General features: G+C 66.7%; 103 protein-coding genes, 1 tRNA gene and 1 pseudogene (1 of these 105 only partly in view). 55 read left to right on the top strand and 50 right to left on the bottom strand.

What is annotated here, in order from left to right:
• Positions 1–444: 444 nt before the first annotated feature.
• Positions 445–849: a type II toxin-antitoxin system VapC family toxin gene (locus tag CK625_RS04435; protein WP_095539111.1), complete on the bottom strand. Its 405-nt coding sequence runs from the start codon at positions 847–849 to the stop codon at positions 445–447.
• Positions 846–1091 carry a FitA-like ribbon-helix-helix domain-containing protein gene (locus CK625_RS04440; RefSeq protein ID WP_095539112.1) on the bottom strand — a complete coding sequence of 82 codons (246 nt, stop codon included), beginning with the start codon at positions 1089–1091 and terminating at the stop codon, positions 846–848. Before CK625_RS04440 ends, CK625_RS04435 begins: the two co-directional genes overlap by 4 nt.
• A 362-nt stretch (positions 1092–1453) precedes the next feature.
• On the opposite strand from CK625_RS04440, the gene fdnG reads away from it, so the two are divergent.
• The 4 genes from fdnG to fdhE all read left to right on the top strand — a co-directional run bounded on the left by fdnG (position 1454) and on the right by fdhE (position 7304).
• Complete coding sequence (gene fdnG, locus CK625_RS04455) at positions 1454–4522, top strand: formate dehydrogenase-N subunit alpha (RefSeq protein WP_143326176.1); 3069 nt, start codon at positions 1454–1456, stop codon at positions 4520–4522.
• A 10-nt stretch (positions 4523–4532) separates the two neighbouring features.
• The gene (gene fdxH / locus CK625_RS04460; RefSeq protein WP_095539116.1) at positions 4533–5516 is read left to right on the top strand and encodes a formate dehydrogenase subunit beta; all 984 of its coding nucleotides are present in this window, start codon (positions 4533–4535) and stop codon (positions 5514–5516) included.
• Complete coding sequence (locus CK625_RS04465; protein ID WP_095539117.1) at positions 5509–6219, top strand: formate dehydrogenase subunit gamma; 711 nt, start codon at positions 5509–5511, stop codon at positions 6217–6219. The genes fdxH and CK625_RS04465 overlap by 8 nt, the downstream gene beginning before the upstream one ends.
• A 122-nt stretch (positions 6220–6341) precedes the next feature.
• Entirely contained in the window at positions 6342–7304 is a 963-nt protein-coding gene (gene fdhE / locus CK625_RS04470; RefSeq protein WP_095539118.1) for a formate dehydrogenase accessory protein FdhE, read from the top strand.
• 63 nt (positions 7305–7367) lie between these two features.
• On the opposite strand, the gene CK625_RS04475 is transcribed toward fdhE, so the two are convergent.
• Both CK625_RS04475 and CK625_RS04480 read right to left on the bottom strand, forming a co-directional pair.
• A complete protein-coding gene (locus tag CK625_RS04475; protein ID WP_095539119.1) occupies positions 7368–7871 on the bottom strand; it encodes an isoprenylcysteine carboxyl methyltransferase family protein in 504 nt (167 codons plus the stop codon).
• A gap of 101 nt (positions 7872–7972) precedes the next feature.
• Complete coding sequence (locus tag CK625_RS04480) at positions 7973–9655, bottom strand: 2-isopropylmalate synthase (RefSeq protein WP_095539394.1); 1683 nt, start codon at positions 9653–9655, stop codon at positions 7973–7975.
• A gap of 125 nt (positions 9656–9780) precedes the next feature.
• Between CK625_RS04480 and CK625_RS04485 the strand changes: the two genes are divergently transcribed.
• Both CK625_RS04485 and selA read left to right on the top strand, forming a co-directional pair.
• Entirely contained in the window at positions 9781–10620 is an 840-nt protein-coding gene (locus CK625_RS04485; RefSeq protein ID WP_095539120.1) for an AraC family transcriptional regulator, read from the top strand.
• Between the two features lie 249 nt (positions 10621–10869).
• On the top strand, positions 10870–12300 hold the full coding sequence (selA, locus tag CK625_RS04490) for an L-seryl-tRNA(Sec) selenium transferase (protein ID WP_095539121.1): 1431 nt from the start codon (positions 10870–10872) through the stop codon (positions 12298–12300).
• Positions 12301–12387: 87 nt separating this feature from the next.
• Here selA and CK625_RS04495 read toward each other — a convergent pair whose 3' ends face one another.
• Positions 12388–13188: a DUF6683 family protein gene (locus CK625_RS04495; protein ID WP_095539122.1), complete on the bottom strand. Its 801-nt coding sequence runs from the start codon at positions 13186–13188 to the stop codon at positions 12388–12390.
• 239 nt (positions 13189–13427) lie between these two features.
• On the opposite strand from CK625_RS04495, the gene selB reads away from it, so the two are divergent.
• From selB to CK625_RS04525, 6 genes are all read left to right on the top strand, one after another.
• Positions 13428–15386, top strand: coding sequence for a selenocysteine-specific translation elongation factor (gene selB, locus CK625_RS04500; protein ID WP_095539123.1), 1959 nt, complete (start codon positions 13428–13430; stop codon positions 15384–15386).
• A gap of 131 nt (positions 15387–15517) precedes the next feature.
• Positions 15518–16567, top strand: coding sequence for a YeiH family protein (locus CK625_RS04505; protein WP_095539124.1), 1050 nt, complete (start codon positions 15518–15520; stop codon positions 16565–16567).
• Between the two features lie 250 nt (positions 16568–16817).
• Positions 16818–18548, top strand: coding sequence for an IPTL-CTERM sorting domain-containing protein (locus CK625_RS04510; RefSeq protein WP_095539125.1), 1731 nt, complete (start codon positions 16818–16820; stop codon positions 18546–18548).
• A gap of 101 nt (positions 18549–18649) precedes the next feature.
• Positions 18650–18745, top strand: a tRNA-Sec gene (locus tag CK625_RS04515).
• A 109-nt stretch (positions 18746–18854) separates the two neighbouring features.
• Positions 18855–19934, top strand: a complete 1080-nt coding sequence (gene selD, locus CK625_RS04520) for a selenide, water dikinase SelD (protein ID WP_095539126.1) — start codon at positions 18855–18857, stop codon at positions 19932–19934.
• A gap of 52 nt (positions 19935–19986) precedes the next feature.
• On the top strand, positions 19987–20622 hold the full coding sequence (locus tag CK625_RS04525) for a YbhB/YbcL family Raf kinase inhibitor-like protein (protein WP_095539127.1): 636 nt from the start codon (positions 19987–19989) through the stop codon (positions 20620–20622).
• 124 nt (positions 20623–20746) lie between these two features.
• Here the strand turns inward: CK625_RS04525 and CK625_RS04530 are convergent, their stop codons facing one another.
• The 4 genes from CK625_RS04530 to CK625_RS04545 form a co-directional block, all read right to left on the bottom strand.
• On the bottom strand, positions 20747–21541 hold the full coding sequence (locus CK625_RS04530; RefSeq protein WP_095539128.1) for a MetQ/NlpA family ABC transporter substrate-binding protein: 795 nt from the start codon (positions 21539–21541) through the stop codon (positions 20747–20749).
• Between the two features lie 250 nt (positions 21542–21791).
• On the bottom strand, positions 21792–22892 hold the full coding sequence (mutY, locus tag CK625_RS04535) for an A/G-specific adenine glycosylase (RefSeq protein WP_429001298.1): 1101 nt from the start codon (positions 22890–22892) through the stop codon (positions 21792–21794).
• Positions 22893–23014: 122 nt separating this feature from the next.
• A complete protein-coding gene (locus CK625_RS04540) occupies positions 23015–25000 on the bottom strand; it encodes a dynamin family protein (protein ID WP_143326177.1) in 1986 nt (661 codons plus the stop codon).
• Positions 25001–25233: 233 nt separating this feature from the next.
• A complete protein-coding gene (locus CK625_RS04545) occupies positions 25234–26298 on the bottom strand; it encodes an AraC family transcriptional regulator (protein WP_238945517.1) in 1065 nt (354 codons plus the stop codon).
• A 229-nt stretch (positions 26299–26527) separates the two neighbouring features.
• Here CK625_RS04545 and CK625_RS04550 point away from each other — a divergent pair, with 229 nt between their 5' ends.
• From CK625_RS04550 to CK625_RS04580, 7 genes are all read left to right on the top strand, one after another.
• Entirely contained in the window at positions 26528–28231 is a 1704-nt protein-coding gene (locus CK625_RS04550) for an AMP-binding protein (protein WP_095539131.1), read from the top strand.
• Positions 28232–28307: 76 nt separating this feature from the next.
• Positions 28308–29930 (top strand): carboxyl transferase domain-containing protein, encoded by a 1623-nt coding sequence (locus CK625_RS04555; protein ID WP_095539132.1) that lies wholly within the window; start codon positions 28308–28310, stop codon positions 29928–29930.
• Positions 29931–30049: 119 nt separating this feature from the next.
• Positions 30050–31228: an ATPase gene (locus CK625_RS04560; protein WP_095539133.1), complete on the top strand. Its 1179-nt coding sequence runs from the start codon at positions 30050–30052 to the stop codon at positions 31226–31228.
• A 126-nt stretch (positions 31229–31354) separates the two neighbouring features.
• Entirely contained in the window at positions 31355–31621 is a 267-nt protein-coding gene (locus CK625_RS04565; RefSeq protein ID WP_095539134.1) for a type II toxin-antitoxin system VapB family antitoxin, read from the top strand.
• Entirely contained in the window at positions 31608–32009 is a 402-nt protein-coding gene (gene vapC, locus CK625_RS04570; protein WP_095539135.1) for a type II toxin-antitoxin system VapC family toxin, read from the top strand. Before CK625_RS04565 ends, vapC (CK625_RS04570) begins: the two co-directional genes overlap by 14 nt.
• Before the next feature lie 124 nt (positions 32010–32133).
• Complete coding sequence (locus CK625_RS04575) at positions 32134–32640, top strand: OsmC family protein (protein ID WP_095539136.1); 507 nt, start codon at positions 32134–32136, stop codon at positions 32638–32640.
• A 28-nt stretch (positions 32641–32668) separates the two neighbouring features.
• Positions 32669–33463 (top strand): enoyl-CoA hydratase/isomerase family protein, encoded by a 795-nt coding sequence (locus CK625_RS04580; RefSeq protein WP_095539137.1) that lies wholly within the window; start codon positions 32669–32671, stop codon positions 33461–33463.
• Between the two features lie 54 nt (positions 33464–33517).
• On the opposite strand, the gene CK625_RS04585 is transcribed toward CK625_RS04580, so the two are convergent.
• Both CK625_RS04585 and CK625_RS14260 read right to left on the bottom strand, forming a co-directional pair.
• The gene (locus CK625_RS04585; RefSeq protein WP_143326178.1) at positions 33518–33856 is read right to left on the bottom strand and encodes an outer membrane protein assembly factor BamE; all 339 of its coding nucleotides are present in this window, start codon (positions 33854–33856) and stop codon (positions 33518–33520) included.
• A 140-nt stretch (positions 33857–33996) separates the two neighbouring features.
• Entirely contained in the window at positions 33997–34440 is a 444-nt protein-coding gene (locus CK625_RS14260) for a DUF6973 domain-containing protein (protein WP_429001295.1), read from the bottom strand.
• Between the two features lie 460 nt (positions 34441–34900).
• Here CK625_RS14260 and CK625_RS04590 point away from each other — a divergent pair, with 460 nt between their 5' ends.
• From CK625_RS04590 to CK625_RS04615, 6 genes are all read left to right on the top strand, one after another.
• On the top strand, positions 34901–35647 hold the full coding sequence (locus CK625_RS04590) for a DUF4126 domain-containing protein (protein WP_095539139.1): 747 nt from the start codon (positions 34901–34903) through the stop codon (positions 35645–35647).
• Positions 35648–36097: 450 nt separating this feature from the next.
• The gene (locus CK625_RS04595) at positions 36098–38137 is read left to right on the top strand and encodes an acetyl/propionyl/methylcrotonyl-CoA carboxylase subunit alpha (protein ID WP_095539140.1); all 2040 of its coding nucleotides are present in this window, start codon (positions 36098–36100) and stop codon (positions 38135–38137) included.
• Positions 38138–38162: 25 nt separating this feature from the next.
• Positions 38163–39380: an efflux RND transporter periplasmic adaptor subunit gene (locus CK625_RS04600; protein ID WP_095539141.1), complete on the top strand. Its 1218-nt coding sequence runs from the start codon at positions 38163–38165 to the stop codon at positions 39378–39380.
• Positions 39377–40627, top strand: a complete 1251-nt coding sequence (locus tag CK625_RS04605; protein ID WP_095539142.1) for an ABC transporter permease — start codon at positions 39377–39379, stop codon at positions 40625–40627. Before CK625_RS04600 ends, CK625_RS04605 begins: the two co-directional genes overlap by 4 nt.
• A gap of 41 nt (positions 40628–40668) precedes the next feature.
• On the top strand, positions 40669–41421 hold the full coding sequence (locus tag CK625_RS04610) for an ABC transporter ATP-binding protein (protein ID WP_095539143.1): 753 nt from the start codon (positions 40669–40671) through the stop codon (positions 41419–41421).
• A gap of 139 nt (positions 41422–41560) precedes the next feature.
• Positions 41561–42232 (top strand): LysE family transporter, encoded by a 672-nt coding sequence (locus tag CK625_RS04615; protein ID WP_095539144.1) that lies wholly within the window; start codon positions 41561–41563, stop codon positions 42230–42232.
• A gap of 81 nt (positions 42233–42313) precedes the next feature.
• On the opposite strand, the gene CK625_RS04620 is transcribed toward CK625_RS04615, so the two are convergent.
• The gene (locus CK625_RS04620) at positions 42314–43207 is read right to left on the bottom strand and encodes a 2-keto-4-pentenoate hydratase (protein WP_429001296.1); all 894 of its coding nucleotides are present in this window, start codon (positions 43205–43207) and stop codon (positions 42314–42316) included.
• Positions 43208–43270: 63 nt separating this feature from the next.
• Complete coding sequence (locus CK625_RS04625; RefSeq protein ID WP_095539396.1) at positions 43271–44050, bottom strand: SDR family oxidoreductase; 780 nt, start codon at positions 44048–44050, stop codon at positions 43271–43273.
• Positions 44051–44405: 355 nt separating this feature from the next.
• On the opposite strand from CK625_RS04625, the gene CK625_RS04630 reads away from it, so the two are divergent.
• Positions 44406–46097 (top strand): electron transfer flavoprotein-ubiquinone oxidoreductase, encoded by a 1692-nt coding sequence (locus tag CK625_RS04630; protein ID WP_095539146.1) that lies wholly within the window; start codon positions 44406–44408, stop codon positions 46095–46097.
• 193 nt (positions 46098–46290) lie between these two features.
• Positions 46291–46806 carry a hypothetical protein gene (locus tag CK625_RS04640; protein ID WP_095539148.1) on the top strand — a complete coding sequence of 172 codons (516 nt, stop codon included), beginning with the start codon at positions 46291–46293 and terminating at the stop codon, positions 46804–46806.
• Between the two features lie 95 nt (positions 46807–46901).
• Here CK625_RS04640 and CK625_RS04645 read toward each other — a convergent pair whose 3' ends face one another.
• Complete coding sequence (locus CK625_RS04645; protein WP_095539149.1) at positions 46902–47555, bottom strand: glutathione S-transferase; 654 nt, start codon at positions 47553–47555, stop codon at positions 46902–46904.
• A gap of 81 nt (positions 47556–47636) precedes the next feature.
• Complete coding sequence (hpnC, locus tag CK625_RS04650) at positions 47637–48494, bottom strand: squalene synthase HpnC (RefSeq protein WP_095539150.1); 858 nt, start codon at positions 48492–48494, stop codon at positions 47637–47639.
• Positions 48495–48672: 178 nt separating this feature from the next.
• Between hpnC and CK625_RS04655 the strand changes: the two genes are divergently transcribed.
• The 3 genes from CK625_RS04655 to CK625_RS04665 are packed head-to-tail and all read left to right on the top strand — an operon-like array spanning position 48673 to position 51121.
• Positions 48673–49023, top strand: a complete 351-nt coding sequence (locus CK625_RS04655) for an iron transporter (RefSeq protein WP_238945518.1) — start codon at positions 48673–48675, stop codon at positions 49021–49023.
• Positions 49020–50777: a PepSY-associated TM helix domain-containing protein gene (locus tag CK625_RS04660; protein ID WP_095539151.1), complete on the top strand. Its 1758-nt coding sequence runs from the start codon at positions 49020–49022 to the stop codon at positions 50775–50777. Before CK625_RS04655 ends, CK625_RS04660 begins: the two co-directional genes overlap by 4 nt.
• Positions 50774–51121: a DUF3325 family protein gene (locus tag CK625_RS04665; RefSeq protein WP_095539152.1), complete on the top strand. Its 348-nt coding sequence runs from the start codon at positions 50774–50776 to the stop codon at positions 51119–51121. Before CK625_RS04660 ends, CK625_RS04665 begins: the two co-directional genes overlap by 4 nt.
• A 242-nt stretch (positions 51122–51363) precedes the next feature.
• Here the strand turns inward: CK625_RS04665 and CK625_RS04670 are convergent, their stop codons facing one another.
• Entirely contained in the window at positions 51364–52998 is a 1635-nt protein-coding gene (locus CK625_RS04670; protein ID WP_238945519.1) for an ABC transporter substrate-binding protein, read from the bottom strand.
• A gap of 281 nt (positions 52999–53279) precedes the next feature.
• Between CK625_RS04670 and CK625_RS04675 the strand changes: the two genes are divergently transcribed.
• A complete protein-coding gene (locus CK625_RS04675; RefSeq protein ID WP_238945520.1) occupies positions 53280–53789 on the top strand; it encodes a macro domain-containing protein in 510 nt (169 codons plus the stop codon).
• A 149-nt stretch (positions 53790–53938) separates the two neighbouring features.
• Here the strand turns inward: CK625_RS04675 and fghA are convergent, their stop codons facing one another.
• From fghA to CK625_RS13880, 24 genes are all read right to left on the bottom strand, one after another.
• Positions 53939–54778, bottom strand: a complete 840-nt coding sequence (gene fghA, locus CK625_RS04680; protein ID WP_095539399.1) for an S-formylglutathione hydrolase — start codon at positions 54776–54778, stop codon at positions 53939–53941.
• Between the two features lie 18 nt (positions 54779–54796).
• On the bottom strand, positions 54797–55201 hold the full coding sequence (gene vapC / locus CK625_RS04685; protein WP_095539154.1) for a type II toxin-antitoxin system VapC family toxin: 405 nt from the start codon (positions 55199–55201) through the stop codon (positions 54797–54799).
• Positions 55198–55545: a type II toxin-antitoxin system VapB family antitoxin gene (locus CK625_RS14075; protein WP_238945521.1), complete on the bottom strand. Its 348-nt coding sequence runs from the start codon at positions 55543–55545 to the stop codon at positions 55198–55200. The genes vapC (CK625_RS04685) and CK625_RS14075 overlap by 4 nt, the downstream gene beginning before the upstream one ends.
• Positions 55546–55714: 169 nt before the next feature.
• Positions 55715–56995 (bottom strand): cysteine desulfurase-like protein, encoded by a 1281-nt coding sequence (locus tag CK625_RS04695; RefSeq protein ID WP_095539155.1) that lies wholly within the window; start codon positions 56993–56995, stop codon positions 55715–55717.
• A 260-nt stretch (positions 56996–57255) separates the two neighbouring features.
• The gene (locus CK625_RS04700) at positions 57256–57717 is read right to left on the bottom strand and encodes a methyltransferase family protein (RefSeq protein WP_095539401.1); all 462 of its coding nucleotides are present in this window, start codon (positions 57715–57717) and stop codon (positions 57256–57258) included.
• Between the two features lie 8 nt (positions 57718–57725).
• A complete protein-coding gene (locus tag CK625_RS04705; protein WP_095539156.1) occupies positions 57726–58868 on the bottom strand; it encodes an S-(hydroxymethyl)glutathione dehydrogenase/class III alcohol dehydrogenase in 1143 nt (380 codons plus the stop codon).
• A gap of 31 nt (positions 58869–58899) precedes the next feature.
• On the bottom strand, positions 58900–59199 hold the full coding sequence (locus tag CK625_RS04710) for a metal-sensing transcriptional repressor (RefSeq protein ID WP_095539157.1): 300 nt from the start codon (positions 59197–59199) through the stop codon (positions 58900–58902).
• Positions 59200–59629: 430 nt separating this feature from the next.
• Positions 59630–61897, bottom strand: a complete 2268-nt coding sequence (locus tag CK625_RS04715) for a TonB-dependent hemoglobin/transferrin/lactoferrin family receptor (protein WP_238945522.1) — start codon at positions 61895–61897, stop codon at positions 59630–59632.
• A 350-nt stretch (positions 61898–62247) separates the two neighbouring features.
• A complete protein-coding gene (locus CK625_RS04720) occupies positions 62248–62640 on the bottom strand; it encodes a RidA family protein (protein ID WP_095539159.1) in 393 nt (130 codons plus the stop codon).
• A gap of 18 nt (positions 62641–62658) precedes the next feature.
• Positions 62659–63129, bottom strand: coding sequence for an acyl-CoA thioesterase (locus tag CK625_RS04725; protein WP_095539402.1), 471 nt, complete (start codon positions 63127–63129; stop codon positions 62659–62661).
• A gap of 74 nt (positions 63130–63203) precedes the next feature.
• Positions 63204–63914, bottom strand: coding sequence for an ABC transporter ATP-binding protein (locus CK625_RS04730; protein WP_095539160.1), 711 nt, complete (start codon positions 63912–63914; stop codon positions 63204–63206).
• Positions 63911–64732, bottom strand: a complete 822-nt coding sequence (locus CK625_RS04735; protein ID WP_095539403.1) for an ABC transporter ATP-binding protein — start codon at positions 64730–64732, stop codon at positions 63911–63913. Before CK625_RS04735 ends, CK625_RS04730 begins: the two co-directional genes overlap by 4 nt.
• A complete protein-coding gene (locus tag CK625_RS04740) occupies positions 64729–65757 on the bottom strand; it encodes a branched-chain amino acid ABC transporter permease (RefSeq protein ID WP_095539161.1) in 1029 nt (342 codons plus the stop codon). Before CK625_RS04740 ends, CK625_RS04735 begins: the two co-directional genes overlap by 4 nt.
• Before the next feature lie 4 nt (positions 65758–65761).
• Positions 65762–66682, bottom strand: a complete 921-nt coding sequence (locus CK625_RS04745; protein ID WP_095539162.1) for a branched-chain amino acid ABC transporter permease — start codon at positions 66680–66682, stop codon at positions 65762–65764.
• A 114-nt stretch (positions 66683–66796) separates the two neighbouring features.
• Positions 66797–68014, bottom strand: coding sequence for an ABC transporter substrate-binding protein (locus CK625_RS04750; RefSeq protein WP_095539163.1), 1218 nt, complete (start codon positions 68012–68014; stop codon positions 66797–66799).
• Positions 68015–68140: 126 nt separating this feature from the next.
• Positions 68141–69811 (bottom strand): AMP-binding protein, encoded by a 1671-nt coding sequence (locus CK625_RS04755; RefSeq protein ID WP_095539404.1) that lies wholly within the window; start codon positions 69809–69811, stop codon positions 68141–68143.
• A gap of 139 nt (positions 69812–69950) precedes the next feature.
• Positions 69951–71129, bottom strand: a complete 1179-nt coding sequence (locus CK625_RS04760) for an acyl-CoA dehydrogenase family protein (protein WP_095539164.1) — start codon at positions 71127–71129, stop codon at positions 69951–69953.
• Between the two features lies 1 nt (position 71130).
• The gene (locus tag CK625_RS04765) at positions 71131–71991 is read right to left on the bottom strand and encodes an enoyl-CoA hydratase family protein (RefSeq protein WP_095539165.1); all 861 of its coding nucleotides are present in this window, start codon (positions 71989–71991) and stop codon (positions 71131–71133) included.
• Positions 71992–72029: 38 nt separating this feature from the next.
• Positions 72030–72575 carry a MarR family winged helix-turn-helix transcriptional regulator gene (locus tag CK625_RS04770; RefSeq protein ID WP_095539166.1) on the bottom strand — a complete coding sequence of 182 codons (546 nt, stop codon included), beginning with the start codon at positions 72573–72575 and terminating at the stop codon, positions 72030–72032.
• Positions 72572–73384 carry an SDR family NAD(P)-dependent oxidoreductase gene (locus CK625_RS04775; RefSeq protein WP_095539405.1) on the bottom strand — a complete coding sequence of 271 codons (813 nt, stop codon included), beginning with the start codon at positions 73382–73384 and terminating at the stop codon, positions 72572–72574. Before CK625_RS04775 ends, CK625_RS04770 begins: the two co-directional genes overlap by 4 nt.
• Before the next feature lie 2 nt (positions 73385–73386).
• Positions 73387–75792, bottom strand: a complete 2406-nt coding sequence (locus CK625_RS04780; protein WP_095539167.1) for a bifunctional salicylyl-CoA 5-hydroxylase/oxidoreductase — start codon at positions 75790–75792, stop codon at positions 73387–73389.
• Positions 75793–75919: 127 nt separating this feature from the next.
• Positions 75920–77638 carry an MBL fold metallo-hydrolase gene (locus CK625_RS04785; RefSeq protein ID WP_095539168.1) on the bottom strand — a complete coding sequence of 573 codons (1719 nt, stop codon included), beginning with the start codon at positions 77636–77638 and terminating at the stop codon, positions 75920–75922.
• Between the two features lie 298 nt (positions 77639–77936).
• On the bottom strand, positions 77937–78596 hold the full coding sequence (locus CK625_RS04790) for a histone (protein WP_095539169.1): 660 nt from the start codon (positions 78594–78596) through the stop codon (positions 77937–77939).
• The gene (locus CK625_RS13880; RefSeq protein ID WP_172425091.1) at positions 78550–78960 is read right to left on the bottom strand and encodes a hypothetical protein; all 411 of its coding nucleotides are present in this window, start codon (positions 78958–78960) and stop codon (positions 78550–78552) included. Before CK625_RS13880 ends, CK625_RS04790 begins: the two co-directional genes overlap by 47 nt.
• On the opposite strand from CK625_RS13880, the gene serS reads away from it, so the two are divergent.
• From serS to CK625_RS04835, 9 genes are all read left to right on the top strand, one after another.
• On the top strand, positions 78922–80229 hold the full coding sequence (gene serS, locus CK625_RS04795; protein ID WP_095539170.1) for a serine--tRNA ligase: 1308 nt from the start codon (positions 78922–78924) through the stop codon (positions 80227–80229). The two genes, CK625_RS13880 and serS, sit on opposite strands and share 39 nt — an antisense overlap.
• Before the next feature lie 33 nt (positions 80230–80262).
• Positions 80263–80736 (top strand): 23S rRNA (pseudouridine(1915)-N(3))-methyltransferase RlmH, encoded by a 474-nt coding sequence (rlmH, locus tag CK625_RS04800; protein ID WP_095539171.1) that lies wholly within the window; start codon positions 80263–80265, stop codon positions 80734–80736.
• Complete coding sequence (locus CK625_RS04805) at positions 80733–81443, top strand: Maf family protein (RefSeq protein ID WP_238945523.1); 711 nt, start codon at positions 80733–80735, stop codon at positions 81441–81443. Before rlmH ends, CK625_RS04805 begins: the two co-directional genes overlap by 4 nt.
• A 25-nt stretch (positions 81444–81468) precedes the next feature.
• Positions 81469–83064: an Rne/Rng family ribonuclease gene (locus CK625_RS04810; protein ID WP_095539173.1), complete on the top strand. Its 1596-nt coding sequence runs from the start codon at positions 81469–81471 to the stop codon at positions 83062–83064.
• 107 nt (positions 83065–83171) lie between these two features.
• On the top strand, positions 83172–83978 hold the full coding sequence (locus CK625_RS04815) for a PPK2 family polyphosphate kinase (protein WP_095539174.1): 807 nt from the start codon (positions 83172–83174) through the stop codon (positions 83976–83978).
• 98 nt (positions 83979–84076) lie between these two features.
• Complete coding sequence (locus CK625_RS04820) at positions 84077–84919, top strand: AAA family ATPase (protein ID WP_095539175.1); 843 nt, start codon at positions 84077–84079, stop codon at positions 84917–84919.
• 60 nt (positions 84920–84979) lie between these two features.
• The gene (locus tag CK625_RS04825) at positions 84980–85477 is read left to right on the top strand and encodes a hypothetical protein (RefSeq protein ID WP_143326180.1); all 498 of its coding nucleotides are present in this window, start codon (positions 84980–84982) and stop codon (positions 85475–85477) included.
• Positions 85474–86070 carry a GNAT family N-acetyltransferase gene (locus CK625_RS04830; protein WP_095539177.1) on the top strand — a complete coding sequence of 199 codons (597 nt, stop codon included), beginning with the start codon at positions 85474–85476 and terminating at the stop codon, positions 86068–86070. The genes CK625_RS04825 and CK625_RS04830 overlap by 4 nt, the downstream gene beginning before the upstream one ends.
• A gap of 40 nt (positions 86071–86110) precedes the next feature.
• Complete coding sequence (locus tag CK625_RS04835) at positions 86111–87298, top strand: vWA domain-containing protein (RefSeq protein ID WP_095539178.1); 1188 nt, start codon at positions 86111–86113, stop codon at positions 87296–87298.
• A 49-nt stretch (positions 87299–87347) separates the two neighbouring features.
• On the opposite strand, the gene CK625_RS04840 is transcribed toward CK625_RS04835, so the two are convergent.
• Positions 87348–87887, bottom strand: a complete 540-nt coding sequence (locus CK625_RS04840; protein WP_095539406.1) for a MarR family winged helix-turn-helix transcriptional regulator — start codon at positions 87885–87887, stop codon at positions 87348–87350.
• A gap of 112 nt (positions 87888–87999) precedes the next feature.
• Between CK625_RS04840 and mnmA the strand changes: the two genes are divergently transcribed.
• The 3 genes and pseudogenes from mnmA to CK625_RS14250 all read left to right on the top strand — a co-directional run bounded on the left by mnmA (position 88000) and on the right by CK625_RS14250 (position 92142).
• Positions 88000–89157: a tRNA 2-thiouridine(34) synthase MnmA gene (gene mnmA, locus CK625_RS04845; protein WP_095539179.1), complete on the top strand. Its 1158-nt coding sequence runs from the start codon at positions 88000–88002 to the stop codon at positions 89155–89157.
• A gap of 23 nt (positions 89158–89180) precedes the next feature.
• Positions 89181–90755: pseudogene (locus CK625_RS04850) on the top strand (DNA methyltransferase); the annotation flags it as partial.
• Positions 90756–90948: 193 nt separating this feature from the next.
• Positions 90949–92142, top strand: coding sequence for a type IIL restriction-modification enzyme MmeI (locus tag CK625_RS14250; protein ID WP_343030382.1), 1194 nt, complete (start codon positions 90949–90951; stop codon positions 92140–92142).
• Positions 92143–92198: 56 nt separating this feature from the next.
• On the opposite strand, the gene CK625_RS04860 is transcribed toward CK625_RS14250, so the two are convergent.
• Positions 92199–92684, bottom strand: a complete 486-nt coding sequence (locus CK625_RS04860; protein WP_095539180.1) for an Lrp/AsnC family transcriptional regulator — start codon at positions 92682–92684, stop codon at positions 92199–92201.
• Positions 92685–92839: 155 nt separating this feature from the next.
• On the opposite strand from CK625_RS04860, the gene hppD reads away from it, so the two are divergent.
• From hppD to CK625_RS04885, 5 genes are all read left to right on the top strand, one after another.
• Positions 92840–93928: a 4-hydroxyphenylpyruvate dioxygenase gene (gene hppD / locus CK625_RS04865; protein ID WP_095539181.1), complete on the top strand. Its 1089-nt coding sequence runs from the start codon at positions 92840–92842 to the stop codon at positions 93926–93928.
• Positions 93929–93949: 21 nt separating this feature from the next.
• Positions 93950–94258 (top strand): 4a-hydroxytetrahydrobiopterin dehydratase, encoded by a 309-nt coding sequence (locus CK625_RS04870; protein WP_095539182.1) that lies wholly within the window; start codon positions 93950–93952, stop codon positions 94256–94258.
• A gap of 140 nt (positions 94259–94398) precedes the next feature.
• Positions 94399–95331, top strand: coding sequence for a phenylalanine 4-monooxygenase (phhA, locus tag CK625_RS04875; protein WP_095539183.1), 933 nt, complete (start codon positions 94399–94401; stop codon positions 95329–95331).
• A gap of 22 nt (positions 95332–95353) precedes the next feature.
• Entirely contained in the window at positions 95354–96064 is a 711-nt protein-coding gene (locus CK625_RS04880; protein WP_095539184.1) for an SDR family NAD(P)-dependent oxidoreductase, read from the top strand.
• A 217-nt stretch (positions 96065–96281) separates the two neighbouring features.
• The gene (locus CK625_RS04885) at positions 96282–97103 is read left to right on the top strand and encodes an undecaprenyl-diphosphate phosphatase (RefSeq protein ID WP_095539185.1); all 822 of its coding nucleotides are present in this window, start codon (positions 96282–96284) and stop codon (positions 97101–97103) included.
• A 41-nt stretch (positions 97104–97144) separates the two neighbouring features.
• On the opposite strand, the gene CK625_RS04890 is transcribed toward CK625_RS04885, so the two are convergent.
• The 7 genes from CK625_RS04890 to CK625_RS13615 all read right to left on the bottom strand — a co-directional run bounded on the left by CK625_RS04890 (position 97145) and on the right by CK625_RS13615 (position 102299).
• Positions 97145–97573: a polyhydroxyalkanoate granule-associated phasin gene (locus CK625_RS04890; RefSeq protein ID WP_238945525.1), complete on the bottom strand. Its 429-nt coding sequence runs from the start codon at positions 97571–97573 to the stop codon at positions 97145–97147.
• Complete coding sequence (locus CK625_RS04895; protein WP_095539186.1) at positions 97570–98328, bottom strand: glutathione S-transferase N-terminal domain-containing protein; 759 nt, start codon at positions 98326–98328, stop codon at positions 97570–97572. The genes CK625_RS04890 and CK625_RS04895 overlap by 4 nt, the downstream gene beginning before the upstream one ends.
• 125 nt (positions 98329–98453) lie before the next feature.
• Positions 98454–99479 carry an ABC transporter permease subunit gene (locus CK625_RS04900; protein ID WP_095539187.1) on the bottom strand — a complete coding sequence of 342 codons (1026 nt, stop codon included), beginning with the start codon at positions 99477–99479 and terminating at the stop codon, positions 98454–98456.
• Between the two features lie 77 nt (positions 99480–99556).
• The gene (locus CK625_RS04905; protein WP_095539188.1) at positions 99557–100222 is read right to left on the bottom strand and encodes a lysozyme inhibitor LprI family protein; all 666 of its coding nucleotides are present in this window, start codon (positions 100220–100222) and stop codon (positions 99557–99559) included.
• 145 nt (positions 100223–100367) lie between these two features.
• Entirely contained in the window at positions 100368–101450 is a 1083-nt protein-coding gene (locus tag CK625_RS04910) for a phosphatidate phosphatase App1 family protein (protein WP_143326181.1), read from the bottom strand.
• Between the two features lie 59 nt (positions 101451–101509).
• Positions 101510–101881: a hypothetical protein gene (locus CK625_RS13610; RefSeq protein WP_143326182.1), complete on the bottom strand. Its 372-nt coding sequence runs from the start codon at positions 101879–101881 to the stop codon at positions 101510–101512.
• An 82-nt stretch (positions 101882–101963) separates the two neighbouring features.
• Positions 101964–102299, bottom strand: a complete 336-nt coding sequence (locus CK625_RS13615) for an ArsR/SmtB family transcription factor (protein WP_238945526.1) — start codon at positions 102297–102299, stop codon at positions 101964–101966.
• A gap of 212 nt (positions 102300–102511) precedes the next feature.
• On the opposite strand from CK625_RS13615, the gene CK625_RS04920 reads away from it, so the two are divergent.
• From CK625_RS04920 to CK625_RS04940, 5 genes are all read left to right on the top strand, one after another.
• Positions 102512–103141: a CDP-alcohol phosphatidyltransferase family protein gene (locus CK625_RS04920; protein ID WP_238945543.1), complete on the top strand. Its 630-nt coding sequence runs from the start codon at positions 102512–102514 to the stop codon at positions 103139–103141.
• Positions 103142–103210: 69 nt separating this feature from the next.
• Positions 103211–104590 (top strand): adenylosuccinate lyase, encoded by a 1380-nt coding sequence (gene purB / locus CK625_RS04925; RefSeq protein WP_095539191.1) that lies wholly within the window; start codon positions 103211–103213, stop codon positions 104588–104590.
• Positions 104591–104975: 385 nt separating this feature from the next.
• Complete coding sequence (locus CK625_RS04930) at positions 104976–105959, top strand: TerC family protein (RefSeq protein ID WP_095539192.1); 984 nt, start codon at positions 104976–104978, stop codon at positions 105957–105959.
• A gap of 139 nt (positions 105960–106098) precedes the next feature.
• Positions 106099–107568, top strand: a complete 1470-nt coding sequence (gene guaB, locus CK625_RS04935) for an IMP dehydrogenase (RefSeq protein WP_095539193.1) — start codon at positions 106099–106101, stop codon at positions 107566–107568.
• 162 nt (positions 107569–107730) lie between these two features.
• On the top strand, positions 107731–108024 hold the full coding sequence (locus CK625_RS04940) for a hypothetical protein (RefSeq protein ID WP_095539194.1): 294 nt from the start codon (positions 107731–107733) through the stop codon (positions 108022–108024).
• A 308-nt stretch (positions 108025–108332) separates the two neighbouring features.
• Here the strand turns inward: CK625_RS04940 and CK625_RS04945 are convergent, their stop codons facing one another.
• Entirely contained in the window at positions 108333–110993 is a 2661-nt protein-coding gene (locus CK625_RS04945) for a hypothetical protein (RefSeq protein ID WP_095539195.1), read from the bottom strand.
• A 585-nt stretch (positions 110994–111578) separates the two neighbouring features.
• On the opposite strand from CK625_RS04945, the gene guaA reads away from it, so the two are divergent.
• Complete coding sequence (gene guaA, locus CK625_RS04950) at positions 111579–113195, top strand: glutamine-hydrolyzing GMP synthase (RefSeq protein WP_095539196.1); 1617 nt, start codon at positions 111579–111581, stop codon at positions 113193–113195.
• A 215-nt stretch (positions 113196–113410) separates the two neighbouring features.
• On the top strand, positions 113411–113721 hold the 5' portion of the coding sequence (locus CK625_RS04955; RefSeq protein ID WP_275250547.1) for a very short patch repair endonuclease. 88 nt of this gene lie beyond the right edge of the window; only the first 311 of its 399 coding nucleotides appear in the window; it begins with the start codon at positions 113411–113413; its stop codon lies beyond the right edge, outside the window.

Here is a 113721-nt window from a genome sequence, read left to right on the forward strand (position 1 = left end):
GAGCCAAAGTCAGGGTAAAGGTGGTGTTTGCGGGGCATCTGTGCCAAGGAAAAAAATGACTTGGCAGAAAGTGTGCCGCAGCTATCCAACAAAAATGCCGTTCACTGGGTTAAGTGAACGGCATTAGCCCTTCGGGGCGGTTTTTTTCTGGCGCTGGCTGGGTTGGTTGGGCGGGGCCCCGCCTGGGGCAGGCGTCAGCATGGCAGGGCGGGCGCTTTTATTTTGGAATGCAGTTGTTGCTCTTTCTACCCAGATTCTCCCAAGAGGGCAGAGGAGCCGGGGGGAGAAGAGATGCGCCCCACGCTGTCTTGCACCATGCCGCGCGCAAGCGTCCTGCCGGCGCACACCCTCGCCCCAGCCCTCTCTCGCAAGCGGGAGAGGGCGTACGTGCGCGAGGCGGAGGGGGCGCGGGCGCTTGGGCAGGCTTTTGGGCAAGTTCTCGCGCTATGCGCCTTTCACGCTGCACAGGCTGTACGCCACACCCGGGAACGCCCGCAGCACCTGCTTGTCCTGGGTCATCAGCGGGCAGCCCAAGGCCTGGGCCAGGGCGACGAATTCGCAGTCGTATGCCGTGCAGCCGCTTTGCTGTGCCAAGGCCAGCACAGCGGCGGAATCCACGGCTTGCTCGCCCAGCGCCATCAGGGCCTGGGCTTCCTGCTGGATTTGGATCGCGTCGGCCAGGCTCAACTGCTGGCGGCGCACGTAGCTGCTCAAGATGTTGCGCAGCTCGCTGCGCCAAAGCGGTGGGGCGTGCCATTGGGGGTGCTGGCGCAGCAGGGCTTCGGCCTGCTGGCTGAATTGGCCGGGCAGGTAGAGGTAGGCCAGCACGTTGCTGTCCACCACGATCATGCGCGGCCTTCCTGGCGCAGAGCGGCAATGTCGTCGGCGGCGAAGTCCTGCCCGGCCAGGCGCTGGCGCAAGGCGCGGGCGCGTTGCAGGCGCTCTTCGGCGCTGGCGCTGGCGGGCATGAGCACGGTTTGCAGGCAGACGACGGCCTCGTTGTTGAGGCTGCGGCGATGCGCCTGTGCTGCGGCCTTGAGGCGTTCGTAGATTTCGTCGGGGATGTTTTTCAGCGTCAAGGTGGCGGGCATGGCGGTACTGGCGGGGGAGTCAATCTGGTTGCATTGTGGTTGCCCTTGCCATGATCGTCAAACTTTCGGGGCCAGCGCGGGGGCGCAAAGCCACGGATCAGGGAAACCACGCCTTCACGCGCTGGATGCTCCCGTCCATCATGGCTGGGCTTGGCCGGGTTGGCGCGGCGCTGTTGGAGCGTTTGCGGGCAATGGCAGAGCGCGCCACTCGGTCAAGCGCGCGGTGCGTGAAGGGGGGCAGGGTCATTCCTACAATGCCCCTCTTCACGGCGAAATCGCCCGGGCGGGCTTGGTGCCCGGTGCCGCTGTGACAGCAGAAAAGAAATACAGACAGACCCCGAACCTTTTGAAAGGTCAACCCCATGATGAACGTCTCCAGGCGCCAGTTCATGCAAGTGACTGGCTCAACCCTGGCAGGCTCCAGTCTGGCGCTGATGGGCTTTTCGCCCTCTGAAGCGCTGGCGGAGGTGCGCCAGTACAAGCTTGCGGCCGCGCAGGTCACGCGCCAGACCTGTACCTATTGCTCGGTGGGCTGCGGCATTTTGATGTACTCGCTCAGCGATGGCGTGCGCAATGCCAAGCGCGCCGTGATCCACGTCGAGGGCGACCCCGATCACCCGGTCAACCGCGGCACGCTGTGCCCCAAGGGCGCGGGTTTGCTGGATTTCATCAACAGCCCCAACCGCCTGCTCAAGCCCCAGTACCGCGCCCCTGGCGCGAGCGAGTGGACGGATCTGTCCTGGGATGAGGCGATGGATCGCATCGCCCGCCTGATGAAAGACGACCGCGATGCCAACTTCGTCACGCACACGGATGATGGCAAGGTGGTCAACCGCTGGCTGACCACGGGCATGCTGGCCGCCTCGGCCTCCACCAGCGAAACGGGCTACATCACCCACAAGGTGATGCGCAATTTCGGCCTTCTTGCATTCGACAACCAGGCACGTGTCTGACACGGCCCGACGGTGGCAGGTCTTGCCCCGACGTTTGGCCGTGGCGCGATGACGAACCATTGGGTCGACATCAAGAATGCGGATGTGATTTTGATCATGGGCGGCAATGCCGCCGAGGCCCACCCCTGCGGGTTCAAGTGGGTGACCGAAGCCAAGGAGCACAACGGCGCCTATTTCATGGTGGTCGATCCGCGCTTCAACCGCTCGGCATCGGTGGCCGATTACTACGCGCCAATCCGCTCGGGCACGGACATCACCTTCCTGGGCGGGGTCATCAACTACCTGCTGAGCAACGACAAGATCCACAAGGAGTACGTGCACAACTACACGGACTTCAGCTTTGTCGTGCGCGATGACTTCGAGTTCGTCGATGGCATCTACTCGGGCTACAACGAAGAGACGCGCACCTACGACAAAACCTCGTGGGATTACGAGCGCGGCGCCGATGGCTACGCCGTGGTGGATCCGACGCTGCAACACCCGCGCTGCGTCTATCAGCTTTTGAAGAAGCACTACAGCCGCTATACGCCGGAGATGGTCGAGCGCATCTGCGGCACGCCCAGGGAGAAATTCCTGCACGTGGCCGAGAAGCTCGCCAGCACGGCGGTGCCGGGCCGCGCGGCCACCATCATGTACGCGCTGGGCTGGACGCAGCACTCCATCGGCGCGCAGATGCTGCGCACCGGCGCGATGATGCAATTGCTGCTGGGCAACATCGGCGTGGCCGGCGGCGGCATGAATGCGCTGCGCGGGCACTCCAACATCCAGGGCCTGACCGATCTGGGCCTGCTCTCGGCCAGCCTGCCGGGCTATCTGAGCCTGCCGCGCGAGCATGAGCAGGACTACGCCGGCTACATCGCCGCGCGGGCGCACAAACCGCTGCGCCCCGGGCAGGTCAGCTACTGGCAGAACTATTCCAAGTTCCACGTCAGCCTGATGAAGGCCTGGTACGGCAAGAACGCCACGGCGGAGAACAACTGGGGCTACGACTACCTGCCCAAGCTGGACAAGGAGTACGACATGCTCCAGTACTTCCAGCTCATGAACGAGGGCAAGGTCAACGGCTATCTGGCGCAGGGCTTCAACCCGCTGGCGGCGCTGTCGGACAAGAACCGCGTGCGCAATGGCCTGTCCAAACTCAAGTTCTTGGTGGTCATGGATCCGCTGGCCACGGACACCTCCGAGTTCTGGAAGAACCACGGCGAGTTCAACGACGTGGACGAAAAAGCCATCCAGACCGAGGTGTTCCGCCTGCCCACAACCTGCTTTGCCGAGGACGAGGGCGAGATCGTCAGCTCCAGCCGCGTGCTGCAATGGCACTGGAAGGCCGCCGAGCCGCCCGGCCAGGCGCGCACCGACATCCACATCATGTCGGAGCTGTTTTTGCGCATGCGCGAGCTGTACCGCAAGGAAGGCGGGGCCTACCCCGACCCGATCCTGCACCTGGACTGGCCCTATGCCCAACAGCACGAGGCCACGGCGCAGGAGACGGCCATGGAACTCAATGGCCGCGCGCTGGTGGATCTGACCGACCCGAAAGACCCCGGCAAGGTGCTGCGCAAGGCAGGCCAGCAAATCTCCGGCTTTGGCGAGCTGCGCGACGACGGCAGCACCGCCTGCGGCTGCTGGATTTTTGCCGGCTCCTGGACGGAGGAGGGCAACATGATGGCCCGCCGCGACAACTCCGACCCCACCGGCATCGGCAACACGCTGAACTGGGCCTGGGCCTGGCCGGCCAACCGCCGCGTGCTCTACAACCGCGCCTCCTGCGATCCGCAAGGCAGGCCATTCAACCCGCACCGCCAGCTCGTGCACTGGAATGGCAGGCGCTGGACGGGCGCGGACGTGCCGGACTTCGTTGCCACCTCCGCGCCCGAGGCGGGCGCTGGCCCCTTCATCATGAATGCCGAGGGCGTGGCGCGCTTCTTCTCGCGCAAGCTGCTCAACGAAGGCCCCTTCCCCGAGCATTACGAGCCGTTCGACACGCCGCTGGGCTACAACCCGCTGCACCCGAACAACCCCAAGGCCACCAGCTCGCCGGCGGCGCGGGTCTTCACGCCCATCTGGGAAACCTTCGGCAAGCCCGAGGAATTCCCCCACGTGGGCACGACCTACCGCCTCACCGAGCACTTCCACTACTGGACGCGCCACACGGTTCTCAACTCCATCAGCCAGCCCGAGCAATTCGTGGAGATTGGCGAGGCGCTGGCCGCCTCCATCGGCGTCAAGGCCGGCGATCGCGTCCGGGTCAGCTCCAAGCGCGGCTACATCAAGGCCGTGGCGGTGGTGACCAAGCGCATCAAGGCCATGCAGATCGATGGCAAAACCATCCACCACGTGGGCATTCCCATCCACTGGGGCTTCAAGGGCGTGGCCAAGCCGGGCTTCATCGCCAATACCCTGACCCCCTTCGTCGGTGATGGCAACACCAACACCCCCGAGTTCAAGACCTTCCTGGTGAAGGTCGAGAAGATCTGAAGGAGTCCACATGGCATTGCAATCCCTGGACATCAAACAGCGCTCGGCCACCACCACGCCCTCGCCCCAGGTGCGCGAGCCGCGCTCGGGCGAAGTGGCCAAGCTCATCGACGTCTCCAAGTGCATTGGCTGCAAGGCTTGCCAAACCGCCTGCTCGGAATGGAACGACCTGCGCGACGAGATCGGCCACAACCATGGCGTGTACGACAACCCCATGGACCTGACGGCCGACTCGTGGACGGTGATGCGTTTTACCGAGTACGAGAACGAGGCCTCTGGCAACCTGGAGTGGCTGATCCGCAAGGACGGCTGCATGCACTGCGAGGACCCCGGCTGCCTCAAGGCCTGCCCCTCGCCCGGAGCCATCGTGCAGTACACCAACGGCATCGTGGACTTCCACGAGGAAAACTGCATCGGCTGCGGCTACTGCGTCACTGGCTGCCCCTTCAACGTGCCGCGCATCTCCAAGAAGGACAACAAAGCCTACAAGTGCACCCTGTGCTCTGACCGCGTGGCCGTGGGCCGCGAGCCGGCCTGCGTCAAGACCTGCCCCACCGGCGCCATCATGTTCGGCACCAAAAAGGCCATGAAAGAGCAGGCCGAGCGCCGCATCGATGACCTGAAAAACCGCGGCTACGCCAACGCGGGCCTGTACGACCCGGCCGGCGTGGGCGGCACCCACGTCATGTACGTGCTGCACCACGCCGACAAGCCCTCGCTGTACGCCGGCCTGCCCGATGCGCCGCAAATCAGCCCCGTGGTGCGCTTGTGGAAAGGCGTGACCAAGCCGCTGGCCCTGGCCGGCATTGCCCTGGCCGCGCTGGGCGGCTTCTTCCACTACACCCGCGTAGGCCCCAACAAGCCCACCGAGCAGGATGAGGAGGAGGCCGACGCCCAGGCCCTGGCGCGCCGCCAGGCCGCAGGCATCGCCACCGAGCACGCGCACAGTGAACAGCACGCACAAGCCCAGCTGGAGGAGGCCCGCCATGACTGAACACCATCGCCCCACGCCCATCGACTTCGCCGTGGACGCCGAGGGCCGCCCGGCCATCCAGCGCTACACCGCCAACGAGCGCAGCAACCACTGGCTCACCGCCATCAGCTTCGTGCTGCTGGCGCTCTCGGGCCTGGCGCTGTTTCACCCCTCCATGTTCTGGCTCACCAACCTGTTTGGCGGCGGCCCGTGGACGCGCATCCTCCACCCCTTCATCGGCGTGGTGATGTTCCTCTCGTTTACCGTGCTGGCGTTGCGCTTTTGGCATCACAACTTTCTGGACAAGAACGACATCCAGTGGCTCAAGCAGCCCGGCGACATGCTGGCCAACCAGGAGCACAAGCTGCCGCCCGTGGGCAAGTACAACGCTGGCCAAAAGATCCTGTTCTGGGTGCTGCTGGGCAGCATGCTGGGCCTGCTGCTCACAGGCATCGTCATGTGGCGCGCCTACTTCAGCCACCTGTTCGGCATCGACATCATTCGCGTCGCCTCGCTGCTGCACGCCTTCTTTGGCTTCGTGATGATCTTCTCCATCGTGTTCCACGTCTATGCGGCCTTCTGGGTCAAGGGCTCCATCAAGGCCATGACGCGCGGCACCGTCAGCTACGCCTGGGCCAAGCGCAACCACCGCCTCTGGCACGACGAAATCGTCGCCCGCGAGCAGCGCCTGGCCGCCCAACGCCAGCAGCGCACCAGCAGTTGATGCACTAGGCCCCTTGGCAACGCACCGTTGCACTGAGGGGCCATCGCTTCACAGACGAACGCGCACACGCCGGGCTCGCCCGGCGTTTCATTTGCCACTTTGCGCCACCACCCCAACACGCCATGCAACGCATTCTTCAACCCGGTGAAATCGAAGCCCTGGACCGCACGCGCATGCCCCATGCGCGCCTGCCCCAGCCCGCCAGCCTGTTTCGCGAGCGCGCCGCCCGGCTGCTGCAACAGGCCGAGGGCAGCCCCATTGGCGATTACCTGCGCGTCATGGCGCGCATCGTGCAGGCCCAGGCCGAGCTGGCCGGCCACATTCAGACCGAGGCCTGGGCGCGCGAAGCCATCGCCCAGGCCCAAAGCCATGCCATGCCGCTGTGCAACCCGAGGGCCGAGCTGGACGCCGCATGGCACGGCGCGCTGGCGCAGCTGCTGGCGCGGCTGGCGCCCGAACAGGGCCTGCCCGCGCCCATGCAGCAGGCCCTGCACGCCCTGGGCCAGCACAAGCCCGAGGCGCTACAGGCCCTGGCCGCGCGCATCCTGGACGAGCGCATGCAGGCCGGCGACCTGCTGGCCGCGCCCATCGTCATGGCCGCGCTGCAGCTGCACTACGCCCACAAGGCCAGCCAGCTGCAGGAAAGCGACGTGCCCTACACCCAGCCCATGACCATCTGCCCCGTCTGCGGCTCCCAGCCCGTGGCCAGCGTGCTGCGCATCGGCGGCGCCGAAGGCGGCCTGCGCTTTCTGCACTGCAGCCTGTGCTGCACCGAATGGCACATGGTGCGCGTCAAGTGCAGCCACTGCGAATCCACGGGCGGCATCCGCTACCAGGGCGTGGTCAGCCAGGATGAGCCCCATGGCGACACCGCCCAGGCCAGCCCCGACGTCAGCAAGGAAGTCGTGCTGGCCGAAACCTGCGACCACTGCCACAGCTACCGCAAGATCGTCAACCAGGAAAAAGACCCATACGCCGAGCCCATGGCCGACGACCTGGCCAGCATGAGGCTGGATTTGCTCATGGGCCAGACCGACTACGCCCGCGCCAGCGCCAACCCGCTGCTGGCGCTGGGGCCGCGGTAAGAGCCTGTTCTGACGGGCCGGGCCGCCGCCGCTGGGCGCGGCGGCAGGCCAGGCTGCCCCACATCACCACAGGTGGCGCATGGCCTGCTGCTCGTGGCGGATGCGCATGGCCAGGATGGCGAGGTACAGCGGCAGGCCCACCAGCATCACCGCCCAGGCATGGCACAGCAGGCCCACGCCAATCAGCTCGGGGATGATGTTCAGAAAGTAATTGGGGTGGCGCACATGGCGAAACAGCCAGTTGCGATTCATCTTGTGCTGCGGGTGGATGTAGAGCTTGACCGTCCACACGCTGCCCAGCGCGTGGATCACATAAAACAGCATGGCCAGCGCAAACGCCAGCACGGCCGTGCCAATGGCCGAGACCGCATCGAACGCCGCGCCGCGCACGTAGGACTCGGCCAGCGCCGCAAAGTAATAGACCACGTGCGCGGCCGACAGCAGCTTGGAATTGCGCTCCCCATACTGCCTGGCGCCTTCGGCGATCAGGCGTTTTTCGTTCTTGATGGAAATGGACAGCGACACCAGGCGAATGGCAAACACCAAGGCAAAAACAGCAGCAATCATCTTTCTTTCAATAACTAGGGGCCCAAAAACAACAAAGCCCCGCGCAGCGATGCCACGCGGGGGCGCGATTGTGCCATGCCTGTGGCAATCGTAAAAAATCGTCAACTGCCGCGCGATACCGCATCTCCCACGCTGCCCAGGCCGCCCCAGCGCGCCGCGGCGCTCAGCACCGCACGCACGGCGGCCGTGGCGGTGTTGGCATGCACGGCTGCGCCAAAGCGCGTGCCGGGCTGGCCGGGCCAGGCGGCCTCGATGACGGCCAGCGACTGGGCCTGGGCGCCGTGGCCCAGGCTTTTTTGCTCGAAGCTGTCGATGCGCAGCGGCAAGCCCAGCGCGGCCACGGCGGCCTCCACCGGGCCGCTGCCCACGCCGCGCCGGGTGTGCGGCTGCCCGTGCGCCCCTTGCAGGCGCAGCTCGATGCCTTGCTGGCCGCCCTCGGCGTCGAACAGGCGGTGGCCGAGGTAGCCGCCATCGGCATGCAGATAAGTGGCTTCAAACAATTGCCACAGTTGCGCGCTGGAGAGTTCGGTTTCGCTGGCGTCGGCCGCCTGCTGCACGATGGCGCTGAATTCCACCTGCATGCGCCGGGGCATGACCACGCCGTGATCGCGTTGCAGCAAAAAGGCGATGCCGCCTTTGCCCGATTGGCTGTTGACGCGCACGATGCTGTCGTAGGTGCGGCCCAGGTCTTGCGGATCGATGGGCAGGTAGGGCACGCGCCAGGGCGCATCGGGGCGCTGGGCGGCAAAGCCTTTGGCGATGGCGTCCTGGTGCGAGCCGGAAAAGGCGGTGAAGACCAGATCGCCCACGTAAGGGTGGCGCGGGTGAATGGGCAAGGCCGTGCATTGTTCGGCCACGCGGGCCACGGCGGCGATGTCGGAAAAATCCAGCCCGGGGGCGATGCCCTGGGTGTAGAGGTTGAGCGCCAGCGTGACCAGATCAACGTTGCCGCTGCGCTCGCCATTGCCGAACAAACAGCCCTCCACGCGCTGCGCGCCCGCCAGCAAGGCCAGCTCCGCACAGGCCACGCCGGTGCCGCGGTCGTTGTGCGGGTGCACCGACAGCGTGATGTGCTCGCGCCGCTCCAGGCGGCGGTGCATCCATTCGATCTGATCGGCAAAGACGTTGGGCGTCGCCACCTCCACCGTGGTGGGCAGGTTGACGATCATGGGCCGCTGCGCCCCGGCATCCCAGGCGCGGATGGCGGCGTTGCACACGGCCAGGGAGACGTCCAGCTCGGCCATGCAAAAAGTCTCGGGCGAGTATTGCAGCACCCATTGCGTGTGCGGCTGCTGCTCGGTCAGGCGGCGCAGCAAGGCGATGTGGCGCTCGACCAGCGCGATGATGTGCGGCACATCCATGCCGAACACGATTTCGCGCCACACCGGGGCGATGGCGTTGTACAGGTGCACGATGACGCGGCGCGCGCCCTGCACGCTGCGCACGGTCTGCTCGATCAAATCCTCGCGCAACTGGCACATCACCATGGGCGTGACGTCCTCGGGGATCAGGCCCTGCTCCACCAGATGGCGCACGATCTCGAAATCGGTTTGCGAGGCGGCGGGAAAGCCGATTTCAATCTCCTTGAAGCCAATGCGCACCAGCTCGTGAAACAGTTGCAGCTTGCGCTGGCGGTTCATCGGCTCGAACAGCGCCTGGTTGCCATCGCGCAAATCGGTGGACAGCCAGGCGGGGGCCTGCGTCAGCGTGCGCGAAGGCCATTGGCGCTCGGGCAAATCAATCGGGGCAAAAGCCGGGTATTTGGCGGCGGGGCAGGTCAGCATGGGCATGCGGCGTGCAGTGGTTTGTTCATCAAGAGCAGGCACTGTAGGCAGCGGCCGCCTGGCCATCTACAGAAAAACAGACAGATTCTTTTGCAAAATGGACATCCGTCTTGATCCATTGAGCCATGGGATACACCGCCCCCACCCCCGAGCGCGCCGCGCATGCGCTCGATCTGCACCTGCACGAGCACAGCCCGCTGCCCGCCACCTGCGTGGCCGTTCGCTACCCTGCCGGCCACAGCGTGCCCGAGCACCAGCATACCTGCGGGCATGTGCTGTATGCCGCTGAAGGCGTGCTGCGGGTGCAGACCCCCGCTGGCCACTGGCTGGTGCCGCCCACGGCCGCCGTCTGGCTGCGCCCGGGCGTGCCCCACCGCCTGCACACGCCCGTGGCCGTGCGCGCCTATGGCGTCTTCATTCACCCCGCGCATGGGCAAGCCATGCCCGCGCACGACGGCGTGCTGCACGCCTCGGCCCTGCTGCGCGAACTCATCGCCGCCCTGGCCCTGCTCGATCCAGCCCAGCCGCCCACGCCGCGCGCGCAGTTGCTGGGCCAATTGCTGGTGACCGAACTCAGCGCCAGGCCTGATGGCGACGCGGCTGCGCCCGGCCCGCCCTCTCATCGACCCTTTCACCTGCCCTGGCCCACCGATGCCAGGCTGGCGCGCGTCTGCGCGCAATTGCTGGCGCAGCCCGGCGACACCCGCGAGGCCGCTGCCTGGGCCGCGCAATCGGCCATGAGCGCCAAGACCTTCCAGCGGCGCTTTCTCCAGCACACCGGCCTGGGCTTTGGCCAATGGCGCCAGCAAATGCGCCTGCTGCACTCGCTGCCCCTGCTGCTGGGCGGCGCCCCCATCACCCAGGCCGCGCTGCAATCGGGCTATGGCAGCCCCAGCGCCTACACCGTGGCCTTCGGAAAACACTTTGGCTGCACGCCATCGGAGTTCATCGCTGGCAAACGGTGATGTACGCTGGGTTCAGGAGACGAAAGCCTTCACAAACAAAAGCCTTATGCCAGCCCCTTGACCGAGATGGCATGCAAGCCGTGAGCTGCGAACATGGCTGTTGCCACTTCGAGGACGATTCACGACGCAGAATGCCCAAATCCGCCGACACACACAACACTGTGGATTTGTGCAGACCTTCAAAGCGGCTGACACATCACTTCTCAACGCACAATCGCCACCTCATCGCCCATCAGCCCAAACTCTGCCATGCCCGCCCACACCCCGCCCGAATTGCGCCTGCCCGCGCTGGACAAGCTGCTGGCCGCGCCGCCCATGCAGGCGCTGGTCGCCGCCTGGGGCACGGCCGCCTGCACCGAGGCGGCGCGCGCCTGTCTCGATGCTTTGCGCCCGGCCATGCGCGCCGGGCAACTGGCCGCAGCGCAAATCACGCCCGACGCCCTGGCCGCGCAGGCCCGGCAGCATTTGCAGGCCCGTTTCGCGCCGCGCCTGCAGGCTGTTTTCAACCTCACGGGCACGGTGCTGCACACCAACCTGGGCCGCGCCCTGTTGCCCGATGAGGCCGTGCAGGCCGTGGTGCGCGCGCTGACCGCGCCGGCCAATCTGGAATACGACATCGCCAGCGGCGGCCGGGGCGACCGCGACGACTTGATCGCCCCGCTGCTGTGCGAGCTGACCGGGGCCGAGGCCGCCACCGTCGTCAACAACAACGCCGCCGCCGTGCTGCTGACGCTGCATGCGCTGGCCGCGCGCCGGGAGGTCATCGTCTCGCGCGGGGAGCTGGTGGAAATCGGCGGGGCCTTTCGCATCCCCGACATCATGTCCCGCGCGGGCGCGAAGCTGGTGGAGGTGGGCACCACCAACCGCACCCACGCGCACGACTACGCCAACGCCATCGGCCCTCGCACCGCCTTGCTGATGAAAGTACACACCAGCAACTACGCCGTGCAGGGCTTTACCAAGGCTGTGGGCGAGGCCGAAGCCGCCGCCATCGCGCGCCAGCACGGCCTGCCCCTGGCCGTGGACCTGGGCAGCGGCACGCTGGCGGACATGGCGCAATGGGGCCTGCCGCCCGAGCCCACGGTGCGCCAGACCATCGCCGCCGAGGCCGACGTCGTCACCTTCAGCGGCGACAAGCTGCTGGGCGGCCCGCAGGCCGGGCTGATCGTGGGCCGCAAGGACTTGATCGCCAAGATCAAGAAAAACCCGCTCAAGCGCGCTCTGCGCGTGGGCAAGCTCACCCTGGCCGCGCTGGAGCCGGTGCTGCAGCTCTACCGCATGCCCGACTTGCTGCCCCAGCGCCTGACCACGCTGCGCCTGCTCACCCGCAACCAGGCCGAAATCGCCCGCCAGGCCCAGGCGCTGCAACCGCTGCTGCAAGCCGCGCTGGGCGATGCCTGGGCCGTGCAGGCCGAGCCGGTGTTCAGCCAAATCGGCAGCGGCGCCCTGCCCGTGGACACCCTGCCCAGCTACGCCCTGGCCGTGCGCCCGGCCGCGAAAAAAGGCCGCGGTCGCCAGCTGCTGCGCCTGGAAGAAGCGCTGCGCCAACTGCCCCGCCCCGTCATCGGCCGCATCGCCCAGGATGCGCTGTGGCTGGACTTGCGGTGCCTCTGCGCGCAGGAGGAAGCCGCATTCACCGCCCAGCTCGCCGCATTGGCGCAGATACTTTCGGAAAAATAAATCCCAAATGAAAAATGCCATTGACTGGCATTTTTCATTTGAGGCATTCCAAACAAAACGCACGCACTGCGCGGAAAAATCCAACCATCAATGCAGGGCCAGACCGTTTTTGCCAATGGTCATTTTGTCCGGATCAATGCCCAGGCTTTTCAAATTGCTGCGCGCCTGGTTGGCAGCCGCTTGCAGCGCGACAGGGTCCTTGCCCGCTTCTTCCTGAATGACGATTTGCACCAGGGCAAGCCAGAGCAGGTTTTCGGCAAGGCGTTGCTTGTCGGCATCGCTCATGGCGAGCATGTCCTTATCCTTGCTCATCACGGTTTCGAGCTGATTGACCAAATTGCCGGTTTCCACGCCCATGTCTTGCGCCTTGCGAATGGTGCCATAGTTGATGACCAGCCAGAACGCCATGGCCTGGGCGACGCTGTCTTTGCTGCCACCTTTTTTGCGCAGGGTTTCGCGGATGGTGGGGATGAAATTCCAGCTTTGCATGCGGCGGATTTTGGCTTCGGCTGCCGCATCCAGAGTGCCGGTTTTCTTGGCATGGTCCAGCAAGTTGGCAATGAAGGCTTCTTCGGTTTGCTGGCTGACACTTTGCGAATATTGGTATTGATAGGCTTTCGGGTTTTTCTGGCCCTGCTCTTTGGCGCCCGATTTTTTGCTTCTTCTGCCAGAGCTGTTGCCGAAAACGCGGTTGTGATTGTCAAACGTGTTTTGCAGTTGCAAGCGGCTGTTGACATCGTAGGTGAGAAAGTCAGAGCTATAGCCACCCCAATCCGGGGTACTCCAATCGATATCGGCGCGGGCATTGTGCGCAAGGCAAAGGGCAAGCGCGCTGGCAGCAGCAAGAATGAAGGCCTTGCTGCGGCGGGCAAAAAAGATTGTGCTCATGTTTCTCCTCTTTGGTGGTTGGACGAATCTGCGTCAATCGCGACAACGCAATGCAAAAAGCACGCATGGCAGATTGACAATTTGGCAAGAAAGCGGGCAGTGCAAAATACGCGCCATTGGTGATTGGCCTTGAAACGCCGGTTTTTTACCATGAGTCACGGCAACTGCCAAAACGAGCACCCCACTCCCGCGCAGGCATGCCGCCTGAGCACCCACTCTTTCACATTCAGGCCCACACCATGATCATCGGCACCGCAGGCCACATCGACCACGGCAAGACCGCGCTGGTGCGCGCCCTCACCGGCGTGGACACCGACCGGCTGCCGGAGGAAAAAGCGCGCGGCATTTCCATCGAGCTGAGCTACGCCTACCTGCCCGTACCCGGCACGCAGCAGGTGCTGGGCTTCATCGACGTGCCCGGGCATGAGAAATTCGTCCACACCATGGCCGCCGGGGCCGTGGGCATTGACCATGCGCTGCTGGTCATCGCCGCCGACGACGGCCCCATGCCGCAAACGCGCGAGCACCTGGCCATCCTCGAGCTGCTGGGCGTGCGCCAGGGCTGCGTGGCGCTGAACAAGGCCGATCGCGCCACGCCAGCGCGGCTAGCCGCCGTGCAGGCCGAGGTCGCCGCGCTGCTGCAGGGCACGCCGCTGGCGGGCGCGCCCGTATTTGCCACCAATGCGCTGGATGCGGCGGATGCCGGGCTGGCGGCGCTGCGCGCGCATTTGCTGGATGCCGCGCAGCGCTTCCCCGCCCGGCCCAGCCAGGGGCTGTTCCGCCTGGCGGTGGATCGCAGCTTCACCCTGCCGGGGCAGGGCACCATCGTCACCGGCACCGTGTTTGGCGGCAGCGTGCGCGTGGGCGATGTGCTGCGCCACAGCCCCAGCGGCCAGAGCGTGCGCGTGCGCAGCATCCACGCCCAGAACCAGCCGGCCCAGGCTGGGCACAGCGGCCAGCGCGTGGCCCTCAATCTGGCGGGCATTGAGCGCACGGCCATTGCCCGGGGCGACTGGATGGCCGAGCCGCAAGCGCTGCAAGCCACGCGCCGGCTGGACGTGCAATTGCGCGTGCTGGCCAGCCAGCCCCAGCCCATCAACCCATCGGGCCAGACTGAAGCCAGCGCCGCCAAGCCCATCGGCCCCTGGACCAGCGTGCACCTGCACTTGGGCACGGCCCATCGCACGGCCCACGTCGTGCCGCTGGAGGGCTCGCACATCGCCTGCGGCCAGCAGGCGCGCGCGCAGCTCGTGCTGGATGAGGAGGTCTTCGTCACCGCAGGCGATCGCTTCATCCTGCGCAATGCCCAGGCCAGCCAAACCATTGCGGGCGGCCAGGTGCTCGACCCCAACGCCCCCGAGCGCAAGCGCCGCAGCCCCGAGCGCATGGCCTATCTGGATGCCGTGCAGACCGCCATCGACACCGGCGACATCGCCCCCCTCATCGGGCAAGCTCCCTGGGGCATGGGCCGCGCACAACTGGCGCGCCTGCTGGGGCAACCCGCCCGCAGCCTGCCCGCGCCGCCGGGCTGCATCGCCCTGGGCGCGGATGAGGCCGAACAACTGCTGCTGGCCCCGCAGCACTGGGCCGCCCTGCAGGCCAAGGTGTGCGAGGCGCTGGCGCGCTTTCACGAGCGCACGCCCGACGAGCCGGGCGTGAACGCCGCCCGGCTGCGCCGCATGGCCCTGCCCAACCTGCCGCCTGCTGCGCTGCAAAGCCCGGATACGCTGTGGCGCGGCCTGCTCGCCGCTCTGCTGGAGCAAGGCCTGCTCGCGCAGACCGGCCCCTGGCTGCACCTGCCCAGCCACCGCGTGCAACTGAGCGCGCAGGAGGAGCAGCGCGCCGCCCAACTGCTGCCCGCCATCGCCGCCGGGCGTTTTGATCCGCCCTGGGTGCGCGATCTGGCCCAGGCCCACCAGCTGCCCGAGGAGGAAGTGCGCCAACTGCTGCGCAAGCTGGCGCGCCAGGGGCGGCTGCACCAGGTCGTCAAGGATTTGTTCTACAGCCCCGAAGCCATCGACGCCCTGCTGGCCATCGCCGCCGAACTGGCCCGCCAAAGCCCGCAGCAGGCCGTGCAGGCGCGCCACTTCCGCGACGCCACCGCCCTGGGCCGCAAGCGCGCCATCCAGGTGCTGGAATACTTCGACCGCAGCGGCCACACCCGCCGCATCCGCGATGCGCACGTGATGCGCACGTGATGCGCTGATGCAGCATCGCTCCATCAAAGGCACACCCAAAGGCACATATTGGGCTGCGCTGTGCGGCACTGAAGCCCGCAACAACCATCGGCCCGGTTTTCAGCCGTTGGCCGCGCCATAAAATTTGCCGCATGCCAAACACCCCCGCAGCGCCCGTATCGCCTTTTCACACGTTTGCCCACTCCCTTCGCGCCCTGCTGCCCGGCCTGACCGTGGCCGTGGTGGTGGCGCTGGCCGCCACCTTCGTGGCCGAGCATTACGGCGGCCCCAAGTTTCTGTATGCGCTCTTGATTGGCATTTCGCTGCATTTCCTCTCCGAGCATGGCCGCTGCCAGGCGGGCATCGAGTTCGCGGCCAAGAAGCTGGTGCGCTTTGGCGTGGCGCTGCTGGGCGCGCGCATTGCCCTGGCCGACGTGAGCGCGCTGGGCGGCTGGGGCGTGGCGGCGCTGGCGGGCGCAGTGGTGCTGACCATTGGCTTTGGCCTGCTCATGGCGCGGCTGCTGGCGCAGCCTGCGGTGTTCGGCCTGATCTCCGGAGGGGCCACGGGCATTTGCGGCATTTCGGCGGCCATGGCCATCTCGGCCACGCTGCCGCAGACCGAGGACAACGAGCGCTATACGCTGATGACGGCCATTGGCGTGGCGGCGCTGTCCACCGTGGTGATGGTGCTGTACCCGCTGCTGGTGCAGTGGGCGGGCTGGCCGGTGCCGCTGGCGGGGCTGTTTCTGGGCGGCGCCATCCACGACGTGGCGCAGGTGGTGGGCGCGGGCAACATCGTCTCGCCCGAGGTGGCGCAGGCGGCCACGCTGGCCAAGATGATGCGCGTGGCCATGCTGGTGCCGGTGGTGCTGGCGCTGGCGCTGATCTTCCGCGATGAAGTGGCGGCCTTTGCACGCGCCGGGGGCAGGCAGGCCAGCCGCCCGCCGCTGCTGCCGCTGTTTTTGCTGGTGTTCGTGGCGCTGGTGGTGGTCAACAGCCTGGGCTGGATTGCCGCCCCCGTGCAGGCGGCGGCGGGCAGCGCCTCGCAATGGGCGCTGGTGATTTCGATTGCGGCGCTGGGGGTGAAGACCTCGTTCCAGAAAATCCTGGCGCTGGGCTGGCGGCCGGTGGCGCTGCTGGTGAGCGAGACGCTGTTCGTGGCGCTGTTCATGCTGGCAGTGGTGGCGCTGCTGGCGCGTTGAGGGCCGCTCCATACTCAGCCAGACATGTCGGAAGGCAACGGCCCCAAGCCACCGCGCTGGCGGCATGGCAAGGCCCTGAAAACGCCACAGACCGTCAACAATCCACACTCTTTCCTCTCCCGCAGACTTTGAGCCAGCTCCAAGAGGTGTTACGCTCGGCGCTGGAGCTTGTCATCAAGTTCTTCGTGAGCCTGCGGCCAGCGCCACAACACCCTTTAACAACAACTCCAAACCCGTCTGAGAGAGAGCCATGCCAACCAACCACTACCATCGTCCAGCCTACACGGTTCGCCTGTTGGCGACGCTGGGCGCCTTCTCCGGCCTGTGCGCCGGTACGGCTGCCTGGGCCATCACCCCTCCGGGCACGCCCCCCACTTTCTACTGCGATGCCAATCGCCCAGCCGATGCCGATACCGTAGAGGGCCAGTTCAACACCCGCACCGCCGACGGCAGCGCTGATGCAGCCGACCGAGGCAACCAGCCGCGCTGGGAATACGGTAGCCAAGTGGACGTAGGCACAGGCAGGGGCACCCCGCCCACGCCGGATGCGCTGCCCGACCAGACCTGGAAATTCTTTACCGGTCATGAGCTGGATCGCTACCTTACGCCAGGCACTCAAGCTCCGTACAACACCTACCCTGGCATTGCCGTAGGCCATTACCCAGCCATTGGCACACCCCAGCTTGAGCAGTATAGTGTGCACTACTTTCGCTACCGCTTCAAGCTCGACGGCTCGGTAGACCCTGCCAGCTACGCCATCACCATCCCCGCAGGGGTGTTCGCGCCAGGGCAGCCTCATCTGCGCGTGGACGACTACATTCAAGGCGTTTACGTCAACGGCGCCAAGGTGGCTGTTGCACCGACGCTGCCTCAAGTCCTGGGCGGGGCCGCTATGCCCAACCAATGGAAGGCTGGGGAGAATGAGTTGGTGCTGGCCATCCAGAACACCAGCGTTGGCGGCGCCGTATGGCTGAGCCTGCAAAAAGTGGAGCAATCCGCCTGTAATGTTCTGCCGCCCGATACCACGCTGAGCCAGCCAGCAGACGTGACGAGCGACGAGCTGCCGACCTTCAGCGGCTCAACCAGCAACGCTCCAGCTGGCGCAACCGTGACCGTGGTCATCAAGCGCGCCGATGGCTCCACCGCCGCCACATTGACCACCACCACCGATGCCAGCGGCAATTACACCGTGGCCGCCACGGACAAACTGCCCGCTGGCACTTACACCATCGAGGCCAATGTCGATGGTGATACCACGCCAGCCAACCAGACGCTGACCGTGACTGCGGCCCCTGTAGCGCCCGCCCCCGACACCACGCTGAACCCACCAGCGAACGTGACAGCCGACGAGCTGCCGACCTTCAGCGGCACGACCAGCAATGCAGCTGCCGGCACAACCGTAACCGTGGTCATCAAGCGCCCTGACGGCACCACCGCCGCCACGCTGACCACCACCACCGATGCCAGCGGCAATTACACCGTGGCAGCCACGGACAAACTGCCCGCTGGCACTTACACCATCGAGGCCAATGTCGATGGTGATACCACGCCGGCCAACCAGACGCTGACTGTGACTGCGGCCCCTGTAGCGCCCGCACCCGACACCACACTGCCACCCCCGGCTGCCGTGTCGCCTGATGAGCTGCCCACCTTCAGCGGCTCGACCAGCAACGCTCCAACTGGCGCAACCGTGACCGTGGTCATCAAGCGCCCTGACGGCACCATCGTCGAGACACTGACCACCACCACCGATGGCAGCGGCAATTACACCGTCACCGCCACCAACAAGCTGCCCGCTGGCACTTACACCATCGAGGCCAGCGTCGCTGGCGACACCACACCGGCTACGGCTTCGCTCGTGGTGCGTTCTGCACCGCAGATCAACGGCGCCGTGCCCGTGCCCACCCTGGGGCATGGAGCGCTGGGATTGCTCAGCCTGCTGTTGATGGGCGTGGCTGCTTGGCGTCGCAAGCGCTTCTGAGCGAGCGCGCCCCATGGGTTCAGGGCCTGGCGCATGCAGCTGGGCCTTGGAGCTGTGTATTTCCGGCCTGCAGGCTTTGCAACCTGCAGGCCGTATGTTCTGGAAGGCATACGCACCCGGTGGTGCGCCCGGGCTTCAAACCCGGTAGGGGGTGTCAGACGCTCCCTGGTAGGTTCGACTCCTGCTGCTTTCCGCCACCCATGCGCACTGTGCCGCTGCCGCGCTGGGGCATGGCCCGTGCCTTGTTGGCCGGGCTGTTTTTTTGCCTGCGCGGCGCCAATAGTGCGCTTTTGAACCGTCTCTGCCATGAATTCATCTGCTTCATCCCCCACCACGCCGCCGCGGCTGACCTCGCTCTCGCACGGCGGGGGCTGCGGTTGCAAGATCGCCCCGGGCGTGCTCAGCGACTTGCTGGCGCGCAGCCGCCTGCCGCTGCCGCAGCAGTTCCCGCAGTTGCTGGTGGGCACCGAGACGGCCGACGATGCCGCGGTCTATCAGATCAACGAGCGCCAGGCCATCGTCGCCACGACGGATTTCTTCATGCCCATCGTCGATGACCCCTACGACTTCGGCCGTATCGCGGCCACGAATGCGCTGTCGGACATCTACGCCATGGGCGCCACGCCGCTGTTTGCGCTGGCCATCGTCGGCATGCCCATCCATGTGCTGCCGCACGAGACCATCGCTCGCATCCTCGAAGGCGGCGAAGCCGTGTGCCGCGATGCCGGCATTGCGCTGGCCGGCGGCCATTCGATCGACTCGGTCGAGCCCATCTACGGGCTGGTGGGCATTGGCATCGTCGATCCGGCCCAGCTCAAGCGCAATGCCAGCGCACAGGCCGGCGATGTGCTGATTCTGGGCAAGCCGCTGGGGGTGGGCGTGCTCTCGGCGGCGCTGAAGAAGGGCCAGCTCGATGAACAAGGCTATGCCCGGATGCTGCACAGCACCACGCAGCTCAACCGCCCCGGCACGGCGCTGGCGGCGCTGCCGGGCGTGCACGCCATGACGGACGTGACGGGCTTTGGCCTGCTGGGCCATGCGCTGGAGCTGGCGCGCGGCGCGGGCCTGCAGGCCCAGCTGCAATGCGCGCAGCTGCCGCTGCTGCCGGGCGTGCGCGAGCTGGCGGCGCAGGGCATCGTCACCGGCGCCTCGGCGCGCAACTGGCAGTCCTACGGCGACAAGGTGCAATTGCCCGCGGGCTGTGACGAGGCCACGCGCGCGCTGCTGACCGACCCGCAGACCTCGGGCGGCCTGCTGGTGGCCTGCGCGCCCGAGGCCGCTGACCAAGTGCTGCGCCTGTTCACCCAGGCCGGCTTTGCCCAGGCCAGCGTCATTGGCCGCATGGCCGCGCTGCCGCCCGGGCAGGCGCCAGTGTGCGTGCAATGAAGCGGCCCCTACAATCGACCGCTGCCATTGACGACACAGAGGAGGAATCTGCATGAAGCTCATCAGCCACAGCTTTCAGGATGGCCAGGCCATCCCCGGCGAATTTGCCTTCGGCGTGCCCGACGCCAGCGCCCACGTGGCCTTGTCGGCCAACCGCAATCCGCACCTGGCCTGGAGTGAGGCGCCGGCGGGCACGCAGTCCTTCGTGCTGATCTGCCACGACCCGGACGTGCCCAGCCGTGGCGACGACGTGAACCAGGAAGGCCGCACCGTGCCGGCCGATCTGCCACGTGTGGATTTCTTTCACTGGCTGCTGCTGGACATCCCCGCCACAACCGGGGAAATCGCCGCCGGCGCGCAGTCAAACGGGGTCACGCCACGCGGCAAGAGCGGCCCCGAGGCGCCGGGCGGCATGCGCCACGGCATCAACGACTACACCGGCTGGTTTGCCGGCGACGCGCAGATGCAGGGCGATTACTACGGCTACGACGGCCCCTGCCCGCCGTGGAACGATGCGCTGCGGCACCGCTACGTTTTCACCATTTACGCGCTGGCGCAGCCGCAACTGCAGGTCGATGGCCCGCTGACGGGCGCCAATGTGCGCGCCGCACTGCAGCGCGCACAGGTGCTGGGCCAAGCCAACATCACGGGGCTGTACACGCTCAACCCTGCGGTCTCGCTGGCTTGAGCGCCCATTGCCAGAACATCTGGCTGAACCACAAAAAACCGCGCCGATCGCATGCACGATCGGCGCGGTTTTTGTTTGCATTGGGCGCAGGCGCTCAAAACCTGCTCGCGATCACAGCGCTGGTTCAGAACGCCGGCACGATGGCGCCCTTGTACTTGGTGTTGATGAATTCGCGCACTTGCTCGGTGCGCAGCGCATCAGTGAGTTTTTGCAGCGCGGCATCGTCTGCGCGGTCGGCGTGGGTGACGACGATGTTCACGTAGGGCGAGTCCGCGCCTTCAATGAGCAGCGCATCCTTGGCCGGCACCAGCTTGGCCTCCAGCGCGTAGTTGGTGTTGATCAGCGCCAGGTCCACGTCGTCCAGCGCGCGCGGCAGGATGGCCGCCTCCAGCTCGCGGAACTGCAGCTTCTTGGGGTTTTCGGCAATGTCGGCCACCGTCGAGGTGATGTTGGCGCTGTCCTTGAGCTTGATCACGCCGTGCTTGTCCAGCAGCAGCAGCGCACGGCCGGAGTTGGTCGGGTCATTGGGGATGGCGACGATGGCGCCTTCCTTGAGCTCGCCAATGGCCTTGATCTTCTTCGAGTAGGCGCCAAAGGGCTCGATGTGGATGCCGCCCTTGGGCAGTTGCACCAGCTGGGTCTTGCGGTCCTTGTTGAAGCTCTCCAGGTAGGGCAGGTGCTGGAAGAAGTTGGCGTCCAGCTGCTTTTCCTGCGTGGCCGTGTTGGGCAGCACGTAGTCGGTGAACTCCTTGACCTCCAGCTCGATGCCCTGCTCCTTCAGCTTGGGCGCGACGAAGTTCAGCAGCTCGGCATGGGGTACGGGCGTGGCGCCCACCACCAGCTTGGTCTGGGCCTGGGCATGCACGGCCGCAAAGGACAGGGCCGCAGCGGCCACCAGGGGAAGCAGTTTTTTCATCATGACGATTCCTTGCAAAACGGTTCTTGGGAAAGAGATGAGATGGAGATGAGGTGAGGTGCGCCCGACCAGCCATGCCAGCGCCGACGCAAGTGGCTTGAATGCCTGAGGGCCTGCCGGGGTTGACCTGCCTGGCGAGCGCCAAGGCCGCGAACAGCGCAGATTCTAGAAGCGCGCGCGCAGCACCCTTACGAATATTCTTTTCTTTGGATATGCCTGCCAGCCATATGGCCAGATGGCGATATGACCAAGTTCAGAGCCCGCCTTGGCGCAGCCAACCAAGCAATGCGGCGGGCACGGCCCATTGCCCGGCCAGGATGTGCGCCACCGGCACCCAATGCCATGGGGCGGGCGCATCGGCCTGCTCCGTGCTGCCGGGAAGCGACGGCAGCGCATTACCTGCGCCGGGCAATTGCAGCACGGCCGGGCGCAGCGTCAAATCGCGGTGCGTGAGCACGTGGCGAAATTGCCCCTGCCATTGCAGCGCCAGCCCGGCCCAGCCGCAATCGGCCTGAAAGCGCTCCAGCTGCGCCGGCTCCTCAAAGCTGGGAAAGCAGTACAGCTGCGCCCAGATGCCGCCAGAGGCGCCGCGCGCCGGACGTTTTTGCAGCAGCACGCGGCCCTGTGCATCGCGCACCACCAGCCACAGCCAGGTCAGTGCGCGGCGCTGCAGCTTGCGGGTCTTGACAGGGTAATGCAGCACGCGCTGCTGCAGGCGCGCGCGGCAGTCGGCCGCCAGCGGGCAGGCGTCGCAATCGGGCTTGCGCGGGGTGCAAACCATGGCGCCCAAATCCATCAGGCCCTGGGTGTAGGCGGGCATGGCGCGCTGCAGGTCTTGCCGGGGCAGCAATTGATGCGCCTGCTGCCACAGGCTGCGCACGGCCGCCGTGCTGGCCAGGTCGCCATCGAAGGCCAGCCAGCGCGCCATGACGCGCTGCACGTTGGCATCGAGGATGGATTGGCGCGCGCCAAAGCAAAAGGCGGCGATGGCATGGGCCGTGGAGCGGCCAATGCCCGGCAGGCTGGCCAGTTGCTGCGGATCGCGCGGAAACTGCCCGCCCCATTGCGCCACGACCTGCTGCGCGGCGCGGTGCAGGTTGCGCGCGCGGCTGTAATAGCCCAGACCGCTCCAGAGTTGCAGCACCTGGTCTTCGCTGGCCTGGGCCAGTTGCTGCACGTTGGGCAAGGTCTGCACGAAGCGCGGGTAGTAGCGCAGCACGGTTTGCACCTGGGTTTGCTGCAGCATGATTTCCGAGAGCCAGACGCGGTAAGGATCGCGCGTGCCCTGCCAGGGCAGGCCGTGGCGGCCGGCGCGCCGCTGCCAGGCAATCAGGCGCTCGCTGAAGGGGGCCAGGGCTGGGGTTGGGCTTGCAGGGGATGCCTGCGCCTGCTGGGCTGCGGCTGCCAGCTCAGCGGGCTTGATCGCGGCCAGCTCTGTGGCGGCCAATTCAGCCGCCGCCAATTCTGGAGCGGCCATCAGGCGCTGGCCGCAGCCGTGGCGCTGCTGCCCAGATCCATGCTGCGGGTGATGGAGTGCAGCGACAGCTCCAGCCGCTCGGCGCGGTCGTGCAGCTGCAGGGCAATCTCCTTGAGGTTGGCCGTGTCGTCCTGCAGCTCCTGCAGGCGCTCGGTCAGATCCAGGTCGGCCTGCTCGATGCGCTCGGCCGTTTCGCTGCGGTTGATGAAGCTGTGGCGCCGCTCCTTGAGCTGCACGTCCAACTGCGCCGTGGAGGCCTTGTTCCACAGCTCCAGCTCGTTGGAGGCAGCCTCGAACACCGAGCGCAGCCGCATCGAGATGGCCGAGACCAGTCGCTCGCTGAACTCGGTCGAGGAGAGCTTGAGCACGTTGGTGATCGAGAAGTGGTGCTTGTTGCCCTCGGCGATCTTTTCCAGATCCAAGGCGAACTGGCGCAGGTCCACCTCCTCGGGCGGCTGCAGCGCAAAGCCAAATTCGGTGTTCAGGCTGTTGTAGGAATCGACCAGCACGCGCTGCATCTGGTTGGCGATTTCCTGGCTGCTCTCGAGCACCTCGCGCAGGTTGGAGAAAGTCTCCATGAAGCGCTTTTGAAAGCCCAGCGTCAGCATCTTGCCCTGCAGCTCGCCAGAGAGCGCATTGAGCTCGCTCTTGATGGTCTTGGCGCTGAGCTGGTTGAAGGCCTGATTGAGCAGCTTGTTCTGCGCCGCGCGCAGGCCCAGGATCTTGTTGACGCTGCTGTCGAACTCCTTGCGCTCGCGCGCAATGCGCATGCGGATGCTGCGCCGCGCGCTGCTGTTCTTGCCCTGCAGGCTGGTGAGCTCCTGGATTTGCTCGGTCAGGTCGCGCAGGCGCACGTGCAGCAGCTGGCGCGCCTCGGCGCGGATGTCGGTCAGGCCGCGCATCAGCGCGCGGTTGAGAATCAGATGGCGCTGGCCCAGCAGGGTATCGACCAGCACCCATTCCAGGCGCCGGATGGCGCTGTCGCGCAGCAGCTTTTCGTCCTTGTTGATCTTGGCCACCAGGGCCTTTTGCGCCGAGACGGCCAGCACGTGGCTGGTGGGCACGCCCAGCGTTTCGGCCACGCTTTGGCGCTGGCGCTTGATTTGCTCTTCCTGCTCTTGCTTGCTGGTGAGCTCATCCCACAGCACGTCGATCTTGTTGAGCACCACCAGGCGCAGCCCGACCGAATCCACGTGGCGCGCCAGGTGCTCCTGCCAGATCTGGCGGTCCGAGCGCGTCACGCCGGTTTCCGCGCCCAGGATGAAGAGCACGGCCTGGGCCTGCGGCAGCAGGCTGACGGTCAGCTCGGGCTCGGCGCCGATGGCGTTCAGGCCCGGCGTGTCCAGAATCACCATGCCCTTTTTCAGCAGCGGGTGGGGGAAGTTGATCAGCGCGTGACGCCACTTGGGCACCTCAAGAATGCCCGAGGCGTTGACCGGTGGGTTGTCGTCCTCGTTTTCGTCGGACCAGAAGCCCAGGCGGCGCGCCTCCTCCTGATCAACCTGGGTGGTCTGCGTGACTTGCTCCAGCGCCTGCGCCACGCTGTCGCCCGAGTGCGGATCGAAGGGCACGTTCAGCCACGACGAGGGCTTGAGCTTCCAGTCCGCCAGGCTGGCGCTGAGCTTGCGCGTCTCGATGGGCAGCAGGCGCACGCCCGGCGGGTGGGCGTCGTCCCAGGTCAGCTCGGTGGGGCACATGGTGGTGCGCCCGGCGCTGGCGGGCATGATGCGCCGCCCGTAGCTGGAGAAGAACAGCGCGTTGATCATCTCCGACTTGCCGCGCGAGTACTCGGCCACGAAGGCCACCGTGATCTTGTCGTTGGCCGCCTGCGCCTGCAGCCGCGCCAGGCGCTCCATGGTGGCGTTGTTGCGCAGCCCCTTGCTCTCCAGCCAGTCCGAGAATTCCTGCAGCTCGCTGGAGAACTCGGCGCGCCATTGGCCGTACTGATCGAATCGCTGGTTGAAAGTCTGGCTGTCGACGCTCACGGTGTGCTCTTTTTGTATGGAATGAATCAGGAGAAGGTCTGCAAAGCCCCAGCCCAGTGGGCCAAGCAAAGGCAAGGGCCATGCGACCGTGCGCCAGGGCACATGACCGCATCATGGCCGCAGCATCGAAAACGCCCGGCATTGTCGCACTCATCGCCGCCTGGGCAAACCGGCTAGCCGCGCCATTGCGGCTGGCCGGCCGGGGCGCGCCGCTTCAGAGCCTGTTCACAATCTCAGCGCTCTTGCTGGCGGCGGTAGGCATTGGGGGAAACCCCCAGCCAGCGCGTGAAGGCGCGGGTAAAGCTCTTGGCGTTGTCAAAGCCCACCAGCGCCGCCACTTTCTTGATCGGATAGTCGGTGCGCGCCAGCAGCTGCATGGCGCGCTCGCGGCGCACCTCATCCTTGATGGCCTGCAGGCTGGTGCCGTCGTCCTGCAAAAAGCGGTGCAGGCTGCGCACCGAAACATGCAATTGGCGTGCCAGACTCTGGGCGGTGTGGGCGCTGCCCTCGGCATGGCTGAGCAGCTGGCGCACGCGCTGCTGCACCAGCCGGTCGCGCCGGTAGGGCTTGACCACCACCAGCAGCGCGCGCTGCAGCATCTGGTTGAGCGCGGCCTCGCCACGGCGCAGCGGCATGTCCAGGTAGCTGGCGTCAAAGCCAATGCTGGCGCAGGCCGCGCCATAGCCAATCGGCCCGGGGAACATGCGCGCCAGCTCGGCGGCATAGGCCGGCGCGGCAAAGGGCAGTTGCACGCCCGTCAGGGGGATTTGCGAATCGAGCAGCCAGCAGGAAAAGCCGTGGATATTGCGCAGCAGCGTCAGCAGGCCCAGGCGGCGCTGCGGCAGCGGCGCCTGCAGCAGCTCGTGCACGGAGATCGTCGCCTGCTTGCGCTGCACCTCCAGCTGCAGCTGCACGTCGCGCGTCAGCAGGCCATGGTGGCGGCACCAGCGCAGCAGCGCCACGCGCAGGTTCGGCGCGGAGATCGAGGCCCGCGCCAGCAGGCCATAGCTGCCCCAGCGCAGCGGCTGCGACAGCCAGCCCAGCGCCTCGTCGTCGAGCTCGCGCATGGCGTAGCTCGACAGGCGCTCCATCTGCAAGGCGGTGATGCAGCCACCGGGATCGCGCAACTCCGATGGCGTGATTTGTGCATGCTCCAGCGCCGCCTGCGGATCCTTGCCGTAGCGCCCGTAGGCCTGCAGGATCACCAGCACAAAATCCAGGGGCGTGGCCTTGGCGGGCTGCTGTATTGGGGTTTTCCTGGATGGGCCAGGCGTCATGGGCGCGGCGGCAGCGGCCATGGCTGGTGCAGTGGCAGGCTTTTTCATCGGCAGGCGCAGGTTCTCGGAACTGGGCGCATTCTGGCACTTTTTGTGCCCCAATCCAAACGCCCGGCCAGCCCCTGCCACAGTAAGATGCCGCGCGCGCCCCATGGGCCAGCAAGGGCCAGCAAGGGCCAGCAAGGGCCAGCAAGGGGCCGACAAGTGGCCAGCAAAGCCCAGGCCCCATCACGACAAGAGGAGACACACCATGGACAGTTACGCCCAAGGCAGCACCGCCACTGCCCTGATCGAGCAAACGATTGGCGATTTCTTCGACGCCATGGCGCAGCGCCACCCCGAGCGCGATGCGCTGGTCAGCCGCCACCAGGGCCTGCGCTACACCTACCGCGAGCTGCAGGCCAAGGTCAACCAGTTCGCCAGCGCCCTGCTGGGGCTGGGCCTGCAGCCGGGTGATCGCATCGGCATTTGGTCGCACAACAATGTGGAATGGGTGCTGATGCAACTGGCCACGGCCAAGGTGGGCCTGGTGCTGGTCAACATCAACCCGGCCTATCGCACGGCCGAGGCCGAATACGCGCTCAACAAGGTCGGCTGCAAGGCCCTGGTGGCCATGCCCAGCTTCAAGACCAGCGATTACCTGGGCATGCTGCGCGAGCTGGCGCCCGAGCTGGCGCAGTTGCCGCCAGGCCAGACAGGCCAGTTGGCCGCGCGCCGCCTGCCGTTTCTGCGCCATGTGTTCTGGATCGACGTGCCCGGCCAGGGCCAGGAGCAGCCGGGCATGCAGCGCTTTTCCGAGCTGCTGGCCACGGGCGATGCCAATGACCCGCAGGTTGCGCAGGTGCAGGCCGGCCTGAAGAACACCGACCCGATCAACATCCAGTTCACCAGCGGCACCACGGGCTTCCCCAAAGGGGCCACGCTGACGCACCGCAACATCCTCAACAACGGCTTTTTCATTGGCGAGTGCATGAAGCTCACGCCCGAAGACCGGCTGTGCATCCCCGTGCCGCTGTACCACTGCTTTGGCATGGTGCTGGGCAATCTGGCCTGCATCACGCACGGCAGCGCCATCGTCTATCCCAACGACGGCTTTGACGCCCTGACGGTGCTGGAGACCGTGCAGGCCGAAAAATGCACCGGCCTGCATGGCGTGCCCACCATGTTCATCGCCGAGCTGGACCACCCGCGCTTTGCCGAGTTCGACCTCTCCAGCCTGCGCACCGGCATCATGGCCGGCACGGCCTGCCCGATCGAAGTCATGCGCCGCGTGGTCGATCAAATGCACCTGTCGGAAATCACCATCGCCTACGGCATGACGGAAACCAGCCCGGTGAGCTGCCAGAGCGACACGGCCACGCCGCTGGAGCGCCGCGTGACCACCGTCGGCCAGGTGCAGCCGCACCTGGAGATCAAGATCGTCGATCCCGACACTGGCGAGACCGTGCCGCGCGGCCAGTCGGGCGAGTTCTGCACGCGCGGCTACTCCGTGATGCACGGCTACTGGGGCGATGAGGAAAAGACCCGCGAAGCCATCGACGCCGAGGGCTGGATGCACACGGGCGATTTGGCCACCATGGATGAGCAGGGCTACGTCAACATCGTCGGCCGCATCAAGGACATGGTGATCCGCGGCGGCGAGAACATCTACCCGCGCGAGATCGAGGAATTCCTCTACCGCCACCCCAAGGTGCAGGACGTGCAGGTCGTGGGCGTGCCCGACGAAAAATACGGCGAGGAGCTCTGCGCCTGGATCATCGCCAAGCCCGGCGCACTGGTGACGGAGGACGACATCCGCGAATTCTGCAAGGGCCAGATTGCGCACTACAAGGTGCCGCGCTACATCCGCTTCGTCGATGTCTTCCCGATGACGGTGACGGGCAAGATCCAGAAATTCGCCATCCGCGACGAGATGAAGAAACTGCTGGGCCTGAGCGAAGCCAAGACCGCCTGAAAACCCCGTTCAAAGCGCCCTGCGCAACACCCCAAACACCAGGCCCCGGCAAGGGGCCAGCACACAAGAACCCCCTATGGCCATCCTCACTTCCAAGATCAATCCCCGCTCCGCCGACTTCCAAGCCAGCGCCGATGCCATGCGCGCCCTGGTGGACGATTTGAACCAGCAGTTCGAGCGCATCGAACAAGGCGGCGGCCAGGCTGCGCGCGACAAGCACCAATCGCGCGGCAAGCTGCTGCCGCGCGACCGCGTGCAGGCCCTGCTCGACCCCGGCTCGCCCTTCCTCGAAGTGGCGCCGCTGGCCGCACTGAACATGTATAAGGACAAAGACGGCAAGGACGCCGCGCCCTGCGCCGGCGTGATCTGCGGCATCGGCCGCATCAACGGCGTGGAGTGCATGGTGGTGTGCAACGACGCCACCGTCAAAGGCGGCACCTACTACCCCATGACGGTGAAAAAACACCTGCGCGCGCAGGAAATCGCCATGCAAAACCGCCTGCCCTGCGTGTATTTGGTGGATTCGGGCGGCGCGAACCTGCCCAACCAGGACGACGTCTTCCCCGACCGCGACCACTTCGGCCGCATCTTCTACAACCAAGCCAACATGAGCGCCCAGGGCATCGCGCAGATCGCCGTCGTCATGGGCAGTTGCACGGCAGGCGGGGCCTACGTGCCCGCCATGAGCGATGAAACCATCATCGTCAAAAACCAGGGCACCATCTTCCTGGGTGGCCCGCCGCTGGTCAAAGCCGCCACGGGCGAAGTCGTCAGCGCCGAGGACTTAGGGGGAGGCGACGTGCACACGCGCCTCTCGGGCGTGGCCGACTACCTGGCGCAAAACGACATGCACGCCCTGGCCCTGGCGCGCGAAAAGGTCAAGAACCTGCAATGGAGCAAGGCCCCCTGCCCGGCCGACGCCCAGCCCAAGGCCCCGCGCTTTGCCGCCGAGGAGCTCTACGGCATCATCCCCACCGACACGCGCAAGCCCTTTGACGTGCGCGAGATCATCGCCCGCATCGTGGACGACAGCGAGCTGGACGAATTCAAGGCCCGCTTTGGCACCACGCTGGTCTGCGGCTTTGCCCGCATCGAGGGCATGATGGTGGGCATCATCGCCAACAACGGCATCCTGTTTTCCGAATCCGCGCAAAAAGGCGCGCACTTCATCGAGCTGTGCTGTCAGCGCAAGATCCCGCTGGTGTTTTTGCAGAACATCACCGGCTTCATGGTCGGGCGCAAGTACGAAAACGAAGGCATTGCCCGCCACGGCGCCAAGATGGTCACGGCCGTGGCCACGGCCAACGTGCCCAAGTTCACCATCATCATTGGCGGCAGCTTCGGCGCGGGCAACTACGGCATGTGCGGCCGCGCCTACTCGCCGCGCTTCCTGTGGATGTGGCCCAACGCCCGCATCAGCGTCATGGGCGGCGAGCAGGCCGCCAGCGTGCTGGCCACCGTCAAGCGCGATGGCATCGAGGCCAAAGGCGGCCAGTGGAGCGCCGAGGAAGAAGAAGCCTTCAAGGCGCCCATCCGCCAACAGTACGAGGAGCAAGGCCACCCCTACTACGCCAGCGCCCGCCTGTGGGATGACGGCGTGATCGACCCCATCGACACCCGCCGCGTGCTGGCTTTGGGGCTGTCGGCGGCGCGCAATGCGCCGGTGGAAGACGTGAAGTTTGGCGTGTTCCGCATGTAAGAGCCTGTCTTGCCCACTCGCGCCCATCTCGTGAACAGCTTCCAAACGGCAACTACCAGAAATTACCCGTTTAAAGTAAATTACCATTCATAGGTAATCTAAGGTAATTGGTATCTTTCATGCTATTTCCCCGCTCTGACTACGCCAAGGCGCTGGCCGATCAGCTGCTCAGCCCCTCGGGGCTGCACACCGGCGTGCGCTCGGGTGTGTTTCTGTCCAACATCCGGCGCGTTGGCAAAAGCACCTTCTTGCGCAACGAGTTGGTGCCAGAGCTGCGCCAGCGCGGCGCCATCGTCATCTATGTGGATTTGTGGGCCGACGTGAACCGCGCGCCCCTTGATTTGGTGCTGGAAGCCGTGCGCAAAGAGCTGCGCGCGCTGCAAACGCCTGGGGCAGACATGCTCAAGCGCCTCAAAGGCATGGGGCTGGGCGCAGCGGGCCTGTCTTTGAGCTTTCAACTCGACACGCTGGGCCGCCAAGGCGGCGCCACCCTGGCGCAGGCCATGCGCGAGCTGGTGCATCAGGCCCGGGCCGACGTGGTGCTGATCGTGGACGAAGTGCAGCAGGCCGCAGGCGCGGCGGGCAATGCCTTGATGGCCGCCCTCAAGGCCGCGCGCGATGAAGTCAATGGCGACCCCCAGGCGCCTGGCCACTTCCTGTTCGTCGGCACCGGCTCGCACCGCTCGCTGATGAACGACATGGCCACCAAGCCCTCACACCCGTTCAAGGGCGCGGTGACCGCAACCTTCGAGCCGCTGCCGCAAGCCTACGTGCAGTGGAAGCTCAACCAGCTGGCCGCCGATGGCGTGCGCCTGCCCTCGCCCGAGGCCGCCTGGCGCGGCTTTCAGACCCTGGGCCACCGCCCGGAAGAGCTCGAGCGTGCGCTGGGCCAATTCCAGGCCGCGCCACAAGGCAGCGACGCCGAGTTCGACCTCATCTGCGCCACCCTGGCCTCGACCGCAGCCGACATCGAATTTGCACGCGCCGGCGAAATTGGCGGCGAGCTGGGCGAGCTGGTATTCACCCGCATCGCCGACGGCCCGGAAGACGGCACGCGCGAGCTCTACGGCCAGGCCGCACTGGCCGACTACGCCGCTGCCCTGGGCATGGCCGTGGAAGTCAAGCAGGTACAAAACGCAGTGGATGCCTTGGTGGCCGCCAACCTGATTGCCCGCATCGGCCATGGCCGCTTCATCATCTCCGACCCCTACGTGCGCAGCATCTGGCGCCAGCGAAATGCCCTCACGCAGGCGCTGCGGGCGGGCCAGCCCATGCCCGTGCAAAGGGGCGGGCTGTGAGGGCGAGCCACGTGCTGACCCCCTGGCGCGTCGGCTGCGCTGCGCTCGATGGCGCTGGGTGCAGTGGCTTGGCAAGTTTCGTCTGCGAAGTCAGAATGTGTATCTATTTCAATTTTTCTACACATCATGCGCACCAATATCGACATTGACGACAAGGTGATGGCTGCGGCCATGAAGGGGGGCCAGTTCAAGACCAAGCGCGAGGCCGTGGAAGCCGGCCTGCGCCTGATCGCCCAACGCAACCACGCGCGCGAGGTGCTCAAGTGGCGCGGCAAGCTGCATTGGGACGACCAGCCCGACCCCGCCGCTGCCGCGACGCCACAAGCGCCCCAAGTGGCCGAGACCAAGGCCCGCTACCCGGCCAAGGCCGCCCGCAGCCATGCTCGTCGTTGACAGCAGCGTGTGGATCGACTTTTTCCGCGATGCGCCCGCGCCCGCAGTGGATGTGCTGGCGCAGTGCATGGAAAAAAGCGACATCGAAATCATCGTGCCCGACCTGGTGCTGTACGAAGTGCTGCGCGGCTTTCGCCACGAGCGCGACTACCGCAGCGCCCGCCGCCTGCTGGAAGGCTTCACGGTCGAAGCGGCCTTCAGCCCCGGCCTGGCCCGCCAGGCCGCCGAGCACTACCGCGCCATGGTGGCGCAGGGCTTCACGCTGCGCAGCCCCATTGACGTGATGATTGGCGCCTTCTGCATCGAGCGCGACTACCTGCTGCTGCACAACGACCGCGACTTCGAGGTCATGCACCACCTGCGCGGCCTGCGCGTGTGGCTGCACTGACGATGCGCTGAAAGCCCCCGCCATGTCTGCCTGCATCCGCCTCTTCACCCCCAGCGCTCACGCAACTGGGCCAATCCAGCCCATCGCTGGATCTGGCACCCAAGCTGCAACAGGAAAGCCAAGCATGAGCACCTACACCGCCACCGTCACCTGGCAACTTGGCCCACAGGAAGACTTTGAAGACTTTGCTAAAGGCCGCTACAGCCGCCGCCACCTCTGGCGCTTTGACGGCGGGCAGCCGGTGGCCGCCTCGTCCTCGCCGCACATCGTGCCCCTGCCCTGGTCGGACGCGCAGGCCGTGGACCCGGAAGAGGCCTTCGTTGCCTCGCTCGCCTCCTGCCACATGCTGTGGTTTCTCTCCATCGCCGCGCGCCAGGGCTTTGCCGTGCAGCGCTATGAAGACCGCGCCAGCGGCGTGATGGAGAAAAACGCCCAGGGCAAGCTCTGGGTGAGCGTCGTCACCCTGGCGCCCGCCGTGCGCTTCGCGGGCCGCCAGCCCAGCCGCGAGGAACTGCTGGCCCTGCACCACGCGGCCCATGAAGAATGCTTCATCGCCCAGTCGGTGAAAACCGAGGTGCGCTGCCAGCCCGTCTGGCCTTTGCCGGAAGGCGACGCGCCCCAGCCCGACTGATTTACCCCCCCTTTTTTCGCCACCCTCCATGACCCAAGCCATCCACATCGCCACCACCGGCCACGTTGCCACCGTCACCCTCTCGCGCCCGGACGTGCGCAACGCCTTCAATGACGAGGTGATTGCCCAGCTCACCCAGGCCTTCACGCAATTGGGCGCAGCGCCCGAGGTGCGCGCCATCGTGCTGGCCGCCGAAGGCAAGGCCTTTTGCGCTGGGGCCGATTTGAACTGGATGCGTCGCATGGCCGATTACACGCGCCAGGAGAATCTGGCCGACGCAGGCAAGCTGGCCGAGATGCTGCGCGTGATCTACACCTGCCCCAAGCCGACGATTGCCCGCGTGCAGGGCGACGTGTACGCCGGCGGCATGGGCCTGGTGGCCGCCTGCGACATGGCCGTGGCCGTGCAGGCCGCAGGCTTTTGCCTCTCCGAAGTCAAGCTGGGCCTGATCCCGGCCACCATCAGCCCCTACGTCATCCGCGCCATGGGGCCGCGCGCCTCGCACCGCTACTTCCTCACCGCCGAACGCTTCAGCGCGCAAGAGGCGCTGCGCTGCGGCTTCGTGCACGAAGTCGTGCCCGACGAAGCCGCGCTGGATGCCAAGCTGGCCGAGTTGCTGGGCGCGCTCACCAGCGCCAGCCCCAATGCCGTCAAGGAATGCAAGCAGCTGCTGCATGAGGTGGCCGAGCGCGACATCGACGCCGCACTGATCGCGCAGACCGTGCAAGGCATTGCCGACATCCGCGCCAGTGACGAGGGCAAGGAGGGCGTGCAGTCCTTCCTGCAAAAGCGCAAGCCGGCGTGGCTGCGGGCTCAGGCATGAAAAACGGCCTGGCCGGCCGTTTCTGTTCAGGGTTTGTTTTTGAGGTGTTTCATGTCAGCGGCGCACCACTTTGAAACTGCTCACGCGATCGCTTGCGTCATAAGTGATGACGTATTCCTCCGGGTCGATGCCCATGGGCGCCACGCCCAGGAAATAGCGGTCACTGTCCCGGGTTTTCAGATCCGGCTCTCCTAACAGTTCGTGAACCTGCGCCCGTGCCATTCCTCTGCGCAAATGATGCTTTTCCAGCGCCTCAATCTGCCCCGCACGCGGGTTGTCGGCACTTTGCGAGCCCTTTTGCGCGCGCCACAAGGCGGCATCAAAAGATGAAGACATATGACATCCCGTTAAAGAAAAAGTCCAAACCAACAGACTGAAGAAAAATATTCTCATGGTGATCTCGTTATCATTTGTGCATCACTATCAACATAACATTATTCAATAACGCCTATGATCTGGATACACATCACCCTTTGGAAGCGGCTTACCCCCGCCATCCTGTGGGTCATTGGCCTTGCCGGTTTGACCAATGACTACTTCATTGCTCCAAGCAAGTTCGCTTTTTTGTCTATCACAACCATCTCGCCATTCTTTACCGCATCCTGAACCAGATCTGCCAACTCCTGTGGACTCGCATTCGGATTTTCCATGGGAATGCGGCGCCCCACTTCATTGTTGTACAAGTCCATGGCTTCCGCATCTGACGTATCGGCTAACCCCTCATGCGCCGTAGCAAACTGCTTTGCAAACTCAATTCCGAATTCACGGGTCATCAGGGCATTCCAGTATGCATGACGAAACGCGTCTCCATGCCCATCGGTCTGGGTAGCGCGGGGATATCGATTATTGGCCTGCGCCAGAGCATCGTCTCGAATACTTTTGAACTCATACAACCCCACTAGACCGCGAGAAAATTGTAGTTTGTCGAGCAAAGCCCCCTCGGTTTTACTGAGGACTTGAGATGGTCCAAAGGGCACCTAGTTTGGTGAACATGTAACCATTTCATCCTGTTGAACCTGGTAATTCTGCAGCACGTCATCAAGAGAAGGTCGAGATTTTGCGAAAGAATTTTTATCTGCAGGATAAAAATCAGCGGTTTTGGCAGTTACAAAAGAACTACCCAATGAGCCAAGAGATGCAACCATTTTTACTCTCCAATCTAAAAGTCTGGTGAAGGGCAATTTTCATATAATTTGATAAAGATTCTGGTTGAAAAAAGAAAAATGCGCGTTTTTTGTGTCTGTCCAGTATTCGGTCTTGACCCTCTTTTGCTGTGTTCCATTCAACTTCATGGCCCAAAAAACCCAAAAAACGCGCACGCATGCATGTCGCCGCCGCACTTTTTTGCGTTGCGGCCAGGTTCGCGGGCTTGTGAATAAAATGGCCCGCCAGCGCTTATCCGGCAAGCAGCAAACACTGTAAATCAAGTCGCAACATATGCAGGAAAGTCCCTTTGCCGCCCGCTTCGTGCAATGGTTGCACGAGATGGGCATACACATCGGCCCGGACGCCGCGCGCGCCGTGGGGCAGGCCGTGGACCAGGGCGCGCAGGCGGCGGGCACCGCCATGCAACAACTGGACATGCCGGGCCTGCTGGCGCTGGCCGCCGCGCTGGGCTGGGCCAGCGGCTTTCGGCTGTATGCCGTCACTTTTCTGGTCGGCGGCATGGGCGCGGCGGGCTGGCTGGCGCTGCCGCCGGGGCTGGCCGTGCTGGCGCATCCGCTGGTGCTGGCCGTCAGCGGCTTCATGCTGCTGGTGGAATTTTTTGCGGACAAGGTGCCCTGGCTGGACAGCGCGTGGGATGGCCTCAACGCCTTCGTCCGCGTGCCTGCCGGCGCGCTGCTGGCCGCCGGTGTTTTCGGGGCAGACAGCGCCGTGATGGGCGTGGCCGCGGGGCTGCTGGGCGGCTCGCTGGCGGCCGCCTCGTTCGCCGCCAAGGCCACGGCGCGCGCGGCCATCAACACCAGCCCGGAGCCGTTTTCCAACTGGCTGGCCTCGCTGTTCGAGGACGGCCTGGTCATCGCCGTGGTCTGGCTGGCCACGCAATACCCGCTGGCCTTTGGCATCGCGCTGGCGGTGATGGTGCTGCTGGCCATTGCGCTGATCGCGCTGCTGTTCAAATTTTTCAAGGCGGTGTTGCGCCGCCTGCGCCGCCAGCCGCAAGAGGCGCCGGCAGCGCCTTGACACCCCCGGTTTTCCCCATTCAGACATTTGAGGAGACACACCATGTTCACCAAGATCCTGATCGCCAACCGCGGAGAAAGCCAGCCCTTGGGGCAGGCTTCAACAAGACGCCTGGCACGCGCAGCGTGCGCAGGCGATTTCGTCCAACGTGCTGTTTGAACAACGAGGAGAGCCCACCATGTTCAGCAAAATCCTGATCGCCAACCGCGGCGAAAGCCAGCCCCTGGGGCAGGCTTCAACAAAACGCCTGGCGCGCGCAGCGTGCGCAGGCGATTTCGCCCAACGCGCTGTTTGAACAACGAGGAGAGCCCACCATGTTCAGCAAAATCCTGATCGCCAATCGTGGCGAAAGCCAGTCCCTGGGGCAGGCTTCAACAAAACGCCTGGCACGCGCAGCGTGCGCAGGCGATTTCGCCCAACGCGCCGTTTGAACAACAAGGAGAGCCCACCATGTTCAGCAAAATCCTGATTGCCAACCGGGGCGAAATCGCCTGCCGCGTCGCCGCCACTGCCCACCGCCTGGGCGTGCAAACCGTGGCCGTGTATTCCGATGCCGATGCCAAGGCCAAGCACGTGCAGGTCTGCGACGAGGCCGTGCACGTGGGCGGCAACACGCCCAAGGAGAGCTACCTGCAATGGCAGCGCATCATCGATGCGGCCAAGGCCACGGGCGCGCAGGCCATCCACCCCGGCTACGGCTTTTTGAGCGAGAACGAGGAATTCGCCCAGGCTTGCGCCGACAACGGCCTGGTCTTCATCGGCCCGCCCGCCAGCGCCATCTCCGCCATGGGCCTGAAAGCCGAATCCAAACGCCTGATGGAAAAAGCGGGCGTGCCCTTGGTGCCCGGCTACCACGGCGCCGACCAGGACGAGGCCCTGCTGCAGCGCGAGGCCGATCGCATCGGCTACCCCGTGCTCATCAAGGCCAGCGCCGGCGGCGGCGGCAAGGGCATGCGCATCGTCGAGAAGGCCGAGGACTTCGCCGCCGCGCTGCAATCGTGCAAGCGCGAGGCGATCAACAGCTTTGGCGACGACAACGTGCTGGTCGAAAAATACGTGCAGCGCCCGCGCCACATCGAAATCCAGGTCTTTGCCGACACGCAAGGCAACGTGGTCTATCTGTTCGAGCGCGACTGCTCCGTGCAGCGCCGCCACCAGAAGGTGCTGGAAGAAGCGCCCGCCCCCGGCATGACCGACACCCTGCGCCAGCAAATGGGCCTGGCCGCCGTCAACGCCGCGCGCGCCGTGGGCTACGTGGGCGCAGGCACGGTGGAATTCATCGTCGAGCAGCCCGGCGGCTACGACAAGCCCGAGGAGATGAAGTTCTACTTCATGGAGATGAACACCCGCCTGCAGGTCGAGCACCCCGTCACCGAGGCCATCACCGGCACCGATCTGGTCGAATGGCAGTTGCGCGTGGCCGCTGGCGAGCCCCTGCCCAAGCGCCAGGAGGAGCTGCGCATCAACGGCCACGCCATCGAGGCGCGCATCAACGCCGAAAACCCTGACAACGACTTCCTGCCCGCCACCGGCACGCTTTCCATCTACCGCAAGCCCGCCTCCAGCAGCTTTGCCGTCAGCGAAGTGCGCGTGGACGACGGCGTGCGCGAGGGCGACGCCATCAGCCCGTTCTACGACTCCATGATCGCCAAGCTCATCGTGCACGGCGAAACGCGCGAGCAGGCCCTGGCGCGGCTGGATGAGGCGCTCTCGCAACTGCACATCGTCGGCCTGCCGGGCAACGTGCAATTCCTGCGCCGCGCCATCAAGACCGAATCCTTCGCGCAGGCCAGGCTCGACACCGCCCTGATCCAGCGCGAGGCCGCCCAGCTCTTTGGCCAAAGCGCCTGGCCCGTGGAATACACCGTGGCCGCCGCCGTGGCCGGCATGCTGCACCAGGAAGAAGCCAGCCCCGAGCGCGACCCCTTCGCCCAGCGCGACGGCTGGCGAGGCTGGGGCGTGGCCAAGCGCTTCTTCCTCTTTGCCAAGGGCGAAGCCAAGCTGGACGCCACCGTCAGCTACCTCAACGACGGCAGCCTGCACCTGAGCATCCGCCCGCACGGCGACTACAAGGCCGCGCCGCTGCGCGAAGGCATCGTGCAATTTGCCCCCGTGCCCGGCAGCGATGCGCTGGAAGTGCAATTTGCCGAGCGCAGCGCGCGCCTGTCCATCTACCGCAACGGCAGCGCCGTGGAAGTCTTTGCCGCGCGCGGCCACGACAGCATCACCTGGATCGACCCGCTGAGCCAAAGCGAAGGCGAAGGCGAAGGCGGCGGCCTGGCAGCGCCCATGCCCGGCAAAGTCGTCTCCTTCGCCGTGCAACCCGGCGACAAGGTCAAGAAAGGCCAGCCGCTGGCCGTGATGGAAGCCATGAAGATGGAGCACACCATCGTCGCCCCGCGCGACGGCGTGGTGGCCGAACTGCTGTTCGCCCCTGGCGACCAAGTCATGGACGGCGCCGAACTGCTGACCCTGGGCAGCGCCAGTTGAGCGCGCCTACCCAAGCCCCAGCACCATGACCCTGACACGCCGCCGCTGGTTGATCGCCCTGCTCCTGCTGGGCCTGTGCGCCGCCGCGCTCTGGTGGTGGGTGCGCGTGCCCGCATTCGATGCCGTGCAGGTGCGCCAAGGGCCGCTGCGGCAGACTGTGGTGGCCACCGGGCGTGTGGACAGCGCCGCGCGCCTGGCCGTTGGCAGCCAGGCCATTGGCACGGTTGCGCAGGTGCTGGTGCGCGAAGGCCAGCAGGTGGCCGCGGGCGAGTTGCTGCTGCGGCTGCGCGCGCACGAGGCCGATGCCCAGGTGCACAAGGCCCAGGCCGAGCTGGCCCAGGCCCAGCTGCAACTGCGCAATCTGCAGCTGGTCGATGCTCCGGTCAGCGCCCAGGCGCTGCAGCAGGCCCAGGCTGCGCTGCAGCTGGCGCGGCGCGAGCATGCGCGCACCCAGGCCCTGGTGGCGCAGGGCTTTCTGGCCCAGGCCCACCTGGATGCGGCCGGCAACGCGCTGGCCGCAGCGCAGGCGCAGCTGCGCAGCGCCCAGGCCCAGCACGCGGCGCGGCAGGCCGGGGGCACGCAGCAGGCGCTGGCCCAGGCGCGGCTGCAGCAGGCCCAGGCGCAGCTGCTACAGGCGCAGGCGCAGCGCCAGTGGCTGGACATCCGCGCGCCCGCAGACGCCTTGGTGCTGACGCGCCAGGTCGAGCCCGGCGACGTGGTGCAGGCCGGGCGCACGCTGCTGGAGCTGGCGCAGACGGGCCAGACCCGCATCGAGGCCAATGTCGATGAGAAAAACCTCGCCCTGCTGCAGCCAGGCATGGCCGCGCAGGCTGTGGCCGATGCCTATCCGGGCCAGGGCTTTGCCGCCGAGCTGCAGCACATTGCGCCGGGCATTGATGCGCAGCGCGGCACGGTCGGCCTGCGGCTGCACGTGCCGCAGCCGCCGCCCTTTCTGCGCCCGGACATGAGCGTTTCGGTCGAGCTGCTGGCCAGGCAGCGGCCCGACGCGCTGATCCTGCCGGCCGATGCCGTGCAGCACAGCGGCCAGGCGCACTGGGTCTGGCGCCTGCAGCAAGGCCGGGCCCAGCGCACGCCGGTGACGCTGGGCATCCAGGGCATCGGCCAGGTCGAGGTCAGCGCTGGCCTGCAGGCCGGCGATTGGGTGCTCTACCCCAGCGCGGCGCTGCGCCAAGGCCAGCGCGCCGCCGCGCGCGATCTGCCTGGCGAGCGCGCCACGCCATGAGCCGATCACCCGCCGCCGCCACGCCGCCGCAGTGGCCCTACCGCCAGCGCCTGCCCTTCGTCTGGATGGTGGCGCTGCGCTTTCTGCGCGAGGGGCGCGTGCAGACCGCGCTGGTGCTGGCGGGCATCACCATCGGCGTGGCGGTGGTCGTGTTCCTGGCCGAGCTGATCGGCGAGCTGCAGCGCAGCACCGTCGCGCGCGTGCTGGGCAACCAGGCGCACATCGTCATGCGCCCGCTGGAGGAGCGCAACGTGCGCGCCAGCGCGGGCGACGCCGCGGCCATCATCGAGCCGCGCCCGCAGCGCCTGCGCGCCATCGACCAGTGGCAGTCCATGCTGGCGCTGGCCGAGCAGATGCAGGGCGTGCGCGCAGTCTCGGCGCTGGTCAGCGGCCCGGCCTTTGCCGTGCGCGGTCGCGCCAGCAAATCAGTGGCCGTGCTGGGCATGCAGCCCCAGCGTTATCTGAACATCGTCAAGATGCACGAGTTCATGGTGCAGGGCCGCTTCGCGCTCAGCGGCAACCAGACCATCATCGGCACCGATCTGGCCCAGGATCTGGGCGCCAGCGTGGGCGACAGGATTTTTCTGCGCACGGCCGAAGGCCGCAGCGAAACCCTGCAAATCGTCGGCCTGTTCGACATCGGAGCGCGCGATTTGAACCGCCGCTGGGTGTTCACCACCATGACGCTGGCGCAGAACCTGCTGGATCTGGCCGGCGGCGCCTCCACCATTGAGATCGCCGTGCACGAGCTGTTTGCCGCCAAGCACATCGCCCAGCGGCTGGCCGCGCGCAGCGGCCTGCAGGCCGAGAGCTGGATGGACACCAACGCCCAGCTGCTCAAGGCGCTGCGCAGCCAGGCGGCCTCCAACCGCGTCATCAGCAGCTTCACGGTGCTGGTCGTGGCGCTGGGCATTGCCAGCGTGCTGGTGGTCTCGGCCGTGCAAAAGCAAAAGGAGATCGGCATCCTGCGCGCCATGGGCGCGGCGCAGCGGCAAATCCAGGCCATCTTTTTGCTGCAAGGCGGCCTGCTGGGGCTGGCCGGCTCGGCCCTGGGCCTGCTGCTGGCGCTGGCGCTGCTGCTGGGCCTGGGGCGCCTGGCGCCCGAGAGCATTTTTGCCGACGTGCGCCTGGGCCTGCCCACGGTGGCCGCCACCGTGGCCGGGGCCGTGCTGATCGGGCTGGCCGGCGCCTGGTGGCCGGCGCGGCGCGCCAGCCGCCTGGAGCCGGTGCAGGCCATCAAAACCTGAGCCGCCACCGCGCCGCACCGACTTGCCGACTGCCAACTGCCATGCCCGACGCCGCTTCACAAGCCCCATCTGCCGCCGCAACCGCAACCGCAGCCGCGCCCACGCCCGTGCTGGAGCTGCGCGGCGTGCGCAAGTCGCACAACATCGGCACGCCGGTGGAGGTTGAAATCCTGCACGGCATCGACCTGCGCATTGCCGCCGGTGAGTTCTGCGCCCTGGCCGGGGCCTCCGGCTCGGGCAAGAGCACCTTGCTGAACGTGATCGGCCTGCTCGAACCAGCCACCAGCGGCGACATCCTCATCGATGGCCGCAGCGCCAGCGGCCTGAGCGAGCGCCAGCGCACTGCGCTGCGCGGGCGCAGCATCGGCTTCGTGTTCCAGTTTCATCATCTGCTGCCGGCCTTCAGCGCACTGGAGAACGTGCTCATGCCCGCCAGCATCGCCCACGACAGGGCGCGCGAGCAGGACGTCGAGCGTGCGCTGCAATTGCTCGACCGCGTCGGGCTGCGCGCGCATGCGCACAAAAGGCCGCATGCGCTCTCGGGCGGGCAGCAGCAGCGCGTGGCCATTGCCCGGGCGCTGCTGCCCGCGCCGCGCCTGCTGCTGGCCGACGAGCCCACCGGCAACCTCGACAGCCAGACCGCGCGCGAAATTTTTGCGCTGCTGCGCGAGTTCAGCGCCGAGCAATCGGCCCAGCAGCGCAGCGCCTGCCTGATCGTCACCCACGACCCGCAGCTGGCCGGCAGCTGCGACCGCCAACTGCTGATGCAAGACGGCCGCCTGGCCCAGTCGTAGCCAGGGACAGCGCAAAATCCACTCGAAACGCACATGCACGCACGCCCACTGTGCGCGTGTGCGCGTGTGCGCAACCCGCCCGGCGCACCTGCTGCCGCGCGGTATCTTTGACGCCTTTGAAAACAACGGAAATCGAACCATGGACTTTCATCTCTGGCTGGCCTACTTTGCCGCTACCTGGCTGATCGCGCTGTCGCCCGGCTCGGGCGCGGTGCTGTCCATGAGCCACGGGCTGGCCTATGGCGTGCGCCAAGCCTCGGCCACCATCTGGGGCTTGCAGATTGGGCTGGCCTTCATCTTGCTGGTGGCCGGGGTGGGCGTGGGCGCGGTGTTGCTGGCCTCTGGCACGGCATTCTGGGTGGTGAAGGTGGCCGGTGCGCTCTACCTATGCTGGCTGGGCCTCAAGCAATGGCGCGCGCCAGCGCACGTGGGCAGCCCGCTGGACGCCGCAGGCACGGCGGGCGCCGCACATGCGCCGCACCTGCCCGCGCATCCGTCCGTACGCCAGCGCCTGCTGACCGGCGCGCTGACCAACGCCACCAACCCCAAAGGCATCGTTTTCATGGTGGCCGTACTGCCGCAGTTCATCGACCCCCAGCGCCCGCTGGTGCTGCAACTGCTGATCCTGCTGATCACCACGCTGGCGGTGGACGTGGTGGTGATGCACGGCTATGCGTTCCTGGCCTCGCGCCTGCGCGCGCTGCTGCGCACGCCGCATGCACGGCGCGTGCAAAACCGCGTCTTCGGCGGCGTGCTCATGGCCATGGGCGCCAGCTTGCTGGCCGTGGGGCGCACGGCCCAGGCGGCCTGAGCCAAGCAAAGCGCCGCCAGCGCCATGGGAATGGCCGGGCACTGGCGCGCTGGCCAGTCTGGCCCGGCTGGGCAGGCCCGTTCACTCGAAGCGCACGCGCACCGGCTGGGCGCCGGCCAAGCCCTCGTAGCGCAGCTCGGCGCTCTGCCCGGCCGCAGGCGGCAGCAGCGGCGAGAACGAGCCGACGCTGAGCACATCGCCCTGCTTGAGCTCAATGCCCTCTGCGCCCAGGGCCTGCACCAGCCAGAGCACGGCATTGAGCGGGTGCTCCAGCACATCGCTGCCCTTGCCTCGCCCGAGCTCTTTGCCCTGCGCATCGCTGAGGGTGACTTCCATGTCCCTGAGCTGTTGCAGCAGCGCGGTGCGGCCGGCCTCGTCCTGCGGCACGGCCAGCGGCTGGCCGGCCACGCCCAGGCGGGCGCCGACGTTGATGGCGCTCACGCCCGCGCCGTTGAGCTTGGGCGGGGCCTGCACCAGCAGGTCGGGCAGCTCCATGAAGGGGATGATCTGATCCATGGCCGCCAGCGCCTGCTCAGGCGTGCGCGCCTGCTTGAGCGCCGCCGGGTCGGCCACGCGCAGCAGTAGGTCGGCCTCGAACAGCGGCCGGGCGCCAAAGCGGGCCGGCACGGCCGCGCCATTGGGCAGCAGCATGCCTTCGTAGAGCTTGCCCCACACGGGCTGATCGGTGTTGAAGCGCTTTTGCACCGCCGGGTTGGTCAGTCCTGCCTTGTAGCCCACGACCTTGCCCAGCCGCTGCGCCAGCGCGGCATTGAACTTGGCGCGCGTACAGGCGCCATCGGCCGCGCTCAGATCGCCCGGCGGGTTGTCCACCGGGGTTTTTTCCAGATAGCCCGTCACCCAGGCCTGGATCTGCGCATCGTCCAGGCACTGCGCCTGTGCGCTGCCCACCGCCCCCAGCGCGGCTGCGGCCAGCCAGGCGGCGGCCGCGCGCCGCATCGTCGTCGTGTGCTTCATGGTGTCTCCTGTTGAGTCAAAGCGGCAAATTCTGCCGCCCGCCGCCAGCGGCCCGCAAGCCGGTCAAACCCCGAAGCCATCGTCGGCGGCAATGACGGCGCCGTTGACGAAATGGCTGGCGCCGCTGGCCAGCAGCACGATCAGCCCGTCCAGATCCTCGGGCTGGCCAACCTTTTTGCGCGGCAGCATCTGGATGAGCTTCTTGCCCGCCTCGGTCTGGAAGTGCGTGCGGTTGATCTCGGTCTCGATATAGCCCGGGCACAGCGCGTTGACGTTGATGCCAAAGCGGCCCCACTCCAGCGCCATGGCCCGGGTCATCTGCACCACGCCGGCCTTGCTGACGGCGTAGATGCCGATCATGGGCAGCACGCGCAGGCCGGCCATCGAGGCCACGTTGATGATGCGCGCGCCCTGCAGCGTGCCGCCGCCGGCCTGGGCGCGGGCGATCATCTGCCGCGCCACGCCCTGGGCGACGAAGAAGGCGCCCTTGAGGTTGGTGTCCAGCACGAAGTCCCAGTCCTGCGGCGTGACGTCCTGCAGCTTTTGCGTGGTGCTCACGCCCGAGTTGTTGACCAGGATGTCGATCGGCCCGGCCTGGGCCTGGGCATCGGCCAGCGCCGCCTCGATGCTGGCCGGATCGGTCACGTCCATGGCCGTGATGAAGGCGCGCCCGCCGGCCTGCGTGATGCGCTCTTGCACCGCCTGCAGCGCGTCGCGGCGGCGGCTGGCCAGCACGACGGTGGCGCCGGCGGCGGCCAGCGTCTGCGCAAAACGGCTGCCCAGCCCGCTGGACGCGCCCGTCACCAGGGCCACGCGGCCGGCCAAATCGATGGTGTATGCCATGTCGTTCTCCATGTGCCGCTGCCAGGGCCGGCACGCCCTGGCAGCACTGAGGTTGCTTGTATCATTGGCACCCGAACTGTGCCGCCCGCCGCCGGTCTCTGCACCCTGGCGGCGGTTGCGCATTGTCGGCGTCTGCCTGCCCCGATGTGCGTCACCAGCCGGACATGGTTCTCAGAACCTGTGCGCAATCTGCGCGCGAGTGGGCACGAGGCGGTTTGGGATGGGATGCAAAGCGTCAAACGGCGCAGACCGCCCCAATCCGCCCCCTCTTGCCTGCCGGGCCGAGAGTGCGCACAGGTTCCGCATACGCCCCCACAAGTCCGGCGCAGCCGGCCCGCCCCCACAGGAATCGAGCATGACCAACGAAGAAATCCTTGCCCAGTACGGCCCACGCGAATCGATGGAATACGACGTGGTGATCGTCGGCGGCGGGCCCGCCGGCCTGGCCACCGCGATCCGCCTCAAACAACTGGCGGCAGCCAAGGAGCAGGAGCTCAACGTCGTGGTGCTGGAGAAAGGCTCCGAGCCCGGCGCGCACATTCTCTCCGGCGCCGTGATGGACCCGATCGCGCTGAGCGAGCTGATCCCCGACTGGAAGGAAAAAGGCGCGCCGCTGAACCAGCCCGTCAGCGCCGACGAGGTGCTGCTGCTGAGCGAGACCGGCGCCACCAAGACCCCGGCCGCGCTGGTGCCGAACAACTTCCACAACGAAGGCAACTACGTCATCAGCCTGGGCAATGTGGTGCGCTGGCTGGCCCAGCAGGCCGAGGCCCTGGGCGTGGAGATCTTCCCCGGCTTTGCCGCCACCGAGGTGCTCTACGACGAGAATGGCGCCGTCAAGGGCATTGCCACGGGCAACATGGGCATCGGCAAGGATGGCCAGCCTACCGGCGAATTCCAGCTGGGCATGGAGCTGCACGCCAAGTACACCGTGTTTGCCGAAGGCGCGCGCGGCCAGCTCGGCCGCCAGCTGCTGGCGCGCTTTAACCTGCAGGAAGGCAAGGCGCCGCAGAGCTTTGGCATCGGCATCAAGGAGCTGTGGGAAATCCCCGCCGAGAAAGCCCAACCCGGCCTGGTGGTGCACACCGCCGGCTGGCCGATGGACAAGGACACCTTCGGCGGCGGCTTTCTCTACCACATGGAGGGCAACAAGGTCACGCTGGGCTTTGTCGTCGGGCTGGACTACAAAAACCCCTGGCTGAGCCCGTTCGAGGAAATGCAGCGCTGGAAAAAGCACCCGGCCATCCTCAAGCACATCGAGGGCGGCAAGCGCCTGGGCTATGGCGCGCGCGCCATCAACAACGGCGGCATCCCCAGCCTGCCCAAGACCATCTTCCCCGGCGGCGCACTGGTGGGCTGCAACGCCGGCTACCTCAACGCCAGCCGCATCAAGGGCAGCCACGCAGCCATCAAGAGCGGCATGCTGGTGGCCGATGCGCTGTTCGAGGCCATTGCCGCCGGCCGCCAGCGCGATGAGCTCAGCGCCTACCCCGAGGCATTCGAGAAAAGCTGGCTGTACCAGGAGCTCAAGGCCGCCAGCAACTTCAAGCCCTGGTTCAAGAAGGGCCGCACCATCGGCATGCTGATGGCCGGGGTGGAGCACTGGCTGCTGCCCAAGCTGGGCGTGAAGGTGCCGCCCTGGACGCTGAAGAACCCCGCGCCCGACCACAGCTTCCTCAAGCCGGCGGCCGAGTGCGCCAAGATCGACTACCCCAAGCCCGATGGCACGATCACGTTCGATCGCCTCTCCAGCGTGTTCATCAGCAACACCAACCACGGCGAGGACCAGCCCGCGCACCTGACGCTGAAGAACCCGAACGTGCCCATCGAGGTCAACCTGCGCAAGTTCGGCGGCCCCGAATCGCGCTACTGCCCCGCCGGCGTGTACGAGTTCGTGGACGACGCCGCCAGCGAGGACGGCAAGCGCCTGCAGATCAACGCGCAGAACTGCGTGCACTGCAAGACCTGCGACATCAAGGACCCGACGCAAAACATCGTCTGGGTGGCCCCGGAAGGCGGCGGCGGGCCCAACTACTCGGACATGTGAGCGCCCTGCGCGCAAGCAGCCTGCAGCCCGGCCCGCGCCGGGCTTTTTGCTGGCTGCGCTACCATGCGGGCCGAGCGCCTTGCCTGCACCAGGCAACCGCAGCAGGCAGCCGCATCAGGCAGCCGCGCCGGCCGCCTGACACCGCCATGCAAGGCGCCATCCACATCAAACACACGTAGGGAGTCCAACCGCCATGTTCGTCACACGCCGACCCACACGCCTTCTCTCTGCCGGCCTGCTCGCCAGCGCCGCGGCCCTGGCCGCGCTGGCCGCCCCCGGCAGCGCCGCAGCGCAGCAGACCTACAAATGCAAGGGGCCGGGCGGCAAGACCATCTACCAGCAAACCCCTTGCGCCGGCGCCACCTCCGGCGGGCACCTGATCGACGATGTCACGCGCCAGCGCCAGATCAACCGCCAGCAGCGCAAGGACGATGTCGCCCAGGAGCGCGTCGATCGCCTGCAGCTGCAGCGCGCCGAACTCGACAAGCTGCGCCCGCCGGCGGCCAGCGCCGCTGCCAACGGCAGCAGCGCCGCAGCGGCCACAACCAGCAGCGCCACAACCAGCAACGCCACGGCCGGCAGCACGGCGGCAGGCAGCACGGCGACCACGAGCGCCGCTGGCAGCACTGCCGCGGCCACTGCAAACAGCAGTGGCCGCAGCGCCACACCCCCGGTCGCCCCCCAGACCGCCCCCGCTGCCCAGCAATGATGGCTGGCTGGCAACGCCGCCAGGGCGGCTTTTGCCTGCACGCGCCCTGGCAATCAGCGCCTGTTCAAAGGCTTTTTTGATCTCTTGAATGCAAATCAGCGGCCCGCGCTGTAGCGGGCCAGCAATTGCTCGGCGTTGTGCTTGCGCTGGGCATTGAGCGCCTGCACGTGGGGGCGCTGCGCCATGCGCGCCAGATAGTCCTGCGCCTGCAGCTCGGCCAGCGCGTCCTGGCCGTAGATGGCGCGCGTGGCGCTGCTGATGAGCGGCAGGTGCACGATGGCGGCGCAATCGGCCCAGCTCAGCGCATCGCCGACCAGGAACGGGCGGGAAAAATCGGCCAGCTGCGCAAAGGCCGGCACGTTTTTCTTCAGCAGGCGCGCCGCCGTTTGCTGCACTTCGTCGCTGACGCGGCCGCCAAACAGCGCCTGCGGGTACAGGGTGCGCGCCACCAGCTCCAGGTGCAGCTCCATGTGGCGCACCAGCTCACGCACCTTGGCCGCCGCATACGCATCGGCCGGCAGCAGCGCCGGCTGCGGGTGGATGGCCTCGATGTATTCCAGCATCGGCACGGATTCGCTCACCGCCCCCTGGGGCGTGAGCAGGTAGGGCACCTTGCCCAGCGGGCTGGCGCTGCGGTCCACGTCCTCCAGCCAGACCAGCCGCTCCTCGAAGGGCACGGCCTTCTCCAGCAGGGCCAGCTTGACCAGGTTGTAGTAGTTGCTGGCGGCAAAGCCACAAAGGGTGAGCATGTCGTTCTCCTGTTGCTGTGATTGAGTGGGGTTGGGCCCTGGGCGCGGCGTGCCGGCCCAGGCGGATGCAGGGGCCGCGCGCTACATGCGCCAGGCGCGCCACAGCAGCAGTGGCACGTCGCCGCGGCCGATGGTGGGGCGGTGGTAGTAATTGGCATAGCCGCCGGCTTCGATCTTTTCCAGAATGCGCAGGCCGCCCTGCACCATGGCGCGCAGCTCCCAGCCCGAGCGCCCGCTCAGGCGCTGCACCAGCGGCAGCCCTTGCTGCATGCACTCGCGCGCCCATTGCACCAGCGAGGCCATCAAGTCGGCCAGGGGCTGTGGCGGCTGCGGCTGCTGGCAGGCCTGCTTTTGCATGGGGCGCGAGACGCCGTAGGCGCTGGCATCGCGCTCGGGCACGTACCAGCGCCCGCGCTCGATGTCGCGGCCCAGGTCCTGCCAGAAGTTGATCAGCTGCAAGGCCGTGCAAATGGCATCGCTTTGCTGCTGGGCCGCAGCGCTGTCCACCCCGTACAGGCGCAGCAGCAGGCGGCCGATGGGGTTGGCCGAGCGCGCGCAGTAATCCAGCAGCTCGGCGCGGTCGGCGTAGCCCTGGCCCGTGGCGGTTTTCTTCACATCCTGCTCGAAGGCATCGAGCAGGGCATCGAAAGGCGCCAGGGGCAGATCGAACTGCGTGCGGGCGTGTTGCACGGCAGCGAAGATGGGCTGCCAATGCGGCGGCGGCACGATCTCGCCATGCAGGCACAGCCGGTATTCGCGCAGCAGCTGCAGGCGCTCGGCCATGGGCAACTGCCCCTCATCGGCCAGGTCGTCGGCCGTGCGCGCGTAGTGGTAGATGGCCGCCACCGGCGCGCGCAAATGGGCCGGGCACAGCCAGCTGGCCACCGGGAAGTTCTCATAGTGCCCCACGGGCTGAAAGGCAATGGGTTGTCGCTCCATAGCGCCGTATTATTCGCCAGCCAAGCCATGGCCTGCGGCAATGCGCAAGACAGCCCGCCACCCATCGCCAGATCCCTTTTCTCCTGGGCCCGGCGGCCACAATCAAATTGAATACGAATAATTCTTATATGATTGCGCGCTTTGTTTTTCAGCCTTCGTTCGCGGCCCATTGCGCCCCATGCCTCAGCCCAGCCCACTCACCCCCGCCGCCGCCCGCCCTGCCCCAGGCGGTGCGCCACGCCGCTACCGCCTGGCCGTGCTGTCGCGCACGGTGGCGGCCGTGGGCCTGGGCTATGCCTTGTCGGCCTGCGCCGCCTCGCTCCTGGCGCTGCTGCTGCACTGGGCCGGCATGCCCCGGGTCGATGCCGTGCTGCTCTCGAACATGCTGGCTTTCGTGCTGTATGCCACGGCCCTGCTGTGGTCGTTCGCCTGCGCCAGCGCCTGGCGCACCTGGTGCGGGCTGGGCGCGCCGGCGCTGGCATCGGCACTGGCGCTGTGGGCCGTGCAAGGCCTGCGCGGCGGCGCATGAGGGCCGACGGCAAGCCCGAGGGGCTGCGCCAGGCCATGGCCTGGCTGCACACCTGGAGCGGCCTGCTGCTGGGCTGGCTGCTGTTTGCCATCTTCTTCACCGGCACGCTGAGCTATCTGCGCAGCGAGATCGACGATTGGATGCGCCCCGAGCTGCACCGCTCCTCGCCCGCCACGCCCGCCGCGCAGGTGGCCGGGCAGGCCTTGCAGACCCTGGCGCAGCTGGCGCCCCAGGCCAGCAGCTGGAGCATTGCGCTGCCCGGCGCGCGGCAGACGGCCGTGACCATCCAGTGGCGCGATGCCGCGTCTGGCCCTGGCCAGGGCCGCGCCGGGCTGCACACGCGCCAGCTCGATGCGGCCAGCGGCGCGCCCATCACGGCGCGCCAGACGCGCGGCGGCAATTTCCTCTACCGCTTCCATTTCGAGCTCTACGGCCTGCCGCGCAGCTGGGCGCGCTGGCCGGCGGGCATTGCTGCCATGGCCATGCTCGTGGCCATCGTCAGCGGCGTCATCACGCACAAGAAGATCTTCAGTGATTTCTTCACCTTCCGGCCCGGCAAGGGCCAGCGCTCCTGGCTGGATGCGCACAATGCCACAGCCGTGCTGGCCCTGCCCTTTCACTTCATGATCGCCTTGAGCGGGCTGCTGTTGCTGATGAACCTGCTCATGCCCTGGCCGCAGCAAGCCGTCTACCAGGGCGACAGCCGCGCCTACTTCGCCGACCTGATCGGCACAGCCGCAGCCCGCGGCCCAGGGCGCGGCATGGGCGGTGCGGGCAGCGCCAGCAGCGACACAGCCAACGCAGCAGCAGAGCCGCAGCAGGCCGCCGCTGCGCACGCAGCGGCGCTGCCCGCCATGCTGGCGCAGGCGCAGGCGCAATGGCCGGTGCACGGCGTGGGGCGCATCACCATCAGCGCGCCGCGCTCGGCCGATGCCGTGGTGGAGCTGCGCGAAGGCGGCGGCCAGCACCTGAGCGATCAGGGCAGCGCGCGGGTGCTGCGCTTCAGCGCCGCCAGCGGCGCGGCGCTGCAAAGCCCGCCGGCGGCTGCGCCCAGCTGGGTGCGCGCCAGCTACAACATCCTCGTCGCGCCCCACATGGGCCGCTTTGCCGAGCCGGCCGTGCGCTGGCTGCTGCTGCTGTCGGGGCTGATGGGCTGCTTCATGATCGGCAGCGGCCTGGTGCTGTGGGTGGTCAAGCGACTGCCGCAGCGCGCCAAGCTGGGCCGCACGCCATGGGGGCATCGGCTGGTCGAGGCTCTCAACGTCGGCGCCATCGCCGGCCTGCTGCTGGCCACGGCCAGCTACTGGTGGCTCAACCGCCTGCTGCCTGCGCACTGGGCCGATCGCGCGCTGTGGGAAATCCGCGGCTTTCTGCTGGTCTGGCTGCTGTGCGCACTGCACGCGGGGCTGCGCCAGCACCGCCGCGCCTGGCTGGAGCAAATGGCCGCCGCCACCGTGCTGCTGGGCCTGTTGCCCGTGCTCAACGCCCTGAGCGGCGGCGCGGCGCTGTGGAGCGCCTGGGCCAGCGGGCAGTGGGGCCTGGTCGGCTTCGAAGTCTTCGCTCTGCTGCTGGCCGGCTGCTGCGGCAGCATCTGGTTCTGGCTGGGCCGCCGCCAGGCGAGCGCCAAACAGCCGGCCCGGCACAAGAAGCCAGACGCCGGCGCGGCGCGGGCTGTGGCCGGATCTGGCGGAACTGTCGGAACTGGAGGCCCTGCCGCCGAGCCGGCCCTGGCGCTGCAGGAGCCCGCGCCATGAGCCTGTGGCATACGCTGCTGCTAGCGCTGGCGCTGGCCTTCAGCGGCTTGGCGCTGCTGGCCGCGACCATGGAGCGCCACCGGGCCGACTTCGCCCCCCTGCCCGCCCAGCCCCCGTGGCAGGCCGCGCTGCGCTGCGCCGGCTGCGGCCTGCTGGCCCTGGCGCTGGGCGCGGCCCTGCAGCGCTGGCCACCGGCGCTGGCCGTGCTGGCCTGGCTGCAACTGCTGAGCCTGGCCGCGCTGGCCCTGGGCCTGTTGCTGTGCTACCGGCCCCGGCGCGCCAGGCAAGGGCTTGCTGGCGGCCTGGCCGCATGCGGCGCACTGGGGCTGCTGCAGCTCTTTTGAGCAACAGGGGTTGTTGAGATTGGGTTTGCGAAGCGGTTTTTCGAGGCCACAGCCGCAGCTGCAAGGCCAAAAATGCGCGCAAGGCCTGGACGGCTTGCAAGCATTCTCAACGCAGCTGCTACGGCAGTTTTGACCGAAAACACCGCCGCAATGCTCCATCTCAACGGCCCCGAAATGACCCCGAAATGGCTCCGAGCGTGGCTGCCCTCTAAATCCTCCGCTGCGTGCAAACCCTTTGTGGCTCAGCGCGCCTTGCCGCCGGCGGGCTGCACCGTCGTCCATTGCGGCATGGGCACGTCGTTGGCGCGGTAGATGGTCTGCACGTTCTTGCGCATGGCCCAGGGGCGGATCTGGTGGTGCAGCGGCAGGTAGTAGTACTCGTCCTTGACGATTTGCAGCGCCTGGTTCAGTTGCGCATCGCGCTTGGCCTCATCGGTTTCCGTGCGCGCTGCGGCGATCACCGCATCGAGCTTGGCGTCCGACAGGCGGCCCATGTTGAAGTTGCCGGCGCTGCCGCCCTCGCGCGTGTGCGCCAGCGAGTCCAGCGTGTACAGCGCATCGAAGGTGGCCACGCCCCAGCCGTACAGATAGACGCTGGCATCGTGGCTGGCGACTTTCTTCGAGTAGGTGGCCATGGGCATGGTGCGCAGCTGCGTCTTGATGCCGATGCGCGCCCACATGGCGGTGACGGCCTGGCAGATGGCCTCGTCATTGATGTAGCGGTCGTTGGGGCAGTCCAGCTCCAGCGAGAAGCCCTCGGGGTAGCCCGCCTCGGCCAGCAGCTTGCGCGCGGCCTGCGGGTCGTAGGCGCTGGCGCGCTGCTCCAGCTGCTGCGACCAGCCGTGCACCATGGGCGCCACCATGGCCCCGGTGGGCACGGACAGGCCGCGCATGATGCGCTTGTGGATGGCATCGATGTCGATGGCCTGGTAGAGCGCCTGGCGCACGCGCCGATCCTTGAGCGGGTTGCGGTCCTTGACACTGCCGTAGAGCAGCTCATCGCGATGCAAATCCAGGCCGAAGAAAATCGTGCGGTACTCGGCCCCCTCCAGGATGCGGATGTCGGCATTGGCCGCCAGGCGCTGCAAGTCCTGCGGCGGCGGGTCGTTGATGAAGTCCACCTGATTGCTCAGCAGCGCGGCCGTGCGCGTGGCCGCCGAGGCAATGGGCGTGAACACCACTTCAGTCACATTGCCCTCGGGCCGGTCCCACCACTGCTCGTTGCGCGTCAGGCGCGTGCGCGTATCGGGCTGCCAGCTCTGCAGCACGAACGGCCCGGTGCCGTTGGCGTGGCGCGCGGCGTGGTTTTCCTTCTTGGCGGCAAAGTCCTGCGAGAGCACCGAGTTGTGCTCCTCCGCCCAGGCCTTGTTCATGATGCGCGCGCCGATCAGCTCGCGCAGCAGCAAGGGGCTGGGGCCCTTGAGATCGAGCTGCACCGTCATGCCGTCGATCTTCTCGACCTTAGCGATGCTGCGCACGTAGGCGCCCATGTTCGAGGGCGGCGTCATTGCGCGCTGCAGCGAGAACACCACGTCGTCGGCCGTCAGCGGCGCGCCATTGTGAAAGCGCACCCCTTCGCGCAGTTTGAACTGCACCTGCGTGGGGCTGAGAAACGTCCAGCTGCTGGCCAGCGCCGGCTCGATGCGGAACTCCTTGTCATAGCGCGTCAAACCCTCATACACCAGCTGCACGAAGGTGTTGGTCATCAGGTGGTTCTGTGCGTGGGGGTCAAAGGTCAGAATGTCATTGGCCGCCGCCCAGCGCAAAGTCTCGGCCTGCGCCGCGCCGGCAGCGCCACAGGCCAGCGCCAGGCCCAGGGCCGCAGCGCCCAGCGGTGTTTTCCAAGGCATGGCCAGGGGCCGGGGGGATTGGTTCATGGTCTCGTCCTTTCACGGTGTTCCGGGCGCGGCGCGCACAGGCCGCGCCACGCATGGCGGCGCATTGTCGCACTGGCGCCCAGAGCCTGCTGCGCACGGCGCCAGGCCAGGCCAAGACAGCCCAGTAAAACACCCAACAACCCCCGTGGCCGCGCCGGGGCGCTGCTATATTCGGACGCGGTCGGACAAGCCCGCTTTGCACGCATCTCAAGCGCTGGATTTCAACCGCTTGGGCCGCGCGCGGGCCACCCTGCGAGATCCGCAACAACGCAACAAGGAGAATGCAATTGATCAAGGAAGTCACTGGCGACATTTTGCTGAGCAAGGCCGAACTGCTGGCCCATGGCATCTCGGCGCAAGACCCGTTCGACAGCGGCCTGGCACTGGCGCTGCGTGAGCGCTGGCCCTCGCTGGTCAAGGACTACCGCCACCACACCCACTCGCACGCCATCGAGGCCGGCCAGATCTGGCCCTGGGTGGGCGTGCAGGAAGAAGGCGGCGTGCGCCGCATCGTCAACCTGGTGACGCAAAACACCATGGGCCAGGGCCCCAGCGCCAAGCCCGGCAAGGCCACGGTCGAGAACGTGCGCCACGCACTGCAGAACCTGGCCAAGTACGTCAAGCAGGAAAACATCCGCAGCCTGGCCCTGCCGCGCCTGGCCACCGGCGTGGGCGGCCTGGAGTGGGAAGACGTCAAGCCGCTGGTGCAGCAGTACCTGGGCGAGCTGGACATCCCGGTCGTGGTCTATACCACCTACCACAAGGGCGAGCAGGCCGACGAAGGTCTGTGAGCATCTGCCCGGGCCATGCAACCTGGCCCGGGCGCTGCAAAGAACAAAACGCCACCGCTGCAGCGGTGGCGTTTTTTTGCGCCTGCGCGCCAGCGCCAGGCAAGGCGCGATGCGCAGCGCCAAGCCAGTGAACGCGGGCTTTGAGGGACTCAGGCCGCCTTCAGCGCCTTGGCGTGGTGCGCGAAGTGATCGCCGATGAAGCTGGCGATGAAGTAATAGCTGTGGTCGTAGCCCGGCTGCATGCGCAGCGTCAGCGGGTGGCCCGCTTGCGCGCAGGCTGCCTGCAACAGCTCGGGCCGCAGTTGCCCGGCCAGAAACTCGTCGGCATCGCCCTGATCGACCAGCAGCGGCAGGCGCTCTTGCAACGCCGTGCCCACCAGCGCCACCGCATCGTGCTGCCGCCATGCGGCCTCATCATCGCCCAGATAGGCGCGCAAGGCCTTCTGCCCCCAGGGCACCTGGCTGGGCGCAACGATGGGGCTGAAGGCGCTCACGCTCTGGTAGCGGCCCGGATGGCGCAGCGCCAGCGTCAGCGCGCCATGCCCGCCCATGCTGTGGCCGCTGATGGCGCGCGCGCCGCTGGCCGGAAAATGCTGCTCGATCAGCGCGGGCAGCTCCTGCACCACATAGTCTTCCATGCGGAAATGCGCCGCCCAGGGCGCTTGCGTGGCGTTGACGTAAAAGCCCGCGCCCTGGCCCAGGTCGTAGCCCTCATCATTGGCCACCCCTTCGCCACGCGGCGAGGTATCGGGCGCCACCACGATCAGCCCATGCTGCGCCGCCCACTGCTGCGCCCCGGCCTTGGTGATGAAGTTCTGCTCCGTGCAGGTCAGGCCCGAGAGCCAGTACAGCACCGGGCACTTCTGCCCCGCCAGCGCCTGGGGCGGCACGTAGATGCCGAACTTCATCGGCGTGCCAGTGCTGGTGGCGTCGTGTTGCCAGACCTCCTGGCGGCCGCCAAAGCTGGCGTGGTGTTCGGTGCGTTGCATGGTTTTTTCCTCCAATGCTCAAACGGCCGCCAAGCGCAAAGGCACGTGCTTTGCGGCATATGAAAAATCGCGGTCCGTGGTCAATAGCAGCAGATCATGTTCGATGCACAGTTGCGCCAGCAGGGCATCGATCGTGCCCAGTTGCACGCCCGCCCTGCGGCAGGTGTTGCGCAACTGCGCGGCGGCGACATGGGTTTCGACAGAAGGCACAAGCAGGCGCAGCGCCTGAAATCGCTCGATGATTTGGGCTTGGTCTTTCGCCCCCGAGAAACCCTGCAAAAGCTCCTGCAAAATGATGGCGGCCATGCAAATGGTTTCTCCGCCGGTCAGCGCTTTTCTCAGGAAATCGACTTCGGGAGCAGCCACCTCTTGATTGCGGCGCAAGGCCAGAGACCAGACACTTGTGTCAACCAGCAGATTCATTTTTCATGCCGGCTTCGCTCTGCCTTGTAGCTGTAACCGTCGTCCCATTGCAGCTGGCCGAAAAGCTCGGTGATTTTCTGTTGCTCCCTGCGGGCAATGAACTCCTTCAGCGCAAGCGTCACCGCCGCCTTCTTCGTGGTTTCGCCACTGAGCAAAAGCGCACGCTCAATCAGGGATGGGTCAAGAGCCAGATTGGTCGCCATCATGCCTCCACACATCGTTCTGCACACTGGCAGGTAGGTTTGCAAATTCGCCGGCTGGGTTGAGGATCGCTGCCCAGCGCTTCGCAATGAATGTGCTGCGCCAGCCCACCCTGCAAGCAACGGCGACGAAGCACCTTCCATGGGCAAAGTCGCATGAATGGTAAGCCATTCAAGGCAAGCATGGCGGGGCCGGTTTGACGACCACGGCACGAGAAGCAAATTCGTCGCGCTGGCCCAGGCGCTGGGCTGCCCGCAGCTCACCCAGCGCAGGCAGGCACTGCGGGCGTTTTTGCATACGGCGCGCGTGGCGCTACGCCCCATGCTCTGCCAGCCATTCGTCCAGCAGCGCAAAGAAGCGCTCGATTTCCGCATGGCTGGTGTAGTGCAGGCAGCCGATGCGCAGCAGGCCGGTGTCTGCAATCCCCAGATGGCGCAGGATGTCCAGCGCGTAGAAGTTGCCACTGCCCACGGCCACGTTGCGCTGGCCGAACCATTGGCTGATGGCGTAGGGGTCGCAGATGACGCCGCTGCCATCGACGATGTTGAAGGCAAAGGTCGGGCTGCGCCCATGCGCGCTGTCGTGGCCGTACAGGCGCACGCCGGGGCGCTGGCGCAGCCCCTGCAGCACGGCTCGGCTGATGCCCAGCTCGTACTCGTGCACGCGCGCATAGCTGGCCTGAAGGCGCGCGCGGCGCGCGGCGGCGCTGCCGCCCGCCGCTGGCCCTGGCTGCTCCAGGGCTGCCAGCTGCGCCCAGTAATCGATCATGGCGATGAAGCCGGCCTGCGCCTCGAACGATTGCGTGCCCTGCTCCCAGCGGCCGGGCACGGCCTCGGCGGCGGGTTCGACCTTGTACGGGCGCAGGCTTTGCAGGTGCTCGCGCTTGCCATAGCACATGCCCAGGTGCGGGCCGCCGAGCTTGTAGGCCGAGGCGAAGAGGAAATCGCAATCGAGCGCACGCACATCGACCAGTTGGTGCACCGCGCCATGCACGGCATCGATGCTCACCCAGGCGCCCACCTGGCGCGCAGCCCGCACCAGCGTGGCCGCATCGGCAAAGCTGCCTGTGACGTTGGAGGCCAGCGCAAAGGCCAGCAGCCGCGTCCTGCCATCGACCAGGCCCGGCAGCGCGGCATAGTCCAGATCGCTGCCATCGGCGTTGAGCGGCACGAAGCGCACGGCCACGCCCTGCTCCTGGGCGGCGCGCTGCCATGACGAGACGTGGGAGAAATGGTCCATGCGGCTGAGCACGATGTTGTCGCCCGCCTGCCAGGTGCGCGCCACGGCGCGGCTGAGGTTGAACATCAGGCTGGTGGAGTTCAGGCCGAAGAACACCTCATCGGCCGCGCAGCCCAGCCAATCGGCCGCGGCGGCGCGGGCATCGCCCACCAGGGTGCTGGTGCGCAGGCCGGCATCGGCATAGCCGCCGAAATTGCTGTTGTAGCGCCCCAGGTAGCCCACCATGACGTCGAGCACCGCCTGCGGCACCTGGCTGCCGCCCGGGCCATCCAGAAACAGCGGCAACTGGCCGCCCGCATCGGCATGGTGCAGCGCCGGGAAATGGCTGCGGATGGTGTCGATGGGGTAAGTCATGGGCAACTCCGTGGTTCAAATAGGGCAATCTCAAGGGATGTGATGTACACACTTTTCGGGCTGATGCGTGCAACGCCAATCCTTCTTGGGCTTTAGTAGCGATTTTTTGCCCAAGCAGCGGTCTGTCACTAAATGCTTTCTATTTTTCTTCGAACCAGCAACGAATAAAACATGTGACACCCCCCACTCAAAAAGAAATGGAACTGACATTTTCAATCCGTTCATCCCCAAAGCGATTTCCACTGAGGCGCAAAGCGGATTCAACACCAGCGCCGCACCCGTTCCAGGTAATCGGCATACGGCTGGCCGAACTTGTGCAGCAGGATGCGCTCTTCGGGCTGGATCTGAAGGCGCTGCAGGCAGGCGATGAACAGCGGCACGGCCAGCAGGGCCAGCGGGTGCGCCAGCCACAGCGCCCAGCCGATCAGGCACAGCGCCATGCCCAGGTACATCGGGTTGCGACTGTGGGCGAAAACGCCGGTGGTGACAATGCGCGCCGCGGCCTGCGGCTGCAGCGGGTTGACGGTGGTGCGATGGCGGCGAAAGGCCAGCACGCCCAGTGCCGCCACCGACAGGCCGGCGGCCATCGACAGCCCGGCCAGCCAGGCTTTCATCGGTAGCGGCCAGGCCCATTGCGGCAGCGCCGCCGCCATGCCGTACATGGCCGCCGCAAACAGCCCGGCCAGCAGCGGCGGCGGGATTTTCAGCTCCAGCGCGCGCATGGCCCGCATCAGTAATGCACCACGCTGCGAATCGACTTGCCCTCGTGCATCAAGTCGAACGCGCGGTTGATGTCATCCAGCCCCATGGTGTGGGTGACGAACGGGGCCAGTTGAATCTCGCCCTTCATGGCCTGCTGCACCATGCCAGGCAGTTCGCTGCGGCCCTTGACGCCGCCAAAGGCCGTGCCCAGCCAGCGGCGACCGGTGACGAGCTGGAAGGGGCGCGTGCTGATCTCCTGCCCCGCGCCGGCCACGCCGATGATGACGCTCTGGCCCCAGCCGCGGTGCGCGCATTCCAGCGCGGCGCGCATCACCTGCACGTTGCCAATGCACTCGAAGCTGTGGTCCACGCCCCAGCCCGTCATGTCGATGATGACTTGCTGGATGGGCTTGTCGTGGTCCTTGGGGTTGACGCAGTCGGTGGCGCCGAAGGTGCGCGCCAGCTCGAACTTGGCCGGGTTGGTGTCGATGGCGATGATGCGCCCGGCCTTGGCGAGTTTTGCCCCCTGGATCACGGCCAGGCCGATGCCCCCTAAGCCAAACACGGCCACGGAATCGCCCTCTTGCACCTTGGCGGTGTTCTTCACCGCGCCCAGGCCAGTGGTCACGCCGCAGCCCAGCAGGCAGACCTGCTCGGGGTTGGCGGCCGGGTCGATCTTGGCCAGGCTGACCTCGGCCACCACGGTGTATTCGCTGAAGGTGCTGCACCCCATGTAGTGGTAAATCGGCTGGCCGTTGTAGCTAAAGCGCGTGCTGCCATCGGGCATGACGCCCTTGCCCTGCGTGGCGCGCACGGCCACGCAGAGGTTGGTCTTGCCGCTTTGGCAGAACAGGCATTCGCCGCATTCGGCGGTGTACAGCGGGATGACGTGGTCGCCCGGCTTGACGCTGGTCACACCCTCGCCCACATCGACGACGATGCCTGCGCCCTCGTGGCCGAGCACGGCGGGGAAGATGCCTTCCGGATCTTCGCCGCTCAGGGTGAAGGCGTCGGTGTGGCACACGCCGGTGTGGGTGATGCGGATGCGCACTTCGCCAGCCTTGGGCGGGGCCACGTCGATTTCGACGATTTCCAGCGGAGCGCCTGCCTTGAAGGCCACGGCGGCGCGGGATTTGAGGGTTTTGCCAGCGGTGTCGGCGGTGGCGCTCATGGCAGGTCTCCTTCGTGGGGTGGGTGGGGGGCTAACGCAGGTAGGAGCGCACCAGCGCCACGGCCTGGTCGATGGCCTGATGCTGGCGCGCGTGGGCCGCATCGCGCTCGGCATCGGGGCCGCAGTCGGCATGGCCGAAGGTCTCGCGCAAATGGCCTTGCAGCACCTCGGCCATCAGGCCGTTGACGGCGCCGCGCATGGCGGCCAGTTGCTGCAACACGGCGCCGCACTCGGCGCCTTCGGCAATGTTGCGCTCCAGCGCCTGGGCCTGGCCGCAAATGCGGCGCAGCCGGGTGATGGCGCGTTTTTTCTCTTCGGGGGAATGGGGCATGGCTTGGCGGCTTGCAAATGGCGCGTGGCCCAGCACCGGGCGCAGGCCACATACTGCGGGGCAGTATAGCGAATGGCCTGCAAAAAGCCATGCGCAATGGCTACCCGTGCAGGCAGGATAGAGCGGTTTCGATTCTGATGAAGACATTTCCTGCAAGCGCCGCTGGTTCTCGTCACACCCGCGAAGGCGGGTGTCCAGCCGCGACGCGCACAGGGATGGCGCTGCCGTGGGCCAATCCCCCCTCTCATGCACAGGGGGGCGCTGGATGCCCGCCTTCGCGGGCATGACCAGAGCGACTTGCGAGATGGCGATGCCAGTCAGCGACCAGGTCTTGGATTTGTCAACGTTCGAGCAGAACACGCTCTGGCGCAGGCAGAAAAAAACCCAACCGCAAGCGGTTGGGTTTTCAAAAGGTGGTTGAAGGCTGGCCTCAGAAGCTCGCCACCACCGACAGGCTGAACTTGCGGCCTGGCTGGCTGTAGGCGTCGATGGTCGGCAGATCGGCTGTCAGGCCGCGCACATCGCTCCAGCGCCAGTACTTGCGGTCCGTCAGGTTGTGCACCGCCGCGTTCAGGCGCACGTCGCCACGGGCATGGCGCAGCAGGCGCCATTGGCCGCTGAGGTCGAACGTGGTCGCCGCAGCCGGCAGGAAGGGGGCTGTGGGCGCGGCGCGCGGGTCGCTGGCGCGCGCCACGTCGCCGGCCTTCTTGGCCCAGCGGTGCGTCATGTCCAGGCGCACCATCCAGGCTGGCTGGGCATAGCGCACGCCCAGGTTCAGGCGTGCGGGCTGCACGCTGTCGATGGGCTGGTTGCCCTCCTTGTTGCGGCCACGGGCCATGCCGAAGGCCGCCGGGAAGGACAGCTCGCCGCCGGCTACCTGCGGCAGGCGGTATTCGCCGGCCAACTCGAAGCCGCTGATGCTGGCGCGGCCGGTGTTGATGGCCTGGAACACCAGCGGATCGCCGGGGCGGCCCGTGCCGGCCACGCGCTGGTTGTCAAGGATGAAGTCGCGGTAGCGACCGTGGAAGGCCGCGGCCTCCAAGCGCCAGCGCTCGCCCTGGCCCTTGACGCCCAGCTCCAGGTGCTGGGCCTTCTCGGGCTTCAGATTGGGGTTGGGCACGGTCATGTAATGGCCGATGGGGTTTTCAAAGAAGCGGTTGAGCTGATCGGCCCCCGGCGTGCGAAAGCCCGTGGCCCACTGGCCGTAGAGCGTCCAGTCCGGCGTCACGTCCAGCGTGGCCCCCAGACGCGGCGACAGGGCCGAGCCGCTGCGGTTGGCTGCCACGCCGGCGAAGCCCTTGGCGCTGGCGGCGATGCGGTAGCGGTCCCAGCGCAGGCCGGGGATCAGGCTCCAGCCGTTGCCGATGATCTCATCCTGTACGTACAGGCCGATGGCGGTCTCGGTCGTGTCCGGGAAGCGTTTGAGCGGGAAGGTCTCGCCCGCTGGCGGCGTCATGCCGGTCTGCAGGTTGTCGGCCTCGGTGCGCGCGCCATCCAGGCCATAGGCCAGCTTGTGCGCCAGAGCGCCGGTGCGCAGCAGCTTCTCGGCCTGCACGCTGGCCTGCAACAGGTTCTCATGGTCCAGCGTGTCGCGCACCTGGGCGGGCTGGCGTTCGCGCGTGTTCTCGAAATGCTCCAGCGAGCGCAGGCGTTGATAGGCCAGCGAGGTGCGCAGCGAATCGGCCACCGGGCTGTCCAGCTCGAACTGGCCCTGCCAGCTCAGGCGGCGGCGCTGGTTGTCGGTCTTGCCCGAGGCGGTCAGCGTGGTCACGCCGCGCGAGACGGAGCCGTATTGCGACAGCAGCTGCAAATCGTCGCGCTTGCTGACGTACTCGGCCGAGAAGGTGTGGCGCTGCGCCGCATTGGGCTGCCAGACCAGCTTGCCCAGCAGCGCCGCATCGCGCGTGTCCTCCGGGTTGGGCTTGGTGCGCAGCGCGCTGGCGCTGTCGTTGCTGCCACGGTTGTCCAGCGCATGGCCCTTGAGCGCGCTGCCCGAGAGCAGCCATTGCACACTCTCGCTGGCCTGGCCCGCCACCGTGGCGCTGGCGCGCACGGCGCGGCTGTCGCCCTCATAGCCCAGGCCGGCCTGGCCGCCCAGGCGCTTGCCACCCTCCAGGTAGCTGGCCGGGCTGCGGGTGAAGAACTGCACCACGCCGCCGATGCCGTCCGAGCCGTACAGCGCCGAGGACGGGCCCTTGATGATCTCCACACGCTCGACCAGGCCGAAGTCCACGTTGTCGCGGCTGGACGCGCCAAAGCTGTAGCCGCGCGGCATGCGCACGCCGTCCACCAGCATCAGCACGCGGTTGCCTTCCAGGCCGCGGATGTTGAAGCCGGCATTGCCGCTGCGCCCGTCGCGGCTGTTGATGGTCATGCGGTTGGAGCGCCGCTCCACCGTCACACCGGGCACGGTCTCGGCCAGCTCGCGGATATCGCCCAGCTGGCGCTCTTGCAGCGCCTGCTCCTCAACCACCTGGGCGCTGGCGGGCACTTCGCGCAGCGTGCGCTCGCTGCGCGTGCCGGTCACGACGACGGCGGGCAGTTCCTTGTCGTGCGCCTGTTGTTTTTCCTGCAGGGGTGCAGCGGCCGTTTGCGCCAGTGCGCCGCCGCCGAGCAGGCAGCATGCAGCGGCCAGGGCCAGCGGCGTGCAGCGCATGGCCCATGGGCCAAGGCCTTTGTGAGCTTGGTGTGGGGTCATTGGTGAATCCATTTAAAAAGAATGATGAAAATCGTTCCTATTCTATTTTTCTGTGTTACCAATGGTCAATGAATTGCATCCTGCGCAGCAGATGGCTGTGGCTGGAATGCTGACATTTGTTGCAAATTTGCCATAGCAGCGGCTCCAGCACCGCACATAAAAAACCCCGCAGAGTTTGCCCCTGCGGGGTTGAGACTTGCCGCTTGCCTGTGGCTGCAGCGCAGCAAGGGGCGGCAGGCCCAGTCATGCCGCATCCTGCGCGGCAGACAAGGCGGAGTCGCCAAGGGCTGCAAGCGGCGCCGAAGCCTTCGGCGCTGTGCCGCAGGCACAGCGCGGCGGCACGCCAGCGCTCAATCGGGCAGCACGGCGGTGACTTCGATTTCCACCTTGGCGCGGTCTTCCACCAGATCGGCCACCTGCACGGCCGTCATGGCGATGTTGAAGTTGCCGATCAACTCGCGGTAGGCCCGGCCGATTTCGGGGTAGGCGGCAACGTATTCCTTCTTGTCCTTGACGTACCAGGTCATGCGCACGATGTGCTGCGGGCCGGCGCCGGCCTCGGCCAGCACGTCCACGACGTTTTGCAGCGCCTGGCGCACCTGGCCGGCCAGATCGTCGGTGTGGAAGACGCCTTGGCCGTCCCAGCCGATCATGCCGGCAACGTAGATTTGCGTGCCGCGCACGGCCACGCCGTTGGCATAGCCTTTGGGGCGGGGCCAGCCTTGGGGGAGCAGGACTTGCATGGGGATTTCCTTTGTTTGTCAAGAAAGTTCAGGGCGCGCGACGCTGGCGGCCGCGCCAGCGGCTGGCGCTGGCTGCATGGGCGCTGGCGGCAGCGCTTGCAACGCGGCGCGCACGTCTTCGGGGATGGCGATGGCCTGGTGCGTATCCAGGTTGGTAAAGACCAGCACCTTGCGCGCCTGCACGCGCAACTGCGCGCCGGCGCGGCATTGCATGTGCAGGGTCAGGGATTTGCCGCCTGCGCGCTCAACCCACAGGCCAAGCTGCACGTCATCGCCCATGCGGCTGATGGCGCGGAAGTCGCACTCCAGCCGCGCGATGGGCAGGCCGATGCGGCGCGGCCCCAGCATGTGCGCGTAGCCAATGCCCAGGCCGTGGTCGAACCAGTCTTCCACCAATTGATTGAACAGCACCAGGTACTGCGGGAAGAAGACGATGCCAGCGGGGTCGCAGTGCGAGAAGCGGATGCGCAGCGGGCGCTCGAAGTGCATGGGCCGGGGCGCGTGCGCGGCGGCGGCGGTGGCGGCGGAAGTTGTGGGCGGCGTGGGCATGGCGGCGCTCCTGGTCAAACGCCGATGTAGCGCTGCCACAGCGCAGGCTCTTGCGCCAGTTGCGCCGAGCTGCCCTGCCAGACGGGCTGGCCGCGCTCGATGATGGTGTGGCTGTCGGCCAGCTCGATCAGGCGCTGCACGTATTTGTCGATCACCAAGATGGTCTGGCCCTGCGCGCGCAGCGCGGCCAGGCATTGCCAGATTTCCTCGCGGATCAGGGGCGCCAGGCCCTCGGTGGCCTCGTCCAGGATCAGCAAATGGGGGTTGGTCATCAGCGCGCGGCCAATGGCCAGCATTTGCTGCTCGCCGCCCGAGAGCTGGTTGCCCATGTTGTGCTGGCGCTCTTGCAGACGCGGGAACAGGTGGTAGACGCGCTCGAGCGTCCAGGGCTGCGCGCTTTGGCAGCGGTTGGCGGCAAAGGCTTGCAGGTTTTCGCGCACGCTGAGGTTGGGGAAGATTTGCCGCCCTTCGGGCACCACGGCCAGGCCCATGCGGGCGATGCGCTCGGGCGGCAGGCGCTCGATGCGCTCGCCGCGAAAGCGGATGCTGCCGCCAAAGGCGCGCGTCAGGCCCAGGATGGTGCGCACGGTGGTGGTCTTGCCCATGCCGTTGCGCCCCAGCAGCGTGGCCACGGTGTGTGGGGCAATGGCGCAGTGCATGCCAAACAGCACCTGGCTTTGGCCGTAGCCGGCTTGCACGTCTTGCAGTTCCAACAGGGCGCTCATGCGGTGCTCTCCATCGGGGCGGCGTTGGGGTGGGCGAGCGCATCCAGCTCATCGCCCAGATAGGCGCGTTGCACCTCGGGGTGGCAGCGGATGTCTTGCGGCGCGCCGGTGGCGATGACCTTGCCGAACACCAGCGCCGAAATCCGGTCGGCCACGCGAAACACCGCGTCCATGTCGTGCTCGACCAGCAAGATGGTGGCCTGCTGCTCTTTGAGCGCCAGCAGCAGCTGCACCATGCGCTCGGATTCCTCCGGCCCCATGCCGGCCATCGGCTCATCGAGCAGCAGCAGCTTGGGCGAGAGCGCCAGCGCCATGCCCACTTCGAGCTGGCGCTGCTCGCCGTGCGACAAGTCGCCCGCCAGGCGGGCCAGGCGCGCGCCCAGGCCGACGCGCTGGGCAATCTGCGCGGCCTGCTCGTAGCGCGAGCGCTCGGCGCGCGCGGCGCGCCAGAAGGCAAAGCTGCTGCCGCTGCGCGATTGCAGCGCCAGGGCCAGGTTGTCCAGCACCGGCAGGCGCTTGAAGATGCTGGTGATCTGGTAGGAGCGCACCAGCCCCAGGTGCACGCGCCGGTGCATGGGCTGTGCGGTGATGTCCTGCCCATCGAACAGGATGCGGCCGCTGCTGGGCGCCAGCGCCCCGGCGATCTGCGCGATCAGCGTGGTCTTGCCCGCGCCGTTGGGGCCAATCAGCGCGTGCAGCTCGCCGGTGCGCACTTGCAGCTGGGCGTGGTCGGTGGCCGTCAGCCCGCCAAAGCGCTTGACCAGATCGTCCACATGCAGCAAGGGCGGGGGATGGGAAGTCTGCGCCGCGCCCGTCATGCCGCCCTCCTGTAGGCCCATTGGCGCAGCCGCGCGGGCAGGCTGAGCACGCCGTTGGGCGCGGCCAGCACCACCGCCAGCAGCAGCGCGCCCAGATAGAACTGCCAGTGGATGGTGTAGCTCACCAGCACCTCCTCCAGCAGCAAGAACACCACGGCCCCGGCAAAGCCGCCGTACAGATAGCCCACGCCGCCCAAAATCACCATGATGAGCAGCATGCCCGACTGGCTCCACTGCATCAGCGCCGGGCTGACGAAGCTGGCCTGATTGGCCAGCAGCGCGCCGGCCAGCGCGGCCATGGCCCCGGCCAGCGTGAAGGCGGCCAGCTTGTAGCGGTAGGTGGCAAAGCCCAGCGCCTGCATGCGCGTTTCGTTCTCGCGGATGCCTTGCAGCACATGGCCAAAGCGCGCATTGAGCAGGCGCTGCACCAGCACGAAGGCCAGCGCCGAGAGGGCCAGCACGACGTAATAAAAATGCGTGTCCGAAGCCAAATCGATGCCCAGGCCCAGCTCCGAGCGCTGCATCAGCGACAGGCCATCCTCGCCGCCGTACTGCTTGAGCGAGACCATCAGATAAAACAGCATTTGCGCAAAGGCCAGCGTGATCATGATGAAGTACACGCCCTGCGTGCGCAGGCTGATGGCGCCAATGGCCAGGGCAAACAGCGCGCCCAGCGCCATCGCCAGCGGCCAGGTCAGCCAGGCCGAGGCCCAGCCCGCTTGCATCGCAATGCCCACGGTGTAGGCCCCGATGCCCAGAAAGGCCGCATGCCCCAGGCTGACCATGCCGCCATAGCCCAGGATCAGGTTCAGGCTGGTGGCCGCCAGCGTGAAGATCAGGATGCGGCTGGCCACGGCGATGTAAAAGTCTCCCTCCAGCGCCGTCAACACGCTCGGCAGCGCCAGCAGGCCCAGCAGCAGTGCAGCGCTGACCGCGCGCGGCAGGCGCTGGTCCAGCAAGCTGGTGACGGCAGGGGCGGCAAGGGCAGCGGGGGTGGTGGCAGAGGTGGCAGATGGGATGGTCATGGCATCAGCCTCGCGCGGGGAACAGGCCGCTGGGCTTGAAAAACAGCACCACGGCCATGAGCAGGTAAATCAGGATGGAGGCCACCGCCGGGCCGGCGTTGGCGGCCAGCTCGGCATCCATGAGCTGGCGAAACAGCAGCGGAATCAGCGTGCGCCCGGCCGTATCGACCAGGCCCACCAGCAAGGCCCCCAGCAGCGCGCCGCGGATGGAGCCAATGCCGCCGATGACGATGACCACAAAGGCCAGGATCAGAATGCTCTCGCCCATGCCCACCTGCACGGCCAGCAGCGGCCCGAGCATGCCGCCAGCGAGCGCGCACAGCCCAGCGGCAAAGGCGAACAAGGCGGTGAACAGCAGCCGCACGTTGGCCCCCATGGCCAGCGCCATCTCGCGGTTGGACGCGCCCGCGCGCACCTGCATGCCGATGCGCGTGCGCGTGATCAGCCAGTACATGCCCAGCGCCACCAGCAGCCCCACGCCGATGATGAACAGCCGGTAGGCCGGGTAGCTCAAGCCCGGCGCCAGCGTGACGGGGCCCGCCAGCGCCGCCGGCGGGTTGAGCTGGATGGGCTGCGGCCCCCAGAGCATGCGCACGGCCTCATTGGCCATGAGCATGATGGCGAAGGTGCCCATGACCTGCGAGAGATGATCGCGCCGGTAAAAGCGTTGCAGCACCGCGCGCTCCAGCAGCACGCCCACCAGCACGGTTGCGCCGATGCCGCCCAGCAGCCCGAGCCAGAACGAGCCGCTGGCCGCCGCGATGCTGGCGATCAGGTACGCGCCAATCATGTACAGCGAGCCATGCGCCAGGTTGATCATGTCCATGATGCCGAACACCAGCGTCAGGCCAGCGGCCAGCAGGAACAGCATCAGCCCGAATTGCAGGCCGTTGAGCAGTTGCTCCAGAACCAGGGTGGTTTGCATGGAAGAAAAGAAAAAAGGATGGGGGCGGACGCCCGCGGGGGCGTCGCACAGCGCCGGGGCAAGAACGCCATCGCATCAAGCCCGGCTGTTTTTGAACAGGCTTTGGGCAGACGCTTACTGCGGCATCTTGCAATCGCCCACGTAGGCATCGCGGTGGTTCTCGAAAGCCTTGCCGATCAGCTTGTTGGTGACCTTGCCGTCTTCGCCCTTGACCACTTCGCGCATGTAGTAGTGCTGGATCGGGAAGTGGTTGGTGTTGAAGCGGAAATCGCCGCGCACCGAGCTGAAGTTGGCCGCCTGCAAGGCTTTGCCGATGGCGGCCTTGTCCTTGAGGTTGCCGCCCGTGGCCTTGACGGCCGAGTCGATCAGCATGGCCGCGTCGTAGCCCTGCGAGGCGTACAGCGTGGGCGTGCGGCCGTATTCCTTGCGAAAGTCCTCGACGAAGCGCCGGTTGGCGGCGTTGTCCAGATCCCAGGCCCATTGCGAGGCGTTGTAAATGCCCACGGTGGCCTCGCCCACGGCGCTGATGACGTCCTCATCGGCGGAAAAGCCCGGGGCGAACAAGGCCATGCTGTCTTTCAGACCCGCGCCGTGGAACTGCTTGATGAAGTTGATGCCCAGCCCGCCGGGCAGGAAGAAGTACACCGCCTCGGCCCCGGAGGCGCGAATCTGCGAGAGCTCCGCGCCATAGTCCAGTTGCGACAGCGGGGTGTAGAGCTCCAGCGCCACCTCGCCCTTGTAGAAGCGCTTGAAACCGGCCAGCGCATCCTTGCCGCCGGGGTAGTTGGGGGCGATCAGCGCCACTTTCTTGACGCCCTTGTCCTGCACGGCCTGGCCTACGGCCTCGTGCTGGTTGTCGTTCTGGTAGGCGGCGCTGAAGAAATAGGGGTTGCACTGCCCTCCCGCCAGTTGCGAGGGGCTGGCGTTGGCGCTGACGTAGTAGGTCTTGTTGGCAAAAATGGCCGGGGCCACGGCCAGCATGATGTTGGAGAACACCACGCCGGTCATGAAGTCCACCTTCTCGCGCTTGAGCAGGCGGTCGGTGGTTTGCTTGGCCGCGTCGGGGCTTTGCTGGTCATCGACGATCACCACCTTGGCCGGCAGGCCGCCAATCTTGCCCTCGGTGTGCTTGAGCGCGAGCTGAAAGCCGTCGCGGATGTCGATGCCCAGCGTCGAGCCGGGGCCTGAAAGCGTGCTGAGCAGGCCGATCTTCACCTCCTCGGCGGCCGAGGCGGCCTGGGCCAGGCACAGCGCCGCCGCACCGGCCACGGCGGCCAGGGTGTGGGAGCGAAGGCTGGAAAAGCGGATGCTGGGGCGGGTGGTGCGGGTCATGCGGGTGTCTCCTTGAATGTCATGAATGGGGTGGAGCAAAGGGCCTGCTGCATTTGCAGGGCGAAAAAGTATCGCATCCGGATCAGGGCAATCGGGCGCTTGGGCCAGGCTTTGGCCCAGGCACTTTCACCCATGCTGCTCGCCCATGCGGCGCTTGAGCGCGCTGCGCTGGAGCTTGCCGGTGGTGGTGCGCGGCAGCGCGGCGATGAACTCCACGGCGCGCGGGTATTTGTAGGGCGCCACGGTCTGCTTGACGAATTCCTGCAAATCCACGACCAGTTCGGCATCGGCGGCCACGCCCTCCTTGACGACGACAAAGGCCTTGACGATCTGGCCGCGCTCCTCATCGGGCACACCGATGACGGCGCATTCGGCCACGGCCGGGTGCTGCATCAGCGCCTCCTCCACCTCGGGCGCGGCAATGTTGTAGCCCGCCGAGATGATCATGTCGTCGGTGCGCGCCTGGTAGAAGAAGTAGCCGTCCTCGTCCATCAGATAAGCGTCACCGGTGAGGTTCCAGCCATCTTGCACATAGGTTGTCTGGCGCTCGTCGCGCAGGTAGCGGCAGCCCGTGGGGCCTTTGACGGCCAGCTTGCCCACCGTGCCCGGCGGCAACTCGTTGCCCTCGTCGTCCTGCACGCGGGCGCGGTAGCCGGGCACGGGCTTGCCGGTCGCGCCCGGGCGGGCGTGGGCCTCGTCGGCGGAGATGAAGATGTGCAGCAGCTCGGTCGCGCCAATGCCGTCGATCAGCTCGATGCCGCTGGCCTGCTTCCACAGCGCGCGCGTGGAGGCGGGCAGCGCCTCGCCCGCGCTGACGCATTTGCGCAGCCGCGTCTGGGCCAGCCGCTCGCCCAGCGCGGCCATGGCGCGGTAGGAGGTCGGCGCGGTGAACACCACGGTCGCGCCGTATTCGACGATGGCATCGAGCAATTGCTGCGGCCCGGCCTTTTCCAGCAGCACGCTGCTGGCGCCAATGTCCATGGGAAACAGCACCAGCCCGCCCAGGCCAAAGGTAAAGCCCAGCGGCGGGCTGCCGATGAAAACATCGTCCTCGCTGGCGCGCAGCACGTGGCGCGGCCAGCACTTGCAGATGGCCATCACGTCGCGGTGGTAGTGCATGGTGGCCTTGGGCACGCCGGTGGTGCCGGAGGTAAAGCCCAGCAGGCACACGTCGTCGCTGGCCGTGTCCACGTTGGCGAAATCGGGCGCGGCCTGCTGCATGGCGCGGTGCAGGCAGGGCAGCTCGGCCCCGCTCGATGGCGCAGCCAGCGCGGTGTTGAAGTAACGCACCTGCGCAATTTGCGCCAGTTGCGGCGCGGAAGATGGCATCGCGCGCGCGGCCTCCAGCTCGCCGGCCAGGCGCGCATCGCACAGCGCGTGGCTGATCTGGCCGATGTCGATGATGGTGCGCAGCTCCTTGGCGCGCAGCAGCGGCATCACCGCCACGGCAATGCCGCCGGCCTTCATCACCGCAAACCAGCAGGCCACCATCCACGGCGTGTTGGGCGCAAACAGCAGCACGCGGTTGCCCGGCTGCAAGCCCATGTCCTGCACCAGCACGTTGGCGATGCGGTTGGCGTGGGCCTGCAAGTCGGCGTAGCTCCAACGCGTGCCGTCCGGCGCGCGCAGGCACAGGCGAGCGCCGCGCCCTTGGGCCACGTGGCGGTCGAGCAATTCAGTGGCGCAGTTGAGCTGCGCGGGAAATTGCAGCTCGGGCAGCTCGAACAGGTATTCGGGCTGCTGCTGCAGCGGCGGCAGGTTGTCGCGCGCAAAGGTGTCGGTATGGGCGCTGGGCATGTGGTTTGTCTCCTGCATGGGCGCTTTGCGCCTCTTTTTCATAGCAGCCGATAGGAAATCAAATGTCCCGTTTTCGGCAACATGGGCAATGGGTCGTGATGCACTTTGACGTGTCGATCAGCAACCCATGTCCACCGCTTCAGGTTTTGAGGGCCTTGAGCAGCTCGCGGCCGATGATGAGTTGCTGCACTTCGCTGGCGCCTTCGTAGATGCGCAGCGCGCGGATCTCGCGGTACAGCGACTCGACCGGCTGGCCGCTGACCACGCCCAGGCCGCCGAACATCTGCACCGCCGCGTCGATGACCTGCTGGGCGTTTTCGGTGGCGGTGAGCTTGGCCATGGCCGCTTCCTTTGTGACGCTGTGGCCGCCATCGCGCAGCCAGGCGGCGCGGTAGGTGAGCAAGGCGGCGCTGTCGATGGCGGTGGCCATTTGCGCCAGCTTGCTCTGGGTGATCTGGAAGTCGGCCAGCACGCCGCCGAACATCTGCCGTGAGGTGGCGCGCAGCAAGGCCTCTTGCAGGGCGCGGCGCGCAAAGCCCAGCGCGGCGGCGGCCACCGAGGTGCGAAACACATCCAGCGTGCGCATGGCGACCTTGAAGCCCTCGCCGGCCTCGCCCACGCGGCAACTGGCGGGGATGCGGCAGCCCTCGAACTTCAGCCGCGCCAGCGGGTGCGGGGCGATGACCTCGATGCGCTCGGCAATCGTCAGGCCGGGGGTGTCGGCATCGACGATGAAGGCGCTGATGCCGCGCGCGCCGGGCGCTTCGCCAGTGCGGGCGAAGACGACGTAGAAATCGGCAATGCCGCCGTTGGAGATCCAGGTTTTCTCGCCGTCGAGCACGTAGTCATCGCCCTGGCGGCGCGCGGCGCAGGCCATGGCGGCCACGTCCGAGCCGGCCTGCGGCTCGGACAGCGCAAAGGCCGCAATGGCCTGGCCCGCCGCCACGCGCGGCAGGTAGCGCGCACGCTGCTCGGGCGTGCCGTGCAGGCTGATGGCGCCGCTGCCCAGGCCCTGCATGGCAAAGGCGAAGTCGGCCAGGCCGCTGTGGCGCGCCAGCGTCTCGCGGATCAGGCAGATGGCGCGCGCGTCCATGCTCTGGGCCGCCTCGCCCACGGCATGGCGCAGCCAGCCCGCCTCGCCCAGGGCCTGGACGAGCTGGCGGCAATGCGCGTCCACATCGCTGCCGCTGCCGTGCGGCTCATAGGCGATAGGGGCAATGTGGGCGCTGGCCCAGGCATCGAGCTGCTGCGCCAGCTGGGCGTGGCGCGCTTCGAAAAACGGCCATTGCTGGTAGGAGGTGTCCAAACCGCGCTGCATGTCAATCTCCCTGGAACACGGGTTTTTGCTTGGCCACGAAGGCGTGGTAGGCGCGCGAGAAGTCCTCGGTCAGCATGCAAATGGCCTGGGCCTGGGCCTCGGCCTCGATGGCCTGGTCAATGGTCATGCTCCACTCCTGGTGCAGCATGGTTTTGGTGATGCCGTTGGCAAAGCTGGGGCCGGCGGCCAGCTCGGCGGCCAGTTGCCGGGCCTGCGCCAGCACCTCCTCGGGCGCGCACAGGCGGTTGAAGTAGCCCCAGCGCTCGGCCTCCTCGCCGCCGAGCACGCGGCCGGTGTAGAGCAGCTCGCTGGCGCGGCCCTGGCCGATGATGCGCGGCAGCATGGCGCAAGCGCCCATGTCGCAGCCGGCCAGGCCGACGCGGTTGAACAGGAACGCCACCTTGGCGCGCGCCGTGCCCAGGCGCAAGTCGGATGCCATGGAGATGATGGCCCCCGCGCCCGCGCACACGCCGTCGATGGCGGCCACGATGGGCTGCGGGCAGGCGCGCATGGCCTTGACCAGCGCGCCGGTCATGCGCGTGAACATCAGCAGCTCGGGGGCCTTGAGCTGCACCAGCGGGCCGATGATTTCATGCACGTCACCGCCCGAGCAGAAGTTGCCGCCCGCGCCGGTGACGACCACGGCCTTGATGTCGCTGGCCCATTGCAGCTGGTGAAACAGATCGCGCAGCTCGGCGTAGCTGTCGAAGGTCAGCGGGTTCTTGCGGTCGGGGCGGTTGAGGGTGATGGTGGCCACCGGGCCATCGGCCTGCCACAGAAAATGCTGGGCCTGGTAGCCCGCCATGGGCTTGCGGTTGCCGGCCTGCAAGGCCGGGTCGATGCGGGTTTGTGCGCTGTTCATGGGTTTGGCTGCTCCTGCAATGTCGTTGGGTGGATGGGTCAGGCCTGCGCGTCCTGCGCGGCCAGCAGCACGCGCAATTGGCCCAGTTGTTCGTAGAGCGCGTCCTTGTCGCGCTTGCCCAGGCCAGCCAGCAGCTCGGCCAGCAATTGCTCGTGGGCCTGGGCCATCTTGCGAAACTGCCGCCTGCCCTTGGGCGTGAGCCTGACGTAGAGCGAGCGGCGGTCCTGCGGGTCGGGGATGCGCTCGACCAGGCCGTCCTTGACGAGCTGGTCGGTCAGCCCGGTGACGCTGCCGCCGGTGACCATCAGATAGCGCGAGAGCGTGTTCATGCGCAGCCCCTGCGGGTGGCGGTCGAGCTGGGCCAGGTAGTCAAAGCGCGGCAGCGTGGTGTCGAACTGCTGGCGCAGCATCTGGCGGATGCGCTGCTCGATTTGCTCGGTCAGCGAGAACAGGCGCAGCCACAGCCGCGTGTCCAGGTGGTCGTCCTGCTGGGCGCGCGCCTCCAGGCCGATGTGCTCCTCGCCCAGCAATCGGCTCAGGCCAAAGCGGCTTTGCGCGCTGCCGCCAGCGGCGCTGTGGCTCATGGCATCACCTCCCCGCCGGCCACGGCGATGGCCTGGCCATTGACGGCGCCCGCGCCCGCGCCGCACAGCCAGGCCACGGCATCGGCCACTTCAGCGGGCTGCACCAGGCGGCCCTGCGGGTTGCTTTTGACGAACTCGGCCATGGCCTGCTCGGCGCTGCGGCCGGTTTTGGCGACGATGTTGTCGATGGCCTCACGCACGATGTCGGTGTCGGTGTAGCCGGGGCAAACGGCGTTGACGGTGATGCCCTTGCGCGCCAGCTCCAGCGCCAGCGCGCGCGTCAGACCGATGACGCCGTGCTTGGCCGCGCAGTAGGCGCTGACGTAGGCATAGCCGATTTGCCCGGCCGTGCTGGCCACGTTGACGATGCGGCCCCAGCCAGCGGCCAGCATGTCCGGCAGCGCCGCCTGGGTGCACAGCATGGTGCCGGTGAGGTTCACGGCCAGCATTTGCTGCCACAGCGCCAGCTCCATCTTGGCAAAGGGCGCGGTCTGCGCCTGCCCGGCGTTGTTGATGAGGGTATCGATGGGGCCAAAGCGCTGGCGCGCCTGGGCCAGCGCGGCCTGCAACTGCGCGGGCTCGCTGACGTCGGCGCTGACGGCCTGCATGGCCTCGGGCCATTCGGCGGCCGCGGCCTGCAAGGCATCCAGCCGCCGCCCCAGCAAGGTGACGCGAAACCCATCGGCCACCAAGCGGCGGGCGATGGCCGCGCCAATGCCGCTGCCGCCGCCCGTGACCAGGGCATGGCGCAGCGCGGGCGCGCTGGCCGCAGCAGGGGATGCGGGGAGTGCGGTGTTGCCCTGCACCATGCTCATTGCCCCTGCCCGTTGGATGCGGCATTGCCCGGCGCGCGCGCCTGGGCGGCGGCCAGCGCTGCCAACGCAGCCTGTTGGGCCGCTTGCTCGCGGGCGAAGTTGGCCTCCATCTGCGGCTTGCCCGAGCGGTACTGCGGCGGCCAGGTGATGGCGGTGTGGCCGATCTTGGCCGCCTCAGTCAGCGTCCAGGCCGGGTTGGCCAGGTGCGGGCGCGCCACGGCGCACAAATCGGCGCGGCCTGCGGCCAGGATGCTGTTGGCGTGATCGGCCTCGCTGATGGCGCCCACGGCGATGGTGGCAATGCCGGCCTCCTGGCGGATGCGGTCGGCAAACGGGGTCTGGAACATGCGGCCGTACACCGGCTTTTCCTGCTTGCTGACCTGGCCGGAGGAGACGTCGATCATGTCCGCGCCAGCGGCCTTGAAGGCTTTGGCGATCTCCACCGCATCGGCCGGCGTGGTGCCGCCCTCGACCCAGTCGTGCGCCGAGATGCGCACCGACATGGGCTTGTCCTCGGGCCAGGCGGCGCGCACCGCGGCAAACACCTCCAGCGGGTAGCGCAGGCGGTTTTCCAGGCTGCCGCCGTATTCGTCGGTGCGCTGGTTGGTCAGCGGGCTGATGAAGGAGGAGAGCAAATAACCGTGCGCGCAGTGCAGCTCCAGCCAGTCCGCGCCCGCCTCGTGGGCCGCTTGCGCAGCAGCCACGAACTGGGCCTTGATCTGCGCCATGTCCTCGGCGGTAACCGCCTTGGCCGTCTGGCTCACGCCGGGTAGGTATTGCTGCTCGGAGGCCGAGACGATGGGCCAGTTGCCCTCGACCAGCGGTTGGTCGATGCCCTCCCAGGCCAGGCGGGTCGAGGCCTTGGCCCCGGCGTGGCCGATCTGGATGCCGATCTTGGCATCCGTATAGCTGTGCACCCAGTCGATGATGCGTTTGAAGGCGCCCGTGTGCTCGGGCTTGTACAGGCCAGGGCAGCCGGGGGTGATGCGCCCTTCGGGGCTGACGCAGGTCATCTCCACCATCACCAGACCCGCGCCGCCCATGGCGCGCGCGCCCAGGTGCATGAGGTGGTAGTCGCCCACCAGGCCGTCGCGGGCCGAGTACTGCGCCATGGGCGAGACGACGATGCGGTTCTTCAGCGTCAGGCCGCGCACCTTGTAGGGCGTGAACATGGGCGGCGTGGGCTTGTCCTGCGCGGGCAGTTGCCGCTCTGCCGCATCGGCCGCGCGCTGGGCGAACCAGCGCTCGTAACCCTCCAGCCAGGCGGCATCGCGCAGGCGCAGGTTCTCGTGGCTGATGCGCTGGCTGCGCGTGAGCATGGAGTACATGAATTGCTCGGGCTCGAGCTGGTCGCAATAGCGCTGGCCGCAGACCTCGAACCACTCCATGGCGTTCCAGGCCGCGTTTTGCAGGCGCAGCGTCTCCACGCGGCGCGCCTCCTGATAAGCAGCCAGCACGGCAGGGATCTGCGCCGGGGCGTCGCCCAGCAGTTGGAACTGGCGCGTCAGCTCGATGGCATCCTCAATGGCCAGCTTGGTGCCCGAGCCAATGGCAAAGTGCGCCGTGTGCACCGCGTCGCCCATCAGCACCACGTGGCTGCCGCGCTCATTCTTGAGCCACCACTGCTCGCAGACCACGCGCTGGAAGTTGATCCAGGCCGAGCCGCGCAAATGCCGCGCATTGGTCATCAACTTGGCCCCACCCAGGTTTTCGGCAAACAGTTGCTCGCAAAAGGCGATGGACTGATCCTGATCGGCGCTGTCCAGCCCGTGGGCGCGCCAGGTTTCCTCGGTGGTTTCGACGATGAAGGTCGAGGTGTTCTCGTCGAACTTGTAGATGTGCGCCTGGAACCAGCCGTGCTCGGTGCGGCGGAAGTCGAAGGTGAAGGCGTCGTACACCTTGTTCGTGCCCAGCCAGATGTAGCGGTTGGGGCGGGTGACGATGTCGGGCTTGAAAACGTCCTCGTACTTCTTGCGAATCAGCGAATTGATGCCGTCGCTGGCGACGATCAGGTCGGCATCGGCGTAGTCCTCATCGGATTGCACCTCGGTCTCGAACACCAGCCGCACGCCCAGTTGCTCGCAGCGCTCTTGCAGGATGTTGAGCAGCTTCTTGCGCCCGATGCCCACAAAGCCATGCCCGCCCGAGCGGATGGTGCGGCCCTTGAACAGCAGCTCGATGTCGTCCCAGTGGTTGAAGGCCTGCTCGATCTCGGCGGCCGATTCGGCATCCCACTGGCGCATGTTGTCCATGGTCGCGTCGGAGAACACCACGCCCCAGCCAAAGGTGTCGTAGGGCTTGTTGCGCTCGACCACGATGACCTCGTGCGCCGCGTCGAGCTTTTTCATCAGCAAGCCGAAATACAGCCCGGCCGGGCCGCCGCCTATGCATACGATCTTCATGCCGCACCTCCTGTACGGCATTTATTTTTTGACTCAATTGTTTAGCTGTCAATTAAAAATTCGCAGCCAGACCCTGGGAATTTCCCCTGGGGCGGGCGGGGCGTGAATTCAGCGCCTGTTCACACCCTCAGTGCGGCGCGGCGTCGGGCTCTGGCATGGGGATGCGCTGCAGGCCCAGTTGCGGGTGCAGCGCAGCCAGGCGCTGCACGTGGGCCAGCAGCGAGTAGCGCGCCACCGGCCAGAGCGCGCGCGGCGCATCGGCGTAGGCGCTGGCCAGCCAGTCATCGACCGTGCCCTGCGGGGCCTGTTCGATGGCCTGCAGCACCTTGGCCTCGCGCTGCAGCCGGTGTGCGCGCAGCTGCGCAATCACCTGCGGCGCCTGGCCCAGCACGTGGCCGTGCGCGGGCAGGATGAACTCGATGCCCCAGCGCGCGCAGGCCTGCTGCAACAAATCCAGCGAATCGAGAAAGGCCTGCATGCTGCCATCCGGCGGCAGCACCACGGTGGTCGTGCCGCCGAGGATGTGGTCGCCGCTGAAGAGCAGGCCGTCTTCTTCGAGCACGAAGCACAGGTGGTTGGCCGTGTGCCCGGGCGTGTGCAGCGCATGCAGGGTGTGGCGCACGGCGCGGCCATCGCCCAGCTGGCCCTGCAGCACCAGGGTGTCGCCCGTGCCCAGCGGCTGCTCGGGCGCAAAGCGGCTGTCGCGGCGCGCATGCGGGCCCGAGGCCATGCCGCAGATGGCCGGCCGGCCGCCGCCGGCGGCTTGCACCAGCGCCTGCAGCGGCGCGGCGCCGGGCGAGTGGTCCGGGTGCGAGTGGCTGCAGACGATGTGCCGCACCTGCGCGCCGGTGTGCTGCACGATGCGCTGCAGGTGCTGGGCATCGTCGGGGCCGGGGTCGAGCACGATGTAGCCGGTGGCGGGCTCGCCGATCAGGTAGGTGTTGGTGCCCGGGCCGGTCATCAGGCCTGCATTGGGCGCGGTCAGGCGCTGGACGTGGCGCAGCAGGGCGCGTGGCTGGTCGTGGCGCCAGTCCAGCTCGTGCAGCAGCTGGCCGTCCGGGCAGACCAGATGCAGCTCGCCAAAGGCCGGCTCGTGCTCCATGTAGCGCACTTCGCGGCCGTCCAGCCAGCCGGCGCGCGGGCAGCTCACGGGCATGACCGGCCCCTGGCGGCAGGCGGCCAGCACGGCCTCGGCGCTGTCGAACTGTGCCAGGCGGCGCAGGCTGCGGATGGTCGGGTACACCAGCGGCAGCTGGCCTTGCTCGTGGCGCTGCAGGGCCAGCGCCGGGCTGATCCAGGTGGCGTCGAACTGCTCGACCTCGTCGGCCACGGCCTGCTGGCCCTGTGGCGCGCGCGCCAGCAGGAACGGCACGTCAAAGCGCATCGGGTAGTCGCGGTCGGTGATCCAGTGCGCAAAGGGGTAGATGGCATCGAGCGCCAGGCGCCAGCCCAGGCGCTGCAGCTGGGGCGCCAGCGGCTGTTGGCGGGCGATGCCGGCAGCGGTCAGCGCCTGGCTGTCGGGCATGCGCCCCTGGGCATCGCGCGCCAGCAGAATGCCCAGCTCTTCCAGGCACTCGCGCACGGCGGCGGCGGCCAGCTCGGCCTGGCGCGCATCCTGCTGCGGGCGCAGCTGGGCCAGCGCCGCTGCGGCGGCGTCGCCGGCGTCGATGCCGCCGCCGGGGAATACATAGACGCCGGGCACAAAGCGCGCCTGGTGCGAGCGGCGCGAGAGCAGCACCTCAAAGCCCTGGCCCTGCGGCGCATCGCGCACCAGGATCAGCGTGACGGCGGGGCGCGTGGGCGCGGGCGTGAAGGGCGGGTGCAGGTAATAGTCGGGACGGATCATGCGCAGCTCGGGAAGATGCCTGGCCCCCCGGGCGCGCTGACCGCCCGATCGGCAAATGCAAGCAGGTGCAAGCAGGTGCAAACAGATTCGGGTAGATGCGAGCGGCGCTGCGAGGGTGCGGGCCTGCTTTATAGCAGTAGCAGCAGGCCATCGCGCTGGCCGCTGGCCTGTGCCCCTGGCGCGCCCAGGCGCCCTGCCCTGGCACCCTGCCCCAGCACAGGCGTGGCGCGGCCAGACGGCACAAAGCCACCGCAGGCGGTGGCTTTGTCCTGTGTGGCTGAAGCAGGTTCTCAGCTTCTCAAGGCTTGCTGGTGACCGGGAACGGCCAGGCGGCCTTGGGCATCAGCGTGGTCTTGGCAGCGGGTTTGGTGGCCTTGGGGGCGGCCGCATTCTTGGCCGCCGGTTTCTTGGCGCTGGCAGCGGGCTTTTTGGCTGCCGGCTTGGCCGCGGGTTTCACGGCGGCGGTTTTCGCTGCGGGCTTTTTGACGGCCGTGGTTTTCTTGGTGGCAGCGGCTTTGGGGGCGGCCGCCTTGGCGCTGGTTTTCTTGGCTGCGGGTTTGCTGGCCGCGGTCTTCTTCACGGCGGGGGTTTTCTTGGCCGCGGGCTTTTTCGCTGCGGTTTTCTTTGCCGCTGCCGGGGCTTTCTTCACTGCGGCCTTGGTGGCTGCGGGCTTCTTGGCTGCGCTGGCCTTCTTGGCCGCTGGGGTTTTCGCTGCCGTGGTTTTCTTGGCGGCGGCGGTTTTCACTGCGGTGGTTTTTTGGGCCGGGGCTTTCTTGGCAGCGGTTTTGGTGGCCGTGGTCTTGCTGGCGGTCTTTTTGGCGGCTGCGCTCTTGCTGGCAGCAGCGCTGGCGGCTTTTACTGCGGGTTTGGCTGCCGCTTTTTTGGCCGCAGGCTTGCTTGCGGTGGCAGTTTTATTTGCCGCGGTTTTTTTCACCGCAGTTTTTTTCGCTGTTGCCATTGAATTCTCCTGGTGTCAAAGAAAAAGCCGATTGACCGCGACAAACCAAGGCCCGGCAGAGCCTGTCGCATTTGAAAATGGCTGGCATTGTGAGTGCAATAAAAATAAGCGTCCAGAGCGAGGCAAGTGTTTTGTTGTTTTTTTTTGTAATCGCGCCAGCGCCCGCATGTGGCATGCGGCTTTGCCAGCTGCCGCGCAGCTTGCTGCACACGCTCGGCCACTGCGCAGGATTGGCGCTGACCTGCAGAGTCCATCGGTGACAATAGCGCCTTCGCTTTTCCCGGGGGTGCAGCGCCTGCGCCCCACAGCCGTTTGCACAGATTCCATGCTCGATATTCTTTTGCTCCGCAAGGAGCTCGACCACGTCGTCGCCCGACTTGAAACCCGCAAAACGCCGCAGGCGTTTCTGGATGTCAGCGCCTTTGGCGCGCTGGAGGCCGAGCGCAAGCAGCTGCAGGCCCGCACCGAGGAGCTGCAGGCCCAGCGCAACAGCCTGTCCAAGCAGATCGGCCAGCTCAAGGCCAAGGGCGAAAGCGCCGAGGCCGTGATGGCCCAGGTGGCGGCCATCAAGACGGAGCTGGAGACTTGCTCCGAGCGCCTGGAGCACATCCAGGCGCAACTGCATGCGCTGCTGCAGGCCGTGCCCAATCTGCCGCACGAGAGCGTGCCCGTGGGCCAGAGCGAGGCCGACAACGTGGAGGTGCGCCGCTGGGGCACGCCGCGCGCTTTTGACTTCGACGCCAAGGACCACGTGGACGTGGGCGAGCCGCTGGGGCTGGACTTCGCGCTGGGCGCCAAGCTCAGCGGCGCGCGCTTTACCGTGATGCGCGGCCAGATCGCCCGCCTGCACCGCGCCCTGGCCGCCTTCATGCTGGACATGCAGACGCAGCAGCACGGCTACCAGGAGGCCTACGTGCCCTACATCGTCAACGCCGATTCGCTGCTGGGCACGGGCCAGCTGCCCAAGTTCGCCGGCGACCTGTTCGCGGCGCAAAAGGGCGGCCAGGAGGCCGAGCCCGAGCCGGACGAGACGGCCCTGTACCTGATCCCCACCAGCGAGGTGCCGCTGACCAACATCGTGCGCGACACCATCCTGGCCGAGGCCGAGCTGCCCCTGCGCCTGACCGCGCACACGCCCTGCTTTCGCTCCGAGGCCGGCAGCTACGGGCGCGACACGCGCGGGCTGATCCGCCAGCACCAATTCGACAAGGTGGAGATGGTGCAAATCACCCACCCGGAGAAAAGCTACGAGGCGCTCGAGGAGATGGTCGGCCATGCCGAGGCCGTGCTGCAGGCGCTGGATCTGCCCTACCGCGTGGTGCTGCTGTGCAGCGGCGACATGGGCTTTGGCGCGGCCAAGACCTACGACCTGGAAGTCTGGCTGCCGGCGCAGAACACCTACCGCGAGATCAGCTCAGTGAGCAATTGCGAAGCCTTTCAGGCGCGGCGCATGCAGGCGCGCTTCAAGAACGCGGCCGGCAAGAACGAGCTGGTGCACACCCTCAACGGCAGCGGCCTGGCCGTGGGCCGCACGCTGGTGGCCATCCTGGAAAACCACCAGAACGCCGATGGCAGCGTCACCATCCCCGCCGCGCTGCGCCCCTACATGGGCGGCGCCGAGCGCATCGGCTGACGGAAAGCCAGCGCGCCCTGCCCCCACCGCCCCATGCGCAAGCTCATCATCACCGCCGTTGGCCAGAAGATGCCCGCCTGGGCGCAGCAAGGCTACGAGGACTATGCCAAACGCTTTCCGGCCGACATGCGGCTGGAGCTGCGGGCCGTCAAGACCGAGCCGCGCAGCGGCGGCAAAAGCGCCGAGCAGCTGATGGCCGCCGAGGCCCAGCGCCTGCAGGCGCAATGGCCGGCGCAGGCGCACATCGTCGTGCTCGACGAGCGCGGCCAGGGCGGCGGCACGCGCCAGCTGGCCCAGCGCCTGGCCGCCTGGCGCGATCTGGGCCGCGACATCGTCTTCGTCATCGGCGGCCCCGATGGCCTGGCGCCCGAGCTGCGCCAGGCCGCCCACGAGCGCCTGCGCCTGTCGGAGCTGACGCTGCCGCACGCCATGGTGCGCGTGCTGCTGGCCGAGCAGCTCTACCGCGCCTGGTCGCTGCTGAACAACCACCCCTACCACCGCGAATGAGCATGACAGAGCACGGCAACGCCCACGGCAATGGCCAGGCCGCGCCCACCGCTGGCCCGCGCGCCATCTACCTGGCCTCGCAAAGCCCGCGCCGCAGCCAGCTGCTGCAGCAAATCGGCATCGCCCACACGCTGCTGCTGCCCGATGCGCAAGATACCGATCCGGGCGACACCGCCCAGGCGCTGGAAGCGCTGGAGGCCCCGCTGCCGGGCGAGCAGCCGCTGGAGTACGTGCAGCGCGTCACGCGGCTCAAGCTGCATGCGGCCATGCGCCGCGCCGCCCGCCGCCGGCTGCCGCCCGCGCCCATTCTGTGCGCCGACACCACCGTGGCCCTGGGCCAGCAAATCCTGGGCAAGCCCGCCGATCGCGCCCAGGCCCAGGCCATGCTGGAGCTGTTGTGCGACAGCCACCCGCACGAGGTGCTCACGGCCGTGGCCGTATCCCTGCCCGGCACGCGCACGCGGGGCGACTACGGCCAGGTGCAGCAGGCCGTGTCCATCTCCAAGGTGCGCTTCAACTGCCTGCGGCCCGAGTGGTTGCAGCAGTACCTGGATTCGGGCCAGTGGCAGGGCAAGGCCGGCGCCTACGGCATCCAGGGGCTGGCGGCCACGCTGATCGACCGCATCGAGGGCAGTTATTCGGGCATCATGGGCCTGCCGCTGTTCGAAACCCACTTGCTGTTGCAGCCCTGGCTGCGCCAGTCCTGAGCGCCCTGAGCCCAGGCCCCTTGCCATGAACCAGCCCAGCCCCCCGCCACTGCCCGACCCACACACGCCGCCCGCGCCCGCATCGCCCGCACAGCCCACGCCGCTGCCGGTGCAGGCCAGCGCCGAGGCCGCGCAGGACATCCTCATCAACTGGGCCCCGCAGGAGACGCGCGTGGCCGTCATCGAGCACGGCGCGGTGCAGGAGCTGCTGCTGGAGCGCACGCTCGAGCGCGGCCTGGTGGGCAACATCTACCTGGGCAAGGTCACGCGAGTGCTGCCGGGCATGCAATCGGCCTTTGTGGACATCGGCCTGGAGCGCGCGGCCTTTTTGCACGTGGCCGACGTCTGGCAGCGCCACAGCAGCGGCGAGGCCCCGGCCACGGTGCGCCGCCAGGAGGCGCCGCTTCCCATCGAGCGCCAGGTGTTCGAGGGCCAGTCGCTGGTGGTGCAGGTCATCAAGGACCCGATCGGCAAGAAGGGCGCGCGCCTGTCCACGCAGCTGAGCGTTGCCGGGCGCTCACTGGTGTTTTTGCCGCAGGACGACCACATCGGCGTATCGCAAAAAATCGCCCTGCCCGAGCGCGATGCGCTGCGCCAGCGCCTGCAGGCCCTGGTGCAGGCGCACACGCCGCCGGGGCGCAACACCGGCGGCTTCATCCTGCGCACCAACGGCGAGGACGCCAGCGACGCCGAGCTGATCGAGGACATCCGCTACCTGCGCACCACCTGGCAAAAAATCCGCGAGGCCGCGCTGTCACGGCCCGTCACCAGCCTGCTCTACCAAGAGCTGGACCTGCTGCGGCGCGTGCTGCGCGATCTGGTGGGCGAGCACACGCGCAGCGTCGCCATCGACTCGCGCGAGCAGTTTGCCGCGCTGCGCGCCTTTGCGCGCGACTTCATGCCCAGCGCCCTGGGGCGCCTGACGCTGTACCGCGGCGAGCGCCCGATTTTCGACCTCTACCAGATCGACGAGGAGATCGACCGCGCCCTGGGCCAGCGCGTGGCGCTCAAGTCCGGCGGCTACCTGGTGATCGACCAGACCGAGGCGCTGACCACCATCGACGTCAATACCGGCGGCTTCATCGGCACGCGCAGCTTCGACGAAACCATCTTCAAGACCAACCTGGAAGCGGCCCAGGCCATTGCGCGCCAGCTGCGGCTGCGCAACCTGGGCGGCATCATCGTCGTGGACTTCATCGACATGGTGCAGGACAAGCACCAAAGCGCCGTGCTGCAGGAGTTCCGCCGCCAGCTGGCGCGCGACCGCGTGCGCACCACGGTGTGCGAGTTCTCGCCGCTGGGCCTGGTGGAGATGACGCGCAAGCGCACGCGCGAATCGCTGGCGCACCTGCTCAGCCAGCCCTGCGCCTGCTGCGGCGGCACGGGCCGCACCAAGACGCCGCGCAGCGTCTGCTACGACATCCTGCGCGAAATCCTGCGCGAGGCGCGCCAGTTCAACCCGCGCGAGATCAAGGTGCTGGCCGCGCCCGAGGTCATCGAGCTGTTCCTCGACGAGGAAAGCGCGCACCTGGCCAGCCTGTCGGACTTCATCGACAAGCCCATCGCGCTGGTGGCCGAAAGCGGCCTGGCGCCCGATCGCTACGACATCGTGTTGGTATAAGCGCCTGCTTCAGGCCTGGAACATGCAACCTGCAGCAGGCTGCGCCTGAACGCTTTCACCATCCGGGCGACTGCTCGCCCGCCACGGCCTTACCGAATCAGCCTGCCATGAACGCATTTGACGCATACCGCATCCGCCCCGGCCACAGCCTGGCCGACATCGACCCCGATCAAACCCCTTATCCATTGGGCGGCAAGCAGGCCGAGCTGCAGCGCCTGGACGAGCTGGCGCTGCAGCTGGACGAACTGCAAAACCTGCTCTACGCCAACGGCCAGCGCAAGCTGCTGCTGATCCTGCAGGGCATGGACACCAGCGGCAAGGACGGCACCATCCGCTGGGTGTTCTCGCGCACCTCGCCGCTGGGCGTGCACGTGCACGCCTTCAAGGCCCCCAGCGCCCAGGAGCGCGCACGCGACTTCCTCTGGCGCTGCCACGCCGTCGTGCCCAGCGCCGGCGAGCTGACGGTCTGGAACCGCAGCCACTACGAGGACGTGCTGGTGCCCGTGGTGCGCGGCCAGATCGACGAGCGCGAGACGCAGCGCCGCTACGCGCACATCAACCATTTCGAGCAGCTGCTCAGCGAAACCGGCACGCGCGTGCTCAAGTGCCTGCTGCACATCAGCAAGGACGAGCAGCGCCGGCGCCTGCAAAAACGCCTGGACGACCCGGCCAAGCAGTGGAAGTTCGCCCGCGAGGACTTGCAGGCGCGCGCGCAGTGGGACGACTACCAGTGCGCCTACGACGCGCTGCTGCAGGCCACCTCCACCGCCCACGCGCCCTGGTGGGTCATCCCCGCCGACAATAAGCGCCAGCGCAACCTGCTGGTGGCCGACCTGCTGTGCCACGCGCTGCGCGACATGCAGCTGCGCCTGCCCGAGCCCGAACCCAGCCTGGCGCGCATCCGCCTGGAATAACATCGCCGGGCGCGGCGCGGCGCGGCGCGGCGCGGCTGCAGGCTGCGCGCCCCGAGAACCTGCCCTCCCTTCCCACCCATCTTCACCGAGCACCGCACATGAGATTTCAAGGATCCGAAAACTACGTCGCCACGCAGGATTTGATGCTGGCCGTCAATGCCGCCATTGCCCTGCAGCGCCCGCTGCTGGTCAAGGGCGAGCCCGGCACCGGCAAGACCATGCTGGCCGAGGAAGTGGCCCAGGCCCTGGGGCTGAACCTGCTGCAATGGCACATCAAGTCCACCACCAAGGCGCAGCAGGGCCTGTACGAGTACGACGCCGTCAGCCGTCTGCGCGATTCGCAGCTGGGCGACGACCGCGTCAAGGACATCCACAACTACATCGTCAAGGGCGTGCTCTGGCAGGCCTTCACGGCCGAGCAGCCCACGGCCCTGCTGATCGACGAGATCGACAAGGCCGACATCGAATTCCCCAACGACCTGCTGCGCGAGCTCGACCGCATGGAGTTCCACGTCTATGAAACGCGCGAGCTCATCCGCGCGCGCCAGCGGCCCATCGTGTTCATCACCTCCAACAACGAGAAGGAGCTGCCCGATGCCTTCCTGCGCCGCTGCTTCTTTCACTACATCAAGTTCCCCGACGCACAGACCATGCAGGAGATCGTCAAGGTGCACTTCCCCCAGCTCAAGGGCGAACTGCTCACCGCGGCGCTCAAGAGCTTCTACGAAATCCGCAGCGTGCCCGGGCTGAAGAAAAAGCCCTCGACCAGCGAGCTGATCGACTGGCTCAAGCTGCTGCTGGCCGAGGACATCCCGGCCGAGGCCCTGCGCAGCCAGGACGACAAAATCGCCCTGCCGCCGCTGCTGGGCGCGCTGCTCAAGAACGAGCAGGACGTGACCCTGTTCGAGAAGCTGGTGTTCATGAACCAGCGCAACCGCTGAGCCTGCGCCCATCGGCCCAGCCCCCCAGCCCCCCCAGCCGCAACCGACCGCAGGCCCGCCATGCACCCAGCACCTTGCCCCCCGCCCCACCGCCGCGCCACGCTGCGGCGCCTGGCCGCTGCCGCGAGCATGGCGGCGGCGCTGGCCTGGCTGAGCGCCTGTGGCGACGGCTACAGCGTCGAAGGCGGCCTGGTCTGGCGGCCGCGGCCCAGCGACGACGACGCGCGCGTGATCGTGACCGTCACCAAAAGCCAGCTCGACACCTGGCGCCAGCAACAGCCGCTGCACAGCCAGCAGCAGCCGCTGGCGCGCCTGAGCCCGCAGGCCCAGCAGGCGCTGGCGCGGCTGCGCCTGAGCGCGCCGCGCCAGTGCGAGGCCGGCGCCACCGTGTATGAGCTGCGCCTGGCCGACGCCAGCGGCGCGCAGCGCTACCGCTCGGCCAACTGGGCCTGCGGGCCCGATGCCCAGCAGGGCCTGAGCGGCTACATCGCCACCGAGGACTTGCAGCGCCTGGGCGAGCTGCTGGCAGCCACGCCCCAAACCCAAGACCACCCATGACCTGGATCAGCCCCACCACCTTGCACGCCGACGGCCTGCGCCTGGAGCCGCTGCAACTGCACCATGAAGACGGCCTGCGCGCCGCCGCCTGCGACGGGCGGCTGTGGGAGCTGCGCGTGAGCAGCGTGCCCGAGCCGGAAAACGTGCGCGCCTACATCGAAACCGCCTTGCAGATGCAGCAAAACGGCCAGCGCCTGCCCTTTGCCGTGATCGACGCGGCCAGCGGCGACGTGCTGGGCAGCACCAGCTACCACGACATCCTGCCGGCCGTGCAGCGGCTGGAGATTGGCTACACCTGGTACGCCAAGCGCGCGCAGCGCACGCACGTCAACACCACCTGCAAGCTGCTGCTGCTCACCCATGCGTTCGAGACGCTGGGCGCGCGCGTGGTGGGCTGGCGCACGGACAACTTCAACCACGCCAGCCAGCGCGCCATCGAGCGCCTGGGCGCAAAAAAAGACGGCGTGATCCGCGGCCACGCGCTGCGCCGCGACGGCACCATCCGCGACACCGTGATGTACAGCCTCACCCAGGGCGAATGGCCCGAGACCCGCGCCCACCTGCAATACCTGCTGGCCCAGGGCCAGCGCTGAGCCCCTGCCCCACTACCGCCTACCGCCCGGCCACCGCACCATGCTGATCGACTTCTTCTACACCCTGCGCGCGGGCAAGCTGCCCGTTTCGGTCAAGGAATTTCTCGCCCTGCTCGAAGCGCTCGAGCGCGGCGTGATCGGCCCCAAGGCCGAGCAGCCCACCAGCATGGAGGACTTCTACCACCTGGCGCGCACCATCCTCGTCAAGGACGAAAAGCACTACGACAAGTTCGACCGCGCCTTTGCCGCCTACTTCAAGGGCGTGGAGATGCTCACCGACTACCGCCGCGAGATCCCCGAGGACTGGCTGCGGCAACTGCTCGAGCGCGAGCTCAGCCCCGAGCAAAAGGCCGCCATCGAGGCCATGGAGTGGGACGAGCTGATGCAAACGCTGAAAAAGCGCCTGGAGGAGCAAAAGGGGCGGCACGAGGGCGGCAACAAGTGGATCGGCACCGGCGGCACCAGCCCCTTCGGCCACGGCGGCTACAACCCGCGCGGCATCCGCATCGGCGGCAAGGGCGGCGGCAAGAGCGCCGTCAAGGTCTGGGACGCGCGCATGTACCGCGACTACGACGACAGCCAGGAGCTGGGCACGCGCAACATCAAGGTCGCGCTCAAGCGCCTGCGCAAGTTCGCGCGCACCAGCGCCGAGCTGGAGCTTGACCTGCCCGGCACCATCAGCGCCACCGCCGCCAACGCCGGCTGGCTGGACATCAAGATGGTGCCCGAGCGGCACAACAGCGTGAAGGTGCTGCTGCTGATGGACGTGGGCGGCACCATGGACGAGCACATCCAGCGCGTCGAGGAGCTGTTCTCAGCGGCCAAGAGCGAGTTCAAGCACCTGGAGTTTTATTACTTCCACAACTGCGTCTACGACTTCGTGTGGAAGAACAACCGCCGCCGCTTCACCGAGAAGTTCGACACCTGGGACATCATCCGCAAGTACAACAAGGACTACAAGCTCATCTTCGTGGGCGACGCCACCATGAGCCCCTACGAAATCCTGCAACCGGGCGGCAGCGTCGAATACCACAACGCCGAGGCCGGCGCCGAGTGGCTGCAGCGCCTGACGGGTGCCTTCCCCCAGCACGCCTGGATCAACCCCGAGCCGCAAGGCGTCTGGGGCTACCGCCAAAGCATCGACCTGATCGGCCAGCTCATGGGCGGTCGCATGTACCCGCTGACCCTCAAAGGCCTGGAAGACGCCATGCGCATGCTGTCCAAATAGCGCAAACGCGGCCAGGCCAGAGCGCCTGCCTCTGCGGCCTGGCAGGCACTCAGCCCTCGCTGGCGTAGCTCTCCAGGCCGATGCGCACCACCACCGCCACCTGCTCGCCCACGGCCTGCTTGAACTCCGCCTCGGCCTGCGCCACCGAGCGCTTGAAGGCCGCCAGCCACAGCAGCCCATCGGCCGTGAACACCACGCGCACCGCGCGCCCATCGGCAGGGTCGCGCTCGCGCCGCACCAGGCCCCAGGCCTCGCACTGGTCGATCAAGTCGGCCATGGCCTGCTTGCTCATGCCCGCGCGCTGCGCCAGCGTGGTGATGCGGTCGCCGCGCAGCGACAAATGCCGCGTGACGTGGATGTGCGCCGCGCTGACCTTGTTGCGCGCCGCCAGGTTCGACAGCACCAGCGGCACCTCCACATCGTGCGCCATCAGGTACAGCACGCGCTCATCGAAGCGCCGCATCGCATGGCCCAGCAGGCGGCCCAGATGCGTCTGGCGCCAGGCGTCCTCGGGCGGCGTCACGCCGCTGACGGTGATGGCCTCCTCCTGGGCCTGGGGGTGAGCGGACGGGGCGATTCGATCAAGCATGCGCCGATGATACGAAGCTTTGCCGCGCCGCCAGCCCGCCCCGGCGCAGGGCTGTGAAGGCCAGCAAAGGCCAGCGCAGGCCAGCACGCCGCCGCCCTTGCCGCGCCGCATAATGCGCGCCATGACAGACAAACAGCGCATCGTAGTGGGCCTCTCCGGCGGCGTGGATTCGGCCGTCACCGCCTGGCTGCTCAAGCAGCAGGGCCACGAAGTGGTCGGCATCTTCATGAAGAACTGGGAAGATGACGACGACAGCGAATACTGCTCCAGCCGGCAGGACTTTCTGGACGCTGCCGCCGTGGCCGACGTCATCGGCATCGAGATCGAGCACGTCAACTTCGCCGCCGATTACAAAGACCGCGTGTTTGCCGAGTTTTTGCGCGAATACCAGGCCGGCCGCACGCCCAACCCCGACGTGCTGTGCAACGCCGAGATCAAGTTCAAGGCCTTTCTCGACCACGCCATGCGCCTGGGCGCGGAAAAAATCGCCACCGGCCACTACGCGCGCGTGCGCCTGAACGCCGCCACGCAGCGCCACGAGCTGCTCAAGGGGCTGGACCCGGCCAAGGACCAAAGCTACTTCCTGCACCGCCTCACCCAGGCGCAGCTGAGCAAAGCCCTGTTCCCCGTGGGCGAGCTGCACAAGACCGAGGTGCGCCGCATCGCCGCCGAGATCGGCCTGCCCAACGCCAAGAAAAAGGATTCGACCGGCATCTGCTTCATCGGCGAGCGGCCGTTTCGTGAGTTCTTGAACCGCTACCTGGCCAACCAGCCCGGCCCCATCAAGGACGAGCGCGGCCGCAAGATCGGCCAGCACGTGGGCCTGAGCTTCTACACCCTGGGCCAGCGCCAGGGGCTGGGCATTGGCGGCATCAAGGAAAAAGGCGCGCAGCGCGGTGGCGGCACGCACGCCCCCTGGTTCGTGGCGCGCAAGGACATGGTCAGCAACACCTTGTACGCCGTGCAGGGCCACGAGCACCCCTGGCTGCTCTCGCACGGGCTGAGCTTCGACGACGCCAGCTGGATCGCCGGCCAAGCCCCGCCCGCCGGCCCCTGCGCCGCCAAAACCCGCTACCGCCAGCAAGACGCCACCTGCGAGCTGCACGCCGGCGATGCCCCCGGCCGCTGGCGCCTGCGCTTTGCCCAGCCGCAATGGGCCGTCACCCCCGGCCAAAGCGCCGTGCTGTACGACGGCGAAGTCTGCCTGGGCGGCGGCATCATTACCCAGGCCGAGGCCACAGCGACAGTGGCTTGCAAACACTCTGATTGACCCCCGCACCCCGCTGCCTTGCCATGCGCCCCCTGTCCTGGAACGAAATCAAATCCCGCGCGCTGGCCTTCAGCCGCCGCTGGGCCGACGCCGCCAACGAAGACTCCGAAGCCAAGCCCTTTTGGCTCGACTTTTTCGAATGCTTTGGCATCACCAACAAGCGCGTCGCCACCTTTGAGCTCAACGTCAAAAAACACGGCGGCACCATCGGCTTCGTCGATCTGTTCTGGCCCGGCATGCTGCTGGTGGAGCAGAAATCGCGCGGCAAAGACCTGGACCAGGCCTTCGCCCAGGCCACCGACTACCTGGCCGGCATTGCCGAGCGCGACCTGCCCCAGATCATCATCGTCAGCGACTTTGCGCGCTTTCGCGTGTACGAGCTGGCCAGCGGCCAGAGCGGCCAGTACACCGAGTTCGCCCTGTCCGAGCTGCACGAGTATGTGCGCCTGTTTGGCTTCATCGCGGGCTACAAGGCCCAGCGCATCGAGCCGCAAAACCCCGTCAACATCAAGGCGGCCGAGCGCATGGGCCGCCTGCACGACGCACTCAAAAGCGCCGGCTACGGCGGCCACGCGCTGGAGGTGCTGCTCGTGCGCCTGCTGTTTTGCCTGTTTGCCGACGACACCGCCATCTTCCAGCCCGCGCAGGCCTTTCGCTGCTTCGTGGAAGAGCGCACCGCCGTGGATGGCAGCGACCTGGGAGCGCGGCTGGCGCAACTGTTCCAAGTGCTCAACACCCCGGAGCCCCGGCGCAGCAAGAACCTGGACGAGCAACTGGCCGCCTTCCCCTACATCAACGGCCGCCTGTTCGAAGAAAGCCTGCCCATTGCCGACTTCGACCGCCCCACCCGCAACGCCTTGCTCGACGCCTGCGCGCTGGACTGGTCCGCCATCAGCCCGGCCATTTTCGGCAGCCTGTTTCAGTCCATCATGGACGAAAAGGCCCGCCGCCACCTGGGCGCGCACTACACCTCGGAAGAAAACATCCTCAAGCTCATCGGCCCACTGTTTCTCGATGAGCTGCGCGCCGAATTCGCCAAGGTCAAGCGCCAGCGCAACAAGCTGCTGGACTTTCATAAAAAGCTGCGCACCCTGCGCTTTTTCGACCCCGCCTGCGGCTGCGGCAACTTCCTGGTCATCAGCTACCGCGAGCTGCGCCTGCTGGAGCTTCAAGTCCTGCGCGCCGCCGCCGCCCTGGCCGGCCACGCCGGCCAGCAAAGCCTGGACGTGCACCAGCTCATCGGCGTGAACGTCGATCAGTTCTACGGCATCGAGATCGAGGAGTTTCCCGCCCAGATCGCCCAAGTGGCCCTGTGGCTGATGGACCACCAGATGAACCTGCGCGCCAGCGAGGAGTTTGGCCTGTACTTCGCCCGCATCCCGCTGGTCACCGGCCCGCACATCGTGCACGGCAACGCCCTCACGCTGGATTGGAATGAAGTGCTGCCCGCCAGCCAATGCAGCTATGTGCTGGGCAATCCGCCCTTCGTTGGCGCCAAGTTCATGAGCGACGCCCAGCGCGCCGACACCCGCGCCGTGTTCGCCGGCATCGACAACGCAGGCCTGCTCGACCTTGTGGCCGCCTGGTACGTCAAGGCCACGAAATACATGCAAGGCGCATTAGACATAACCACAGCAATCAGCAATCAGCAATCAGCAATCAGCAATCAGCAATCAGCAATCAGCAATCAGCAATCAGCAATCAGCAATCAGCAATCAGCAATCAGCAATCAGCAATCAGCAATCAGCAATCAGCAATCAAGCCCGCTGCGCCTTCGTTTCCACCAACAGCATCACCCAGGGCGAACAAGTGGGCGCCCTGTGGAGCTGGCTGCTGGCGCAAGGCGTGCACATCCACTTTGCGCACCGCACCTTTGCCTGGAGCAACGAAGCGCGCGGCAAGGCCGCCGTGCACTGCGTCATCATCGGCTTCGGCCTGCACGACCTGCCGGGCAAAGTCATCTACGAATACGCTGACATCAAGGGCGAACCCACCGCCGTGCCTGCCAGCAACATCAATCCCTACCTGGTGGACGCGCCCAACGTGGTGCTGCCCCGGCGCAGCAAGCCGATGGGGGATGTACCGCAAATCGGCATTGGCAACAAACCCATCGACGATGGCAACTACCTTTTCAGCACCGAAGAGCGCGATGCCTTCATCGCCCTGGAGCCAGCCAGTGCGAAATGGTTTCACCGCTGGCTGGGCGCGGACGAGTTTTTGAACGGCTACGAACGCTGGTGCCTGTGGCTGGGCGACACCCCGCCCGCTGCACTGCGCGCCATGCCCGAAGCCATGAAGCGCGTGCAAGCCGTCAAGAAGTTCAGAAGCGCCAGCAAAAGCCCGCCCACGCAAAAGCTGGCGGCTACGCCCACTCGGTTTCATGTGGAGAACATGCCCACCACGCCATATTTGGTACTGCCCGAAGTTTCTTCAGAGCGACGGCAGTTCGTGCCCTTCGGCTTTGAGCAGCCCAGCACCTTTTGCAGCAATCTGGTCAAGATGGCCGCTGACGCCACGCTTTTCCACTTCGGCATCCTCTCCAGCACCATGCACAACGCTTGGGTGCGCGCGGTCTGCGGCCGCTTAAAAAGCGACTTTCGCTACTCCGCCGCCATCGTCTACAACAACTTCCCATGGCCCTTCACACCTGCCGCTGAACCGCCCGATGCTCAAGTGCAAAAAGCGCAAGCCGCCATCGAAGCCGCCGCGCAAGCCGTGCTCGATGCCCGCGCCGCCCACCCTGGCAGCAGCCTGGCCGACCTGTACGACCCCTTGACCATGCCCGCCAACTTGCGCAAGGCCCATCAAAAGCTGGACGCCGCCGTGGACAAGGCCTACCAACTGGCCGGTGGCCGTAAAACCTATGCAAGCGATGCCGAGCGCGTGGCCTTTTTGTTCACGCTGTACCAGAGGCACACCAGCCTGCTGGCCAGCGCCCCGGCCGCCAAAACACCGCGCCGCCCACGCAAGGCGGCTGCGGCATAAGCGCCTGTGCAAAATGCCTGCGCACAGGTTGCTGCGCGGCAGTTTGCGACATTCGATCAAACCGGCAGCGCCGTGGTGTGCTTGACGCGGTCGAGCACGAAGCTGGTCTTGCAGTCCTGCACGCTGGGGTGCTTGAGCAGCGTGTCCATGACGAAGCGCGAGTAGTGCGCCATGTCGCGCACGACCACGCGCAGCAGGTAGTCCATTTCGCCGGTCAGTGAGCAGCATTCGACGACTTCAGGCCAGGTCTGCACGGCGGCGCGAAAGCTGTCCATGGGGTTGCGCTTGTGCGTGGCGGTGAGCTTTTCCAGCCGCACGTTCAGATAGGCCGTCAGCCCCAGACCGACGCGCTCGGGCCTGAGCAGGGCGGCGTAGTGGTCGATGACACCGGCTTCCTCCAGCCGCCGCACGCGCCGCAGCGTGGCCGAGGGCGACAGGCCCACGGCGGCGGCCAGTTCGTCGTAGGTGGCGCGGCCGTTGTGCTGCAGCGCACGCAGCACGCGCAGGTCGATGGAATCCAATTGAAAGCGTGCGTCTTCCATTTTTTTCTTGCAGTTTTCCTGTGAATTGGCGCAGTTTACGCCCGATGCTTGCAGGAATTTTGCATGGGCGCGCCCCTATGATTGGCGGTCGATTTTCTTTTCGCGGCGCATCCGAACCGCCGCAGCATCGCCCCCACTGATCCAGGAGACACCCCATGGCCGATTTGTTCGACAACCCCGCCGGTCTTGACGGCTTTGAATTCGTCGAGTTCGCCTCGCCCACGCCCGGCGTGCTGGAGCCGCTGTTCGAGAAGATGGGCTTTACCGAGGTGGCGCGCCACCGCTCCAAGGATGTGTCGCTGTACCGCCAGGGCGGCATCAACTTCATCATCAACCGCGAACCCAAGAGCCTGGCGGGCTACTTCGCCGCCGAGCACGGCCCTTCGGCCTGCGGCCTGGCGTTTCGCGTGCGCGATGCGCACAAGGCCTACGAGCAGCTGCTGGAAAAAGGCGCTCAGCCCATTCACATCGCCACCGGGCCGATGGAGCTGAACCTGCCGGCCATCAAGGGCATTGGCGGCATGCCGATCTACCTGATCGACCGCTACGAGGAAGGCAAGACGATTTACGACATCGACTTCCAGTGGCTCGATGGCGTGGATCGCAACCCTGTGGGCCACGGTTTTCAGGTGGTCGATCACCTCACGCACAACGTCTATCGCGGCCGCATGGCCTATTGGGCCGATTTTTACGAGCGCCTGTTCAACTTCCGCGAGATCCGCTATTTCGACATCTCGGGCGAGTACACCGGCCTGACCTCCAAGGCCATGACCGCGCCGGACGGCAAGATCCGCATCCCGCTCAATGAGGAGGCCAAGCAAGGCGGCGGCCAGATCGAAGAGTTTCTGATGAAGTTCAACGGCGAGGGCATCCAGCATATCGCGCTGCTGTGCGACAACCTGGTGGAGGCCATCGACAAGCTGCAAATGGCCGGCATCCCGCTGCTGACCGCGCCCAACGACATTTACTACCAGAACCTGGAAAAGCGCCTGCCCGGCCATGGCCAGCCCGTGCCCGAGCTGCAGGCGCGCGGCATTTTGCTCGACGGCACGACCGAGGGCGGCCAGCCGCGCCTGCTGCTGCAGATCTTCTCCGAGACCCTGCTGGGCCCGGTGTTCTTCGAGTTCATCGAGCGCCAGGGCGACTACCGCGAGGGCTTTGGCGAGGGCAACTTCAAGGCCTTGTTCGAATCGCTGGAGCGCGACCAGATCAACCGCGGCGTGCTGCAAACTGAAAAGGCCTGAAGGCCAGGGGGGGACTACGCCATGCAACGCCTGACCGATGCCCAGCGCGAGCACGCCCTGGCCAGCCTGCCCGCCTGGGGCTATGCGCCCGAGCGCGGCGGCCTGATCCAGCGCCGCTTCACTTTTGCCAACTTCACCCAGGCCTTTGCCTTCATGACCGAAGTGGCGCTGCACGCGGAGAAAAGCGACCACCACCCGGAGTGGTTCAACGTCTACAACCGCGTGGAGATCACCCTGACCACGCACGACGCCGAGGGCCTGAGCGAGCGCGACATCGCGCTGGCGCGCCGCATCGACGCCATCGCCGCCCGCTTCGCGCCAGCGCCATGACCGCGCAGCGTGCGCGGGCAGCGGCCTGCGCACGCTGACACAAGTCGGCGCAAGCTGGCAAAAGTCGGCACCAGATTCGACAAAGCCCAGGCAGGCGCCTTGGGCGCGCCATGCCTGCCAAAACAACCAGGAGACGCCGCATGAACGCCGCACCCGAAAAAACCAAGCACGGCCTGGCCGCCGGGCTGGAGGCCGCGCCGGAAAACCCGGACTGGACCATCGACCAGGGCTGGGAGCGCTACAGCGCCGAAGAACACGGCGTCTGGAAAACCCTGTTCGAGCGCCAGAGCAAGCTCTTGCCCGGCCGCGCCTGCCGCGCCTTCGTCGAAGGCATGCAGCAATTGCCGATGCGCGCCGACGAAATCCCGGACTTCCGCCGCGTCTCCGACGTGCTGATGAAGCACACCGGCTGGCAGGTCGTGGCCGTGCCCGGCCTGGTGCCCGACGACGTGTTCTTCGACCACCTGGCCAACCGCCGCTTTCCCGCCGGGCAATTCATCCGCAAGCCGCACGAGCTGGACTATCTGGAAGAGCCGGACGTGTTCCACGACGTCTTCGGCCACGTGCCCATGCTGATGAACCCGGCCCTGGCCGATTTCATCCAGGCCTACGGCCAAGGCGGCATGCGCGCCAAGGAGCTGGGCGTGCTGGACAAGCTCGCGCGGGTCTACTGGTACACGGTGGAATTTGGCCTGCTGCAGGAAGACGGCGGCCTGCGCATCTACGGCGCGGGCATTGCCTCCTCGCGCACCGAAAGCCTGTTCTGCCTGGAAGACCCCTCGCCCAACCGCATCCGCTTCGATCTGGAGCGCGTCATGCGCACCCGCTACCGCATCGACGACTTCCAGGAAAGCTACTTCGTGATCCGCGACCTGGATGAGCTGCTGGAGCTGGCGCAGATCGACTTCGCGCCCATTTACCAGCGCGTCGGCCAGGCCGGCGATCTGCAGCCAGGCGAGGTGCTCGAGAGCGACCAGCTCTTCACCCGCGGCAGCGGCGACTACCACCGCGCCCGCCGCGCCGCAGCCAACGCCAGCACCGATGCGGATACCGATGCCGCTGCCAGAACCTGAGCCCCTTGTTGGAACCCCTGCCATGAGCCATCCCGCACGCACGATTCTCATCACCGGCGCCAGCGGCAACCTGGGCCGCGCCGTCGCCCAGCACTTCCTCTCCAACGGCGAGCGCCTGATCCTGCTCGACCACAGCCCGCAGGCGCTGCAACAGCACTTTGGCGACTGGCCCAAGGCGCAGGCGCTGTGCCTGGACTGCGACCTGCTCGACCCCGCCGCGCTGGCCGCCGCGCTGGCGCGCGCGCGCCAGCACTTCGGCCCGATCGAAGTGCTGTGCAACCTGGCCGGCGGCTTCGACATGGGCCCGCCCGTGCACGCCACGCCGCTGGAGGCCTGGCAGCGCCAGTACCAGCTCAACCTGCTGACCGCGCTGCACGCCTGCCAGGCCGTGGTGCCGGACATGCTGGCGCTGGGCCGCGGCAAGATCGTCAACATCGGCGCGCTGGCCGCCGCGCACAAAGGCGCTGCGCACATGGCCGCCTACACCGCCGCCAAGGCCGCCGTGATCCGCATGACCGAAAGCATGGCCGCCGAGCTGCGCGAGCAAGGCATCAACGTCAACTGCGTGCTGCCCAGCATCATCGACACCCCGCAAAACCGCACCGCCATGCCCGATGCCGACCCGGCCCGCTGGGTCGCGCCCGAGCAACTGGCCGAGATCATCGGCTTTCTCTGCTCCGAGGCCGCCCGCCCCATCCACGGCGCCGCGCTGCCGGTCAGCGGCCTGAGCTGAGCTGGCTGACAAACCAGATCAACTGCCACACCGCGCAGCGCCGGCGCGCACAGCCGGCATGCGACAATGCCGCCGCCCTGGCCGGCCCATATCGCATTGCTGCATGGCCTGGCGCTTGGCCTTTCCCTTCCACATCTTCCCGCCCCGCTGGCACAGAGGGCGCGCCCGCCGGGCGCCTGCCACACCTGCCGGGCGCTTGCGGCGCGCACCGTCCACCATGAGCTGGTTTGAAGCCATTGTTCTCGGGCTCTTGCAGGGGCTGACCGAATTCCTGCCCATTTCCTCCAGCGCGCACCTGCGCATCTTCGGGCCGCTGCTGCCCTCGGGCGGCGACCCGGGCGCGGCCTTCACGGCCATCACCCAGCTGGGCACGGAGGCGGCGGTGCTGCTGTATTTCCGCAAGGATTTGTGGCGCATCGCCCAGTCCTGGCTGCGCACGCTGGGCCAGCCGCTGGCGCGGCTCGATGCCGATGCCCGCATGGGCTGGTTCATCATCGTCGGCACCGTGCCCATCGTCGTGCTGGGGCTGCTGTTTCAGGATGCGATCGAATCAACGCTGCGCAATCTCTACATCACGGCCAGCATGCTGATCGGCTTTGCGCTGGTGCTGGCCTGGGCCGATTGGATCGGCCGCAAGACCAGGCCGCTGCAGGCGCTGACGGCGCGCCACGCGCTGCTGTTTGGCCTGGCGCAGGCGCTGGCGCTGATCCCGGGCGTGTCGCGCTCGGGCGGCACCATCACTGGCGGCCTGCTGCTGGGCTACACCCGCGAGGCCGCGGCGCGCTATTCCTTTTTGCTGGCCATTCCGGCGGTGATTGCCTCGGGCTTTTACCAGCTGCTCAAGAGCTGGGGCAGCAACGCCGTGCCCGCCGGGCCCACGGCGCTGGCCACGCTGGTGGCCTTTGCCAGCGGCTATGCGGTGATCGTGGTGTTCCTCAAATGGGTCTCGCACCACAGCTATCTGCCCTTTGTGATCTACCGCCTGGCACTGGGCCTGCTGGTGCTGGCGCTGCTGGGGCTGGGCGTGCTGCAGCCTTGAGCGGCTGCGGCGGCACGGGCGGCGGCGAAGGCCCCGCCAGCTCAGCGCCGCGACCGGCGCTGGCCGGTCAGCCGCCGGGCATTGGCCGTGGCGCGGCGGTGCACGGGCTGGATGCCACTGAGCGCCGTATCCAGGCCCGCCTCGCGCAGGCGTTGCTGCGCCCCGCGGGCCAGTTGCTCCCAGGCGCCCGGCTGCATCCAGCCGCCCAGCGCCATCTGCCACCAGGCCTGGGCGCACCACAGCGCCCATTGCTGCTGCGCGGCCAGCGCCTGGGTCGCCATGGCTTGCCAGGATTGCGCAAAGGCTTGGACTTTCTCGGCCCCCATGCGCTGGAACTCACGCCGATCGCGCGCGCTGGGCTGCGGCCCGGCCGTGAGCATGCGACCCACGCGCACGGCCACGACCTGCGGCGCCGCCTGCATCAGCTCGCCGCTCTTGCGCGCCAGTTTCGCGCGCTTGCCCGCCGTCATGGCTGGCTCCCGGCAGCGGGCACGAGCAGGCCGCGCTGCACCGCTGGGCGCTCGTTGAAAGCGGCCAGCACGCGCTGCACGTGCTTGAACTCGTCAAAGCCCACCAGCTCGGCAGCGCCATAGCCCACCACCAGATTGCGCACCCAGGGGAAGATGGCGATGTCGGCGATCGAATAGGCGGCTTCACCCCGGCCCAGCAGCCAGTCGCGCTCCTGCAGCTGCTGGTCCAGCACGCCCAGCAGGCGGCGCGATTCCTTGGCGTAGCGCTCGCGCGGGCGCGCATCCTCGATCTCGCGGCCGGCGTATTTGTAGAAGAAGCCCAGCTGGCCAAACATCGGCCCCAGGCCGCCCATTTGCCACATCAGCCATTGCAGCGCCTGGTAGCGCTGCGCGCCGTCCTGCGGCAGCAGCCGGCCGGTTTTCTCGGCCAGGTAGAGGAGGATGGCGCCGCTCTCGAACAGCGCCAGCGGCTGGCCGCCCGGGCCATCGGGGTCGAGGATGGCGGGGATTTTGTTGTTCGGGTTCAGCGAGAGGAATTCGGCCGTGAACTGATCATTGGCTGTGATGTCGATGCGATGCGCCTCGTAGGGCAGGCCCAGCTCCTCCAGCGCGATGGACGCCTTGGCGCCATTGGGCGTTGTCAGTGAGTACAGCTGAATGCGCTCGGGGTGGCGCGCCGGCCATTTGCGGGTGATGAGAAAGTCCTGCAGCGGCTTGCCCTGGGCTTGGCCGGCAGTGTTGGGGGGCTGGGTCATCGCAACTCTCCTGCAATGCGGGGTGAAAAAGAGGCGCGCCATCATGCCAAAGCCGCCAAGCCCTTGCGAAGGGTGGCGCCAATCAGCACGCCGTAGGCGCTTGCTTGCACGCGAGCCTGTCAGCCTCAATCGAACTTCACGCGCGGATCGACCCAGACATAGCACAGGTCGCTGATGAGCTTGGTCAGCAGCCCGATCAGCGTGAACAAGTACAGCGTGCCCAGCACCACCGGGTAATCGCGGCGGATGATGCTTTCATAGCCCAGCAGGCCCAGCCCATCGAGGGTGAACAGCGTCTCGATCAGCAGCGAGCCGGCAAAGAACGCGCCGATGAACGCCGCCGGAAAGCCCGTAATGATGGGGATCAGCGCATTGCGAAACACATGGCGCCACAGCACCTGGCGCGGCGCCAGGCCCTTGGCGCGGGCCGTGAGCACGTACTGCTTGCGGATTTCCTCCAGCACGGCGTTCTTGGTCAGCAGCGTGGTCACGGCAAAGCTGCCAGCAACCATCGAGATCACGGGCAGGGTGACGTGCCACAGGTAATCGAGCACGCGCTCGCCCCAGCCCATGTCCTCCCAGCCCGGCGAGCTCAGCCCGCGCAGCGGAAACCATTCGAGCTGGCCGCCGAACACCACCAGCAAGATCACCCCCAGCACAAAGCCCGGCACGGCATAGCCCAGCAGCACCAGCAAGGTGGTGACGAAATCGAAGCGGCTGCCCGCGCGCACGGCCTTGGCCACGCCCAGCGGCACGGCCACCAGATAGCTGATGAAAAAGCTCCACAGCCCCAGGCTGATGGACACGGGCAGCTTCTCGCGGATCAGCTGCCACACATCCTTGTTGTGCATGAAGCTGCGCCCCAGATCCAGGCGCGCGAACTGCCCCAGCATCTGCAAAAAGCGCTCGTGCGCCGGCTTGTCGAAGCCATACAGCGCCTTGATCTCTTGCAGCCGGCGCGCATCCACGCCCTCGTTGCCCCGGTAGTGCAGGCCTGCGCCCTCGATTCCGCCCGGCCCGGCGCGCGACTCGGCCAGGTACTGCTCCACCGGCCCGCCCGGCACGAACTGCACCACGATGAAAGTCAGCAGCAACACCCCCAGCAAGGTGGGCAGCATCAGCAGCAAGCGCTTGACGATGTAGGCAAACATGGCGAGGGGCTTTCAAGGAGAAGCGTCGCGCCGGATTATCGGGCAGGGCCACAGAGCCACAGAGCCACAGAGCCGCCCTAGCGCCCGGCCGCCGATTGGGCCTGGGCCCGCTGGCGCAGTTGTTGCAGCAGCGCTGGCCAGCCGGCTTCCTTGGGCGGGGCCGTCTCTTGCGTCGCGCCGGCGGTGCTGGCGGCGCTGGTCGATGCCCCGGGCTGCGCCTCTTGCGCTGGCGGGCTGTTGACATCCTCAAACAGGCCTGTGTCGGCCAGGCCTTGCAGCTCTTGCGCGCGCAGGGCGGTTTCGCGCAGCGTGCAGTCGTTGGCCAGCAGGCGGGTGATGGTGCCGCCATTGGGGTCGAGCAGAAACTCGCAATGCGCATCGCGGTATTGCAGCCAAAGCCGCTGCGCGTGCTTGAGCTGCTCCTTGCGCGGCGCGCTCAGCTGCGCGCGCAGCGCCTGGTAGTGGGTGTTGAGGCGACCGTCCTGCACCGCCAGCTCCTTGGCCATGCAGTCGATGATCTCGGCATTGACGGCATCGGCGCGCTCCAGGCAGCGGCCGTAGTCCTCGGTGTACAGCGGCAGCTGCACCTCCTGTGCATCCTGCGCCTGCTGCGGCTCAGGCTCTGGCTGCTGCGCCAGCGTCAGCAACGGGCCAGCCAGCAGCGCCAGCACGGCGGGGCGCCAACGGCGCGCTTGGGGGGCAAGCCCTTTGGGGCGCTGGCAGTTCAGGGGCTTCATTGGCATGGGCAATCCTTGTTCAAGACGATCGCGTGGTTATATCCCTGCGCCGCCCAGCCTGGCTGCAAGCAAACGTAAAGCCCCTGCAGGCCGGGGTCTGCAGGGGCTGGGCTGAAGGTTTGGGGGCTTGGGGGCGCTGGCGGCGCGGCCGTCAAAGCCAAAAGCCTTGCTGCTGCGCAATGGCCAGGCCTTGCGCGCCATCCTCGATCAGATACCAGGGCGTGGCCGCCGGCAGCGCCGCCATGGCCTGGCGGTAGCGCGCAGCCGTGGGCGCTTCGCCGGTGACGTCGCGGATCAGGATGGCCGCCACCTGCTGCGGATGGCGGCTGGCGGCTTGGGCGTAGATCTCCGGGTCGGCCTCGCCCGAGTCGCCGACCAGCACGAAGCGCCGCCCGGGAAAACGCGCCATCAAACGCTGCAAATGCGCCAGCTTGTGCCGCTGGCCATCCTGCGCGTCTGGGATCAGGCGGTTCCAGGCGGTCGATTCGCGCAGCTGCAGGCAGCCGCCCGGAAAGCCATAGCCCTGCAAGAAGTCCTGCAGGGGCTCCAGCAGCTGCACCGGGCTGGATGACAGGTAGTGCAGCTGCACATTGCGCCCGGCCTGGGTGCCGGCGGCCTGCATCTGGCCCAGCCAGGCGGCCATGCCCGGCACGGCCTCGAAGGGGGCGAGAAAGGTGTTGCGCAGCAACTGGCGCGTGTCGCGCACCTGGGAGATCTTGATGGTGTCGTCGATGTCGCTGACGATGGACAGGCCCTGTGCGGCCACGGGCCAGAGCCTGCCCCGGCTCTGGCTGCGGCCCGCCACGGTGTAGGCCAGCGGCTGCGCCGGGGCGCGGTCCCAGGCCGGACTCCAGAGCGCGCCAGGCAAGCTGATCTGCGTAGAGCTGCGGCCTGCGCGGTCGGTGCGATTCACAGGCAGTGGGCCTTGCCCATTCAGCTCAATCGACAGGCGCTTGCCGCGCTCGGAATCCTTGAGAAACCAGCGCGCACGGGTTTCGAACAGTGCGCGCTCGCGCGCGCTGAGCTGGCCCAGCTCAATGCCCAGATAGCGCGCAAACAGGCTGCGAGCGCCTGGCCGGCGCTCGTTTTCGTAGACCCACAGCTCGATGTCGGCCAACAGCTGGCCATCGTCGCCCTGCCACAGCAGCCCGGGCAGCGCCAGCACCTGCTCATCGCGCTTGAGCGGCGATGCCTGGGCGCCGCCCAGGCCCAATGCCGCGCTCGCTGCGCTCAACAGGGCCAACAGGCCGCGCCGCCGCAGCCCTGGTGCGGCGGCGCTGTCTTCGCCCGCGCTCACGCAGCGGGCGACACCACTTGCAACGGGCCGTGGTCGTCGCAGTGGTCGCCGTGCGGGTGGTGCAGGTGGCCATCGACCAGATAGTCCACGTGGTCGCCGTGGGGCACGGCCTCATGCCCACAGCCCGGGCCATGCACGTGGCCGGGCTCATGGCCCTGGCAACGGTGCTGCGGGGTACACGCATCGGGATTGGTGGCCGATACGGCAATCACATGCTCGTCCACGTGGTCGCCATGCGGATGGTGCAGGTGCCCGTCGTGCAGGTAATCGACATGGCCTTCGTGCATCACGGCCGTGTGGCCGCAGTGCGGGCCATGCTGGTGGGCGTGGTCGTGGTGGTGCGGCTGGTTGCAAGTGGGTGCAGTCATGGACGGCTCCTTTCAGTGGTGAATCAAACAGGGTGAGGAAATCAACGCGCTGCGGCCCCTGCCCATAGGGCTCTTTGGCGCACTAGGCCAGCTCCGCAGCGTGGTGCAGGATGTTGCGCAGCAGCTCGTGCACGTGCTCGTCGGCCAGCGCGTAGAAGATGTGCTTGGCCTCGCGCCGCCGCGCCAACAAGCCTGCGGCATGCAGGGTCTGCAGTCGCGCAGACACGCTGCTGAGCTTGCCGCCTTCGCAGGCCACCAGCTCGGAGACGCACATCTCCCGCTCGGCCAGCCACAGCAGCAGGCGCAGCCGCGCTGGATCGCTGAGCGCATGGCACATGGCTGCGGCCAGCTCCAGCTGCCGGGGCGGGTACTGCAGCGCCGGCGGCAGGGCTTCATCGTGCTGGCAAGGGCTGGTCATGGCGGTGCAGGGCTGATTCATTCCATCAATTTTTGTAATGTTAGAACGTGACCCTGGGCAGGTCAATCGCAGCGGCCAATACCCATGAAGCTCGCATGCCTGCAAGCGCTGGCTCAAAGTCAAAGTCCGCGCCGCCCGCTGGCTCTTGGGTGCCTGGGCACATGCCTTGCGATACATTCGGGCCGCCGCATCGAACGCCCCCGCCCAGCATGATTTCCATCTACCAGCTCAAGCCCAAGTTCCAGAACCTGCTGCGCCCCGTGGTGGCACGCCTGCACCGCGCGGGCGTGAGCGCCAACCAGGTCACGCTGCTGGCTGCGGCCGTGTCGGTGCTGCTGGGGCTGGCGCTGGCGCTCAACTCAGGGCGCAGCGGCTGGTTTGCGCTGCTGCCGCTGTGGATGTTTTTGCGCATGGCGCTCAACGCCATCGACGGCATGCTGGCGCGCGAGTTCGGCCACCAGTCGGCGCTGGGCGCTTATCTGAATGAGCTGTGCGATGTGCTGGCCGATGCGGCGCTGTTCCTGCCCTTTGCCCTGTTGCCCGGCGTGGCCGGCACGCCCGCGGCCCTGCTGGTGTACCTGGTGGTGCTGGGCGCGGCCGTGGTTGAGCTGGCCGGCGTGCTGGGCCTGATGGTGGGCGCCAGCCGCCGCTACGACGGCCCCATGGGCAAGAGCGACCGAGCCTTCGTCTTCGGCGCGCTGGCGCTGCTGGTGGCCCTGGGCTGGTGGAGCGTCGCGTGGGTGAGCGCCATCTTGGCTGCGGTGCTGGCCTTGCTGATCTGGACTGGCATCAACCGCGTGCGCCACGGCCTGGCCGAGGCCGCCCAGCGCCCGGCAAACTAGCGAGAACGCCCTGCGCAGCAGCCCCGCCGCTGGCCGCCTTGGCACCTGCGCCTACATACAATAGCGGGCATGAATCTCTCTGCCCTGACCGCCCTCTCGCCCCTGGATGGGCGCTACGAAAAAAAACTGGCTGCGCTGCGCCCCATTGCCAGCGAATACGGCTACATGCACCGCCGGGTGCAGGTGGAAATCACCTGGTTCATCGCCCTGTCCGAAGCGGGCTTTGCCGAGTTTCCCGCACTCAGCGCCGATGACAAGGCCTATCTGCTGCAACTGGTCGAGCAGTTCAGCCAGGCCGATGCCCAGGCCATCAAAGACATCGAAAAGACCACCAACCACGACGTCAAGGCCGTGGAGTACTGGATCAAGGAGCGCCTCAAGGGCCGGCCCGCGCTGGAGCGCGCCGCCGAGTTCGTGCACTTTGCCTGCACCAGCGAGGACATCAACAACACCAGCCACGCACTGCAACTGCAGGCCGCGCGCGATCAGGTTGTGTTGCCCAGCCTGCAGCAGGTCATCGTGCGGCTGCGCGAGCTGGCGCTGGCCCATGCCGACGTGCCCATGCTCAGCCGCACGCACGGCCAGACGGCCAGCCCGACCACGGTGGGCAAGGAGCTGGCCAACGTGGTCGCACGCCTGCAGCGCGCCGCCGCCGCCATTGCCCAGGTGCCGCTGCGCGCCAAGATGAACGGCGCCGTGGGCAACTACAACGCCCACCTCTCGGCCTGGCCCGAGTTCGACTGGGAGGCCTTCAGCCGCCAGGTGATCGAGGCGCCCGCCCCGGCGGGCCTGGGGCTGGTGTTCCAGCCCTACAGCATCCAGATCGAGCCGCACGACTACATGGCCGAGCTGTTCGACGCCGTGGCGCGCGCCAACACCATCCTGATCGACCTCAGCCGCGACATCTGGGGCTACATCAGCCTGGGCTACTTCAAACAAAAGCTCAAGGAGGGCGAGATCGGCTCCTCCACCATGCCGCACAAGGTCAACCCCATCGACTTCGAGAACGCCGAAGGCAATCTGGGTCTGGCCAACGCCCTGTTGCGCCACCTGGCCGAGAAGCTGCCCGTCAGCCGCTGGCAGCGCGACCTGACCGACAGCACCGTGCTGCGCAACCTGGGCGTGGCCCTGGGCTATGCCGCGCTGGCCTACAACGCCCTGCTGGCGGGGCTGAACAAGCTCGAACTCAATGCCGAGGCCGTCGCCCAGGATCTGGACAACGCCTGGGAGGTGTTGGCCGAGCCCATCCAGACCGTCATGCGCCGCTACGGCGTGGCCGGCGCCTACGAGGCGCTCAAGGCCGTCACGCGCGGCAAGAGCGTGGCCGCCAGCGACCTGCACGGCCTGATTCAAAGCCTGGACATCCCCGCCGAGGCCAAGGCCAGGCTGCTGGCCCTGACCCCGGCCACCTACACCGGCAAGGCCCAGGAGCTGGCGCGGCGCATCTGAGAAGCCTGCACTCAGCAATGCCTCTGCGCCCATCGCAGCGCTGCGATTCATGTAGAGCATCCCTTGTGGTTTAATTCGCACCTCGATTTCGAAGGGGAGTATCCCTGCAGCCATGCTGCAGCCCGCTTGTGGTTTGCCCTGGGCAGCGCCAACGCTGCCCGACGGCACGCCGCCCCGACCGGGCTGCCCAGGCGCCAGCGGCGCTGCGCCGCCTGCACAGCGCGCCACATGCGCTCAACACCCATCCGTCAATACGGGCTGCGCACACTGCCGCCCCGGGTGCGGTGCTGGCCAGCGGGCTGGCCGTACGCCACGCGTACCGGCCGCGGCCGCGCCAGGGGAGAGACTTTCGAGCCCATCAACCGCAACTGCCCATAGGTAATGCATGGAACTCGCCCTCCCCTTGGAATTTGAAGTCGGCTCCTTCATCGTGCTGACGCTGATCCTGGTCGCCGACCTGCTGCTGATCATCAAGCGCCCCCACATCCCCTCGATGCGCGAGGCCTCGCTGTGGGTGGTGTTCTACGTCACGCTGGCGCTGATCTTCGGCGGCCTGATGTGGATCTTCGCCGACAAGGAGCACGCCACCCAATTCATCGCCGGCTGGCTGACCGAATACTCACTGTCCATCGACAACCTGTTCGTCTTCGTGCTGCTGATGGCGCAGTTCCGCGTGCCGCGCCAGTACCAGCAGGAAGTGCTGATGGTGGGCATCATCCTGGCGCTGGTGCTGCGCGGCATTTTCATCCTGCTGGGCGCGGCGCTGATCCAGAACTTCAGCTGGGTCTTCTACATCTTCGGCGCCTTCCTGGTCTACACCGCCTACAAGCAGGCCTTCCCCGGCCAGGACGATGACGATGAAAACCTGGAGCCCGCCATCGTGCGCTTTGCCCGCAAGCACATGGAGATCGCCCCCGACTACGACGGCGCCAAGGTGCGCACCACCTTCAATGGCCGCCGCATGTGGACGCCCATGCTGATGGTATTCATCGCCATTGGCTTTACCGATCTGATCTTCGCCATCGACTCCATCCCGGCCATCTTCGGCATCACGCAAAGCCCGTTCATCGTCTTCACCGCCAACGTCTTTGCGCTGATGGGCCTGCGCCAGCTGTACTTCCTGCTCGGCGGCCTGCTCGACCGCCTGAAGTACCTGCACTATGGCATTGCCTTCATCCTGGCCTTCATTGGCGTCAAGCTGGTGTTCCACGCCATGCACGTCAATGAGCTGTCCTTCATCAACGGCGGTCAGCCCATCGACTGGGTGCCGCACATCTCGACCGGGGTGTCGCTGGGCGTGATCGTGGCCTCGATGGTGGTGGCCACGGTGGCCAGCCTGGCCTCCAAGGACAAAGCCGCGCACCACTGAGCACCGCAGGCCCAGGCCGGGCGGCGGCCCGCCCGCGCCGCCCGGCGCACGCGCCCGCAGCCACTTGGTTTGCGGGCGCTTTTTCGTGGGCCGCTCACAAGGCCCGGGGCGCTACAATCCGCCTTTTGGAGAAAACCCCATGCGACTTCTTGGCAAAGCGCTCACCTTCGACGACGTTCTGCTGGTGCCAGCGTTCTCGCAAATCCTGCCCAAAGACGTTTCTTTGGCCACCCAGTTCTCCCGCAACATCCGCCTGAATCTGCCGCTGGTCTCGGCCGCCATGGACACCGTGACCGAAGCGCGCCTGGCCATTGCCATCGCCCAGGAAGGCGGCATGGGCATCGTGCACAAAAACCTCTCGGCGCAAGAGCAGGCCAGCCAAATCCTCAAGGTCAAGCGCCATGAATCGGGCGTGGTGCGCGAGCCCGTGACCATCACGCCCGAGCAGTCCATCCGCCACGTCATCGACCTGTCCGAAGAGCTGGGCATTTCCGGCTTCCCCGTGGTCGAAGGGCGCAAAGTCGTGGGCATCGTCACCAGCCGCGACCTGCGCTTTGAAAACCGCTTCGACCTGCCCGTGCGCGACATCATGACGCCGCGCGAGCGCCTCATCACCGTGCCCGAAGGCACCTCGCTGCAAGAGGCCAAGGCGCTGCTGAACAAGCACAAGATCGAGCGCCTGCTGGTGGTCAACGACGCCTTTGAGCTCAAGGGCCTGATCACCGTCAAGGACATCACCAAGCAAACCACCTTCCCCAACGCCGCGCGCGATGCCGACGGCCGCCTGCGCGTGGGCGCCGCCGTGGGCGTGGGCGCGGGCACCGAGGAGCGCGTCGAAGCCCTGGTCAAGGCCGGGGTGGACGCCATCGTGGTGGACACCGCCCACGGCCACAGCAAGGGCGTGATCGAGCGCGTGCGCTGGGTCAAGCAAAACTACCCGCAGGTGGATGTGATCGGCGGCAACATCGCCACCGGCGAGGCCGCGTGCGCGCTGGTCGAAGCAGGCGCGGATGCCGTCAAGGTCGGCATCGGCCCTGGCTCCATCTGCACCACCCGCGTCGTCGCCGGCGTGGGCGTGCCGCAAATCACCGCCATCGACAACGTCGCCAAGGCCCTGCACGGCACAGGCGTGCCGCTGATCGCCGATGGCGGCGTGCGCTACTCGGGCGACATCGCCAAGGCCATTGCCGCCGGCGCCAGCACCGTGATGATGGGCAGCATCTTCGCCGGCACGGAAGAAGCGCCCGGCGAGATCGTGCTGTTCCAGGGCCGCAGCTACAAAAGCTACCGTGGCATGGGCAGCATCGGCGCCATGCAGCAAGGCAGCGCCGATCGCTACTTCCAGGAAAGCAGCACCGGCAACGCCAACGCCGACAAGCTCGTGCCCGAGGGCATCGAAGGCCGCGTGCCCTACAAAGGCTCGCTGGTGGCCATCATCTACCAGATGGCCGGCGGCGTGCGCGCTGCCATGGGCTATTGCGGCTGCGCCACGATCGAGGACATGCGCGATCGCGCCGAGTTCGTGCAAATCACCTCGGCGGGCTTTCGCGAAAGCCACGTGCACGACGTGCAAATCACCAAGGAAGCGCCCAACTACCGCGCTGGCTGACAACCACTGGGCCACTGGGCGCAGCAGCTCGGCGCGCAAGCGGCAAGCACTCGCCGCCCTGTGCGCCGCCCTGACGCCAGCACCCTTGCCCGACGCGCGCGCTGCGTCGGGCACTGCACTGTTCTGTGCGCACCTGTGGGTGCGCCCTCTGCTCACATTGCCATGGATCAGCATCACCACAGCAGCACGCAGCCCCAGGCATCGCCGCACCGCAAATGGGCCTTCGCCGGATGGATCGCCGCCCTGGCATGGCTGGCCACCTCCGTGGCCTGTCTGATGTACGTGCTCTATGGCAACCCCCATGCCGGCCTCTGGAAGCACTGGGCCGCCATCACCTGGCAACTGGGCCAGGTGCTGGCCATTGCCTGCTTCACCCTGGGCATGTGGCAATTCAAAAAGCACCGCCACTGGCAGCAGCGCCACGATGGCGCCGCGCCCGACCAGCCCCTTGCTTGAGATTGCTGCCAGCCTTGTTCAGTGGCGACAAGGCCGCCGCGCACGCTCTGCACAGGCAGGGCTGCACAGGGCCGCACATGGCTGCAGGGCCGCACTGCTCAAGCCTTTTGTCCACCCACTGCACCATGTGCCCAAGCCAAAAAATAAGCCTTGAAGCGCCATAGCGCTCCAAGGCCCCCAGGGGATCTCCCCCCCGCACAAGCCGCCTGGGCGGCCTGTCATGCACATTCAGACGGGCTGCCCCAAAGAGGCAAACTCATCGCAATACAGCCGGCGCCCATCCAGCGCGGATGGGCGCCAAAGCCGTTTTACGCAGACTTTCTGCCGGCAAAGCGACGGCCCAGGCCCACGATGCCCAGCGCCGCCAGCAGCAACGCCCAGGGCGCGCCCACCGGCACGGGCGTCACGCCAGCGCCAATCAAGCCGGCAGCGGTCACCGTCAGCGTGACTTTCGCCACAGCGCATGGCGCGTTACCAGGGAAGACGCAAATCTCGTAGCTGTACTCGTACGCGCCTGCAGGCGTGCCTGGCGGCACCACCACAGTGCCATCCTCCTTCAAGCTCAGATCGCCACCCGCAGGGCCAGACAGCTTCTTCCAGGAAGCAGGCTTGAGCTTGGCATTGACACCGGCCTGCATCGGCACGCCATTGATCAAATCATTGGCGAAGATCGACACCGTATTGCTGCCAGCCGCAATGCTGCCCAAGTGGTTGTCCACAGCCAGAATCGGCGCAGGCTTGACCTTCAGGGTGACCGTCGCCGCATCGCAAGGCGTTCCAGCAGGATGCGCGCAGATTTCATAGGTGTAGGTGTAATCGCCCGCTGGCGCATCGGCCGGCACGCTCACTGTGCCATCCGCGTTCAGCGTCAGCTTGCCGCCGGCAGGGTTGCCCGCACCGGCCTTCCAGCTGCCCGCTTTCAGCTCTGCGTTCTTGCCAGAGCCGGTAAACACGGCCGCAGCGCCATCAACGGTGTCGTTGGCAAACACCGAGGCCGTGCTGCTGCCTGCAACCACTTCGCCAAAGGTGTTGTCTTCCGCCTTCACCACAGGCACCGCTGGCGCAGGCGACTTCACCTTCAACTTCACCTGCGCTGTGTCGCAAGGCTTGTTGCCCGGCTGCGCGCAGATTTCGTAGCTGTAGGTGTAATCGCCCGCTGGTGCATTAGCGGGCACGGTGACCACGCCAGTGGCGTCATTCAACGTCAGGCTACCGCCTGCTGGCGCAAAAACCAGAGTCCAGGAGCCGGCCTTGAATGCGGCATTGCTGGCATCCGCTGCCGCGCCGTTGACGGTGTCATTGCCATAAATGGAGGGCGCCAGCGGCGTCGCCGTCGTCGCTGCGCTGACCTCGCCAAAGTCGTTGTCCACGGCATCCACCACAACGACTTTGAGCGTGACTTCTGCCGGGTCGCACTTCTCAGGCAGTACGCCCGTCTTGGTGCAAAGCTGGTAGCTGTACTTGTAATCGCCATGCGGCGTGCCAACGGGCACGGTGACCTGACCGGTGCCGTAGTCGAAGATCAAGGCGCCTGCGGGGCCGCTGATCTTCGTCCAGGAGCCTGCCTGCAATTGCGCGTTCGGGCTTGTCCCCGTCACCACGGCCTGCACGCCGGCGACCTTGTCGTTCGCGACGACGGAAGGGGCCAGGGGCGCGGCGCTGGGGCCGACGGCGCCGAAGGCGTCGTCCTCGGCCACGATCGGTTCCTCGGTCACTTTGATGACGGCCTGGGCCTTGTCACAGGCGCTGCCGGCTGGCGTGACCGCAGGCGCAACGCAGATCTGGTATTCGTAGGTGTAGGTGCCCGGGGTGGTGCCCTGTGCAACGGTGACTTTGCCCGTGGCGGGGTCCAGCGTGATGCTGCCAGCCGAAGGGCCTGCGCCGCCGCCAGCGGGCTGCCAGGAGTTGGGGGTCACGGTGGCGTTTTGCTCGGGGCCGCTCAGCGCGATAGGCTGCAAATAGGCCGTGTCATTGGCCAGCACGGAGGTGGGCGATTCCTGCTCCGCGCCGTTGGGCACGTTCATGAATGGCGTGCTGCCATCACCATCGTTTTTTGCAGTAATAGAGGTCATGCACGAGGCGCCGTCGGAGGCATTGGCCGCCGTGGCATTCATCACCGCGCCGATCACCGTCCACTTGGTGGCGCTGCCCGGGTCGGCATCCACTTCGTAGACCTTGCCGTTCTGGGAGTACAGGAACAGCTTGCCATCGCGGCGGAAGGCGGTCGATGCCATGTAGTTCGTGGCCTCGTCCATGCCGGTGATTTCCTTGCGCGAGACATAGACCTTCTTGGCCGCCAAGTCCACCCGGTAGCGGTGCAAATACCATTTACCGCCCGCCTTGTCGCCCATGCCGTAGAGCACGGGCTGGGCATTGGTGCTTTCCTTGGGGCTGACGGCGAAGTCCGTAATCATGCGATGGGCTGGCGCCACAGCTTCAAAACCATCGGCCAGCCATGCCGCTTCAGTTTCCTCTAGGCGATCGAGCTTTTGGGCCTGCACAGCCGGACCGTCGGGCTGGGCCTCATGCAGGTTAGGGATCAGGTACACATCGCTGGTAATCCCATTGACCATGAAGTAGTTACCGAGCCGGTCAAACGATGCGGCCGCGCCAAACACATTGCCCGAAGTCGGCAGCCCGGCGATGCGCAGGCTGTGCTTGAGCACGTCTGTGCCCGTGGCGCTGGGGCTCATCACCACCGGTTCCACCTGTCCTGCGGCATTCTTGCCCAAGCGGTACAGACCCGCACGCAATTGGTTGTTGTCCGGATCAATCTCCAATACCCGCTTCGGCGCGTACAGGTAGTTATCGCGCGGGTTGTAGGCCAGTGCATTGAGATCGCGATGGCTGTAAGCCGAACCGGCATCCACCGTGCCAATGGCCGTGCCATTGCCCCAGGCAGCGCCGCCCACCATGTCGTAAGTGAAGAAATTGGTCGGGGCACTGGCATTGGAGCGGCCGACGTACATCTCCGTCCCGCAAGTCCAAGGCCCAGGCGCCGTCTGCGCCGATGCAGCGCCTGCTGCAGCCAAACAAGCCAGCAGCAACCCATGCCGCTTCGCAATCAAACCATGTGTCACACAAGCTCCTTTGTTAGAGACAAATCTTCACAATTATGTAATAAAAACGTCACCAACTCGGCGAGTTGCCTGACGATTTGTCGCCTGGCGAGTGCGCTGCCCCACTGCCTCACCGGCGCCCCGCCTGCCCTCCCCTCTGCCAGCGACTGAATGCCACAGCACATGGGCGAAAATAGCGCCTTTGCCTCAAGTGCAACAAGGGATGACGGCATGGGCGCCAACACCACGGCCCTGCATCACATGCGCCGCTTGGCCCAAGCGCCTTTTCGAAAGCCCTGCGCCAATGGCTCAGTGGAAAAGAAGCGGGCGGCGGCGGCATGCCAGAAACCAAAGCGTAGCCGGGCCAGCAGCCCGGCAAGGCTTTGCGATGCCGCCAATGGCTCCATGCCGCTTCACCCCGCCCCATTGCGCTTGATGGCCCGCCTCACCCCCACGCCACGACCAGGCCACCTGCAAGCAGCCCGCCCAACCACCATGCAACACGACAAAATCCTCATCCTCGACTTCGGTTCGCAAGTCACCCAGCTCATCGCCCGCCGCATCCGCGAAGCCAACGTCTATTGCGAAGTGCACCCCTGCGATGTGGACAGCGACTGGCTGCGCGACTACGCCGCCGATGGGCGCCTCAAGGGCATCGTCCTCTCCGGCAGCCACGCCAGCGTCTATGAAGTGGATGACCGCGCGCCAGACGCCGCGTTTGAACTGGGCATCCCGGTGCTTGGCATCTGCTACGGCATGCAAACCATGGCGCAACAATTGGGCGGGCAGGTGCAGGGCAGCAATACCCGCGAATTCGGCTATGCCGAAGTGCGCGCCCACGGTCACACCGCGCTGCTCAAGGACATTCAGGACTTCCACACCCCCGAGGGGCACGGCATGCTGAAAGTGTGGATGAGCCACGGCGACAAGGTGACTGCCTTGCCCGAGGGCTTCAAGCTGATGGCCAGCACCCCGAGCTGCCCGATCGCCGGCATGGCGGATGAGGCGCGGCGTTTCTATGGCGTGCAGTTCCACCCGGAAGTGACCCACACTGTGCAGGGCCGCGCCATGCTGGAGCGCTTCGTGCTCGACATCTGTGCCGCCAAGCCGGACTGGATCATGCGTGACCACATCGAAGAAGCGGTGGAAAAAATCCGCGCGCGAGTGGGCGATGAAGAAGTCATTTTGGGCCTTTCCGGCGGCGTCGATTCCTCCGTGGCCGCCGCGCTGATTCACCGCGCCATTGGCGATCAGCTCACCTGCGTGTTCGTCGATCATGGCCTCTTGCGCCTCAACGAAGGCGACATGGTGATGGACATGTTCGCTGGCAAACTGCACGCCAAAGTGGTGCGCGTCGATGCCAGCCAGTTGTTCCTGGATGCGCTCAAGGGTGTGTCCGACCCCGAACAAAAGCGCAAGATCATCGGCAAGCTGTTCGTCGATGTGTTCAAGGCCGAGGCGGAAAAACTCAAGGCCAGCGGCGCAGGTCACAAGGGCGCAACCTTCCTCGCCCAAGGCACGATTTATCCGGACGTGATCGAATCCGGCGGCGCCAAGAGCAAGAAAGCCGTGGTCATCAAAAGCCACCACAACGTCGGTGGCCTGCCCGAGCAACTCGGCCTGAAACTGCTGGAGCCGCTGCGCGACCTGTTCAAAGACGAAGTGCGCGAACTGGGCGTGGCGCTCGGGCTGCCGCACGACATGGTCTACCGCCACCCCTTCCCCGGCCCCGGACTTGGCGTGCGCATCCTGGGCGAAATCAAAAAGGAATACGCCGACCTGCTGCGCCAGGCCGACGCCATCTTTATTGAAGAACTGCGCTCCACCATCGAACCCAACAGCGGTAAAAGCTGGTACGACCTCACATCCCAAGCCTTCGCCGTGTTCCTGCCGGTGAAATCCGTCGGCGTGATGGGCGATGGCCGCACCTACGACTACGTCGTCGCGCTCCGCGCCGTACAAACCAGCGACTTCATGACCGCCGACTGGGCGGAACTGCCGTATGCGCTGCTGAAAAAAGTGTCATCGCGCATCATCAACGAAGTGCGCGGGATTAACCGGGTGACCTATGACGTGAGCAGCAAACCGCCTGCGACGATTGAGTGGGAGTGAATACACGTCTGGCAACACACGGCACGACAAAGCAACAAATACCATCCAATCCCGCGTCAATGCGAAATTTGAATTTTTAACGGAATTGACGCGATCGAGCAATAACCAACAACCAGAGATGACGACATCATCGATTTACCCAGGAGATTTAGAATTTGATTAAAGTCAAATTAACTGATCAAGATGAAGGCAGTGTAATTGCGGGATACGAAAATGTGACACCTGAGACTCGTCGCCGAATGCTAGCTGTGCGGAAACGCAATACACCCCCTGAGCTTCGCGTACGCCGAGTGCTTCACGCCATTGGTTACCGATACAGACTGCATCGCAAAGACTTGCCTGGCACACCTGATATTGTTTTGCCACGGCACCGAAAGATAGTGCTTGTTCATGGATGTTTTTGGCATGGGCATGAGAACTGCAAAAAATCAAAACTCCCCACCAATAATGCTAAAATCTGGGCAACAAAGATTAAAGGCAATCGCTTACGGGATCAGAGAAACATAGCCGCACTCAATACGTTGGG

Source organism: Vandammella animalimorsus, from assembly GCF_002285265.1.
Classification (GTDB): Bacteria; Pseudomonadota; Gammaproteobacteria; order Burkholderiales; family Burkholderiaceae_C; genus Lampropedia.

Coding starts and splice junctions, on each gene's coding strand:
- CK625_RS04435 (WP_095539111.1), bottom strand. CDS start 849: ATGATCGTGGTGGACAGCAACGTGCTGGCCTACCTCTACCTGCCCGGC.
- CK625_RS04440 (WP_095539112.1), bottom strand. CDS start 1,091: ATGCCCGCCACCTTGACGCTGAAAAACATCCCCGACGAAATCTACGAA.
- fdxH (WP_095539116.1), top strand. CDS start 4,533: ATGGCATTGCAATCCCTGGACATCAAACAGCGCTCGGCCACCACCACG.
- CK625_RS04465 (WP_095539117.1), top strand. CDS start 5,509: ATGACTGAACACCATCGCCCCACGCCCATCGACTTCGCCGTGGACGCC.
- fdhE (WP_095539118.1), top strand. CDS start 6,342: ATGCAACGCATTCTTCAACCCGGTGAAATCGAAGCCCTGGACCGCACG.
- CK625_RS04475 (WP_095539119.1), bottom strand. CDS start 7,871: ATGATTGCTGCTGTTTTTGCCTTGGTGTTTGCCATTCGCCTGGTGTCG.
- CK625_RS04480 (WP_095539394.1), bottom strand. CDS start 9,655: ATGCTGACCTGCCCCGCCGCCAAATACCCGGCTTTTGCCCCGATTGAT.
- CK625_RS04485 (WP_095539120.1), top strand. CDS start 9,781: ATGGGATACACCGCCCCCACCCCCGAGCGCGCCGCGCATGCGCTCGAT.
- selA (WP_095539121.1), top strand. CDS start 10,870: ATGCCCGCCCACACCCCGCCCGAATTGCGCCTGCCCGCGCTGGACAAG.
- CK625_RS04495 (WP_095539122.1), bottom strand. CDS start 13,188: ATGAGCACAATCTTTTTTGCCCGCCGCAGCAAGGCCTTCATTCTTGCT.
- selB (WP_095539123.1), top strand. CDS start 13,428: ATGATCATCGGCACCGCAGGCCACATCGACCACGGCAAGACCGCGCTG.
- CK625_RS04505 (WP_095539124.1), top strand. CDS start 15,518: ATGCCAAACACCCCCGCAGCGCCCGTATCGCCTTTTCACACGTTTGCC.
- CK625_RS04510 (WP_095539125.1), top strand. CDS start 16,818: ATGCCAACCAACCACTACCATCGTCCAGCCTACACGGTTCGCCTGTTG.
- selD (WP_095539126.1), top strand. CDS start 18,855: ATGAATTCATCTGCTTCATCCCCCACCACGCCGCCGCGGCTGACCTCG.
- CK625_RS04525 (WP_095539127.1), top strand. CDS start 19,987: ATGAAGCTCATCAGCCACAGCTTTCAGGATGGCCAGGCCATCCCCGGC.
- CK625_RS04530 (WP_095539128.1), bottom strand. CDS start 21,541: ATGATGAAAAAACTGCTTCCCCTGGTGGCCGCTGCGGCCCTGTCCTTT.
- CK625_RS04545 (WP_238945517.1), bottom strand. CDS start 26,298: ATGGCCGCTGCCGCCGCGCCCATGACGCCTGGCCCATCCAGGAAAACC.
- CK625_RS04550 (WP_095539131.1), top strand. CDS start 26,528: ATGGACAGTTACGCCCAAGGCAGCACCGCCACTGCCCTGATCGAGCAA.
- CK625_RS04555 (WP_095539132.1), top strand. CDS start 28,308: ATGGCCATCCTCACTTCCAAGATCAATCCCCGCTCCGCCGACTTCCAA.
- CK625_RS04560 (WP_095539133.1), top strand. CDS start 30,050: ATGCTATTTCCCCGCTCTGACTACGCCAAGGCGCTGGCCGATCAGCTG.
- CK625_RS04565 (WP_095539134.1), top strand. CDS start 31,355: ATGCGCACCAATATCGACATTGACGACAAGGTGATGGCTGCGGCCATG.
- vapC (WP_095539135.1), top strand. CDS start 31,608: ATGCTCGTCGTTGACAGCAGCGTGTGGATCGACTTTTTCCGCGATGCG.
- CK625_RS04575 (WP_095539136.1), top strand. CDS start 32,134: ATGAGCACCTACACCGCCACCGTCACCTGGCAACTTGGCCCACAGGAA.
- CK625_RS04580 (WP_095539137.1), top strand. CDS start 32,669: ATGACCCAAGCCATCCACATCGCCACCACCGGCCACGTTGCCACCGTC.
- CK625_RS04585 (WP_143326178.1), bottom strand. CDS start 33,856: ATGAGAATATTTTTCTTCAGTCTGTTGGTTTGGACTTTTTCTTTAACG.
- CK625_RS04590 (WP_095539139.1), top strand. CDS start 34,901: ATGCAGGAAAGTCCCTTTGCCGCCCGCTTCGTGCAATGGTTGCACGAG.
- CK625_RS04595 (WP_095539140.1), top strand. CDS start 36,098: ATGTTCAGCAAAATCCTGATTGCCAACCGGGGCGAAATCGCCTGCCGC.
- CK625_RS04600 (WP_095539141.1), top strand. CDS start 38,163: ATGACCCTGACACGCCGCCGCTGGTTGATCGCCCTGCTCCTGCTGGGC.
- CK625_RS04605 (WP_095539142.1), top strand. CDS start 39,377: ATGAGCCGATCACCCGCCGCCGCCACGCCGCCGCAGTGGCCCTACCGC.
- CK625_RS04610 (WP_095539143.1), top strand. CDS start 40,669: ATGCCCGACGCCGCTTCACAAGCCCCATCTGCCGCCGCAACCGCAACC.
- CK625_RS04615 (WP_095539144.1), top strand. CDS start 41,561: ATGGACTTTCATCTCTGGCTGGCCTACTTTGCCGCTACCTGGCTGATC.
- CK625_RS04620 (WP_429001296.1), bottom strand. CDS start 43,207: ATGAAGCACACGACGACGATGCGGCGCGCGGCCGCCGCCTGGCTGGCC.
- CK625_RS04625 (WP_095539396.1), bottom strand. CDS start 44,050: ATGGCATACACCATCGATTTGGCCGGCCGCGTGGCCCTGGTGACGGGC.
- CK625_RS04630 (WP_095539146.1), top strand. CDS start 44,406: ATGACCAACGAAGAAATCCTTGCCCAGTACGGCCCACGCGAATCGATG.
- CK625_RS04640 (WP_095539148.1), top strand. CDS start 46,291: ATGTTCGTCACACGCCGACCCACACGCCTTCTCTCTGCCGGCCTGCTC.
- CK625_RS04645 (WP_095539149.1), bottom strand. CDS start 47,555: ATGCTCACCCTTTGTGGCTTTGCCGCCAGCAACTACTACAACCTGGTC.
- hpnC (WP_095539150.1), bottom strand. CDS start 48,494: ATGGAGCGACAACCCATTGCCTTTCAGCCCGTGGGGCACTATGAGAAC.
- CK625_RS04655 (WP_238945518.1), top strand. CDS start 48,673: ATGCCTCAGCCCAGCCCACTCACCCCCGCCGCCGCCCGCCCTGCCCCA.
- CK625_RS04660 (WP_095539151.1), top strand. CDS start 49,020: ATGAGGGCCGACGGCAAGCCCGAGGGGCTGCGCCAGGCCATGGCCTGG.
- CK625_RS04665 (WP_095539152.1), top strand. CDS start 50,774: ATGAGCCTGTGGCATACGCTGCTGCTAGCGCTGGCGCTGGCCTTCAGC.
- CK625_RS04670 (WP_238945519.1), bottom strand. CDS start 52,998: ATGAACCAATCCCCCCGGCCCCTGGCCATGCCTTGGAAAACACCGCTG.
- CK625_RS04675 (WP_238945520.1), top strand. CDS start 53,280: ATGCAATTGATCAAGGAAGTCACTGGCGACATTTTGCTGAGCAAGGCC.
- fghA (WP_095539399.1), bottom strand. CDS start 54,778: ATGCAACGCACCGAACACCACGCCAGCTTTGGCGGCCGCCAGGAGGTC.
- vapC (WP_095539154.1), bottom strand. CDS start 55,201: ATGAATCTGCTGGTTGACACAAGTGTCTGGTCTCTGGCCTTGCGCCGC.
- CK625_RS14075 (WP_238945521.1), bottom strand. CDS start 55,545: ATGGAAGGTGCTTCGTCGCCGTTGCTTGCAGGGTGGGCTGGCGCAGCA.
- CK625_RS04695 (WP_095539155.1), bottom strand. CDS start 56,995: ATGACTTACCCCATCGACACCATCCGCAGCCATTTCCCGGCGCTGCAC.
- CK625_RS04700 (WP_095539401.1), bottom strand. CDS start 57,717: ATGCGCGCGCTGGAGCTGAAAATCCCGCCGCCGCTGCTGGCCGGGCTG.
- CK625_RS04705 (WP_095539156.1), bottom strand. CDS start 58,868: ATGAGCGCCACCGCCGACACCGCTGGCAAAACCCTCAAATCCCGCGCC.
- CK625_RS04710 (WP_095539157.1), bottom strand. CDS start 59,199: ATGCCCCATTCCCCCGAAGAGAAAAAACGCGCCATCACCCGGCTGCGC.
- CK625_RS04715 (WP_238945522.1), bottom strand. CDS start 61,897: ATGACCCCACACCAAGCTCACAAAGGCCTTGGCCCATGGGCCATGCGC.
- CK625_RS04720 (WP_095539159.1), bottom strand. CDS start 62,640: ATGCAAGTCCTGCTCCCCCAAGGCTGGCCCCGCCCCAAAGGCTATGCC.
- CK625_RS04725 (WP_095539402.1), bottom strand. CDS start 63,129: ATGCACTTCGAGCGCCCGCTGCGCATCCGCTTCTCGCACTGCGACCCC.
- CK625_RS04730 (WP_095539160.1), bottom strand. CDS start 63,914: ATGAGCGCCCTGTTGGAACTGCAAGACGTGCAAGCCGGCTACGGCCAA.
- CK625_RS04735 (WP_095539403.1), bottom strand. CDS start 64,732: ATGACGGGCGCGGCGCAGACTTCCCATCCCCCGCCCTTGCTGCATGTG.
- CK625_RS04740 (WP_095539161.1), bottom strand. CDS start 65,757: ATGACCATCCCATCTGCCACCTCTGCCACCACCCCCGCTGCCCTTGCC.
- CK625_RS04745 (WP_095539162.1), bottom strand. CDS start 66,682: ATGCAAACCACCCTGGTTCTGGAGCAACTGCTCAACGGCCTGCAATTC.
- CK625_RS04750 (WP_095539163.1), bottom strand. CDS start 68,014: ATGACCCGCACCACCCGCCCCAGCATCCGCTTTTCCAGCCTTCGCTCC.
- CK625_RS04755 (WP_095539404.1), bottom strand. CDS start 69,811: ATGCCCAGCGCCCATACCGACACCTTTGCGCGCGACAACCTGCCGCCG.
- CK625_RS04760 (WP_095539164.1), bottom strand. CDS start 71,129: ATGCAGCGCGGTTTGGACACCTCCTACCAGCAATGGCCGTTTTTCGAA.
- CK625_RS04765 (WP_095539165.1), bottom strand. CDS start 71,991: ATGAACAGCGCACAAACCCGCATCGACCCGGCCTTGCAGGCCGGCAAC.
- CK625_RS04770 (WP_095539166.1), bottom strand. CDS start 72,575: ATGAGCCACAGCGCCGCTGGCGGCAGCGCGCAAAGCCGCTTTGGCCTG.
- CK625_RS04775 (WP_095539405.1), bottom strand. CDS start 73,384: ATGGTGCAGGGCAACACCGCACTCCCCGCATCCCCTGCTGCGGCCAGC.
- CK625_RS04780 (WP_095539167.1), bottom strand. CDS start 75,792: ATGAAGATCGTATGCATAGGCGGCGGCCCGGCCGGGCTGTATTTCGGC.
- CK625_RS04785 (WP_095539168.1), bottom strand. CDS start 77,638: ATGATCCGTCCCGACTATTACCTGCACCCGCCCTTCACGCCCGCGCCC.
- CK625_RS04790 (WP_095539169.1), bottom strand. CDS start 78,596: ATGGCAACAGCGAAAAAAACTGCGGTGAAAAAAACCGCGGCAAATAAA.
- serS (WP_095539170.1), top strand. CDS start 78,922: ATGCTCGATATTCTTTTGCTCCGCAAGGAGCTCGACCACGTCGTCGCC.
- rlmH (WP_095539171.1), top strand. CDS start 80,263: ATGCGCAAGCTCATCATCACCGCCGTTGGCCAGAAGATGCCCGCCTGG.
- CK625_RS04805 (WP_238945523.1), top strand. CDS start 80,733: ATGAGCATGACAGAGCACGGCAACGCCCACGGCAATGGCCAGGCCGCG.
- CK625_RS04810 (WP_095539173.1), top strand. CDS start 81,469: ATGAACCAGCCCAGCCCCCCGCCACTGCCCGACCCACACACGCCGCCC.
- CK625_RS04815 (WP_095539174.1), top strand. CDS start 83,172: ATGAACGCATTTGACGCATACCGCATCCGCCCCGGCCACAGCCTGGCC.
- CK625_RS04820 (WP_095539175.1), top strand. CDS start 84,077: ATGAGATTTCAAGGATCCGAAAACTACGTCGCCACGCAGGATTTGATG.
- CK625_RS04825 (WP_143326180.1), top strand. CDS start 84,980: ATGCACCCAGCACCTTGCCCCCCGCCCCACCGCCGCGCCACGCTGCGG.
- CK625_RS04830 (WP_095539177.1), top strand. CDS start 85,474: ATGACCTGGATCAGCCCCACCACCTTGCACGCCGACGGCCTGCGCCTG.
- CK625_RS04835 (WP_095539178.1), top strand. CDS start 86,111: ATGCTGATCGACTTCTTCTACACCCTGCGCGCGGGCAAGCTGCCCGTT.
- CK625_RS04840 (WP_095539406.1), bottom strand. CDS start 87,887: ATGCTTGATCGAATCGCCCCGTCCGCTCACCCCCAGGCCCAGGAGGAG.
- mnmA (WP_095539179.1), top strand. CDS start 88,000: ATGCGCGCCATGACAGACAAACAGCGCATCGTAGTGGGCCTCTCCGGC.
- CK625_RS04860 (WP_095539180.1), bottom strand. CDS start 92,684: ATGGAAGACGCACGCTTTCAATTGGATTCCATCGACCTGCGCGTGCTG.
- hppD (WP_095539181.1), top strand. CDS start 92,840: ATGGCCGATTTGTTCGACAACCCCGCCGGTCTTGACGGCTTTGAATTC.
- CK625_RS04870 (WP_095539182.1), top strand. CDS start 93,950: ATGCAACGCCTGACCGATGCCCAGCGCGAGCACGCCCTGGCCAGCCTG.
- phhA (WP_095539183.1), top strand. CDS start 94,399: ATGAACGCCGCACCCGAAAAAACCAAGCACGGCCTGGCCGCCGGGCTG.
- CK625_RS04880 (WP_095539184.1), top strand. CDS start 95,354: ATGAGCCATCCCGCACGCACGATTCTCATCACCGGCGCCAGCGGCAAC.
- CK625_RS04885 (WP_095539185.1), top strand. CDS start 96,282: ATGAGCTGGTTTGAAGCCATTGTTCTCGGGCTCTTGCAGGGGCTGACC.
- CK625_RS04890 (WP_238945525.1), bottom strand. CDS start 97,573: ATGACGGCGGGCAAGCGCGCGAAACTGGCGCGCAAGAGCGGCGAGCTG.
- CK625_RS04895 (WP_095539186.1), bottom strand. CDS start 98,328: ATGACCCAGCCCCCCAACACTGCCGGCCAAGCCCAGGGCAAGCCGCTG.
- CK625_RS04900 (WP_095539187.1), bottom strand. CDS start 99,479: ATGTTTGCCTACATCGTCAAGCGCTTGCTGCTGATGCTGCCCACCTTG.
- CK625_RS04905 (WP_095539188.1), bottom strand. CDS start 100,222: ATGCCAATGAAGCCCCTGAACTGCCAGCGCCCCAAAGGGCTTGCCCCC.
- CK625_RS13610 (WP_143326182.1), bottom strand. CDS start 101,881: ATGACTGCACCCACTTGCAACCAGCCGCACCACCACGACCACGCCCAC.
- CK625_RS13615 (WP_238945526.1), bottom strand. CDS start 102,299: ATGACCAGCCCTTGCCAGCACGATGAAGCCCTGCCGCCGGCGCTGCAG.
- purB (WP_095539191.1), top strand. CDS start 103,211: ATGAATCTCTCTGCCCTGACCGCCCTCTCGCCCCTGGATGGGCGCTAC.
- CK625_RS04930 (WP_095539192.1), top strand. CDS start 104,976: ATGGAACTCGCCCTCCCCTTGGAATTTGAAGTCGGCTCCTTCATCGTG.
- guaB (WP_095539193.1), top strand. CDS start 106,099: ATGCGACTTCTTGGCAAAGCGCTCACCTTCGACGACGTTCTGCTGGTG.
- CK625_RS04940 (WP_095539194.1), top strand. CDS start 107,731: ATGGATCAGCATCACCACAGCAGCACGCAGCCCCAGGCATCGCCGCAC.
- CK625_RS04945 (WP_095539195.1), bottom strand. CDS start 110,993: ATGTACGTCGGCCGCTCCAATGCCAGTGCCCCGACCAATTTCTTCACT.
- guaA (WP_095539196.1), top strand. CDS start 111,579: ATGCAACACGACAAAATCCTCATCCTCGACTTCGGTTCGCAAGTCACC.